We start from the raw sequence: 115,343 nt of genomic DNA, 5'->3' as shown, positions 1-115,343 counted from the left end.
CAATTATTTGGAATACATATAAAGGATGGATTCAATCGCATAGAGATTTACCATTGTTAGTAAACCAATGGGCGAATGTTGTAAGATGGGAAATGCGTACGCGTTTGTTTTTACGTACTGCAGAGTTTTTATGGCAAGAAGGTCATACTGCACATGCGACAAAAGCAGAAGCAATAGCTGAAGCTAAACAGATGCAAGAAGTATATGCAACTTTTGCTGAAGAGTTTATGGCAATGCCTGTTGTTAAAGGAGCTAAAAGTGAAAGTGAACGTTTTGCTGGAGCAGATGATACTTTAACTATTGAAGCTTTGATGCAAGATGGAAAAGCATTACAAGCAGGAACTTCACACTTCTTAGGGCAGAATTTTGCAAAAGCTTTTGATGTAAAATATACTTCTAAAGAAGGAAAGCAGGAGTATGTATGGGCAACTTCTTGGGGAGTATCAACACGTTTAATAGGAGGGTTGATAATGACACACTCTGATGATGCTGGTTTAGTATTGCCTCCAAAATTGGCGCCAATTCAAGTTGTAATTGTACCTATATATAAAGGAGAAGAGCAATTAAATGCTATTTCTGAAAAAGTAGATGTAATTGTAAAAGAATTACGATCTAAAGGAATTTCTGTAAAGTTTGATGATAGAGATACTTTTAGACCAGGAGCTAAGTTTGCTGAGTATGAGTTAAAAGGTGTGCCAGTAAGAATTGCAATGGGAAAACGTGATTTGGAAAATGGTACAGTAGAAGTTGCACGTCGTGATACTTTTGAGAAGCAAACTGTATCTAGAGATGAGGTAGTAAGCATTGTGGCTAACTTGTTAGAAGAAATTCAAGAGAATTTATACAACAGAGCGTTAACTTACAGAAACGACCATATTACAGAAGTAAATTCATTTGAAGAGTTTAAAGATGTAATTGAGAACAAAGGAGGATTTGTGTCTGCGCATTGGGATGGTACAATTGAAACAGAAGATAAGATAAAAGAGCTAACAAAAGCTACAATAAGATGTATTCCTAATGATGCAAAAGAAGAGGATGGAGAATGTGTGTTAACAGGAAAACCATCAACAAAAAGAGTACTTTTTGCAAAGGCTTATTAAAAAAATAAAAAAAAACTTTGTGTAATAAAAAACAGTTTTTATATTTGCACCCGCAATCGTAAAAAAGATTGTTTTGGTCCGTTCGTCTAGGGGTTAGGACGCCAGGTTTTCATCCTGGTAACACGGGTTCGATTCCCGTACGGACTACAAGTTCTTTTTCTTTATTTTAAGAGAAAAATAAATAGAGAAAAAAATAATTTTTAATTGCAAATAACAAAAAGAATTGTATATTTGCACCCGCAATCAGAACGATTGTTTTGGTCCGTTCGTCTAGGGGTTAGGACGCCAGGTTTTCATCCTGGTAACACGGGTTCGATTCCCGTACGGACTACAAGTTTTTTATAAACAATTAACGCATTAGTACAATGGCAAATCATAAGTCAGCATTAAAGAGAATTAGAAGTAACGAAGCAAAGCGCTTAAGAAATAAATATCAGCATAAAACAACTCGTAATGCTGTAAGAAAATTAAGAGCTACAGAAGATAAGAAGGAAGCAGAAGGAATGTTTTCGACTGTTGTATCTATGTTAGATAAATTAGCAAAGAACAACATTATTCATAAGAATAAAGCAGCAAATTTAAAGTCTAAATTGGCTAAACACGTTGCAGCTTTATAAGAGTTTTAAGGTTAGTTAATAGTTAAACGCTTCGATATTTTTTATCGAAGCGTTTTTATTTTGGTTTAAAACTAAAAATACTTCGTTTAAAATTAGAGCTTATTTAATATCTCATTATTTACAGTTCTCTCTAATAAGTGTGGTTATTTTGACTTATAACTTGTAGTGTGTGTATAAGTAAGTGTTACTACAGTTGTGTTTTTTTTCAGGAAATTATAAAGTATAGTAGTTGCTTTACCAATCGTACTTTTTATGGGCATCCAAACGAATGAAAATGAATAGAAGCAAGGTGAATCCCCATAAAGAAGAACCTCCATAACTGAAAAAGGGTAGTGGTATTCCTACAGTAGGTAGTAGACCTATTACCATACCGATATTTACAATAATATGGAAAAAGAAAATAGAAGCTACACTGTAGCCATATATTCTTGCAAATTTATTGGTTTGTGTTTCTGATAAGTAAATAATTCTATAGAGTAAGAACATAAATAAAATTATAACAAGGGAACTACCTAAAAAACCCCATTCTTCACCAACAGTACTATATATATAATCTGTGTGTTGCTCAGGAACAAAGTTACCTTGCGTTCTGTCTCCTTGTAAAAAACCTTTTCCAGAAAAACCACCAGAACTAATTGTTTTTTCAGATTGATAAGAATTGTAGCCAATACCTTTGTTATCTTGTATCTTTCCTAATAAAATATCAAACCTGTCTTTTTGATGTTGACCTAATATGTTATTATAGGTGTAGCTAATTCCTAAAATAAAGAAAATAGAAAAAAGATAAGAGCCAATTATTTTTATAACGTTAAAGCGGAAAAATCGCTTGTCTCTGTAGATGCCATAAAAAACAACGAGTGTTATTATAAGTAAACATGAAATAAGAACCCATTTTGCTCCAAAATAAACAGTTAATAAGAATAGAATGATAGAGATTGTTCCAAATAATATATATGCTAGGGTAAGACCTTCTCTGTTTAAAACAAAAAAGAAAGCAAAATATATTAGTACAGAGCCCATATCTGGCTGTAAGGCAATAAAAAATGCAGGCAAAAAGATGACTATAAAAGCTTTTGCTTGATTTTTTATTAGTTTAAGGTTGTACTGCCGGTCGCTCATTAATTTTGCTAATGCCAAAGCAGTGAAAGCTTTCGCAAATTCAGAAGGTTGTAGCCCTATTCCACCAAAGTTATACCAAGATGTAGCTCCATTAATTTTTTTACCAAATACAAGTACTCCAGCTAATAAAACCAGAGAGAAAATGTACATAACACTGGAAAATTGCTCGTAGAACTTAGAGTTAAAAAATAGGATAAAGATAATAACAGGTATACTAAGTCCTATAAAAATTAATTGCTTCCCATATTTTGTTGAGAAGTCGAAAATTTCCCTTGATTCTTCAGTAGAGGACGCAGCATATATATTAACCCATCCAAAACCAACTAATATTACGTAGAGTAAAACAAGTAGCCAATCAATTCCTGCAAAAATATTATTTCGTTCCTGTCGCAATAGTATTGCCTTTTTGAATTAATAATTGATTATCATATCTTTCTTGAAGGCTTAGGTTAATCATGCGATCTTCAAGGTATTTTCTAGAGATTGACTTATTTAAATACTTTTCAATCAATAAACTAGTAATAGGGGCAGCAATTGTAGCACCATAACCTCCGTTTTCTACAAAAATAGCTATGGCTATTTGAGGGTTATCTTTCGGAGCAAAAGCTATAAAAATAGAGTGGTCTGTTAACTGAACTTTCTTCTTATTTACTCTAATAAAGTTTTCAACGGTTCCGGTTTTTCCACAAATGTCTATTCCTTTAACTTGACTATATCTAGCTGTACCTCTGGTAAACGTTTCATACATTGCCTCAATAGCAATAGGAAAATGTTCTGGAGAAACTGTTGTATTTCTACGAGTTACATATGTAGAGTCAAGCTTGGGTTTGTCTTCAATTTTCTTAACAATATGAGGAGTGTAAAAATATCCTTTATTAGCAATTGCAGCTGTCATATTTGCCAACTGAATAGGTGTTGTCTCTACTTCACCTTGACCAATGGCGTTGGAAATAGTTGTAGTAGCTCCCCATCTAAAGTCATAACTTCTGTCGTAAAAACTTCCATTTGGAATTCTCCCTTTTTGACCAGAAGGAAGATCATAACCTAAATAATTGCCTAAACCAAAGCTTTTTGCATGTTCACTCCAAGCATCAGTTCCTATGGTTGGATTTTCGTAATTGTCTATAATTTTTCTATAAGTATTAGCGAAATATGTGTTACAAGATTTAGCAATGGCTGTTTTTAAACGAACAGGTCGTCCAACAATTCTACAGTGACACCCCATGAAAGCGTTAGGTCGTTTACCATAACGATATCCGTGTTGACAATAAAAGCCAGTATTTTCATCAATAACCCCTTCTTGTAAACCAATTAAACCAGTTAGGATTTTGAAAGGAGAACCAGGAGCATACATTGCTTGTAGACCTCTGTCAAAAGTTGGCATGTTAATACTGTCATTAAAAAGCCTTACAGAATTAGGGGAGCGTTGTCTTCCAACTAATAAGTTAGGGTCATAAGAAGGAGCGGTAATCAATGCTAATATCTCACCTGTTTGAGGCTCTATAGCAACAATTCCCCCTCTTTTCCCAGACATTAATAACTCTCCATATTGTTGTAATTCACTATCAATGGTTAATGTTAAGTCTTTACCAGGCACAGCAAGGGTATCGTATTTTCCATTTTTATAAGAGCCAGTAACCTTATTTAAGTTGTTTCTTTTGAAGTATTTTTTCCCTTTAACGCCTCTTAGTTCTCTTTCATACTGCTTTTCTACACCAAGTTTTCCTATTAATTCTCCTTGTTCGTAGTAATCACTATTCTTAGCTACATATTCATTAACCTCACTAATAAACCCTAATACATTGGCAGCCGACTTTACAGGATAATTTCTAATGATACGTTTTTGGATATAAAAACCTTTGTACTTAGATAATTTCTCTTGTAAAAAAGCATAATCCTCTTTAGCTAATTGCTTTAAAAATACAGAAGGAAGCCAACGGGCATAATTTTCTGCTTTTTTAAAACGTTTTACAAAATCTTCTTTGCCGATTTTTAAAAGAGAGCAGAATTCTAAAGTATCTAAAGGTTCTACTTCTTTTGGAATAATCATTACATCGTAGGATAATTGGTTTGCAACCAATAATTTTCCATTACGGTCATATATATAACCACGCTCTGGATAATCGTACTCAATCTTTATTGTAGCACTATGCTTTAGGCTCTGTTCGCCACCATTTATTACTTGTAACTGAAATAATCGAGAGATATAAACAATTCCAATAAGAGTAATTAAAAATATAAGTAAGAAACTTCGTTTCATGCTAGCTTTTTCCTAAATATAAAACTTCCTAAAAAATACAACAGTAACGTAAAAACACTAGAAAATAGTGTGTTGACAAGTACATTTGATATGTTATAAAAACTAAAGTTAGTTAAACTAAATAAAATGAAGTGATGAGTTAATGTTAAAATAGCTGTATAATTAAATACTTTGTCAAAAGACTCATGTCTTAGGTTAAAAAGTAGATAATCTGATGATGTTTTTTTGAAAACAGCTTTAAAAACAAATAAACGTATATAGGCCATAAACACAGTTGAAAAAGCATGAATTCCACCAGAGTTAGAAAAAGCATCTACGCATAAACCTAAAAGAAAAGCAACTAATAAAAGAGAAAACCTGTTTTCTTTAATAGGGAACAAGAAAATAAAAACGATATAAATGTAGGGGTTTACATAACCTAAAAATAAAATATTATTCAGAACCAAGACTTGTAGTAACAAGAGGAAAACGAATAAAAATATTAAGTATACTGTTTTATTCATTATTATTTTCTACAGTTTTTATTTCTTCTTTATTTAGGTTGGTTATTATATAAACATGACCTAAGTTAGACATATCGTTAAAGAGTTTAATGTTTATACTATTAACCGCAGATAATTCTTCAGGTACTTCTAAGACTGTTCCAATAGGTATTCCGTTTGGAAAAATAGTAGACCTTCCTCCAGTGACTACAGTATCACCTTTTTTAAAAGCTGCTTGACGTGGAATGTCGGTTAGTTGTACAATATTATAGTCCTTACCGTCCCAGGTTAACGTACCGTAGTGGTTGTTATTTTTAAATTTAGCGTTGATATTGCTTTTTGAATTTAAAATAGATTGTACTCTTGCGTATTTATTTGATGCATTATCAGTAATACCAATAATACCTTTACTGTTAATTACTCCCATTTCTTTAGAAACATTATAACTTTTACCTCTGTTGATTGTTAAAAAGTTATCAGTTTTATGAAAAGAGTTTTTAATTATTCTTCCAGAAATATAATTAAAATTTTGACTGAGTTGTGTAGTGTCTTTTATTTGATTCGCAGAAATACTATCAAGATAAGTAGTAATTTTCTCCAGTTTATTTTTTAAGGCTAAGTTTTCTTCAATAAGTATAGAGTTTCTTTCTTTTAAGACAAGATACTCTGAAATATTTGATGATTTTTGATATAGTCCTCCTGTAATAAAATTGGTAGAACTAATAAATTTGCTTTTATGAAAAGAATGGTTGTTAATGATTAATGCAACAGCTATAACTTCTAAGAATAGAAAAAATAAGAAATACTTATACTTCTGTAAGAAATAAATAAGCTGTTGCATAAATAATCATTCAAATTTATTTGATTAATACAGTTTTGTATTTTTCTAAATTTTTAAGTGCAATACCTGTTCCACGAACTACAGCACGTAACGGATCTTCAGCAACGTATACTGGCAAATCTGTTTTTCTAGATAAACGCTTATCTAAGCCTCTTAGCATAGAACCACCACCAGCTAAATAAATACCTGTGTTGTATATGTCAGCAGCTAATTCAGGAGGTGTCTTTGATAGCGTCTCCATTACTGCATCTTCAATACGTAAAATTGATTTATCTAATGCTTTCGCAATTTCACGATAAGAAACCTGTATTTGCTTAGGTTTTCCACTTAATAAATCACGCCCTTGAACCATCATGTCTTCAGGAGGTGTGTCTAAATCTTCAGTAGCAGAACCTATTTGTAACTTTATCTTTTCAGCAGTAGTTTCTCCAACATATAAATTGTGTTGAGTACGCATGTAATACATAATGTCACTGGTAAATAAATCTCCAGCAACTTTAACGGATTGATCACAAACAATACCAGCTAATGCTATAACAGCAATTTCAGTTGTACCACCACCTATGTCAATAATCATATTTCCTTTAGGCTCCATAATGTCAACACCTACACCAATAGCAGCAGCCATTGGTTCATAAATCAAATAGATTTCTTTAGCGTTCATATGACGACCTGAATCTATAACTGCTCGTTTTTCAACTTCAGTAATCCCTGAAGGAATACAAATTACCATACGTAATGATGGTGGAAATAATCTTTTCTTTATGGCAGGAATTTGTTTTACAAATTCCTTTATCATTTCTTCTGAAGCTTGAAAGTCAGCAATTACACCGTCTTTTAAAGGACGTATGGTTTTGATATTTTCATGGGTTTTTCCTTGCATCCTACTAGCTTCATGACCTGTAGCAATAATTTTACCAGTAAGCCTATTTCTAGCAACAATAGAGGGGTTGTCAATAACTACCTTGCCATTGTGGATTATAAGTGTATTTGCAGTACCTAAATCTACTGCAATATCTTCTGTCATGAAATCGAAAAAACCCATAAAGATTTCGTTATTTATATTTAATTTTAATGTATTCTCACAAATCTAATAAAAATCTGTGGGTATTTTACATTCAGTATAATTAATGTTTAAAATGTCTAGTTCCTGTAAAAACCATAGCTATATTATTATCGTTACAATAATCAATGCTTAATTGGTCTTTAATAGATCCACCTGGTTGAATTACACTTTTTATACCTGCTTTATCTGCTATTTCTACACAGTCAGGAAAAGGGAAAAAAGCATCACTAGCCATAACAGCTCCATTTAAGTCAAAGTTAAAACTGTTAGCCTTTTCAATAGCTTGTCTTAAAGCATCAACTCTACTTGTTTGGCCTGTTCCCCCTGCCAATAATTGTTTGTCTTTTACTAAAATAATAGTGTTAGACTTAGTGTTTTTACACAACTTAGATGCAAATAACAAGTCCTCTAACTCACTTTCTGAAGGTTTATTGTTAGTAGGGTATGATAAATCATCTAATTTGTCTGTAATATAATCTTTATCTTGAACTAATACTCCGTTTAAGGCTGTTCTTACTGTTTGTTTAGGTAATTCAACTTCTTTTTGAATTAAAATTACTCTATTCTTTTTGCCTTTTAAAATTTCTAAGGCATCTGCATCATAAGCAGGAGCAATAACCACTTCGCAGAATAATTTATGAATTTCTTCAGCAGTAGCTTTATCAATTTTTGTGTTAGAAATTAAAATACCACCAAAAGCAGAAACAGGGTCACCAGCTAATGCATCAACATAAGCTTGATGAATAGTTTTTCTTTGAGCAAAACCACACGCATTATTGTGTTTTAAAATCGCAAATGTTGGGTCTTCACCTTTAAATTCTTCTATTAAATTAACAGCAGCATCAACATCTAATAAGTTGTTGTAACTTAATTCTTTTCCATGTAGTTTATCAAACATAGCATCTAAATCGCCAAAGAAAAAACCTTTTTGATGAGGGTTTTCTCCATAACGTAATACTTTAGATGTAGTTTCACTGGCTTTATATACAACTTCATCTTCATTGAAATAATTGAAAATTGCAGTGTCATAATGTGAAGAGATGTTAAAAGCTTTAGCAGCAAACTTTTTTCTATCGTTCAACGAAGTTTCTCCGTTATTTTCTGAGATAATAGTTAAGAAGTCTTCGTATTGTTCCATAGAAGAAACAATAACAGTGTCTTTAAAGTTTTTAGCAGCTGCACGAATTAACGAAATTCCACCGATATCAATTTTTTCAATAATGTCTTGCTCTGAAGCTCCAGAAGCAACAGTTTTTTCAAAAGGATATAAATCTACAATTACTAAATCTAATTGAGGAATATTGTATTCTTGCATTTCAGCAACATCACCTTCATGATCTTGTCTGTTTAAAATCCCTCCAAAAACTTTAGGGTGTAAAGTTTTTACTCTTCCTCCTAAAATAGAAGGGTACGAAGTAACATCTTCTACTGGCACTACATCAATACCTAAGTCTTTAATAAATTTCTCAGTGCCTCCTGTAGAGTAAATAGTAACACCTAGTTCGTTAAGTTTTTTAACAATAGGCTCTAATCCGTCTTTATGAAAAACGGAAATTAATGCTGATTTAATAGTTTTTGTATTGTTCATTATTGTTGTGTTGTTAAACTTGCAAAGCTAGTAAAACAGTAGGCGTTACACAATAATTTTTTAAGTTTTTAAGATTGAAAACACCACCAAAAATAAAATAATTTTGGTGGTGTTTTTCAACAACAAAATTTTAAAAGAAAAATTACTCTGCAGTTTCTAAAAAATTACGAAACCAGATTGTGAATTTTTCTACTAAAGATTGTTGAGATTTTGAACGAGCATTAGCACTGCCTAATGCTGCATAAGAAGGATGTTCTCTACTGCTCATATTTAAGGGGATTAATGGGGTTGTTAAAAAATCAGATCAAATAAAACAAAAAAAAACTTAATAATCAAGCGATTATGTGAAAATTATATAAAATTAGCTACTTTTTTACATATATACTCCAATAAAACCTCGTCATTTTCGGTAAATGGGTTAACTGTATGAGAATCAATGTCGATTTGTCCTATATTTTCACCATCGACAAAAATAGGAATTACAATCTCAGATTTTACCTTCCATCCGCAAGATATATAATTGTCTTGTTCGCTAACATCTTGAACTACAAAATTTTCATTACTAACAGCAACTTGACCACAAATACCTTTTCCGAAAGGGATAATTGTGTGATCTGTAGGTTCTCCGTTAAACTGTGCTAATTTTAATTCTTTTTTATCTCCATTTTTAAAGTAAAATCCAACCCAGTCATAATAAGAGATTTCTGAAGCTAAATAATCGCAGATTTGTTGTAGTTTTTCTTCTGTTGAAGTTTTATTGCTAACTATTGTGTCTATATTGCTTTTAAGTTCTTGTAAATTCATAAAAGTATTTTTTATCTTATTCGTAAAGAGTGTTTAAAGCTTACAAAAATAGTTGTATGTATTGTGATAAAAAACTGAATTTAAATTTTTATAGTTTAAAAAGGAGTGTTTTAAGAGTTTTTTATGAAAAGAGGGGTGCAATATCAAAAGGAATGAGTTTGGAGTTGTACAGTTGTTAAAGTATTCTTTAACGAAAAAAAGCAAAAGTTTTAAACTTTTGCTTTTTCTGTTCTTTTCTATAAAAGGAAAAGAGTGTATTTTAAAGTTGGATTACTGTTGAACGTATTCACTGTGCCATACAGCATCTTCAGGCCCATCTCCTTTGTGTCCGTCTAATTGAATAACGAAACTTTTAGCTGGGAAATAAGGAGTGATATGAATGTCTAATAAAACACGGTCTTTTTGGTTTTGATCTTGTTCTATTTTTATAACCTTAAAGCGTTCGATTAATTTAGTAGGTCCTTGGATATCATCTAAAAACTTAACTATTTGACGACGTAAATCAGCTTCAGTTCTTGAACTCCAATTTTCAAATGCACGTCTGTTTAAGAAATCAAATAATACTTTTGTTATGTGATCAAATACTCTTACAACAGAATAGGTTTGAAGTCCTAAATTGTCTCCGTTAAATAAAGTTTTAGCTGAGAAAGCCATTACTTTACTATATTCGTTTACCATAGGAACTAATCCCATTTTTTCAATTTCTGAAATCTCACTTTTCTTAAGATCGAATCTTACACTTTCTACTTCGTTAATACCACCAAACTTTTTACCTGCTACTACTTGCGACATTAAAGTGTGGTATATTTTACCAGCTAAAGCAGAAGATGGTGGAACGTATAAGTTGTCTTCTTCACCAACAGAGTCTTCTTTTTTTCTTCCTAAAAGCCAGTTACAAGTCATTAAAGTGTTTGACTTATGAACTTCTCCTCCTGAATGATTCGCGTTAGAGAACATGTCAATAATGTCATCTGGAGTTTCTAAGTCTTGGAAATCGGTTAATAAAACAGCTTTATTTTCGTATGCTATTTTAGACCACTTGTCTAATACTACGTTAGAACCAAGATGCCCAGGTACTACCAGGATAGAATAATTGTCTTTTAAATCTAATCTATCAAAGTTTTGTTTAAGCTCATTTGATACATAATCTATAAAAAGAGGGTTTTCTAAATCTTTTAATTGACTTAAATCAGCATTTAAGATCGTAATATTTTTAACCTTATCTTTCTCTGTGTTTTTGTAGAATAATGCTACAGATCTATAAGAGGTTTCTAATTCCTTAGTTTTTTCTAAGGTTTTCTTTAAGTTGTAGTTTAAAACTCCTTCGATGCTAGTAGCTTTTTCCTTTGCAGAATCACACATCGATTCGATGTTTTCGCTACTTTTTAGAATTTCTAACCAAACAGAAAGTCTGTTTTTTAAGTTTTTTCTTTCTCCTTTCCATTGCTCGTCGTTTAAAAATAGACTTTTTCTAGCTTTTCTTTTTGGGTTTAAGTTTGAGTATCCATCAACAATATTCTCAATAAAAGAGAATCCTCCATATTCTTTAATACCGTCAATAGCGTTAGCTACTTCTTGACTAGGGGACTGTTGTTTTACTTCTTCCGACTGTTGCGTTTTTACTTTTGTAGACATAGCTAATTATGTTTTTTGTTTTTATTGTTCAGCTTGATCGATTTCTTTAATAGATTCTTCTAAAATCTTAATAAATGTATCTTTAGTTTCGGGGTTGCTTAGAGCTTTCATTAGTGCTCTGTTAGAAGATAATTGTCTTGAAATTCTTAAGTACTGATCTTTTTCTATATCAAGTTTATTTAGAAAAGAGCTATTAGCCTTAATGTTCTCAACATTAAAATCACTTAAATTATTGAAATTTAAAGATTCTTTAACGTCAGCGCCATTTTCATCAGTGTGTTCAAGTTTTACAGAAGGTGAAAACTTTTCAAAAACAGCTTCGATAGTGTCTAAACCATAAGTAGCTTCGGGGGTTGCTGGAGCTTCGTCGGTAAGTTTTTGGATTAATAGGGTTTTGTTGGAAGAAATGTTTGCGATTGATTCATTAGCATCAACTTTAACTTCATTACCTCCAATTCCGTAATTGTACATTGCCATAATAATTTTTTTTATTCTGCTACGAATCTATTAAATATTTGATAAAAAAAATTATTTTTACAAAAAAAAATTAAGGAAAAATGAATTATTTGAAGATCCCCCTAGACTTTTCCAGTATAACAAAAAGAAATAAAGAGAATAATAGATTGGGGTGTACACTTGAAGAATCAATAGCCCAGCACCTCATGATAATTGCTACTTCAAAACAGGGCGAAGTTTTTGGAAGACCCAATTATGGTTCCGATATTTGGGACTTAGAGTTTAATCAGTTGGTTAAAATCAATAAATGGGAAGAAAAAGTTAAAGATTCTTTATATTACGCCTTTATTGAATATGAACCTAGGCTTAAGGATGTTAGAGTAAGTGTAAGATTATCTGAAATAGATGATGATGCTGAGACTACTGATGTTCATGTAAGAAGAAAAGCAGAAATAAAAGTTTTTGGGACAATTATTGAAACCGAAGCTCCATTTAATTTCGCTACACTTTTTTACATCAGCCCTTTATCTCAATAAAAGAAAAAAAACGCAATGAGAGACGAATACTTTATGAAAATTAAAAATCGAATGCTTTTGCGTTCGATGGAATTATGGGGAATTAAAGACAAAAGAAGTGTCGACCCTATTTTAGATTTATTACTACATACTTTTGCTTATGAAATATCAAAATTACATCAACAAGTAGATGTTTCAGACAAAGAATTACTGGATAGATTGTCTAGAATATTAGTAAGTAACAAGTGGTCTTTACCGTCACCTTCACATGCTTTGCTAAAAGCACAACCAGAAGATGATACTACACAACTTTATGTTTCAGATCATTTTTATTGCTCAAAAAGAAGATTTGGAGAAGAAAAATTAGATGTTTTCTTTACGCCTATTATCGCAAAACAACTTATAAATGCCTCTGTTAAATATTTGGGGTATGATGATAAATTGCAAATAAGTGAAAATCAATTTGGAAATATAGAAGATGCTCTTTATTTATCTCAAGAGAATAAAATTAAAGATTATGAGCTTTGGTTTGGAGTGGATATTTCAAGTGAATTGTTAGAGGAAACAAGCAATTTATCTCTCTGTTTTATTTTAAAAGATAGTTCACTCTTACCTTTTTTAAAAACAATGAAGGTTTATGATGTGGATGGTAATGAAATGTTTCTAGATAAGGAAGAGTTAATAAACAAGAATAGTGAAGTTCATTATTTTGATGATGTTGTTTCGTTTTATGAAGATTGTTTTTATACGTTAAGTTTAAATGAATCTTGTAAGGCAAAAAGAACAATTACAGAGTTGTTTGGTGAACAGGATGATTTTTTCGTTGAACCAGAAGATTTAAATGAGAAGTTGTTGTGGTTTAAAGTAAAGCTTCCAGAGGTTTTTTCTAAAGATAAACTGCAAGGAATAGATGTAAGTTTAAACACTTTTCCAGTAGTTAATAGAAAACTTGAGTATAAACAACATAATTTTAGAAAAAATGGTAGAATTTTATCTGTGCTTAGTGAAGGTGTAGACTATTTTTTAAATATTGAAAGTTTAAATGATGATAAAGGAAATAGTTATGCAAATGTTATAGGAAACTCTACAGAAAGTCTTGAAGGTGGTTACTCGTTATATTTTGGAGATATAGGAAGGTTTGATACTAGAAGTGCTAAAATGATGTTGAGTAAAACCTCACAAACAGTAAGAGAAGAAGGAAGTGCTTTTTCTTCAATAGGTTATGATATTATACAAGCTTACTTAGATGACTTGCATGAAAAACTAGATGAAATTGATAAGAAAATTCATTTAGAATTTGGAGAGGTTAATGCAACTAATGATAAAACTTTTTTATTGACTTATCCGCATAAAGAAGCTTTTAATTACGAGTTTCAATATTGGCTAACAAATGCTAGTCAGGCTAATGGAATTAACACAAGTTACACTTTTAATCAATATAGAACAGGTAAGTTTATCGATAGTAAGATAAAGTTAAAGACTGATACAATTGGAGGTTATATTAGAAAGGAAGAACACGACAAAATAAACGGTTTACGCTATGGATTGCTTACAAGAGAAAGAATTGTAACAAGAGAAGATGTAAAAAGCTTTGTTAATAGTAAAATAGGGCGTTTTGTTGAAGGAATTTCGATAAAAGATGGTGTAGCAATTTCAAAAGAAAAGAAAAAAGGTTTGATAAGAACCACTGATATACATATTAAAACAAAAAAAGAGTTAATCTCTACAGAAAAACAAACCCTTTTCAGTTATTATCTTGAGAAGGAACTGGAAAAGAGATCTATATCAAATATAACTTATAAAGTATTTTTTATTTAAAAATGATAGAAAAAGATTACAGTTCAAGTGCTTTATCAAGCATAAAAAGAGCTAAAAGTATTGCTTACAGAGAAAATCAAAGTACCTATGGCGTTAGCCATTTAATAACATCATTAATTAATGAGCCTACTGGTTTAGAGGAGATTATTGATGGCATGGGTAAAGATGCCAGCTACGTCCTTGAATGGTTTGAGGTAATGAAAGAAATGTATAAGTCGAGTCCTCTACAAGCTTCAAGTGATGTAAATCCAGATAACGAAGTCGCTAAAGTTTTTGAAGAGTCTGAGCGTTCAAAAATAAAATTAGGAACAGAAAATATTGATGCGTTATGCATTTTTACAGCAGTAGTGAGAGAAGGTGTTGTATATTCTGGCCAACAAATAGAAACTTTAGGAATAACCGAGCAAGATATTTTAAAACACTACAATGCAAATACTCCTACTTTTTTAGAGTCAAATGCAAAAGAAAATATTTCGGCAATAAGTTCATATATTGAAGATCTTCAAACACAAGAGGTAATTCAAAAGGGAAACTTAATCTTAGGTAGAGAGAAAGAAGTACGATTAATTTTAGAAAATTTTGAAAGGTCAGAAAGTAAAGGTGTTATCCTAGTTGGAGATTCTGGTATAGGGAAAACAGCAACGGTAAATTACTTTGTAAGAGAGTTGAGTAATAGTACAGATGAGTATTTAAAAAGTCATTTGGTATTTAAACTTAATGTTCCAAAACTATTAGCAGGAGCAAGTTCTGAAAATGATGTAAACAAGAAAATTTCAGAATTATTTGAGAAGTTAGAGTCTATTGATGCTCCTTCCATATTAGTGGTGGATGACCTCCATGTGTTGCTAGAAAACTCTTCAGGAAAAACCAATGCCATTGTAAATATTTTAAATGCTCAATTAAGTGAAGGACGAATTAATATGATTTTTACTATTAATTCAGATTCATACAGAAAAAACCTTGAAAGACACCCTATAGATGGTAAATTAGAAATATTGAAGTTAGAGGAATTGGGGGCTTTAGAGATGTTAAAATGTTTACATAGACACAAAAAAAGGCTAGAACTACATTTTGATATTAAAATTTCAGATAGAGCAATTGAGGAATCTATACATCTTTCAAAAAGGTATTTTAAAGAAAAAAAATTACCCTATGGAGCAATAGATTTAATAGATAAAACTGTAGCAGCTGTAAAGATGAGTAATGCTACGGTATTAGGAGAAGTTAGAAAAATAGAAAAAGAATTTAATGAAGTTAAGGATTCAGAAAAGTTTGATTTTTCTGATTTACAATTAATCTATAATACTATTTATAGAAAAGTTAGTGTTATTCAAACTTCAAAAGTAACCAAGTCATTTAATTTAGTATCTGATAATCCAGATTTACAGGAAGAAATATCTAAGGTTGATGAATTCTTATCTATGCTAAAAGAGCTAGCTAAGATATCTATAGATGTTGTAAGTGAGATAGATATAGAAGCTGTTGTGTCAGAAATAACAGGTATTCCTTTAGGTAAAATTCAGACAGAAGAAAAAGAACGTCTTCTCAATATAGATAAAAGATTAAAAGAGCGAGTTAAAGGTCAGTCGAATGCTATTCAAACATTATCAGATGCTATTATAGAATCGAGAAGTGGTCTTAGTAACCCTAAACAACCAATTGGTTCTTTCTTCTTTTTAGGTCCTACAGGAACAGGGAAAACTGAATTAACTAAATCATTAGCTGAGTTGTTATTTGACGATGAAACGGCGATGATTCGTTTTGATATGTCTGAATTTAAAGAGGAACATTCTGCAGCATTGCTTTATGGAGCACCTCCAGGTTATGTTGGGTATGAAGAAGGAGGGATGTTGGTAACTAAAATAAGGCAGCGTCCATATTCAGTAGTTTTATTTGATGAAATTGAAAAAGCTCACAGTTCTGTATATGATGTTTTTCTTCAATTAATGGATGAAGGTGTGATTCATGATAAACTAGGTAGGGAAGGAGACTTCTCTAACGCTATTGTCATTTTTACATCTAACATTGGTAGCCAATGGATTGCTGAACAAATAACAGAAGGAAAAATTCCAACGTCAAATGAGTTAATAGAAGTAATGGCACAACACTTCAGACCTGAGTTTTTAGGAAGGTTAACAGAGGTAGTACCTTTTGCGCCAATTAATCAAAAGGTAGCACAAGATATTTTAGTGATACACTTTAATAAACTTAGAAAGCAGTTAGAGCAACAAAAACAAATAGTATTAGATATTTCTGATGAAGCTCTAGAATTTTTATCAAAAAAAGGTTTTTCTCAAAAGTATGGGGCTAGACCTATTGCTGGAGTTGTAAGAACATATGTGAAAAAGGTAATATCTAAAATGATAGTTTCTGAACAAGTCAATAAAGGAGATCATGTATTATTAGATTATAAAAACAATAATCTTGTATGGGAGCTAGTGTAAAAGAAAATGATGTTGTAGTTGACGATCTTGTTCGTAATATGGCATCTAACTTTATTGGAGAAGTTTTTGTTGAAGAGCTAGAGTTCTTATTGGATAAAGATGTGTCTGAGACGCTAATCGTAAAAAATCACGGTATGAATAGTAGAGCTCAGTCTAAAGATGTTTTATCTGTCGATTCAAACTTTATAGCTAAAGATGCTGGCTTTGAAGAAAATTTAGTTGTTAACTTAAGTAGAAATAGTATATACCATCAATTACCAGAAATTTTGTTCTATCCTCTCTCTTTAGGGGTTAATTCTGATAACAAAAGAGAGGTGGTTGATACGATTCGTAGGAATAGAGAAAAAGAAAAAGGAGATATTAACTTTTTTACTCTTTTTGATACTGAAATTTTTAAAGAAAGAGTTAGAATTAATAATAGGAGCTTGAATTTTTTCTCAGATAAAAAATCAAAACAAAACCTATTAAATATTTTTAAGCAAATTATAGGTTCTGATTTGCAAGTTTCTGATCAATCTTTGTATAAACTATTCCTTAATTTATGTAAGTCGGAGTTTTTTAAAGAGAACTTAGTAGAGTTAGAAAAATTAATACAAATAGTTTTAGGCTTAAAAGTAAAACTAAGCTATGTGCCTTGCGTTATTAATGAATCTCCTTTTTTAAGTTTAGGAAATGCCATTTTAGGAGTTGATTTAGGTTTAAGTGGAAAGCTTTACAGTGAGATAGATGATGTAAAGGTAGTAGTAGTGTTAGAAAAAGAAGTCGAAAACTTTAAGGTTTTAGAAAAAAGTATTTTGCAAATAAAAGAAGTATTGAGCTTCTTCTTAATTTCCTCAAGAAAAATTCATATCACTTATCAAACGAATTCTGATCAATCTTTTGTTTTGGCAGAAAGATTTTTAGGGTATGACTCATATTTAATTAAATAAGAAAAGAAAAAGTTATGAACATAATAATAGTATATTTTTTAAAATTTCTTTTAGCACCTCTAATAGCCATTATATCTTTAATGGTGTTAAATAATATAGTAAAAGCTAAAAAATCTTTCAATATAAAAAAGGCAATTGTTTTAGTTTTATTACTAACCCTTATTTTAATAGCACCTGTTTTTATTAGTTTGTTAAAGTATGAGTTTGTATGGGTGGGATTAATACTTACGGTTTTATGTTACCTTTTTATAGGTGTGTTTTTTATGCTCTTTCAAAACACGAAGTTTTATAAATCTATAGGCTTAGATAATAAATTCCATACACTATTTTTTGCTTTTATAGTAATGGTTCTATCTGCATGGTTGTATTATCTAATCTTTGAAAAAATAAGTACCCTCCCTTATGCACTTTGGGCTATGTTGTCAATAATTTGGTTTGTACTACCATTATTATACTCAATGTCCTTAGGTTACTTTTTAAATATATCAAAACCGTTTTATAAAGCTTGGAATGTTTCAGATAATGGAGCTACTGATATGTATTGGGATAATGTAGATGTTTTTAAACTAATACAAGTCACAGTTAAGATTAAAAGAAACCCAGAAGATAAAAACTATAGCTCTTTTTCAGTAAAGTTACCTATGGAGGTGTCTGTAGGTATGTGGTTTAACCGTTTTATTGAAGACCAGAATTTTAGGTTTCCTGATAGAATGATTGATACTTATTTAGACGGAGAACCAATTGGCTGGATATTTTATACCAATAAGTGGTTTAACTTCCCTTTGTTTACAAAAGTTTTAGATGCTGAAAAAGATGGGAAATTTAATAGAATTAGAAATAAACAAACTATATACATAAGAAGAACTGCATTAAATACTATTGATGATGAATAAGAAAAATAATAAAATGAATTATTTACCTATAAACTGGACTGACGGAGTAAAAATATCTGCGGAACATTTTTTTAAAAATTATAATAATACAATTGAAACTATAAAGGATTATAATTCGGTTTCTCTTAAAAATTATGAGTATGGTTTAATAGAAGGTGGAGCTGGTTTTGAAAACTTACAATTAGATGTTTTAAGTGACGGGGATAATTCTTTAGTAATAAAACTTAAATCATGTAATGCGATTACAGAAAAAGGATATAGAATTATGTATCATTATGATTTATATGGAGCGAATTCACCTTCTGTAACATTAAAAACGTCTGATTTTGACAAGACAGAAAGTGAAGAGTTTTATATAATGCTGTCTTTGTCTCCTTTTGAATATTTGCCAGTGGGTGTTCCTGACCCTGAAGTTATACCACTACACCATCCAAATGTTTTACCAAAATTAGAATTACATACACTTCCTGTTTCAAAAATTAATACAAGCTTTTTAAAGGAGCACTTTTTAGTTATAGGAAAAGTTTTGTGGACTAACGGGTTGTTTTCAATTGACGAAGGATATGTGCCTCCAGTAGTTAATTTATCTTCAAATGAAAGATTAGAAGGTTTTAGTAAAGGTTTACTACAGGTTCTTATTAAATCTAAAAATTATTCGATTAAAATATTTAAAAAGAATAATGGACAAAAGAGCAGTAACAAATTAGTGGCTAATACTTTTTCAATCTGTGCAAAACTACAAGAGTATTATAGTGATAACATCTTTAACCTAGAAAATATTTCGGTTAGTAGATCTCCTATGTATTTAGTAGATAGGCTAGTTGTATTAGCAAACAAACTTTCTATTTGTCTAAGTATAATGGATGACAAAGAAAAAGAACAACTATTACAATATTACTATCAATGGACAGATATTAAACCTTCAGATTTTCTAGATGCTATAGTAGATGCTGTAAATGTTAAGTATAATCATATAGAAATTGCAGAAACCTTTGATGTGTTAAATAGGTTTGTGGCTATGTTAGAGCGTGTGTTTAAAAAGATGAGTGAACTAGAGTATATAGGACAAAGAAAAGATAATATTGTAATTAACGAAGAGTCAGGTTCACAGTTCAATAGAAATAGAGGTAATAATAGCACTTGGAGTATAATTGATTAACACTAATTTCTTATGAAGGCTTTAAATCACAAAGAAAGAAAAAAACAAATTCTTAAATTTTTTGCGTCATTTTCTTTAACAGCAATAGTTGTATTTTTCTGTTTATATGTCACTTTAATTATTGCAGAAAAAGGAGTTGTTTTAATTGAAAGTAAACAATCTCACTATAATGAAGTTTTTAAAAAGCAAGCAATGTTAAATTTTAAAATGGAAGAACTTTTTAAAAATTTATACAGCTTAAAAAATAAACGAAGAAATATAGGAGAGTATAGGCAAATGCAAAAGATTATTACCAATACTAGGGTTGAGATAAGACAAAGTATTGATAGTACAAAAAAAGAAAATAACTACTATAAAATTTACGGTGAGTTTTTATCGGAAATAAGAAATATACAGTCTCTTCTTGAAAGTTACAATAAAGAAGTTAGTACAAGAGAAGCTAATAAAGAACAATTAGAAAAATGCAGGGAAAAGTATAAGGATTTAAATAAAGATTTAAACAAAGATTAAGCTATGGATAAACACGAAGTTTTTTGGGAAAAAATAAGATTCTCTCTTCTATTTATAATAATTTCTACAGTGGTGTTTATAATACTAACTAAATTTATTTTTAAAGTACCTGTAGTAGAGAGTAAAGAGTTACTGAATAGTATTGATGCTTCAGAAGAAATTTTTGATGTTCAAGAAGACTACACAAAAAGAATAAAGAAAACACATAAAAAAATTCAAGAAATACCTTTTGATGTTATTCAAATTCAGGTGTTAGATGAATTAGATAAAGAAATCCAACTGTACAAAAAAATCTATAGAGATAACGATATGAATAACCGATATATTTTTGGAGTTCAATCATCAAAAACGCTTAAAATGTTTTTCGATTTGAGTGAAGAATACAATGCTTTAAAAAGAAATAATAAAGTTTTGAAAGAGAATTTAGAAGAATGTAAAGCTAACATTTAAATATAAGAGTATGTCTAATAAATTTAAATTGTCGGCTTTAATTTTTATAGCGCTATTAGTACTTATACTAGCAATATTTGCACCTTATAAATCAAGACTTAGTAACTTAGATTTTTATGTGTCTGAGTCTAATAGTAATTATCAATTTGAAGTTGGAGAAAAATTGTTTTTCCTTCTAAACGATACCAGTTTAGTTGAGGGAAGAAAAGTAGTATGGCACATGGGGAATGGAGATTCTATCATGAAACGAGGTAATATTGACTATAAATATCGTAAGGAAGGAAAATATCTTGTGTCAATCAAAATAAATGATAAGTTCACAGTATCAAAACAAATAGGAGTAGTTTCCTTGCCGAAATTGTCGCCAAGAGATTCTTTGGTAACCTTACATGGTGTAGATGAGGGTTATGTAGGTGAAGAATTAGTGTTTTTTACCGAAGGAAAAGGAATAAATACTTGGTATTGGGAGTTTGGAGAAACAGGAACAGTTGATGCTTATGAAGAACAAGTTATCTATAGGTACAGCAAACCAGGAGATTACAGGGTAAAGCTTCAAACAAACACATTAAAATATCCCATATATCATAATATAAGAATCTTACCACGATTTGAAAAAGTTGAAGAATTAGAAAAAGTAGATTCTTTAGGGGTTGTTCAAAATGACATTAGAAAAAGACTTCAGGCAATAGCAGATAGTAAGGTTACAGATCGAGGAACCTTTTATAAGAACTTAAATTATATAAAGAATAACTACACATGTAATCAAGCTGAAGACATACTTGTAATTGTTAATGGAGGAAGGTATAATGACTTTTTTAGTTACTGTCAAGGTTTACACTACTTAGAAAATAAGAAAAGAAGTAAAATAATAATTAATAAAGTTGAAATAGATACAATTAAATGTTTCAAAAGATTAAATGTAACACAAAGTTTACTAAGATAATAATGCAAAAAAAAATAACACTTTTTATTTTTTTTCTGTCACTATATTCCTTTCCTATAATATCACAAACTATAGGGAAATATGAAAAAGTAAAAGAAGTAAAAGAAAATAGATTTAACTATCTTAAAAAAGTAAAAACAAAGCACGATGCCTCGTTAAAAATGGTTTTTTCAGATAGAGAAAACAATTCTTTTTATAAAGGACCATACATTCAAGAAAAATTTAAGAAAAAAGGGTTGTTAACTCCTTTATATGTAATTGATGAAAAAGAGAATTCGTATGAAGTAGTAATAGCCAACCCAGATCAAATAGGGAAACCCAAAGGATTATTTTCTATGTTTTATGGAGATAAGTTTAACTTTAAAGATACTGAACAGGTAGAATATTTAGGCTGGATACCTGTAAATAATGTTATAGAGTACAATCACTCTTTTATAGAAACTTGTAACAATAAGCCAATAAAATATAAAGTAGGTACAGATAAAACGTTAAGACTTTTTGATTTAAAACCATATATGGAGGTAGATTCTGTAAATGTATTTAAAGATCCCTTTTTTAGAACAAAGTCTAATAAGAAGTTAGTATCTAATCAAATAGTATATCCTTATAAATATGATGAAAAAGGAAAAGCAGTATTTATTTCAGATAAACCTATTTTAAAAGACTCTACTTCTCAAACAGTAGGCTGGATACCATCAAACTTAATTACTCGTATAGGACAAAATCAAGTATACGTTGTAAAAAATACTGATAGTTTATTAGCAGTCAGTAATAAAGATACAATTCAACTTACGGGTGAAGATGTGCTGTCAAAATACTTGTATACTGGGTATAAAAATTTGAAAATAGATGTTACTAAAGATCTAATAGCCCCAGTACATGTTTGGAATCATGATAAAAATAAACTTATCAATGTAAAAGGAAACAGTTTCTACACAAAAGAAATAAAGTTTATGAAAGAGGAATCTAAAGTCGTAAACTTCCACTTTATTTCTAAAAACGAAGAAAGCGAGCACCTAAAAAAAATACTGAATTCTCTACAAAGTTTATACATAACCCTATTTCAAGAGCCTACCGAAACTAAATACAGTTTTTCAGCAATATTAGTGGACAAAAAAGGAACAGCGATATTAGAAAAAACAAGTTCCTTTTCAGAATGGATTAGTTTTGTTGAGTCTTTTATAGAAAGTAATCAAAATAATTTAGCTGTAGAATACACAGAAAAAACAATGTCTATTCCCAAGGCAGTTGATTATGCAATAGATAATTTTTCAGGCGAAAAAAAGCGTTTTGAAAACAACTTCTTTATCATAGCTTCAAGTAAAGAGAGTACAAATGATATTAAAAGGCAAAAAGATACTTTTTTTGAAAGAATAGCTAAAAAATCACCTAAAATTATTTTTGCTCAATTAGACAATAACAAAAGTGTAAGATCTCAAAATTACATATTAGGAAGTAAAGAGTTTTTGTATAAAACAGGGAAGTTTTATAATGAATTTATCAAGAATTTTATTGTAGATAATGAAATTATAGTAGAAAACAATATACTTAAAAAAGTACCAGCAGACGAAGATAACATCTATGTGTATGATGCACCAGATAATAGTTTGTTTAATGGAGGAGTTGTTTTTCCAAGAATAGAAAGTTCTTTAACTCCTTTGTCTTTAGAGAAAACAATAGATACTGTTTTAAAAAGATCTGTTTTAACCAATGATAAACTTATATCCTCGTTAAATTACTTCAACAAAAAATTAGGAGTTTTAAGAAGTGAACCAAGTGCTACGATAAAAACAAGATATAAAGAGTTAAACACGGATAGTTTACGACTCTTCCAATTAAGTAGAAATAACTTACACGAAGTATTGTACCAAAAAGTATCATTACTTAACGATAGTATTATTAAAAAAGGATATGTTTTTGACAAGGATGAAATCATAGAATTGATAGAAAATTATCGTAGTACATTTCCTCAAATGGCAAAACCAATTACGAGAAAAAAACGAAGAGTAATAAAACGTCTTTACCAAAAGCAAATAAAGATATTAAACAAAGCAGCGTATAGATATGTTTTAAGTAGAAAAGCAACAATTGCTGACTTGTTTTACTTTAAATCAGGAATACCTCTAAATCATGAAGGGTATTACTGTTTACGAATACATAAACTACCAAGAAAAAGAGTAGAAAAAAACGGTTTTGAAAAATTTTATTTTCAACAGTATGAAAAAATAGATAAATTAGAGGAATTATTTTTAAAAAATAAGTTGCAAAAAGTAGAAGAAGGTTATAAGAGTGAAGTGTACTTTATACCTTTAGAACTATTGCCCTAGTTAATAGTTAGGAAGAACCCCGAAAATTGCCTAAAAATGAATGTTAAAGCAAAGCTATTTGTATGTGGAGAAGAACGAGAACTTTTCAATACAAATTTAAATTACGATCGACTTATTGATTGGAACGGAAAACCTACCTCTGCCTTAATGGGAGGAACCATCTCGGTTACATTTGAATCACAAATGTATGACGATAGTTTTTTAGAATGGATTATTGCCGACAGAACCGAAAACAAAAAAGTATCATATCCCTTCAACTTATATCAGTTAAGAGAAGGGAAAGTTGTTTTTTATCAAGATGATTTTGACGGATTAGAAATCTTTGAATACAGTTTTAAAGATGCCACTCTAATAAATTATCACGAAAAATTTTGCAACCAATTAGGTATGCAGGTTACTTTAACCATATCACCTGCTATGCAAGACTACCGATTTTTTAACAACTCTAGTTGGAGTAAAAAAACTACCACACGTTATATAAAACACTGGCAAGAAAGTTTTATACCAATAAAAGAAGCTGCACCATACAAAGCTAAAGAAGATACAACACCACGCTTTACTTGTTATTATACCGACCTTCAAGGTAATAAACAGGCAGAACCACATACAGGAGAAGAAGTGTACTTAGTATTGAAAACAGAAAATGCTATAGGACAAACAATAGATATCGATTTGAGTAACCATACCAAAGATTTTATATATAACAATAAGGTTATAGAGAACGATATTATAAAAGATTTTAAGGTAACTAGTAGTGAGCACAAACTTAAATTACAAGTTGTAGCACAACAACCAGAACCTATAAATATTGAATAAAAATAGCTAAGAAAATGATTATCAAACCTAGTAATACATTAAAAATAAGACATCATAAAGTTTTAGATGCTTATTTTGCTGAGAGAATAGATACTCCTCAATATAAAAAGAGTGATAAAAAAGAACCTGTTAAGTATAAAATAGTTTCAGGAGATACATTAAGTAAAATAGCAAAAAAACACAATACTACAGTAGCAAAAATAAAAGCAGATAATGGCTTAACCAGCGATACCATTTATGTAGGGAAAACTCTAAACATTGGTTCACAACCTAAAAAAGAAAAAATAGGAGATAAAGTGACTTTTAAGAGTTTAAAGTCAGCAAATTTAGGAGATGAAGTTTATGTGGTTGTAAAAACATTGAACTTAGCAAATAAAAAAGTTTGGTTGAATGTAAGACAAGGAAAAGAAGAAAAAACAGAGCTTCACTTTAAGAAAAGTGGACTAATATTGCAACATAGTAAAGGAGAAAATACAAGGGCTGAAGCAGTTGTAGGAGCATATGCAAAAAATGATAAAATAACCAACAAAATTGACTTTAAAGATTGGGCAATTTTTAAAATTACGTTAGGAGGTAAAGATACCAAAAGAGAAATAGAAGAGTTGGATAAGCTTAAGGGTAAAAAGGCTTTTATGTACTTACTTGTGGATGCTCATAGTCCTAACAATTTAAAAGTAGTATACAATGGTAAAAACCCAGATAAAGAAGGAGATCCAGACAAGCGAAATACACCTAACTATTGGTTAGATATGGATGGTAAGTGGTTTGAATTGGAGAATAAACCTTGCTTTTGTAATAGAAGTCTTACAATAGAGGAAGTTAAAAAATTAGTTAATAAGGATAAGCTTTTTTATCATAAAGATTGCCCCATACCTAAAGATAAAAGAACATATGAAGAGTTCACAAAACAGTTAAATGCTACTTTTAAAAAATATAAAATTAGTACATGTCTACAAAAGGCGCACTTTATAGCACAAACAGAAGCAGAGTCAGATCATTATAAAACAACAATAGAATATGCTGACGGATGGGATTATGACCATACAACTTACGAAACCAATTATAAAAACTATAAATTATACCTTAAGGATAAGGTGAAAAATAAGAAGTATAATACTTCAGAAAATAAAAAAGGATATAGAAAATATAAAACGCGAATTAGTAATGGGCATAATGTGAAGGGCTATGGTCCAAAATATAAAGGAAAAGGATTAATCCAATTAACATGGAAAAAAACATATGAGAAATACTTTAAATATTTAGGAAAACCTGAATTAATAAGTACACCAGAAAAAGTTGCAGAAGATCTGTTTTACACTTTTGACTCCGCAGGGTGGTATTGGAATAATGGTTCTGCTTGGGGTGATATGAATACCAAAGCTGATAAAGATGATTTAATAGCTGTATCAATTGGAATTAATGGAGGTTTAAATGGTTTTAGTCATAGGAAGAAGAATCTCAAAAGAATTATTAAAGAGATGGAAATAAAGGAAGAATGTGTGTCCTTAAATGATAAGACGATTGGTGTATATAAATATGAAACAAGTTCAATTAAGAATTCTAAATATGGAAAGAGAAAAACAATTAAAGAAGCCATACAGAAATTTGATGATTAAGTTTTTAATTATCACTTTATTTTTTATTTCCTGTAAAAAAGGGAATAAAACGGATGTTGTTAACTACTCTTTAGATAAAAATGAAGAGGTAATAAAAAGAAAATCAGTAAAAAAACAGAAGCATGAGTTTCAGCAGGAATATGATATAGTTGAATTAGGATATTTCGATAATGACAATGTTAAGGATACTATAAAGTGTTTTTATAAAAATGATGTGAAAACTGGAGAACCATTATGTGACTGTAAAGTAATTTTAAAAAGTGAAATAAAAGAAATTAGTATCCCGATGTTTTCGGGTTCCATGCAAATTAACAATTTTGAGAAAGGACAGGTTGAAACCTATGAAGTTAATAGAAACGGTGATTACGAAGAAACAATATCGTATCAGTTTAATGATAAATTCGGTGATTGGTTTATAAAATCAATAACGATTACTGAAAATGGAGAGGAGACAACTAGCAAACCAAAAGAAATTTGGAATATTAGTAGAACAGTAAAGAAATAATTTTTCCTCTATAGGAATGATTATAATAGATAGGCTTATGAAAATTGGTAAATTAGGAATAAAATAACTACGGGATGAGTAGTAACAAAATAATAATATCACTTATCCTAGTTGTTTTTTTTATTTGTTGCAAATCAGGTAATAAGAAGCAGGAGGAGAATGTTAAAGATAGCTCAGGTAATATAATTGATTTAAAAGAAGTGTCAGGTGTAAATTATCATTATAACATCTTATATATAAAGAATGACTTATATGAATATCAAGATACTATTTTAAAAACACCCATAGATGAAGTTAACTTTCATCATTTTGAAATTTTAAGAGAGGATAATTTTAATACATTATTTTATGAGTATTCTAGTGTCAGACCAATGTTCTACAAAACAATTTATTTTAATAAAAATAATACTAAAATAGACTCTTTGAAAAAAGGAAGTTTTAATATAGAAACATCTGATTTTAATTCTACTTCTCTTAAAATTGATAAATCTATTTGTGAGGGTAAAATAGAAGAATTGAACTTTGAAAACTAATTTGCTCCTTTCTATATTCAATACTTTATACATGTAGGGCCAAATGCAGAAGTTTATAACAACTAGAGAGCTAGGTTTTTAATGCTATTTTACAACTAAAAAAATATAAAATTTAATATGAGATATACTATAGTAATAATAATTCTATTTCTTTTTTTTAGTTGTAAAACAGCAATAAAAGGGGATAAAGATATTATAGTACAAGAAAAGGAAAAGATACAATCAGTAAATGTTGAGGAAGATAATCCTAAAAGTAATACAGAAAAAGACACTTTAACAAAAGTAGAAAGCCAAAAAATACTAGAGTTTGATGTTAAAGAGGTCATGGAAGAAGATATGATAGGACTATCTTTTAATGAAGAAGAGAAAGAGGTGTTGAAAAGATATACGTATGATGTTTCTGGAGCATGTTATTCATGTGATATAGCTAATGTTACATTTAATCATAAGAAAGTAATCTTAACTAATGTTTGTGAAGATTCGGAGAAAAGAGTTTTTAAGATAGAGAGTATAGTGAAAAAAGAAAAAACCTATGAAATACTCTTTATTCAAGAAAACCAAAAAGTAAAATTATTTATAGCTAAAGTAGAAGAAGTCCCGATTTATAGTGTTCAGTTAGATGCAAGTTTCCAAGAAATAGATAACTTTCAAATCAATAAATTTTATATGATTAAAAGGGATTTAAAAAAGTTAGAGACTCATGATTGTGGGGAGTTTGAAGGGTAAGTAGAAAAATTATTGTTTCATATAAAAAAAGTGATAAAAAAGAACCAGTTAAGTATAAAATAGTTTCAGGAGATACATTAAGTAAAATAGCAAAAAAACACAATACTACAGTAGCAAAAATAAAAGCAGATAATGGCTTAACCAGCGATACCATTTATGTAGGGGAAACTTTAAACATTGGCTCACAACCTAAAAAAGAAAAAATAGGAGATAAAGTGATTTTTAAGAGTTTAAAGTCAGTAAATTTAGGAGATGAAGTTTATGTGGTTGTAAAAAAATTAAACTTAGCAAATAAAAAAGTTTGGTTGAATGTAAAACAAGGAAAAGAAGAAAAAACAGAGCTTCACTTTAAGAAAAGTGGACTAATGTTACAACATAGCAAAGGAGAAAACACAAGGGCTGAAGCAGTCGTAGGAGCTTATGCAAAAGATGATAAAATAACCAATAAAACTGACTTTAAAGATTGGGTAATTTTTAAAATTACATTAGGAGGTAAAGATACCAAAAGAGAAATAGAAGAGTTGGATAAGCTTAAGGGTAAAAAGGCATTTATGTACTTACTTGTGGATGCTCACAGTCCTAATAATTTAAAAGTAGTATACAACGGTAAAAATCCAGATAAAGAAGGAGATCCAGACAAACGAAATACGCCTAACTATTGGCTAGATATGGATGATAAGTGGTTTGAGTTGAAAAAGGGATGTGGTATAGAAATAACTTCAGAAATTTTAAAACAAATCTTCCCAAAATCTAAATCAACAAGAAGGAAAGAAGTTGCGGATGCCATAAATAAATATAAATGTGAGTTTGAAATTAATAGTTTAGATAGAATGGCTCATTTTTTAGGACAAATAGGGACAGAAACAAGTCAATTGAATGCACTTAAAGAAAGCTATAATTATTCAGCAAAAAATATCTATAACACCTTTTTAAGAAAAGTTCTTGTAAAACACCCTACTAGTTCAAAAAAATACACATTCAAGTATCATGATTTGATAGAAGGGTACAATGCTACTTTAACATGTGAATATTCAAATCCTAAGACTTCATCTGAAAAGAATTATGGACATAAACGAGATGTTGAAGATCCAATTGAAGTAACTAAAAAAAATGGTAAAGCTTCTTGGAGTTATGATGAATTTAATGAGCTATACAGTATCAAAGATGAATACATTAAAGATAAAAAACTTTTTGATTATGTCTACGGTTGTAGAATGGGAAATGGTAAAAGGTCAACAGAAGACGGGTCTGATTACTTTGGTGTTGGTTTTATACATTTAACAGGTAAAAATAAATATAAAGCATTGCATGATAAATGGAATGAGTTGTACCCTAATGATAAAAAGGATTTTATGGGGGATGATATTAGTTTATTGAAGACTGATGTGGATGTGGCTATGAAGGCATCGATGATTATTTGGACTCATGTTCAAGTAGGTACTAATAATGAGGCGGATAAAGGAAATAATAAAGCAGCTATTATAGCGGTAACAAAGGATGTAAATGGAGGTACCAATGGATTAAATCATAGAGAGAAATTTACAAAAAAAGCTTACGAAATTTTAAAAAAAGAAAATGAGAAATAAAATATTTACTCTAATTCTATTAGTTTTTATAGTTAGTTGCAAAAAACAGGAAAAAAAATCAATAGAAAAAAAAGATGAAATAATTACCGAGAATTATGACGTGTCTACTACAGAAGATACGCTTAATGAATATGACTTAGATCAACTTCAAGGTATATGGAAAAGTTTTTCTTACTATTTAGAGCATGAACAAGATGATAAAGATGAGCATAAAAATGAGTATTATAAAGTAGTTTCAAAGTCTAAGTGTATAGATATTATTCTAAGAGAGCATGAAATGGATAGTATATTGTATAAGACCTACGAACTAGGTTTTATAGATAATAAAAATCAATATAAGAAAGGAATGGAAAAGCCTCCTTTGAAAACTAAAGGGAGTTTTTTAGTTAGAAACTTAAAAGGTGTATTTCAAAAAGGGGAGGGAACTCAAAAGTTTATTGAAGAATTTGAAGTGAGTCAAAATATACAAAGGAATTACGATACATATGAACTTTTAGACGATGGTTTTAATTACAAAAACTTTGGAGTTGTAGAAAAAGTTCAGTTTAAAAAAGTATTAGCACTTCCAGTAGAGGTTTACAAGGAATTGAAAGGGATTTCTGCAATAGAGGTGGAAGCTTTTAACATTGCAGAGCTTTCTTCAATGGTGGTTGTAAATGTTCCAAAGAGTTATTTTTATGAAGACGAAAATTTAGAAGTGAAAAAAAGAGCTTTTTTGATTCAAAATGATAAGGCATACTTAGAAGAAATTAATGATAACTCTGTAAAAGTGTATTATGATGGGGCAAAAATCACCTCTGGATATTTAAAAAAATCTGAGGTAACAATACTGCAAGATTAGTTTTTGCTAAGGAGAACAATTGTAATTAGTAACAAAACCTTAACCTCTTTAATTCTATATATAATTAGTAATTACTGTCAGTCAATATAAAAAACTTACTACTTTTGTGAAGCTGCTAAAAAAAGATAAACCTTATATTTTGAAGAAGAAAAAGGCTCCTATAAAATTATAGTATGGTAGCTACCAATTTATATAATACAATTCTTTCTTCTTACAACCTATAAACATCTTAATAGCAGTTTTTCAATTAAATTTATATATATGATTTTTAAACTGATATTTAGAAAAAAATTAAAAGAGTTAAAAAAGAGAGAACAAGGAATAGAGTTAGAAAGAAACCGTTTAAAAAAAGTTAAGTATTTATTAGATGAACGAGTAGGTGAAGGAGCAAAATGTGTAATAGAAACAACTAATAAAGGAGTAGCTGTGTTAGTAGCAATAAACTCTAAAGAAAATGAAATAGAAGTTTTTGATATTGATACTATGAACACACCTACAGTTAAAGAATCCGGATTATGGGTAAAGATGTGGGATAAAATTAGAAGTAAAGAGGTTTTTTTGCAAGATAGAAATGGAAAAGAAAAAGGACTTGAAGAAGTTGCAATGATGCATTTATTTAACCTTGTTGATGAAGCCACAAAAGAAAAAGTTAGTTGGAAAGTAAAAGACATTAAAGATTATAATGATAAAGATGAGCTTATTACTTTGTATGAAAATATGGGGTTTAAAATAAAACACTTTTCAAAAGCCCAGTAATTTTAAATAACGTGAAGTCAACTTAATCAGTACTAGTCTTTATTTAGCTAAGATTGTTAAGTTTTTTAGGAAAATAACTTTAAAAAAGTAACAATTTTTTCACATTAAAATTAGGATGTGAGAAAACTATAATTTACCTTTACACCACATAAGGCAATATTTGTTATCTTCTTTCTTCTTATAGAATGGCGCCAAAAAATAAAAAAAGAGAAGGTTTTATATTGTTTAAAGCTTTCTCTTTTTTTATGGAGAAAGCTCTAAAAAGTATTTTAATTATTTAACCCAAAAAAAGAAACTATGGGATCATTTAGAGCAAGTTTCGAATTCGCAGGAAAAGAATTCGACGTATTAGAAGCTGAGTACAGCTTAAACAGAAACACAGACACAAAAGGTAAACCATCTTCAAGTGTAAACGGAGGAAGAGTTACTTTAACTATCGAATCTACATCAGATACCTCTGTTATTGAAGCAATGGTAAATAGCCAATTTAAGTCTGTTGATGGAAAAATTGTTTTCAAGAAAACAGATGAAGATTCAAAAATGAAAGAAGTGGAATTCAAAAATGCTTACATCGTTTACTTCAAAGAAGATTTAGATGTAAACAACGAAATTCCAATGAAATTAACAGTTACTTTCTCTGCTGAAGAATTACTTATAGGTAATGCTAACTTAGATAACCGTTGGCCAGTAGCTTAATGAGAAGGACTAAATAACTTTTAGTTTTATATAATTTATTACTAAAGACCTTCTCTCTTTTTTAAGAAAGAAGGTCTTTTCTGTTTTTTTAAAAAAAAGTGCTGATAACTATATATGTAGCTATCACTAAGAGAAAAAAAATTACAATGCATAAGATAAAAGAAGAAGCATTAGATAAGCAAATTACCATTGATGGTAACTTTGTAAAGAGCTATAAAACAATTACAATTAACCAATTTTTATATAAGCATCATACTTTTGAAGTTGTAGTAGATATAGAAACTGTAGAAGAAGCAGGAAGCTATACATTAGATAAATCAAAAGAATGGTTAGGTAAACAGCTTACCACGAACGTTTCAGGTAAAGCATTTATAGGTGTTGTGTTAGATGTATCAATGCGTCATAACGAAATAGGATTACATGGCGAATTAATACTTAAAGGATTGTCTCAAACTGTCTTGTTAGAAAATGGAAAACAGCAAAAATCTTGGTTAGAAAAAGACTTAGGAAGTATTGTTTCAGAAACCCTAGATGCTACTGCTATTAAAAGTAAGATTAGTCCAGCTTATACTACAATAATCCCTTATCAATGTCAATATGCAGAGAGCGATTATAAATACCTTCAACGGTTAGCATATCAATATAATGAATGGTTTTACTTTGACGGAGTAGACGTTATTTTTGGAAAGCCTGAATCTGAAGGTCAAAAACCAATAGAGCTAGAATACAGTAAAGATTTAAAAGAACTACAAATAAAAACCAAAACGTATAATCCTACTTTAGCGACTTATAGTTACGACTCGTTAAATGATCAGTTTTTTGAAGGAGATTTAAAAGCAAATAATGAAGGATTAAACGATTTAGCCAATACAGCACTAAAAGCATCAGAGCAAGTTTATAAAGAAGTGAAAGACTTTGGAGTAAGTGATGTGTTTTTACAAGATAAATCATCATTAGATGAGTACTTACAAAAGCGTTTACAAGGGTTAAGTGCAGGAGGTAATATACTTAAGGCAAGTGGAGGAAGAAAAGGACTTTGCTTAGGGACTATAATAAAAGTTAGTGCAGCAAAGTATGACGAAGGAAAGTATACTGTAAAACAGTATGGAGAATATATTATAACTCAAATAAGTCATTTTGCTGACGTAGGAGGAGCATATCATAATACCTTTGAAGCTATCCCTGCAAATACAAAAAGTTTACCATTAAACGAAAACATAGCACCAGCAGTAGCTAATAATCAAATAGCGACGGTAGTAAGTAATAAAGACCCAGAAAGTAAAGGACGTGTACAAGTTCAATTTTACTGGCAAGAAGCTATTGGAGCAAAAACAGATTTTATTCGTGTAATGACTCCAGATGCAGGAAGCAGTGAACTTACTAAAACCAATAGAGGCTTTGTGTTTATTCCAGAAGTAGGAGATCAAGTAATGGTAGGGTTTGAACATAACGACCCTAATCGTCCCTTTGTAATGGGAAGCATGTTTACAGGTAAAAATGGAGCAGGAGGAGGTGAAAACAACGTTGTAAAAAGTATTGTCACTCGTGGCGGTCACATCATAGAGTTAAATGATACAGTGGGAAAAGAGAGTATTACGATTACCGATAAGAACAGTAACATAATACAATTAAACACTCACGAAAGTTCCATAGTTATTTCCGCAAATGAAAACATGACTTTTATGTCTAAAAATTTAGACATTGTGGTAAGAGAAAATTTAAATATTACCACAGGTAAAGACAAAAGAGAAAATATTTCAGGAAATTATAAGCTTAAAGCTACCAATATAATTCAAATAGCAGATGAAGAAATAAAGAATGAAGCAGAGCAAATAATACAAGAAGCAGGAAAAGAAATAGACCTTTTAGCTAGTGGCAATATAAATAAGCAAGCAGAGCAAAAAATTAATAATAGTAGCGGAAAACAAAGTAACCTTTTTTAAACATGGAAAAGAAAAATACTATTATAAAAATAGCCAAAGGGAAAATTATACTTTCTACTAAAAATGATATTTCTATAAAGGCTAAAAACATAAACAGTTTATCTAAAACCTTAGTAAATGAAACAGGGAAAGAAGGTATTGTTTTTAAATAGCAAAGTATGAGTTTTGGTGTGTACGACCATGTAAATCATGGTGTTAAGAATAGTTATGGTGTTAGCTGTACTTTTTTAAAAGAACAAATTACTACCAATTATATATTTGATATTGCTTATCAAGCTTATAATCAAAAAGATTACATAGTTCATATTAACAGAAAGCAGTTTTTTGTCAATAGTAAAGAGCCAAAAGAAATATTAGATGTTTTAGCATTACGTTGTGCAACACTTATGTATCCATTACAATTACATATTTCTAAATTTGGCTTCAACTATAAGCTTTTTAATTTTAAAGAAATACAAGAGCGTTTTAACAAGCAACTACCAAATATTCAAAGAGAATTTACTGGTGAAGTAACGGATGCTTATTTTGCTGAAATTAAAAAATCGGTAAGTAACGAAAGTATATTTATACAGCGTTTAAAAAGTGACTTTTTATATGCACTATTTTTCTATGGCTTACCAGTAGCATATCAACATAAACCAATACAAGATAACTATCAAGTAAACATACCTATACACCCATATCAACCCGAAAACTTTTTTGTGGGAGAGCAAACGTTTAAAAAAGTAGAAAATATACACGATGTAACTTTTAAAGGCTCAGATGAAAAAGGCAATACCTTGTTGTTACATCATTTAGTAGAAAAACAAACTCTTATACCTTTGCGTATAGAAATGTTTTACAACAAAGAGTTAGATAGTGAAATAAATTGTAGCATAGTTCAGCTTAAAGAGCGAAAAGAAAATATAAGCTTTAACTATAAAAATGGTAAAGCTATAGAAGGAAAACAAAAGAAACAGAAAAAAGAAAATTGGTTTAGCAGCCTATTTAAAATTTAAAAAAAAATTATTATGAGTGATGTAGCAGTAATTTGCAATGGTGCTATGTGTAAATGTGCACATGGTTTTACACCCGACACCTTTGCAGTAGTAAGTACGCATAAACATTATATAAACGAGTCTAGTGGTTCTCAAAAAATGGTAGGTTCTACTATGGATATAGGGCAACCCTTTGAAGCAAAAACTTTTGGACAGTGTAAACTACAACCCTCTGGAAGTAGTTACTTACCTTGTATGCCAAGCATAATACAATGGCAAGACTTTTATGAAAAGGTAACTTTAAGTAACCAAGGAAAAATATTAACAGAAAAAAGTAAAGCTATTTGTGCTATTGCAGGCGCACCATGTGTAGAATTTACTTTTCACGGACAAGTAGGTGCACCAACAGAAAGTCAAGCCGCACAGACAAATACAGCAGTACATAGTCAAATGAACCCACTTGCAAATCCAAAGCAAGCGATAGAAGACACTGATGATACTGATTTATTAGAAATTAAATAACCTGTATTATGGCAAAAAAAATAATTGTTGTAGACGAACAAGATAAAAATCTTGTTACCGAAAGAATATACAGAAAATTAAAAGTTTTTGAAATACCTCTTAATAAAGGGATAAGTTTTCATTTAAAAGTTTTAAAAGCTAAAAATGTAAAAGAAACAAAAGAAAATGTATACTGGATTGCACAATCACACGACAGGTTTAAAACTAGAAAATTTAACTATTTTAAAGGTGTTTCTAAAGACCAAAAAGAATTACATGTACTATTAAATGAGTTAAATAAAGGAACCAAATATGAAAAAAGATATATCCTAAACAAAGATGGAAATGAAGTTTTAAATCCAAATTTCCATGTTTATACTCCAAAAGACACAGGTTTTGTAAAAAGTGCATATGTGGCTACAAATCCATACAAAAGTCATACTGAAAAAAGAGAAGGAGTCTTTTTGGGTAATTTAAAGTATATTCAAAAAACATTAGGTAAAGGTATTTGGTTAGAAGGTATTAATTATACGCCCGAATTTAAAGAACAAGGAGCCTTTATTTTAGCGGTAGATAAACCACAGGTACTTTCACTTTTGGTAGAAAGAAGAACATTGCCAGAAAAAGTAGTTCGTAGCAACCCTGTTAAAAAGGACAATTGTGACTCGGTTGAACAAGAGCTACTATATGGAGATGTCTTAGACATACACATGCATTTACACAATGTTTTAAGTGAAGATTACAAACTAACCAAAGAGGTGTTTTATAAAGGAGAGTCTATGACAAAAGGGTATAGTACTTTAATAGATATAAATATACCCAAAGATGAGCACAACCCTTCTTTAGATTATAATGTTTCAATTTTAGATGAGCATGTAGTTAATTTAAGTTGGGCAGGTAAAACCAATCATAAAGAAGCAAAAGATTCTGAAGACTCTTTACAAGAGTACACAATGGTGTTTATTTTTACACCAGTATCTAAACATGCTATAACCAATAATTACCCAACGATAAAACGCGAGGTAACCCTTACGGTAAATTACAAAAGCGATTTTAGTGCAACAGTAAATGAAAAAGACTATGTAACCAACCCTAATATTGTAAAAGTATGGCAACCGCCATTAATAACACAGTTATATGAGCAAGAATGTAATTATACAGAACTTACCGTTTCCTGTGATGGTTTTGAACCAAAAACATTTTTAAAAGAATCAGAAGATGGGGCGCTATTAACAGATGATAGAGGAACAACCCCAATTTACAGTCTAGTATTAGGTAATAAAAACAATATAAGAGAAGTTACCATACAAACAGATGCAAATGTAGCCAATTGCCCAGAAATAAATGAAGAAGATAAACATGCCGAAAATGTATTTAATTTAAAAGAAATACAAGAATATACCTTTGCAGATGATGATGGTATATGGAATGCCCTAACCGATATAAAATCGTTACCAAGAGTACAACCCTACCATAAAACCATAGAAAAAACAGACCAAACACTAAAATTTAAAGCAGCATACCCCTACGACGCTTCTAGTGAAAGTAAATTCTTATGGAGATACCTTTTCATGCACATGATTCAATATACAAACCCAGCTGAGTTTTATATAAGTGTAAATAGTTGTAGGTATAAACGTACCATTTGGTTTAACGTACACCCAGATGTAATATGGGCAGAACACTTAGCTTTAGATGTAGAAAAAAAAGATATTTTATATCACGATAACATTGAGCTTCCATTAGTAAAAGGAGACGCCACCTATATATCTGTTTTAGCAAGTGCTTTGGAAAAAACACTTAACTTTATAAAACCTCTTTTTGACGTATTATCTATAAATAACAACTCAAAAACAGCCATAACAGAGCTAGAAAAAGTTCTACGTGATTTTATAAAAGAGAGTAAAACAGATATGTACCTTGGTTTTCATGCAAGATACGATATACCCGACGGAGAAAACCAAGTAGGGTCACTCATTAATTATGCCGAAATACAACCCTACAAAGCCCACTTACACTTTCAAATAATTAATGTAGTACTACTTACTTTGGCAGTAGATGTATTAATGATATACCTAACAAGAGGAAAGCTTGCACCTGGGTTACAACAATTAAAAAAAGCACAAAAAGTAGCTAAGAGAATTGACAAAGGAAAAGACAAAGTAAATAAGTTTTTAGATAAATACAACCTTACTTTAACAACCCCTAAAATAACCATGAACGCTGCCTTAAGAAAAGAAATGCAACCAAAAGGAGCGTATGCAACTATTTTTGATTTAACCTTTAAAGCCGACCCTCTGTTAGCTTTAAATACTGAATACAAAATAGATTCCGATTCTTTAAAAGGCCCTTTAAAAGAGTTTGTAAAAAGCATGGAAGAAAAAACCAATGGAAAGTTTGAATTAATAGCCAAAGCAGAAGGTAGGATAGTTTCTGATATAAATATAAGCTACAACACTCATACAAATAAGCTTACTTTAAACAAAAATGCCATTAAGCAAGAAAACGAATACAATAAAGTATTACGCAAAGGTGACATAATTAAAACTGACGGAAGATTAAGACTTAAGATATATGCTAGAGGCAATGCTAATTACCGCAAAAAATTTGAAGAAACTTGGTTTTTTAAGTCTGTTGAAGTAGAGGTTGATTTAAAGGGAGAATTAAAAGTTGATAGTAGTATTGGTATTATACAAAAAATAGGCTATACCAAAGGAAGAGGTCCCTATATAGAAAAAGTACTGTATTTTGGTGGATTACAAGGAACGTATATGCAAAGTCTTGAAGTAAAGTTAGGTCGTGAAAAAGGATTTGATTCTAATGAAGGTGACCAACCAGTGCCTTTTACCTTATTGGGTCCTTCAAACGCTTCTTTAGGTAAAGACTATATTTTTGAACTTTTTGAATCAAAAAAACAATTTGAATATGAAAACAAATAAAACCACTCACTTAATTACAGCATTGTTAGCAGTTATAATTACTGCTTGTGCACAAACCAACACAACAAAAGAAAAAAAACAAGTAACAGAAATGAGACCGATAGACAAACTATATAGTAACATACAGCCTTTACAACACAAAAGCATGCCTCAATATTTTATAGAAGCAGACCAAATAGGTTGTTTTTATGAGTTGTATGTAAATGGAAGAATGGTGTTTAATCTTTTTGAACAAGTTGGTTTAATGGGGCATACTACCTGTATTAACGATGCTATTTTAAAAAGTGGAGAGCAAGAAGTTACCGTAAAGCTATATCCTTTAGGACAAACCGAAGTAGAAAGGTTTGATACTTTTACTAAAAATGCAAAGATAAAAATTGAAGTAACTAAATGGGATAAAGCGTTGGAGGATAAACCGAATAGTAAAGAATACGAAAATTACGATGATCATGTAGCTACTTTTAATATCCCTAATACAGAAGGTAAAAATAATAGCATTCGTATAAAAGGGTTACCTTATTATGAGCATACCTTTACGTTTTATGCAGAAGTTTCTTATGAAGTAACAGGCTGGAGCGAATCGCAAGATTTAACTAAAATGGATCAAAAACAATTAAAAAACGAAGTAGTAGCTTTTCACAACAACCTATCAGATGTTATTTATAACCAAGACGAAGCTAAATGGGTAGAATTGGTTAAAAACAGAGAATTAGAGTTTTTAAAATCTGAAGCGTATAATGATGTTAATGAAAAAAGTATTAAAGATAGGAGAAGGAAGTTTAAACAAGTTTTTGACTCTAGCTTTAAAAGAAAAGTTCCTTTAGATAAGTATGAAATGATTTTTGGAGGGAATGGTAGAATAGTAGCTTTAAAAAGTTTAATAGATAAAGGTTATGGAGCATTTTCTCATGGGTATGAAAAAACTTATAATGATGGACGTAAAAGAAAGATTAGAAGTTATGAATATATCTACCTACACAAACCCAAAGGAAGTAACAAATTAGAAATTATAAGGTAATGCAAAAAACATTTTTATATAGTGTTTATTTGTTTTGTATGTTGTTGGTAATTACGGCTTGTGGGCAAACCAAACAAATGAGACCCATAGACAAACTATACAGTAACATACAACCTTTACAATACAAAAGCATGCCTCAATATTTTATAGAAGCTAACCAAAGTGGTTGTTTTTATGAGTTGTATGTAAACGGAAAATTGGTTTTTAAGCATTTTAAACAAGTAGGTTTAATGGGGCATACTACTTGCATTAACGATGCCATTTTAAAAAGTGGAGAGCAAGAAGTTACCGTAAAACTATACCCTTTAGGACAAACAGAAGTAGAAAGGTTTGACACGTTTACCAAGAATGCAAGAATAGAAGTAAAAATAGAAAAATACGATGTACAGGTAGAAGACAGCGATGAGAAAGTAGTAACATTTAAAATTCCAGAGGCAAGTACTAGAAGCAAGAATGATATTAAAATAGAAGGATTACCGTATTACGAACATACTTTTACGTTTTATGCAGAAGTTCCTTACGAAGTTACTGGCTGGAGCGAATCGCAAGATTTAACCAAAATGGATCAAAAACAATTAGAAAAAGAAGTAGTAGCTTTCTATAATGAACTTTCAAATATAATAGATCAAAGAGATGAAGATAAATGGATTAAGCTAATAAAAAATAGAGAAATAGAGTATTTTAAATCAGTAGCTTATAATAATATAAAAGCCTCTAGTATAAAAGGAAGAATAGAAGAACTAAAAGAAATTTTTGATTCTAAGTTTAAAAAGAAAGAGCCTTTAGACCCATATGAAATGATTTTTGGAGGTAATGGCAAAATAGTTAGCTTAAAGAGTACTAGGTCAAGAGGGAATTCAGCTTTTTCGTTTGGTATTGAATCAAAAGAAGATGGTGAATTCATTAAATATAGGTATTATTATTATGTCTACCTACACAAACCAAAAGGAAGTAACAAATTAGAAATTATAAGATAATGCACAAAGCGTTTTTATATAGTGTCTATTTGTTTTGTATGTTGTTGGTAATTACAACTTGTGGGCAAACAACAGAAATGAGACCCATAGACAAACTATACAGCAATATACAACCCCTACAATACAAAAGCATGAATAAATATTTTATAGAAGCTAACCAAAGTGGTTGTTTTTATGAATTGTATGTAAATGGAAGATTGGTATTTAACCTTTTTAAACAAGTTGGTTTAATGGGGAATATTACCTGTATTAACGATGCCATTTTAAAGAGTGGAAAACAAGAAGTTACCGTAAAGTTATACCCTTTAGGACAAACAAAGGTAAAAAGGTTTGATACTTTTACCAAGAATGCAAGAATAGAAGTAAAAATAGAAAAATACGATGTACAGGTAGAAGACAGCGATGAAAAAGTAGTAACATTTAAAATTCCAGAGGCAAGTACTAGAAGCAAGAATGATATTAAAATAGAAGGATTACCGTATTACGAACATACTTTTACGTTTTATGCAGAAGTTCCTTACGAAGTAACAGGTTGGAGCGAATCGCAAGATTTAACCAAAATGGATCAAAAACAATTAGAAAAAGAAATAGTAGCATTTTACAATAATCTATCAGATGTTATTTACAATCAAGACGAAGCCAAATGGGTAGACTTAGTTAAAAACAGAGAATTAGAAATTTTAACATCTGAAGCGTATAGTAATGTAAATGAACATGTTATTAAAAGTAGAGTTAAGGAGTTTAAAGAGGATTTTAATTCTAGTTTTAAAAGAAAATTTCCTTTAGATAAATATAAAATGATTTTTGGAGGAAAAGGAAGAATTGTAGCGTTAAAAAGTATTGAACATAGAGGTATGTCTGCTTTTTCCTTTGGAGTTAACAGAACTATATTTGATAAATTAAAAAAAATTAGAGCTTTTAGATACATCTACCTACACAAACCAAAAGGAAGTAACAAATTAGAAATTATAAGGTAATGAACAAAGCGTTTTTATATAGTGTTTATTTGTTTTGTATGTTGTTGGTGCTTACAGCTTGTGGTCAAAAGAAAATAGAAGAGTTTAAATCTTTAAACAGTTATACAAAATCTTTACAGCAAAAGTCAATTAATAATGTAAAAAAGACTATTGCTAAAGATACAGTTTTTATAAATGAACTAATAAATTTCAGTTCTTTAAAAATTACAGGTGGTTTTATAGGAGCAGTTAATGAACGGCAAACTGAAAAATCAGCTGAAAAATTTACATTAGAATCGGATAATGTCCAGAAAATGGATAGTAGTTTCCAAGGTTATTTTAAAGAATTGTTCTTTGAACAGAATTACATTAATAACACAGATATAGATTTTTCTGCTTATACGGGAGATCTTAAAGAAAAATATAATGAAAAAACAGTAGAATTTATAGACGATAATGTTATTATTGAAAATAAAAAATATTATTACCAAAATACTGAGAGTACTCAAAGAAATAACAAACTAATCAGAATAGATAGTGTTTTAATATTTGCTAAGATAAAATTACCAATAAAAACAGCTTCTATAAATGTATTAGAAAATGTTACAAATAAGTATAATGTACAAATTGATAAGTTAAAAGAAAATGAAGTCACATTAATTATTCCTATTGATACATACAAAGACTTTCTTGCTATACAAGCACTTAATAAGGAAGGAAAAAGAATGAATCCAATAAATAAAAGCTCTTTTCCGGAATATATAATTACTCCTTCAATAAAAAATGAGTTAAATGCTTTGGAAAATATTTGTAATGAAATTTTAAAGGAAAATAATGAAGAAAAAATTGATATCCTTATCAAAAAAATAACAGATAGACAGTTTAGAGCTGTTAAAGAAATGTATTCCTTTAAACTTCATCTAAAAGAGTTAAATAAGTTAAAAGAAAAAGAGAAGTCATTACTTATGATTTTTGACCTTATGGAAGGTTTTGAACATCTTTTTACAATTCAAAATCAATCTTACATAGTTAATTTCTCAGATAACATTAAAAATGTAGAGTTATTCTTGGCAGATGAATATAAAGAGTATATTACAGAAGAAGTCATTCATCATGAGGATGATGCATATTACAATTTTGAAAATACATATACTTTATTCGGGGTTTCTAACGATAGTATAAAAGAGATGGGAATTACAAATGAAAGAGGGGAAATTATTATTAAAGATATTGACTTAAATACTGAGCAAACTATCATACAAAGTGGGAATAAATATTTTTTAAAATTTGATAGAAATGAAGAAAATGACAGTCTTTTTTGGTTAGATATAAAGAGTAAAAAACTATTATACACGCCCGGTTTCGGAGAGTATATAGAAAGTATAAATGACATTTACGATATCTTTAAAAAAGATAGTGGTGAAGGTGTTGTAAAGAATAGGGAAATAACAATTCTACCCTTTACGTATTCCATTCATGTTTATGATACTTTTATAGCTGCTTACAATAAGAAGAGTAATTTGTTTGAGATTTATGATTTAGACTTTAAACGTTGTTTAGTGGAGTTTAATATAATGTCAGTCAGAGATTTATATAGGTATCGTTCTTTTAGGGAAGGTGAAGAAGATAAAAAAAATACTCGTTTTTATTTAGAGATAGAAACTAAAGAAGGAGGTAGAGGAGAAGTTATAATTGATGAAAAGTTAAAGATATTATCCATTAAATCTAAAAAGTAATTTTTAAAGTCAAGGAAGTAGCAAATTAGAAATTATAAGGTAATGCAAAAAACATTTTTATATAGTGTTTATTTGTTTTGTATGTTGTTGGTGCTTAGAGCTTGTGGTCAAACAAAAGAAGAACAAATGGAAGAATGTTTAAATGGACTGTATAAAAATAGTACTGTACTTAAAGAACGGGCCAACAAATGGTATGAATTTACCTTTCCAATGGTAAAATTGTATACATGCATACCAATTAAAAAACAGAAGGATTTCTCCCGCCAGATGATGAAAAAATATGATGTAATATCACTTACTTTAAAATACACATGGTTTTAAGCTGAAAGTATTGATAAGAAAGGTTGTTGGAGTTTTTTTTAAAAAAAACTTTAAGAAAGTAATGATTTTTTTTATGTAAAAGCTTGTGCATAAGAAAACTATAATATATATTTACACCACGTAAGGCAATATTTGTTATCTTCTTTCTTCTTATAGAATGGCGCCAAAAAATAAAAAAAGAGAAGGTTTTATATTGTTTAAAGCTTTCTCTTTTTTTATGGAGAAAGCTCTAAAAAGTATTTTAATTATTAACCCCAAAAAAAAGAAACTATGGGATCATTTAGAGCAAGTTTCGAATTCGCAGGAAAAGAATTCGACGTATTAGAAGCTGAGTACAGCTTAAACAGAAACACAGACACAAAAGGTAAACCATCTTCAAGTGTAAACGGAGGAAGAGTTACTTTAACTATCGAATCTACATCAGATACCTCTGTTATTGAAGCAATGATAAATAGTCAATTTAAGTCTGTTGATGGAAAAATTGTTTTCAAGAAAACAGATGAAGATTCAAAAATGAAAGAAGTGGAATTCAAAAACGCTTACATCGTTTACTTCAAAGAAGAATTAGATGTGAACAATGAAATTCCAATGAAATTAACAGTTACTTTCTCTGCTGAAGAATTACTTATAGGTAATGCTAACTTAGATAACCGTTGGCCAGTAGCTTAATGAGAAGGACTAAATAACTTTTAGTTTTATATAATTTATTACTAAAGACCTTCTCTTTTTTTTTAAGAAAGAAGGTCTTTTTTTGTTTTAAAAAGAGAATTAATAGTTATTTTATAAAAGGAAAAAAATTATTATAACAAAAGAACCCCATCCCCCATGCATAAGATAAAAGAAGAAGCATTAGATAAGCAAATTACCATTGATGGTAACTTTGTAAAGAGCTATAAAACAATTACAATTAACCAATTTTTATATAAGCACCATACTTTTGAAGTTATAGTAGATATTGAAACTGTAGAAGAAGCAGGAAGCTATACACTCGATAAATCAAAAGAGTGGTTAGGGAAACAACTTACCACCAATGTTTCTGGGAAAGCTTTTGTAGGAGTTGTGTTAGATGTATCAATGCGTCATAACGAAATAGGATTACACGGCGAATTAATACTTAAAGGATTGTCTCAAACTGTCTTGTTAGAAAATGGAAAACAGCAAAAATCTTGGTTAGAAAAAGACTTAGGAAGTATTGTTTCAGAAATCATAGGTGCTACTGCTATTAAAAATAAGGTAAGTCCAACATATACTACAGTAATTCCTTATCAATGTCAATATGCAGAGAGTGATTATAAATACCTTCAAAGATTAGCATATCAATATAATGAATGGTTTTACTTTGACGGAGTAGACGTTATTTTTGGAAAGCCTGAATCTGAAGGTCAAAAGCCAATAGAGCTAGAATACAGTAAAGATTTAAAAGAACTACAAATAAAAACCAAAACTTATAATCCTACTTTAGCGACTTATAGTTACGATTCGTTAAATGATCAGTTTTTTGAAGGTGACTTAAAAGCAAATAATGAAGGGTTAAACGATTTAGCAAACACTGCACTTAAAGCGTCAGAGCAAGTTTATAAAGAAGTAAAAGACTTTGGAGTAAGTGATGTGTTTTTACAAGATAAATCATCATTAGATGAGTACTTACAAAAGCGTTTACAAGGGTTAAGTGCAGGAGGTAATGTGCTTAAAGCAAGTGGGGTAACAAAAGGACTTTGCTTGGGGTCAATAATAAAAGTAAGCGCAGCAAAGTATGACGAAGGTGAGTATACTGTAAAACAGTATGGAGAATATATTATAACTCAAATAAGTCATTTTGCTGATGTAGGAGGAGCATATCATAATACCTTTGAAGCCATTCCAGCAAACACAAAAAGTTTACCATTAAACGAAAATATAGCGCCAGCTGTAGCTAATAATCAAGTAGCTAAGGTAGTAAGCAATAAAGACCCAGAAAGTAAAGGACGTGTACAAGTTCAATTTTACTGGCAAGAAGCTATTGGAGCAAAAACAGATTTTATTCGTGTAATGACTCCTGATGCAGGAAGCAGTGAACTTACAAAAACCAATAGAGGCTTTGTGTTTATTCCAGAAGTAGGAGACCAAGTAATGGTAGGTTTTGAGTATAACGACCCTAACCGTCCCTTTGTAATGGGAAGCATGTTTACAGGTGAAAATGGAGCAGGTGGAGATGATAAAAATGTAAGAAAGAGCATTATTACACGTGGTGGACATACGATTGAGTTAGACGATACAAAAGACAAAGAGAAAATAACTATAAAAGACAAAGACGGGAGTATTATAACTTTTGATACTAAAGAAAAGTCATTGTTTGTTCAGTCTGTTGAAACCATGGAATTTTCTGCTAAGAATGTAAAGATAATTGCAGAAGAAAATATTGAATTACAAGCAAAAGGAGAAATAAAAACAGCATCAGAAAAAGACACTTCAATTTTATCTCAAGGAGCAATTAAAGCACAGGCAGATAAAGATGCTAGTATTACAAGTAGCGCTAATGTAGCGATTAAAGCAAGTAGTAAAGCTACAGTTAAAGGGCAAAATACAACAATAGAAGGACAAGCAGCAACAGAGTTAAAAGGACAACAAACAAAAGTTCAAGGACAGATGACGACTGTACAAGGAGCTAGTGGTAAAGTTGAAATTATGTAGAATAATTATTTCTATAATAATTCAGTACGACTTTTTAAAAATCTATGAAATATATTCAAGTCTAATAGAAAGTTTTTTATCGTCTTCTAAATAAGAGGAAGTTATAAGTACTGATAAGAAAAGTAATTTTTAAAACCTGTTCTTTAAGTAATATTATTAGTGATGATAGTAGCTATGGAGTTAACTAATATTTCAAACCAAAGAAAAAGAAGCATAGGAAAAAGTTAAGTTACAGATAATACACATTAAGAAGGAAATAAAGGTTTTTAGGACTCTTCTATAGCTTTTAATAAAATTGTAAAGAGTTCATACTGAATTAGCGGAATGAACAAGTAAGAAAAAATAAATTTATAAATTTTTACAAATAAAAAAATTGAATTATGCCAGGACCAATAGCTACAGTAGGTAGTATGCATACCTGCCCAATGTGTAGTGGTAGTACGCCTCATATAGGCGGGCCTATAGTAAAAGGAGAACCAAATATTTTAATTAATAATAAACCCGCAGCTACTATGGGTAGTTTATGTACCTGTGCTGGTCCTCCAGACACTGTAGCTCAAGGTGATCCTTTCGTCTTTTTTAACGGAAAATCTGTAGCTTGTTTAGGAGATATGACAGCCCATGGTGGTGTAATTAGTTCTGGGGAAGCCAATATAATTATAAGTAATGCTACTCAGACTTCGTCAGTAACAATGGATGAGGATGAGATTCCTTTTCCAACAATTTCTATTAAAGATAGAATACTTACCACATTGACAGGTAACTCAAATAGAAAAGCTGAAAATAATCAAAATAACCTTAAGGAGAATGAAGATGAGAAAGCACAAGATATTGTGCTTACCAGTACTTTCGCAGTAACTGAGCTACAAAAAATAGCAAAGAAGGATAGCTTAATATTATTTACATACGTCATAAAACGTATATATGGTAACCATTATAAAAATGAGGCAGTAGAAAAACTGTATAATCATGCTAAAGAAAATAATGCTTTATTAAACCCTCAAATTAAAGTAGTAAAAAGTAATAGTATTAATGGTAAAGGACCTGCAGGGTATAGTAATAAAACACAAGAAATTTTAGTAACTGAAAGGTTTGTACGTAAAGCAAAAGAAGATAACGATCAAAGAGCTGAACTTATGGTAGCTCTGGTAGAAGAAGTTGGGCATCATATTCATTACTTGTTACACAATACTTATACTGTAGGAAAAGATAAAGAAAACCTACCTCCCAAGAAAGGAAGCCAAGGAGACGTAGGAGCTAAGTTTGCGGCACAAGTTATACAACTTAACTTGTTAGAAAATGAAGAGCAATATTTTGCTGATGTTGTCATTGATGGAACTAGTGAAAAATTAATATGGGAGTGGCGAGAACTACATAGTAACCTAAAGCAATATGTAAATGAAGCACGTCAAAACAGAAGTGACAATGGAGAAATAAATAATTATAAAGCAGGAAAAATAGATGTCGGTCATGGTAAGTATGGGCATCAAGATATTGAAGAAGTTGCATTAAAAAATTTAATTAAACGTATATATAAAATAACTAATGAGAAAAAATTAAACGAAATCCTTAATAAAATTTATTTAGGGAATTGGTTACGTGATTTTTCACAGTTAGTAGACCCGGGAATTATTCGTCCTTTATCTAATAGTGTAATAGAATACTCTAAAAAAGAGAAGGAAGATTTAGAGGAAGTTAAAAACATAATGAATGGAAATCCTAGTGATGATATAGTTAATGTAGAAGTGCCTTATGGTGTAGATGCTAGTTATGGAGGAGAGCTTTTTAGTCCATCCACTTGGTTTAGTTTTGAAACGAATATCATTTATCAAGAAAAAAAGGTACGCCCAATTACATGGTCTCGTGAATTAATGACTAGTGTAGTAAATATTTTAGCCGTGATGGAATTTATGAAACCAGAGAACAAGGCTGATTTAAATAAGAATAACTATGATAAACGACTGGCTGATTTTAAAAAACAATATTTAGATATTACAAAAGAAGTATTAGGTGTATATCGTCCAGACGAGCATATCGATAACCCTCTAACCATTCCTATTAATAAAAATGAGCATAACCCAAAACTAAATGCCAAAGGAGAAAAATATGGTTTTGTAGGGAAACCAACTTATATAGAATTGGCTATAGGTAAAACTTATGGTATGAAAAACTATATTCGTACTCATGCATCAGATGCTAATAGTAGTGATTTCTCAACTACACGTACCGCTTACGAATATGTTGTACAACAAATAAAAAGTGCTGAAAATAACTTAAATTTTTCTAACATAACATCTATGGTGAATTTCGGAGCTGCTTTACATGTTATAGAGGATTATTTTGCACACACAAATTATGTAGAAATTGCTGTGGCTAAAGTATATAAAAATGATCGAGTTTTTCCATGGGTAGATGTGGTACCTAATCATACTCCATATCCAGGTGCTGAAAACTTCAACTATGATACTTTTGCTAAGCTACCACCTAAAGAAGCAGAAAGATACTTGAGATTAAAGGCTACCCCATCTGTAATAGGTGTTACAAAAATGAAATATGATAAAACTGTAATTACAGAGCCTAATCAAATAGCTCGTTTTATACCAGTGGTTACTGGTACCTTTGGTGAGTTAGATATGCTAGCAAGTGTATTGCCTATTTTAGAAGAAAAATTGTTTTCTATTGAAATTACCCCTTATGAAGAGTCTAAACCTAAAGAACGAACAGTTAACGATGTGTTAATCTTGGAAATATGTAGGGATTTAGATCAAATACAAAATGCTGATGGTTCAGGGGTAAATGATGGTTCCTATGAAAAACGTTTTAATGATTTGTTAGAAATACGCGATGGTATTGTAGGGGCTAAAAATAAGTTACCTAAATTTATGCGAGAATATGCTCATGATATTATGGAACGCATAGGAGCTCTAATTAATTTTGGATTTTATAATTTATTGAAAATTTGTGGAAAACGTATTTCTGATGCGCAATTACTTATGCAAGAACAAATTACTCAAATAGCAAAAAACGGTATTGCTATAGGTACAAATCCCTCTCATACACAAATAGCAAAAGACGATCCTGATAAACCTATGCATGAGTTATCAGCGATATTGGCAGTTGAAGCAGTTAAGAAAGTAGGTGAAAAAATGCTAAAAGTATGGAAATTAAAGGCTCCAATAAATGATGTATTAAAAGAAGTTGATACTATTATGCAACACCCAGTTGTTTCAAGCTGGCAAGATAAGATAGTGTTAGAATGGGCTACAAAAAATAATGACAAAGTATGTAAGGCAAGTACACCAAGTGTAGTTATAGATAGTTTAATACACGGCATAGAGGAAATCAATGACTTTAACAAACAGCTTATTAATATGGCAGATGGTAAAATAAATGGAACAGGAAAAGGTTTTACAACTATGGATGCAATTATTTCTGAATTTGATAAAGATGGTAGTTTACGTGAGAATTTTAAAAACCTTTTACTTGATGGGCAAAAATTATTAGATCAAGCTAAAAACTTAAAAAATAATTATAACAAACAATACTATAAACCTAGTAGTTGCTAATATATATAAACGATGACCCTTTTAAATTATACATATCTTTTTTTAATTATAAATTTATCAATGCTTGGATGCCAACCAACAACAAAAAAAATGCGAATTATGAATGATACCCCTGAGTACAAAAAATTCACGATGCAAGAACATCGTTTTGAGTTAAACGGATGTAATTTAAAATACAATGGCAAACCTTTTGAACTAGGGATGTCATTACAGCAGTTTGAACAAGTTTTTGGGGAAAATTGGGTTAAAGAAAAAATAGCTTCTGAAAATAAAAGTGGGCCTTACTTTGCCTATAATAAAAAAAAGGGGATGGAAATTGTTATAGAGAAAAATAAAATTAGAGATATATATATTTACATACAGGATACTTATTTAGAATATCCAGATATAGACATGATAGGAAATGCAACTGTTATGTTGAATGGTACATTACTTAACCAAACTGATAAAATGCATGAATATATTAAACGTGCAAATACAACATTTGATGAAATAGGAATCAAAAGTAGCGGTTATACTTTCAAGTATTCATGTGATAAAGAGCTTCTTTATTTTTTAGACTCACCTGTTTCATATCATAGAAAAGGTGGAGGTCACTTATATATAAGTGGAGATTGGAAGTTAGAAGAAACTAATAAAGTAAAAAGTATTCACATTTATTGTGATGAAGAAATATAGAAAAGTTGACCATATAAGGCATTCAAATTCTCAGAGATTTGGAGACAGGACTAAGTCTTCCTTTCTATGGAAAGAAAGGATGTTAAATGAAATTGTGAGAGAATAAATAAAAAGTATTTACAATCAGAATAGCTTCACTTTTTAATTAAAAAGTGAAGCTATTTGTTTACAAAAAACTTTAAAAGAGTAAAAGCTTAAGGTTGTTGAAATACAGAGTTTTAAAATTTTGTATATTTGCAAAACATGAAGAAATTCGTTTCTAAAATAACAGCTACACTCTTAGCACTAGTTGTGTTACTATCTACATTTTCTTTTAATGTAGAAAAACACTTTTGTGGTGATTCCTTAGTGGCAATTTCTTATGTAGGTAATGTAGATAGCTGTAATGATGTAGAGAAAGACAGTTGTGAGAGTAAAACAATAGAGCCTTCATGCTGTAAAGACGATACAGAGTTTTTAAAAGGACAAACTCAAATTCAAAAATCACCTGTTGAAAAAGTAATCTTTGCTAAGATTGCCACAGCAGTTACTTCATATATTTATAACAAACAATTATTTCTAAATTTAGAAAAACAGTTTGTTCCACACAGGTTGTATATACCACCCAAACTGTTTTCTGACATACAGGTACTTCACGAAATTTTTATCATATGATTTTATAACTCTATTTACAAGTAAATAAGAATTATAAAATACAGTGTGATAGATAAAAAATGAAAAATAAATTTTTAATCAGTATATGCTTACTGGTACCATCCATGTTATTTGCTCAAGAAGTGTTAACAGGAATTATCAAAGATAAAAATAATCAAAAAAAGAATTCAGGAATTTTCGGAGCCAATGTATATTGGTTACAGACGAGTGTTGGAGCTACAACAGACCAAAAAGGAGAGTTTAAAATTCCGTATAAAAAGGAGTATAAAAAATTAATAATAAGTTTTGTTGGTTATAAGACAGATACAATAAATGTTAACAGTACAAAACCAATCAATCACTATTTAACAGAAAGTAATACGTTAAATGAGGTGGCTGTTTCAGCCCAAAAAGGCTCAACCCAACGGTCGTATTTGCAAACACAGAACTTGGTGACTATTAATAGTGATGAATTGTTAAAAGCAGCTTGCTGTAACCTATCCGAAAGCTTTGAAACTAACCCATCTATTGATGTTAATTTTTCTGATGCATTAACGGGTACAAAACAAATTCAAATGTTAGGCTTAACAAGTCCGTATTTGTTGATTACTCAAGAGAACATCCCGTCGATTAGAGGAGCAGCACAAGCATTCGGATTAACATTCACACCTGGAACTTGGGTAGAAAGTATTCAAATAACAAAAGGGGCAGGTAGTGTTGTAAATGGTTTTGAAAGCATTTCAGGCCAAATAAATACAGAGTTAGTAAAACCATCAACCAATCATAAGTTTTACCTTAATGCTTATGGAGCAGTAGGAGGTAGGTTAGAATTAAACACTCATTTTAATCAGAAAGTAAGTGAGAAATGGAAAACAGGTTTGTATGTTCATGGAAATTATAGAGGAGAAAAGTTTGATAAGAATAATGATAACTTCTTAGATAATCCATTAGCAGAACAAATTAATGTAATGAATCGTTGGCAGTATACAGATGCTGAAAAAGGCTGGGTAAGTTTTATCAACTTTAGGTATTTAGACGATTCAAAGCAAGTAGGAGAGGTCAGCTTTAACCCAGAAGTGGATAAAGGGTCTAGTACTGTTTGGGGAAGTGAAATTAAAACCAAGCGTTTTGATACATCATTAAAAATAGGGTATGTTTTTCCAGATATGCCTTTTCAAAACATGGGGTTTCAAGCAGCCTATAGTAATCATAAACAAGATTCGTATTTTGGATTGAGAGACTATAATATTCAGCATCAAAGCTTTTATAGCAACTTCATGTTTAGTTCTATTATTGGAGATACTCGTAATAAATTTAAAACAGGGGTTAGCTTTACCTATGATAAATATGATGAATTTGTTAGTGCAGGGATGAATTCAAATTTTGATAGAAAGGAAAACTCTGTAGGAACGTTTTTTGAATACGCTTATGATAATGCGGATAATTTAAGTGTAACTGCAGGGCTTCGATTAGATTACCATAACTTATTAGGAACCTTTGTAACGCCAAGGTTGCACATGCGTTATGTTCCTTGGGGAAGAGGTGTATTAAGAGCTTCTGTAGGAAGAGGAAAACGAAGTGCTAATATTTTTGCAGAGAATCAACAGCTTTTTGCTTCATCAAGAGTAATTACTATTGAAAATACAGGTGGAAATATTTATGGTTTAGACCCAGAAGTGGCTTGGAATTACGGAGTGTCTTTTTTACAAGGCTATAAGTTTTTTGGAAGAAAAGGAGATATAACATTTGATTTTTATCAAACAAACTTCTCAAATCAGGTGGTAGTCGATTGGGAAAACCCACAAGAAATTTCTTTCTATAATTTAGAAGGAAAAAGTATAGCGAATAGCTTTCAAATAGAGGTGAATCAAAACATTATTCCATACTTCAATACCCGATTTTCGTATAAGTTTTATGATGTTTCTACAGATTATAAGTCAGGAAACTTAGCAAAGGCTTTACAAGCAAAACATCGCTTTTTTGCTAATGTATCTTACGAAACTAAAACCGAAGAAAGTGATGCTAGTTGGAAGTTTGATGTAACTTATAATTGGATTGGAGAACAACGTTTACCCAATACAAATAACCAGTTACCGAGGTATTCGGATAGCTATAACTTGTTAAATACTCAAATAACAAAAGTATTTTCAAAAAAGTTTGAAGTGTATGTTGGGGCTGAAAACATTACAAATTACAAACAAAAAAATCCTATATTAGGAAGTGATAATCCATTTGGTGCAAATTTTGATACCACAATTATATATGCGCCAGTTTTTGGAAGTAACTTCTATGCAGGATTACGATTTAAAATAGATTAATAAATAAAAAATAAAGAACAGATGAAAAATATATTTTTATTGGCTGTAGTTTTACTATTAAGTACATCAGCATTTGCTCAGAAAAAAAATGCTAAAGCTTCTTTTGAAGTAGATGGCGTTTGTATGATGTGTAAACAACGTATTGAAAAAGCAGCACTAAAAACTAAAGGTGTAAAGTATGCAAAATGGGACGTTAATACACATGAATTAAGTTTAATTATTGATGAGCGTAAGACGAATACAGAAGCAGTTAAAAAAACTATTGCAGGTGTAGGTCACGATACGAAAGATTTTAAAGCACCTAAAGAAGCGTATGATAATTTACATGAATGTTGTAAATATCGTGATAAAGAAGTACAAGAAGACCATAAAAAGGTAAAGAAGTAATAAAAAAATCCCGAGTTAAACTCGGGATTTTTATTTTATAACATTTGTAATGTGTTAATTTCTTGCTGCGTTAATTCGCGCCATCTACCACGAGGTAAATTCTTTTTAGTTAAACCAGCAAAAATTACTCTGTCAAGCTTAATAACTGTGTATCCGAAATGCTCAAAAATCTTACGAACAATACGGTTTCTCCCTGAGTGAATTTCAATACCTACTTCTGTTTTGCGTTCTCCTTCTACATAAGAAACAGCGTCAATAAATACCTTTCTTCCTTCAATAATTACATCACCACGTAACTTTTCTAAATCGGCAATGCTTAATTTCTTATCTAAAGAAGCATGGTATAATTTACGAACGTTATGCTTAGGATGAGTTAATTTTTTTGCTAATTCACCGTCGTTAGTAAATAATAATAAACCAGTAGTATTTCTGTCCAACCTTCCAACAGGATAAATACGTTCTTTAGTGGCGTTTCCTACTAATTCCATCACAGTTTTACGACCGCGATCGTCTTCCATGGTAGTAATGTAGTTTTTAGGTTTGTTTAATAAAACATAACGCTTCTGCTCCATAGAAATTAAAGTTCCATCAAAACGAACTTCATCAGTTGGTTGAACTTTATAACCCATTTCTGTAACTAATTTTCCGTTAACAGAAACACTTCCATGCTCAATATAAGTATCAGCTTCTCTGCGAGAACAAATACCAGAATTAGAGATGAATTTGTTCAAGCGAATTCCTGTATTCTCAGTTTTTTTCTGAGCAGGTTTGTTGCTTTTTGGTTTTCTGAAATCTTTTTTAAATTGATTTTTTCCTTGAGGATTGCTGTTACGCCCAGCTTGTCGTCCTCTCGACGAGTTTTTTGAATTCATAATTAAATTTTAAAAGTTTGCAAATTTACGGCAATTATTTGGTTTTTAATCTAAAACCTCTACTACTTTATCTACAATTAAAGATTTATCAATAAACAATAAGCTAAAGACACCTATTAATAATAAAATCTTTAAGATGTTGTGAGCCAAACGGTATTGATTGTTTTTTGTCGATTTCCAAGTGTAAAAACCAACAAAAATTAAGGTAATAGCCGCTAAATAAAAATAGTACTTCATGTACTCAATAGCGGGATAGTTAAATAATACTCCAATGGGTACTAAGGTTAACACCATTAATAAAACAATTAACTTCTTTGTGTTATGCTCTCCGTATTTTACAGGAAAAGTATTGTAATTATTAGCAATAGCTCCTTTAATATTTTCTAAATCTTTCATGAGTTCACGAATCATGATAACTAAAAAAAGAAAGATTGCGTGTATAAAAATTACCTTTGAAAAGTTTTTATAGTGTACGAATATTACAAAAAAGGGTAGTATGGTTAATACAGTAGCCGTTATTAATCCTATTAATGGATGTTTTTTTAATTTATGAGAGTAGAACCAAATACCAAAAATATACACAGAGAAAAACAATGCTGCTCGCCATGAAACTAACCATCCAAAGAAAAAACCAATAAAGTTTAGCGTAAAATATAAACTTAGTTTTGTTTCCTGTTTTACGTAAGAGTCTAACCCTGTTTTTATAGGTCTGTTAATAATATCAGCCTTTTTATCGTAAAAATTATTGATGATGTAACCAGATGCAACAACACAAACAGTAGCAATAACTAAATAGAGTAAATGCCAATCAAAAACTACAGGTTTAACTGATTTTGTATCAGAGAAAATAAAAATAGCAGCCAAATATTGGGCTGCTATTAGTACTAAAATGTTGTAACCTCTTATGACAGATAAAAGGCTAAATATTTTTAAGAAAAATGTATTGTTTTTAAATGTACTCATAGTAGCATTTTAAAAGCGATACACTAGTTCTAATTTATAATCTTTTAAACTGTTTTTTGCTTTTTCATAATCTTCAGTAAACCCTAAGATGTAACCTCCACCACCAGAACCACAAAGCTTTAAATAGTAATCGTTGGTTTGTATACCTTTTTCCCATACTTTATGAAAAGCAGTAGGAATCATTGGTTTAAAGTTAGCTAAAACTACTTTTGATAATTTCTTCACATTACCAAACAACGATTTAACGTTTCCTTGTAAAAAGTCTTCAATACACGCATCTGTATGTGTTGCAAACTCTTCACTAATCATTTTTCTGAAACCTTCGTTCTTCATCTTATTCATAAAGATGTTAACCATAGGCTCAGTTTCACCAATTTGTTCAGAATCTAATAAGAAAACAGCACCTTTTCCTTCTTTTTGAGAAGGGATTCCAGCTGGTTCAATATGTTCTTTTGAATTGATTAATATAGGTAAACTTAAATACGAGTTTAAAGGATCTAACCCAGAACTTTTTCCGTGGAAAAAAGACTCCATCAAAGAAAAAATTTGTTTCAAAGTTAAAAGCTTATCTCTTGTTAAGTTTTCTAAAATTGTAATTTTATTATTAGCGTATTTGTCGTAGATAGAAGCTACTAAAGCACCTGAGCTTCCTACTCCATACCCTTGAGGTATTGAAGAGTCGAAATACATTCCGCTATCAACATCGGTTTTTAAAGAATCTAAATCGAAAGAAACAATATCAGAGTTTAAGTTAGCTAAATATGTATAAAAATTAGCTAAGCTTTGATTTGATTTTTCAGCTTCTCCAGTTAAGTTTTTTGCAGATTTTAACGCTCCTTTATAAGAACTAAAAGGTATTGCTAATCCTTTGGAATCTTTAATGATTCCATATTCTCCGAAGAGTAATATTTTTGCGTAAAATAAGGGTCCTTTCATAGGTGTTTTAATTACAATGCAAACATACGGGTAAAACTACTAGTTTACAAACTAGTACACGTTTTTGTAAAAAGTTTTCCAAACACCAACTTTTTCGTTGTCTCGATATTTACCTTTTGTTTCTATTTTACCATTCTTATAAAAAGTTTTCCATATACCTTCTCTTTCACCTTCTTCATACTTTCCTTCTTCTTTCAACTCACCAGATTCATAATATACTTTTCTGATTCCGTGAAGTTTTCCACTTTTGTAGTTAGCTCTATGAAAAGGTTTTCCATTTTCATGATAATATAGTACTAAACCGTCAAAGACTTCCTCGTTAGGAATGTTTACTGTACTAAAACCTTCCATTTGAATTTGTCCGTTTTTGTAGTAGTCTACAATCCAAAAACCGTTATTCATTCTTTTAGGAGCAGGTCTATAAAACACATGCTCTTCTTTTGTTGTTTCGTGCCAATTTTTATCGAACCAAATAGTGTCTTGTGCAGTAACAGAATTGGTTATAAAACCAATAAAAAGGGCAATTATTAATGTTGAAGTTCTCATAATAGTTGGGAATTTAGGTTAAAATAGGTCTCGCGCCAAAACCCACACTATCACAAATATAATGATTTTTTTGGCAGTATGCAGCCAAAATATCCTTAATAAATACTTCAATTTCAGACTTTTCTGAATGAGGGTATAATACGTGTACATTTGCACCAGCATCTAATGTAAAACAAACATTACTATCGTTTTCTTGTCTGTATTCCCATATTTTATTAATGATTTCTAAAGTGTTAGGTTTCATTAAAATAAAATACGGATTACTAGTTAACATCATGGCATGTAATGTTAAAGCTTCACTTTCAACAAGGTTAACAAAAGCCTTGATGTCTCCATTTTGAAGAATCTTTGAAAGTTTTTCCAAGTTTTGATTAGCTTGTGTAAAACGATTTTCTGCATACGGATGATCGTGCATTAAATTATGTCCAACTGTACTTGAAACTTGTTTTTCTCCTTTGTCAACTAATAAAATAGCATCTTGATAATCTTCAAAAATAGGATGAACTGTATAAGGAAATTTTATACCAAATAAATCTGAACTTCCCACAATATTAGGGTGGTTTCCCCAAACTACTAATGGACCTTCTATACTTCTACTAGCGCTCCCTGATCCTAAACGAGCTAAAAAGGAAGCTTTTTTGTTAATATACTCCTCAGTTAAATTCGGGTTTAACTCTTTTTCTAAATTCATTAAACACATGGCAATAGCACTCATTCCGCTTGCAGAAGAAGCAATACCACTACTATGTGGAAAAGAGTTTTCAGAAGAAATAACCATCTTATACTCTAAAATATACGTACAGTATTTTTGAATTCTTTCAAAGAACTTGGCTATTTTAGGTTTAAAATCATCTTTCTTTTTTCCTTCAAAAAACAACTCAAATTCTGCTTGATTTTTTGGGAGTGTCTTTGTAAACTCAATTTTTGTAGTTGTGTGACAATTGTTTAATGTAAAGCTTATTGAGGCATTTTTAGGAATTTGAGGTTCGCTTTTTCCCCAGTATTTTACCAAAGCAATATTACTAGGTGTTTGCCATGTAACAGTTAAGTTATCTACTTTTTTATCTTGAGAAAGAAATAAGAAATCTGATGTATTCAACGTGTAAAAATTTTGCTGTAAAGATAGAATTTCGCTTACACTTGTGCTAATTTTTGTAAGACGCTTTCTTTGTAGCTCCTACTTATTGATACCGCTTTTTTAGCAATCTCAATATATTCGTTAGTATATGAGGAAATTTTAGATATTGAAACAATATAAGAACGATGAACTCTTATAAAGCAATCACTTGGTAATGTGGTTTGAAAGTTACTAATAGTTTCCCTAGTTATTACAGTGTCGTTATTGGTGAAAACTTTAACATAGTCACCTAAACTTTCAATGTATAAAATATCTTTAAAGTTAATCTTAACCATTTTTCTATCGGCTCTTACAAACATAAAATCCTTCTTGTTATCATTTTCTATAGAAATTTTCATGTTGTTATTAGTAACCTTTTGAATTGCTTGTAAAAATCGATCAAAACTAATAGGTTTTAATAAGTAGTCTATTACACTTAGATTAAAACCATCAACTGCATAATCTCTATAAGCAGTAGTAAAAATTATTTGTGATTTGTTATTGATAATTTTAGCTAAACTTAATCCAGTAATTTCAGGCATATTAATATCTAGAAAAAATAAATCGATATTTTCTGTTTGTGCAACTTGTAGTGCTTCCATAGCATTTTTACAACTAGAAATTAATTCTAGGTTAGGGGTTTTATCTATGAATGATTCAAGAATTTCCCTTGCTATAGGTTCGTCGTCAACAATTACACAGGTTATTTTATTAGCCATTTGTTAAAGGGATTTTTAAATCTACAATAAATTGGTTTTCTTCTAATGCTAAATGAAGTTTAAACTGATTGCTGTAAAGCATTTTTAATCTTTTTTGAATGTTTTCTAGTCCAATTCCATTTTTATCTGTTTTGTTTTTTTGGGAAGTGTTTTTAATACGGAAAAACAAGGAATCTTTAGTTGTTTTTAAGTTGATGTTAACACTTAATAGACCGTCAATCTGAACACCATGTTTAAAAGCATTTTCAATAAAAGGTAATAGTAGCATGGGAGATACTTGGGTGGTTTCGTTATATAAATTCTTAGAGAATTCAACTTGTAAACTCTCTTGAAAGCGCACTTTTTCTAAAGAAATATAATCGTCAATATGTTGTATTTCATTTTTTAAAAGAACAGAAGGTTTGTCTACTTGGTATAAAATATAGTCTAACAAATTAGAGAGCTTTAAAATCATATCAGGAGCTTCTTCTGATTTTTTTAAAGTAAATCCGTATAAGGTGTTTAAGGTGTTAAATAAAAAATGTGGATGAATCTGCATTTTTAAAAATTTCAGCTCTTGTTCTTTTAGCTGTAGTTGGGTCTGCAGGAATTTGTTTTTTAAGTTTTCGTTTTTTATGCTAGATAGATAATTGTAAATAATTAAACCTAAAGAGGTTGCTATAATAACAATAAAGTACACACCAATTATGACTAATGGTAAAGATTTAGTTAAGGTCTTTGTGTTGGTTCCTTCTAAAAAAGAGGAAAATACCAAACCAAAGAAAATAGAGAGTAAAATAGCTGTAAATGATATAATGAAGGTGTAGCAGCTATATAAAATAAAAAGAAAATACTTTTTCTTAAGTAGGTATTTTGGAATTAAATATAAAATAATGAAATAACTTAAGCATATGGTTACAGGCATTAAGTATGCTGAAAAAGTGTTTACATAAGCGGTGTTAGAGCTTCCATAGCCTAAGAAGTAGGTATAAAAGAAATAAACACCTACCCAAAATATAATATTGAATAAGAAGAATATAAAGCGTTTAACTATTGATGTAAATCTTTTCATTAAGTTGCAATATCTTATTTTTTGAATAAAGAGATAGGTTTTTGCGGTAAAATCCCTGAAATTGTAGACGAACAACTGTTTTCTGTTATTTGGTTGAAAAGGGAATTTAATATGTAGTTAGAGGAACAGAAAAGAGGTACTGTCGATATTACAAAACTCAAATGAATTATAAACATAGGTTTGTGCTGTAAATAACTTTAAAAATTAAAATTATGAAATTCTTATTCTCAAACCTTTTAAATGAAGGCGGATCAATGTTTATGTATCCAATACTGTTAATGCTATTAATTTGTATAGCATTGATATTAAAACTATTCTTAAAGGAAGATAGTAATGGTAAAACAATTAACTTACTGAAGCATATAAGTTTATTTGCTTTAGTTTATGGGTTTTTAGGGTTGTTTTTTGGGTTAATTGGTGCGTTTGATAATATCAGTTCAATGCAAGGAGATATAGCAACTCCTGTTTTAGCAGCAGGTTTAAAAATAGGTTTGTTAGCCCCGTCTTTTGGAATGTTAGTTTTTTTAATCGCTAGATTAGGTATAATTGGGTTAACTCTCAAGAAAAAAGAAGCTTAAAATAATCAAATAACTTATTAAATAAAAAAATGAAGAAACAACTAATTGTTTTTATAGGATTGGTATGCTCTATTATTACCTATGGACAACAAGTAAATTTAGATCAACTTTTACATTCTTTTGAAGCAGAGCATAAGGCAATGGGTACGGTTTCTGTTTTTAAAAACGGAGCCGAGGTATATAATAAGTCATTTGGTAAAGCAAACTTAGCTTTAAATAAAATAGCTAATGAAAATACTATATATAGAATAGGGTCTATATCAAAAGTTTTTACAGCTAGTATAGTGCTAAAACTTATTGAAGAAAAGAAGTTGCAATTAAGTACACAGTTAAGTACATATTTTTCAGAAATTCCTAATTCAAACAAGATAACGATAAAACATTTGTTAAGCCATCAAAGTGGACTATTTAACATTACCGATGAAGAAGGCTTTGATACTTGGATTCGTAAACCAAGAAATAGAAAAGAGATGATAGGTAAAATTGTAAAAGGAGGATTGGTATTTGAAGTAGGAACAAAAACAGCGTATTCAAATTCTAATTTTATACTACTGTCTTATATTGTAGAGGATATAGAAAAGAAACTATTTGCAACAGTATTGAAAGAAAGGATTTTTGAGCCTCTTAATCTAAAAAGAACCTCTTTTGGTGCCGAATTGAACCCGAATAAAAACGAAGCTTTTTCTTATTATTCAAATAAAAATGTTTGGACTCCAATTTATCAGGAGACAAACTTAAAGTCAACTATGGGAGCTGGAGGGATAGCTTCTACCGCTCAAGAAGTAAATGAATTCTTTAATGCTTTGTTTACGGGGCAAATTATTTCAAATGAGATGATAAAAAAAATGACAACACCAGAGAATGAATGGGGATTAGGGATATCTGTAGTAAACTTTCAAGATATGATTATTTACGGACATGATGGGGGAATTGATGGGTTCCAATCTTTAGCACTGTATCTGCCTGCGCAAAAAATATCAATAGCTTTTACATTCAATGCAACTAATGTACCTACAACCCCAACAGCTATTCAAATATTACAAACCTATCTTTCATCAGAAGCAAAGAAATAATGACTATGAAAAAAGTGTAATATATTTTATAATGTTTCCATATAACTTGTTTGGTCAACAAGAAAACAAAGGCGATGCCTTTAGGAAGAAGAATATTTAAAAAGAAAAATTAATTATACTTGGAATGTAGAACAAAAGTAAAACAGTCAATCTAGCTATAAAATACCCGTTTCTATTTCAGAAATGGGTATTTTTGTTTTATGAGAAAAATTAAACTGATTTGGGATTTTAAAGGTCCAGATGGTCTTGAAACCGCAAAGCATCATTGTATCCATTTAAAAGAATTTGCTCAGATAGATAGTTTGCCATATCATGAAGTAAATTTTGTATCTTTAAACGAAATGCACACAATTGCTTTTATTGTGGTTGATGAGGAATACATGAAAACCTTTAGAGATGCATTAAAACCTCATAGAGGAGAATTAGCATAATATAACACAAAAAAAATAGATCTATGTTTTTAATTAATGCCTTAGCAAAACCTAAAAAATCTTCTGAACATTACGATGAAGTTATCGGAGCTTACGTAAGCTTATATATCGATTATAAAGATATTGAAGGAGCTATGCGATTAGCAAAATTTTACATCAAAAATGAAGATTGGAAGGTAGTAGAAATAGAAGACGAATATTTTACGTTAGATTCAATTGATGATGTAGAAGATGATGAGCAAAAAGAATTGTATGAAGAAGCTGTAGAGTATGGGTACTCTATCATTTTTAACTGCTACGAAGAAGAAGGAGAAGACGAAGACTAAAAAAAGTAAAGTCATTTCGAACGAAGAAAGAACTCTTAAAACTTTGTTCGAAATGATTTTTTATTCAGCAATTGCATTAGCACAAATAAAACCACCTGTCCAAGCATTTTGAAAATTGAAACCACCAGTAACGGCGTCAATATTTAATACTTCACCTACAAAGAATAAGTTTTGATGTTTTTTACTTTCAAAACGTTTAAAGTTGATTTCCTTTAAATCCACACCACCAGCAGTAACAAACTCCTCTTTAAAAGTAGTGCGTCCATTAGCATTAAATAACCCTTTGGTAAGTTCGTTAGCTAAGTTTTGAAGCTGTTTATTACTTATATCAGCCCAATTTAGATTGTTTTTTATTTCTGAAGCTGTAACCAATCGTTCCCACAATCGGCGTGGAATATCACTAAAAGGTGATTTTAAAATTATCTGTTTTTTAGCCTGTGATTTCTTTAATCCTTGTAACTCTTCGAGAACAGAATTCGTATCTCGTCCTAACCAATTTACCAGTACGTTGTATTGATAATTTTTGTCAGCTAAAATACGAGCACCAAAAGCGGATAATTTTAATATAGCAGGCCCACTTAAACCCCAGTGGGTAATTAATAAAGGACCAGAGTTTTCCAAATTAGTTCCAACAAGTGTAACTTCTGCATTTGGAACTGATATTCCCCCTAAATCAACAATTCGTTTGTCTTTTATGTTGAAAGTAAATAAAGAAGGAACAGGTTCAATAATCGTATGGTCTAGCGTTTTACATAAATCCCAAACTTTTTTACTGCTTCCTGCAGCAACAACCACAAAATCAGCTTCAAAATCTTGGTTTTTTGTGTTGATAATCCATTTCTCATTTTGTTGATAAATAGAATTCACACCATGGTTTTTTAACACTGTAATTCCGAGGTTATCAACAGCGTTTTGAAAACAATCTATAATTGCTTGTGATGTATTCGCTTCAGGAAATACTCGATTATCTGCTTCAATTTTTAAAGGAACTCCACGATTTTCAAACCATTCAAAAGTATCACCAGTCATAAATTTATGAAATGGGCCAAGTAGTTCTTTTTCACCCCTTGGGTAGAATTTTGTTAGTTCTTTGGGTTCAAAACAAGCATGAGTAACATTACAGCGACCTCCACCAGAAATCTTCACCTTTTGTAAAACCTCTTTTCCTTTTTCGAGAATGGTAATGTCTAATTCAGGATTGAGTTCTTTTGCATTTATTGCAGTAAAATAACCTGCTGCTCCACCACCTATAATAACTACTTTTTTCATTATAAAATCATTTCTTTATACGAAAGAACAGTTTCGAATCCTTTTTGTTTAAAGTAACTTATTGTGTCTTCGTTTCCAGTAACTAAAACAAAATCACCACCCCAAGCTCCTAAACTTTTTACTTCACCAAAATAATCAGAAAACAATCTCTCTTTTACAGTGATTTGCTTTGTAATAGAACTAATGATTCTCTCGTGTTCAATGATAATTTTATCTAAGTCTTTGGAAGTTTTAGCTTTTAAAAACTCTTGAGTTAAGTTGTCAATTTCAGGAATTAATGTTTTAGCTTCTACTCTATGTTTTTTATAATGAGCAATTCCTTCTCTACTATTTTGTTTTTGATTCAAATGAATAAAAAACAATTCTTCAGAAAAACTTGGTTTAAAATTAACTTCTTCAACAAGAGGCTGTTTTTCTTTTAGTTTATATAGAATTGGTGTATTGTGTTTTGCACAAGCAATATCGTAACCACTACCAGAAAAAGCATTCCAAAGTAAGGTAAACGGATTCACATTTGCCCAAGTAGCAATATTGTTAATTAAGGTTGATGAACTTCCCAATCCCCAGTTTTGTGGAAAAGTTAAGTTGGTTTTTACAATAAAACCGTGCTCAGTATTTAAAAATTCTTGATTTAAATGTTTTGCTTCTTGTAAAATATCTCGTAAAGTCTCGGCAATAAACTCAGCACTTCCTTCTTTGTCTGAATTAAACGTTGCTGAAGTTAATCTTAGTTTTGGTAAATCAAAAGAAGCCTCGAACCAACATTCTCCTGTATGGGTGAAACTTCCCCAGATAAGTTGAGGTTCCTTGATGGGGTCAACAATTAAATCTTGCCCAAACTTAGTAGGAACTGCTAATGAGGTCGCACCATCTAGAACAACATACTCGCCGGTGAGTAATAATTTTCCGTTAGAGTAGCTTCGACTACGCTCAGCTACCCATTGGTTTGTATCTTCTTTCATATTTAAACTAAACCTCTTCTTTTTTGAATTCTATAATGACTTTCGTTTTGACATTCGGAAAGTTTAGGTAGTATTTCATAATTGTTATCGATTAAAGCTATCTTTTTAGCTCTAGACCAACCTTGAATTTGTTTTTCTCTATAAAAAGCTTGATGTATTTGTTGGAATTCTTCAACATAAACTAAGCTGATAGGTAATCTTTTTTGAGTGTGGCGAGCACCTTCACCATTTTGGTGTTCGCTAAGTCTTTTTTCTAGATTAATAGTACTACCGGTATAGAAACTTCCGTCTGAGCATTCTAGTATGTAAACAAAACCTTTAGGCATTTAATAATTTTGATGTTAACTGGTGACTGAGCGTAGTCGAAGTCACAATCCAAATTGTTTAAAGTGGTGTGTAAAATGTTTTACTTGGAATTTTTTCCAGTATTCATAATCTAGCTCACCAAAAAATGGGTGTACTACCTTTCTGTTTGGATTTTCATTAAAAACAGTTTCAAAATATTGTACTTGTTCGATTAAATCATCGATAGCTTCTTCCATAGAGTTAAACTTTAATGGAGTAGGGTCTTCCGATAAAAATGGAGCTTTAAACCCGATTTGTAATTCACTGTCTGAATTTAAAAACGGTTTTCTTCTAGCTGATTTCTCATCAGAAACATAAATATCAACATTCCAGTTTCCATTAGCTATTTGAGTTACTGCACTTATGTGCTCCACCATTTGCTGTCCATTCATTTTTCCAAATAAAGGTTTTGCATCAGTTTTTAAATTAGCAAGTGTACTACGTACTTCTTCCTCATTTAAAAAATCTACCCATTGTACTTTGGGTTTACGTAACTCGTTTAATTTTTCTACTACAGCACTATGTGAGGCAGTTCTGTCATCAAAATAAGCTACCACAGCTTCCTTTTCCTCATTGGTAGCTTTGTGCTGATTTAAGATATTCATCAAGTGCATTTTCATATGTCCATGTTGAATTCCTTTGGTTGTTAAGGCACGTAAAGCAGCAAAATTTTGAGCTAAACCAGCAGCAGCAATAATTTGCATTAAGGTGCGTGCACTTGGTTTTTGCATCATGTCTAACGATAATTTAGCCATCGGGTGTAAAGCAGTTAAACCACCAACAGTTCCCAGTGCTAAAGGGATTTCAATCCAAAACCTAAAAATACCGTCTTTTACTTCACAGTGTGTTAGGCTTTTATATTGCCCATCTTTTGAAGCGTATGCATGTGCTCCAGCTTCAATTGCTCTAAAGTCATTACCAGTAGCAAGTACAACGGCATCAATTCCATTCATAATTCCTTTATTATGAGTAACTGCACGGTAAGGTTCTATTTCAGCTATTTTAACAGCTTGTTCAAATTTTTGAGCAAACTTCTCAGGGTTCTTTCCACCTAACTCTTCTACTTTACAGCTCACTTCAGCTCTAACTAAACATTCAGGAACATAGTTAGAAAGAATACTCATTACAATTTCAATATCATCCTTTCTAAAAGCCTTTGCAATAGCTTCTAAGCAAGAGTTAATGAAGTTAGCCCCCATACTATCTTTTGTTTCAAACGTAACATGTAATTGATAGTAGTTTGCAAGCTTATCAGTTTTATCAACTAATTGAATATCTAAAATTCCGCCACCGCGCTTTTCCATGTTCTTAGTTATGGGTGCCGTGGCTGCATATAATTCAGTTTTTTGTCGGTTAAAATAGTTTTCTAACTCATTTTTATCACCAGCATACATAAAATGTACTTGGCCAATTTTGTTGGTAGAAATTACTTCAGTTTTAAATCCACCACGAGTACTCCAAAACTTTGCAACTAACGAAGCAGCAGCGACTACAGAGCTTTCTTCAACTACCATTGGTATTACATAACTACGCCCATTAATAATAAAATTAGGAGCAATACCGTAAGGCATATAAAAGTTAGAAATGGTATTTTCAATAAAATCATCATGCAATTGTTGTAGCTTATCATCTACATTCCAATATTGCGTAATAGTTTGTATAATTTCTGGTTGATTATTAAAGTAAGTTTTTGCCAACCAGTCTATTTTTTCTTCTTTGGTAAGTTTAGAAAAACCAGAGATCGTTTTAGACATTCTCAATTCATTTTTGATGGTTCAAAGATACGTGAATCCTGTTAAAATGGTTATGTTATTTGGTTTTTATGATTTTTTTGAGGGGATTTTTGGCTATTTTTCCGTAAACTTGGCAAACTTTTTAGATAAACAACAACTTAAGATGAAGAAAATATTATTATTGTTTATAGGAATATCTTCGCTAGTACAAGCTCAAAAAAAAGATATTTCTTTAGAGGATATATGGAAAAAAGGCACGTTTAGAGCCGATTATATGAACTCTTTAAACTCTATGAATGGAGATTTTTATTCGCTATTGAATTATGAAAATGGAAGTTCTACTGTAGATAAGTACAGTTATGAAACATTAGAAAAAGTTGCAACGATAGTTGATAGTAAAGATTTAGCTGGATTAAAATATTTTCAATCATATAGTTTTAATAATGATGAAACTAAATTAATTTTAGGAACAAACTTCAAACAAATTTTCCGTCACTCATATTTAGGTACATTTTATGTGTATGATATTGCTAAAAAATCGTTAGACTTAATTGGTACAGATATTCAAGAACCAACTTTTTCTCCTGATAGTAAAAAAATAGCATACGCTAAAGACAACAATTTATTTATTAAAGATTATTCAGATGCCAATGTGGTAATTCAAATTACCAATAGTGGTAAAAAGAATGAAATCATTAACGGTATTACTGATTGGGTTTATGAAGAAGAATTTGGTTTCGTAAAAGCATTTGAATGGAGTAAAGACAGTAAAAACTTAGCATATTTACGTTTTGATGAAAGTAAAGTTAAAACTTTTTCAATGGACGTATATGGAAAAGAAAAATACCCAACACAGCATGTGTTCAAATATCCAAAGGCTGGTGAAGAGAATGCAAAAGTAGCATTACGTATATTTTCATTAGAAACGAACAAAACTGCAGAAATTAGAGTTGGAGATTATGAATACATTCCAAGAATTAATTGGACAAATAATCCAAATATTTTAGCAGTTAGAACATTGAACCGTCATCAAAATGATTTAAAAATGTATTTTGTTGATGCAACTACTTTTAATAGTTCTATCGTTTTAAACGAAACAGATAAAGCATATGTAGATATTACTGATGATTTAACTTTCTTGGATGATAATAGTTTTATTTGGACAAGTGAAAAAGATGGGTACAACCATATTTATCACTATGATAAGGACGGTAAGTTATTGAATCAGGTAACTAATGGAAACTGGGAAGTTACTTCTTACTACGGATACAATGCTGACAAGAAAACTATTTACTATCAATCGGTAGAAAATGGATCTATTAACAGAGGAGTATACAGTATTTCTTTAGATGGAAATAATAAAAAATTATTAAGTAATGCTTCAGGAACAAACAATGCTTCTTTTAGTAAAAATATGCATTACTTTATTAATACTTTTTCAGATGTTAATACACCTCCTGTGTATACGCTAAGAAACGATGAAGGGAAGGTATTAAAAACTATAAAAGATAACGCAGCTTTAAAAGAAACTATTGCAGGATATAATTTAAGTAAAAAAGAGTTTTCTACAATTAATGTTAACGGAAACGACTTAAATATGTACACTATCAAACCTGCAAACTTTGATGCAAATAAAAAGTATCCAGTTTTAATGTATCAATATTCAGGACCAGGTTCTCAAAATGTAAAAAACAGTTGGAATAGTTCTAATGATTATTGGCACCAAATGTTAGCACAAAATGGTTATATAGTTGTTTGTGTTGATGGTAGAGGAACTGGTTTTAAAGGTCGTGATTTTAAGAAAGTTACTTACATGAATTTGGTGAAGTATGAAACTGAAGATCAAATTTCTGTAGCTAAAGAGTTAGCAAAATTACCATATGTTGATGCGAATAGGATAGGTATTTGGGGATGGTCTTTTGGAGGTCATATGAGTACTAACTGTTTATTAAAAGGAAATGATGTGTTTGCTGCTGCAATTGCAGTTGCACCAGTTACTACATGGCGTTTTTATGACTCTATTTATACAGAACGTTATATGCGTACTCCAGAGGAAAACCCAGCAGGATATGATGACAATTCACCTTTAAATTATCCAGAATTATTAAAAGGAAAGTATTTATTAATTCACGGTACAGGAGATGATAATGTGCATGTTCAAAATGCTTACAGAATGGCTGAAGCTTTAATTCAGGCTAATAAGCAATTTGAATGGGGTATGTACCCAGATAAGAATCATGGTATTTATGGAGGGAACACTCGTTTACACTTGTATACCAAAATGACTAACTTTATTAAAAATAACCTATAAAATTCGACAACTATGAGTACACTTAAACAAACAAATCAAAATGAGTTTTTGGGGCATCCCAAGGGCCTTTATGTTTTATTTTTCGTAGAAATGTGGGAGCGTTTTTCATACTATGGTATGAGAGCTATTCTAACACTTTTTTTGGCAGCACCTGTTCTTTTAGGTAATCCACAATCAGGTTATGGTTGGTCTAACGCAGAAACGCTATCATTTTACGGAACATATACAATGTTTGTTTATTTAATGTCTATTCCTGGAGGTTGGATTGCAGATAAATTTATTGGTCAGAAAAAAGCCGTTATGCTTGGCGGAGTATTACTTTGTCTAGGGCACGGTATTTTGGCAATTGATGCTCAGTGGGCGTTTTTTACAGGGTTAATATTAATTGTTATTGGTGTAGGTTTTTTAAAACCAAATATATCAACAATGGTTGGAGGACTTTATAAAAAAGGAGATGACAGAAGAGATAAAGGATTTTATATTTTTTATATAGGGATTAATCTAGGAGCTTTTTTAGGAGCTTTAATTGTAGGAGCTGTGGCAGCTAAATGGGGATGGCATTATGGTTTTGGATTAGCAGGTATAGGAATGGCTTTAGGGCAAGTAGTATACATGTTTGGTCTAAAATACTTAGAAGGAGTAGGTGACTTTTTAGGAAAACAAGATTCTCCAGATAAAGATTTAATGAAGAAACCTCTTACTGCAGTAGAGAAAGATAGAATGTTAGTTATGTTTTTATCTTTCTTAATTATCATTGTTTTCTGGGGAGCGTTTGAGCAAGCTGGAGGTTTAATGAGTTTATATACAGAACAGAAAACAGATAGAGCACTTTCTTTTTCATTACCACTTATAGGAAATGAAGTTCCTGCAGCTGTTTTTCAATCAATAAATGCATTTTTCATCATTACACTAGGAACTTTAGTGGCTAACTTCTGGTACAAGTGGGGGAAAAAAGGTAAAGAATCATCTTCTTTATTTAAAATGGCTATAGGAGTTATTATTATGGCTTTTGGTTTTTTCTTTATGAGTAAAGCTAGTATGGAAGTTGTTATGGATGGAGATGAAATAGTAGAAAAGTCAGCAATGATATGGTTAGTTTTAGCATATTTATTCCATACAGTTGGAGAGTTATGTGCTTCACCAGTAGCATTATCATTTATTACTAAATTGGCACCAGTTAAATATGCTTCATTTATGATGGGAGCCTATTTTGCAGCAACAGGTTTAGGAAATAAAGTAGCTGGTTTTGTAGGTGAACTTTCAGAAGGAGCAGGAGAATTCCAAGTGTTTACTGGGATTGCTATTTTTTGTACAGTTTTTGGATTGTTAATCTTAGCTATTTTAAAACCTTTGAAGAGATTAACACATGGAGCAGAAGAACTAAATGGAACTTCACATGAAGAAGCTGAAGGATTCGAATTAGCAGACAATAACTAAAAAAATAAAGCCTTGGTAGTATGTATTTACTATCAAGGCTTCTTCTATTATAAACTATATATTAAAAAGAATGAGTACAGACATCGAAAATTTATTTAAAGACAAAGTTTTAGGGCATCCAGCAGGTTTGTTCGTTTTGTTTTTTACAGAAATGTGGGAACGTTTTTCTTACTATGGAATGCGTGCTATTTTAGTTATCTTTTTAACAGGAGCTATAACAGGAAACAACCCTGGATGGGGGTGGAGTACATCAGCAGCATTATCACTTTTAGGAACATATGCACTATTTGTTTATCTAACACCTCTTTTAGGAGGTTGGTTAGCTGATAATAAAATTGGTTATCGAATGGCGGTAGTTATTGGTGCATTGCTAATGACATTAGGGCATGCAGCAATGGCTGTTGAAACACCTACTTTTCTATATATAGGAATTGCTTTATTAATTGTAGGAAATGGTTTCTTTAAACCTAATATGACTTCGATTATCTCAAAAATGTATGCAGGTAAAGATGATAAGAAAGATGGTGCTTACAACATTTTTTATATGGGAGTCAACGCTGGAGCTTTTATTGGAATAATGCTTTGTGGCTGGGTTGGAGAAAAAATAGGATGGTCATGGGGATTCGGTTTAGCAGGGATCTTTATGTTATTAGGTATGTTACAGTTTTATTTTGCGCAACCTCTTTTTGGAAGTTTAGGAGACAAGCCTGCAAAGAAAGATGTGAAAAATACTGAGGAAGTGGTTGATGTTGATGCTGAAAAAAGAAACCCTTTTTCAATGGTAGACTATGCTTTAATAGCAGTTTTTACCGTATCAGCATTAATATTCATTTTTAATGACCCTTTAAGTAAAATAGGAAACATACAAACGTTGAACTTTACGGTTGCAGGTATGAGTGATTCTTTGTTTTTTGCACTATTGGCTGCAATTAGTTTCATCGTATTGTTAATTGTTAGAATTCCTAGGTATACAAGAATAGAAAGAGATAGAATGATTGCGTTTTCTATTTTTTCTCTATTTACCATATTTTTCTGGGCTGCATTTGAACAAGCGGCTGGATCGCTTCCAATTTATACCAGAGACTTTACGAATAGAATTTTAGAAGGTACTGCAGGAACAGTATTTAAAGTAGTTGACTTATTAGTAACAGTAGTGCCATTAGGTATAATTACTTACGTATTAATTAGTTTGTTTAGAAAAACATTTAGCAAAATAGGATTAGCAAATATTATATTAGGAACAAGTTTCTTGATTGTTTGGGCTATTGTTTTATATAAGCTTTATGTAGAGTTTAATGACCCAAATACAGAAGTTCCAGTAACTTGGTTCGCTATATTAAATTCATTATTCATTATTATTTTTGCCCCATTATTCACAAAGTGGTGGGATAGTAGATATAACCCTCCAGCATCTGTAAAATATTTCTTAGGATTAGCATTGTTAGCTTTAGGTTTTGGTTTTCTTGCATTCGGAGCAAGAAATGTAGCTGCAGGAGCAGAAGGAGCAAGTTTAAGTATGGTTTGGCTAGTTTTAGCATATTTATTCCACACGTTAGGTGAGCTATGTTTATCTCCAATGGGATTATCATACTTAAGTAAGTTAATTCCAACTCGTATGATTGCGTTTATGTTTGGAGTTTATTATTTAGCTATTGCAATAGGTAACAAGCTAGCACATTATGTAGGAGGAGACATTGAAAAAATCACGCAAGAGTATAGTTTATCAGGTTTCTTCTTGATATTTACGATTATACCTTTTGCATTAGGTATTGTTTCGTTGTTACTACATCCATTACTAAAAAAATTAATGCATGGAGTTAAATAACTCTAAATAAACGTTAAAACAATCTTTTACAACCTGTCAATTTTATAAGTTGGCAGGTTTTTTTGTAAATTTGGAACACTTATTGAGACTTAAGGAGTATGAAAAAAATAATATTAGTAGCAGTTTTAACCTTTATTTCATTAGGGGTCAAGGCACAAGATAAAGTAAATTGGTTAAGCTTTGAACAAGCGATGGAAATGAGTGAGAAAGAACCAAAACCAATCTTAGTAGATATTTATACTGATTGGTGTGGTTGGTGTAAAAAAATGGATAAAACGACTTATAAAAACAAGGTAATTATTGAGTATATCAATACACATTATTATCCAGTAAAGTTAAATGGAGAAACAAAAGACGATATTACGTTTCAAGGAAAAACGTTTAAGTACCAAGCTCAAGGAAGAAGAGGGTATCATCAATTGGCAGCTGCTATAATGAAAGGACAGTTAAGTTATCCTTCAACAGCTTTTTTTAATACGGAAAGACAGTTGTTACAAAATGTCCCTGGTTACTTAGAAGAAAAAAGGTTTGAAAAAATACTAGCATATTTTAACAAGGATAATTACAAGAATACACCATGGAAAGAGTTTGAAAAAAACTTTAAAAGCGCGATGTAAAATCTATTCTTTAAAAATATAAGCACCATTTTGGCCAGTATACCAAAATGGTGTTTTTTGTTTATAACAAGTTTCTCTCCATCTAGTAATATATGATTTATAATTACTACCATCAGCAATAATTTGTTGAGGTTTTAAGGTAGTAATAAGTCTATCTAAATTAATTTTAGGGCTGTCTTTCAGAATAACTATTGGGTTTTTAGGTTCTTTTATTTGATAAACACTTAGACTATCTACAGTCAAAATATGTTTGTTCATATAGGAGGTTATATTTAAAATTGAATCAGTATTTTTAGAATAAACCTCTTCATTAACTCTATAAGATTGTAGTAGCTTTTGATGACGAAGAACAGAATCATTCAAAGAGCTAAAAATGTTTATTTCGTTACCATTTCTTTTTCCTATAATAGAATGTCTACTTTTATGAAATACAATAAATTCACTTTTTCTGTTAATTTGAAACTTTTCATAAAAATAAATTCCCTGAAGTAGGAGAGTAGAAGCCAAAAGTAAAAATACACGTTTATAAGTTTTTTGAATCCAAGCCAGATACAAGAAAATAATAAAAACATACCAAGCTAGCATTGCTTCAAAAGACATTGAGAGTTCTTTCAATAAAAAACCTTCTTGGTGAGAAATCCAATTAACAAAATAATTCATTATTGAGATTATAAATCCGTAACCATCAGCCATAAATTGAGGTAGTATGCTCAGTGTAGCTAATAAAATAATTACAATTCCGAAGAGTAAAATTACGCCTAAAAAAGGAATGATGATTAAGTTAGATAAAATAAATAAGCCTGGAAATTGATGAAAATAATATAAACTTATTGGTAAAATTCCTGCTTGTGCTGCAATTGAAACGGTAAATAAATTCCAGCCTTTATTTAGTAACAAAAACTTAGGTTTCCATAGATTGTAGAGTACTGGTTGTACCCAAACAATACCAAAAACGGCTAAATAGCTTAATTGAAATCCAACATCGAATAACAACATTGGTTTAATTAAGAGTAAGAAGAACATCGAACTGACTAATGAATATTCAATAATCTTTTTCCGTTTGAATGATTGTCCAATAGCAACGAAAGTAAACATCGTTACTGCACGAACTACTGAGGCTGATAAACCAGCTATAAAGGCAAAACACCATAAGAGTAATACAATACAGATGGTTTTTACGAGTATTCCGTTAGGAAGCTTTTCTATGGGTTTAAGTAAATAGGAAAAAAGTAGTAGTAAAATACCAATATGTAGCCCAGAAATGGCAAGAATATGAATAGCACCAGCATTTGAATAGCTTTCTAATAACTCTTTTGATATTTCTTGACGCTGACCAAGTAATAATGCATTTATTACGGCGAACTCATCATTGGTAAAATGATATTTTTTTAAAGAGGTTTGTACGCTTTCTCGAATATTAGCCGATAAAGTGATTAAAGAAAAACTAGCATTGTTAAGTTGTTTAAACTCATGTTTGCTTAAAAACACTTGATGATAAATATACTGTTTGGCTAAATATTGCTTGTAGTCAAATTGATACGGATTTAAAGGAGGAATTAATTCTTTAAAAGGAGTTTTAATAAAAACACGATTACCTACCTTTAATATAGGTGATAAACTGTCCTTTTGAATGTTCAGAAGAATATATCCACTGGTTTTGGTAGAATCAACCTGAGAGACTTTAGCTACATATTTTGTATAATAATTCCCGGGTTTTAATACTTTTTGTACATCAAGTATATAAGTAGAATTCTTAGTTAATTGATGTTCATAATAATTCGCGTAATTTCTCGGATTGTGAATATACGCAGTACTAATTCCGATAAAAACAAAGAACAGCAGTGTAGTTATACTAAATGCTTTTCGCATTTCAGTTCTTTTTAAGAAATAAAGAATGATTAAAAACCCTATTAAAGAATAAGCCAAGTATGTAAAATTATATTGCCAAATTTGTGTATAAAATTGGAATGTTATGCCAATAACAAGGCACACTAAAAAGTGAAAAGGAGGGTATTCTAACAGTTTTTTCATAGCCTTTTAAAGTTATGAAAAAATTGCGAATATGAAAAGTTTAGTTATTTTGGATAGTTAAATCCGTCGTAATTACTGTTATAAAATGTTAACCATATTTTATAGTTGTAAGTATTATAAGCAGGTAGTGCATGATTTAGGTTATTGTAGTTGACGTTATTGAAGATATGAGTTCAATTTGATAACTCATATCCTTTAGTAGCTAAGTTATTTAAAATAGCATAAAAACCAAACAAAAAAGCAACCTCAAATGAGATTGCTTTTTTATTTTATATAGTTTTTTGAAATGCGTTATACGATTTCTACAAACAAACCTTCCTCTGTTTTTTCAACTTTAGCAAGACTGTTTTTGGTTAATCCTTTAATAGTTTTGTCCCACTTTTTATTAGACAAACCACTTTGAGTTTTTAACTCATTTAAACCTATTTTTTCAGCTTTTTCTAATAAAGCTAATACAGCTTTTTCATCGTCGTTTAGTTCAACTGTAGGAGCTTTCTTTTCAGGTTTCATCTGTGGAAAGAATAATACTTCTTGAATTGATGGATTGTTCGTTAAATACATAATTAAACGATCCATTCCAATTCCTAATCCAGAAGTAGGAGGCATACCATATTCTAACGCACGTAAGAAATCTTGATCGATAAACTCTCCTGCTTCATCATCACCACGAGCAGCTAACTTTAACTGAGCTTCAAAACGCTCACGTTGGTCGATTGGGTCGTTTAACTCAGAATATGCATTGGCAATTTCTTTACCACATACCATTAACTCAAAACGTTCAGTTAATTCAGGATTATCACGGTGCTCTTTACATAAAGGAGACATTTCTTTTGGATAATCAGTAATGAATGTTGGTTGAATGTAGTTTCCTTCACATTTCTCACCAAAAATCTCATCGATTAACTTTCCTTTACCCATTGTTTCATCTACTTCAATTCCCATGTCTTGGGCAGCTTTACGGATTTCATCTTCCGATTTTCCGTTGATGTCAAAACCAGTAAAGTGTTTGATAGAATCTGCCATAGTAACACGTGCATATGGAGCTTTAAAGTCAACTTTATGCTCTCCAAAAGTAGCTTCAGTAGTTCCGTTTACAGCTAAAGCACAGTGCTCTAATAATTTTTCAGTGAATTCCATCATCCAGTTGTAGTCTTTGTAAGCTACATAAATTTCCATTGCGGTAAATTCTGGATTATGTGTTCTGTCCATTCCCTCGTTACGGAAGTTTTTAGAAAACTCATATACACCATCAAAACCACCAACAATCAAACGCTTTAAGTATAATTCATTAGCTATACGCATGTATAATGGAATATCTAACGCATTATGGTGTGTAATAAATGGTCTTGCTGCTGCACCACCTGGAATTGGTTGTAAAATAGGTGTCTCAACTTCAAAATATCCCGCATCGTTAAAAAACTGACGCATGGCGTTGAATAACTTAGTACGTTTTACAAACACGTCCTTTACTTGCGGATTTACTACTAAATCAGCATAACGCTGACGGTAACGCATTTCAGGATCAGTAAAACCATCAAATGTGTTTCCTTCCGAATCTACTTTAGGTAGTGGTAATGGTTTTAAAGATTTACTTAATAATTTAAAATCTTTTACCATTACTGTGATTTCTCCAACTTGAGTTTTAAATAACTCACCTTCAATACCTACAAAATCACCAATATCTAATAATTTTTTGTATACTTCATTGTACAAAGCTTTGTCTTCACCTGTACAAATTTCATCTCTGTTAAAGTATACTTGAATACGTCCTTCACTATCTTGCAATTCAGCAAAAGAAGCTTTTCCTTGAATACGACGAGACATTAATCTACCAGCAATAACTACCTTCTTACCTTCCTTAAACTCCTGTTTAATCTGTTTGGAATTCGTATCTAATGGAAATAAATCTGCTGGATATGGATTGATACCCAATTCACGTAATTTTGATAGTTTTTCTCTACGTACAACTTCTTGTTCTGATAATTGCATTGACTTAATTTTTAAGTAATTTTTGTTTAAAGGTGCAAAGATACAATCTATTACAAAATTAGACAACGGTAGTATCATATAGATTTTATAAAAAAAGTAATTTTTATTTGTAGGTTTTAAAAAAGGATGTATATTTGCAGGCTGTCTAATTTTAAAAGGACAGCATTTAGTTGTGTTGTTAGATACTTTAAATAGTATCATGGTTTTGTTAACCAATGGAAAGCTTCCCTTAGATGGGTTGCTTTTTTTTTGCTTTTTATTTACGTTTATTATGAAGCTATTTCCCGCTTTCCGCACTCGCTCTCTACGAGGAGCTCAAACAAATGCTTCAATCGGGGCTAAATAATTAATCGTCATTTCGACCGAAGAGAGAAATCTTAGAGTTATTAGTTAGAATTAAAATGTAAAAGAAACTTTTCCTAAAAAAAAGCGGCTTTATACTCCCAGAACTTAACAAAAAACAGTACTAAGAATACCATAGATATTGAAAATTTAATTGTAGCAGAAGCTAAAAAGCCTAAGAATGCACCAAATGATGCCTTGATAGCTCTGTTGGTATCTTTACTATCATAAATTAACTCACCAACCAAAGCACCTACGAAAGCGCCAATTAAAATTCCGAAAGGAATAGGAGAGAGTAATCCAATAATTAAACCTATAGTGGTACCGTATACTCCATATTTCGTACCTCCAAATCGTTTAGTTCCCATTGCAGGGATAAAGTAATCAAGAAAAAATATAATGACAGCAATAGCTAAAGTGATTCCTAAAAATGTCCAATTTTGAGGAACTGCTTTTGTTAAGTGTAACAATAACAAACCTACCCAGCTAGTAATAGGGCCAGGTAATACTGGTAAAAATGAGCCAATAATTCCTAAACAAGCAAATACAAAACCGAGTATAACTAAAAATATATCCATTAACTTTTTTATAGATAAGACGAAGATATTAAAGCTTTGTTACATATTTATTAACTAAAAAATTAGTTTAAACTAATTTTTTAGTTATATTTGTTTCAGAACATTTCATAAAAATATATAATGAGTAAACAATTAACGAAGGCAGAAGAGCAGATAATGCAGGTGTTATGGAGGTTAAATAAAGCATCAGTAAAAGAAGTAATAACAGAATTACCTGAACCCAAACCAGCATATAATACAGTTTCAACTATTATAAGAATTTTGGAGACGAAAGAGTTTGTAGGGCATGAGCCAAAGGGTAGAGGTTATGTGTATTATCCGTTAGTAGAAAAGTCAGAGTATAGTAATGAGAGTTTACACAAGTTAATGAATGGTTATTTTGGAGGCTCATTTAAAAGTATGGTGTCATTTTTTATGAAAGAAAATAAAATGGATATCCAAGAATTAGAAAGTATTTTAAAAGAGGTGAATAAAAATAAGAAGTCATGATAAACTACATTATTCAAGTTATATTATTCCAAGTACTTTTTGTAGCGGTGTATGATTTCTTTTTAAGTAAAGAAACATTTTTTACAAAAAATAGGTGGTATTTGCTAAGTACAGCATTACTTTCTTTTATGTTGCCTTTATTTAAAATTTCGACAGTTCAAAAAGCTGTTCCTCAAGAATATTACACTTTATTACCAGAAGTAGTGTTATCACCTCAAAAAGTGATCGAAAAAGCTGCTTGGTATCAATCCTTCAATTATTTAGATGTACTATTTTGGATTGGATGTTTATTGTTTTTTATAGTGTTTTTAGTAAAATTAGAACGTATTATTCGATTAGTTTTACAATATGGCGTTGCTAGAAAAGAAACTTATAAGTTGGTTTTATTGCCAAAAGAAACTAAGGCGTTTTCATTCTTCAATTATATTTTTTTAGGAAACGAAATTCCTTCTCCGAAAAGAGAAAAAATTATTCAGCACGAATTGGTACATAGTGAACAGAAACACACATTAGACCTGTTGTTTTTTGAGTTTTTGAAAATAGTTATGTGGTTTAATCCGATGGTATATGTGTATCAAAACCGCATTTCTCTGGTTCATGAATATATTTCAGATGCTGTAGCCAGTAAATCAGATAAAAAAGAAAATTATATAAACCATTTACTCGCTGATATTTTTCAGGTCGAGCATATTTCATTCATTAATCAATTTTACAAACATACATTAATCAAAAAACGAATTATTATGATTACGAAAACACAATCAAAAAAAGTTAAACAATTAAAGTATTTATTACTAATACCTCTCTTAGGGAGTATGATTTTGTATACAGCTTGCTCAAGTGAAACAAGTAATGTTGAGCAGCAAAAAGAAAATTCAGTTATGTATTTGGATGAGTCAGGAATTAATAAGCGAATCTTTGACTCAAAGCAGTCTTATATGGATGTGTATATGGGGGTTGAAGAACCTAAAACAAAAGAAGTGCAGTTAAAAGATCTAACGAGTTTAGAGTTGTCTGAATACAATGAAGTTGTAAATAAGTTTAAAGAAAAGGGACAAGATATTAACTTGAAAGTTTATGAAGGATTTGAGAATAAAGCTCGTAAAGTTTTATTTATGGATATGAGTGTTTCACTTAAAAAAAATAAATCTAACAAAGGAAAGACAATAGAGGGAGATAATGTTCCTTTTGCTACGTTAGATAAAGCACCAACTTTTCCAGGGTGTGCTGAAGGAGATAAAGCTTGCTTCACTAGAAGTTTACAACAATTTGTAGCAGATAATTTTGATGCTTCTTTATCAAAAATGTTAGAATTATCTGCTGGAAAAAAACGAATTTATGTTCAGTTTAGAGTAGATAAGAATGGTAAAGTAACTGATGTAAATGCAAGAGCACCGCACCCTACATTAAAACAGCATGCAGAAGAATTGGTACAAAAATTGCCACAAATGCAACCAGGTGAACATAATGGCAAAAAAGTAAGAGTAGGCTATACTTTACCTATCACATTTAACGTAGAATAAATTAATTATATTGGTCACAAATAACCAATGAACAACACCAAAAATAGAAACGTGAGAGATAAAATTTTACTTATTGTTTTTATAATAGCATTTTTAAAAGTCGAGGCACAAGTTTCGACTTTTAAAACTATTGATAGTTTAGTAAATATAGGACGTTACCAAACAGCATTAACAAAGTTACATGAGTTAGATACTACTTTTCAATCAACTTCAAAAGTAGCATCTATTTACGCTTCAATCGATAATTATAAAAAAGCCTCTTTATACTATGAAAAGGCTTTGAAGCTAAAAGATGATTATTCAGTAAAAGTAAGGTTGGCAAAAGCATATAAAAAAGAACAAAAACTACAAAAAGCTATTGATGTTTACGAAGGTATTATAAGTCAAGATGCTGAAAATTTACTTATAAAGTATCAGTTAGGAAAATTGTATGTACAAACGAAACAACCAGCAAAGGCGATTGATACTTTTAAAAATATTATTAAGCAAGATAGCACGAATGCAAATTATCATTACCGATTGGGAATTGCTTATGGAATGTTGAAAAAGCGAAATCTAAAAATAAACAGTTTTTTAGAGGCGTATAAAAATGATACAACCCACATTAAATCTATTCACCACTTAGCATTAGCTTACACTTTATTACATGATAAAGATTCAGCAAACATATTTATAAATAGGGGCTTGGTAGTAAACCCTAATCATATTAATTTAAATAAGTTAAAAATTAATAACTTATATAGAGAAGAAAAGTTTACTGAGGCTATTCAATTTTTAAAAAGAATAGATACTATAGATCCCAGCGAACATTACACGCAAAAAATGCTAGGGCGTAGTTATTTTAATCTAAAGAAATACGAAGAGGCAAAAAAGTATTTTAATAAGGCTATAAGAATAGATAAATCAGATTTTAAAGCCTATACCTATTTAGGTGATATTAATTTTGAAAAGAAAAAATTTTACAAAGCTCAGTTAGATTATATGGTGGCAACTTTTGCTGGTAAAGAGCCTAGAGATGTTGAATATTATCAATTAGCAAGAGTTTATAAAGAATTAGGTAACCCTAAAGAAGAACTTAAATCATATAAAAAATCTTTTGAAGAGAATAGGAAAAATTATAAAGCATTGTACCAACTAGCAAAAACTAGTGAAGACTATTACAAGGATAAACGAATAGCTTACAAACATTATAAAAATTATGTAAACCGTTTTGAAAGAAAAGATTCTGTATTAACTAAGCACGCTAAAGAAAGGTTAAAAGAAATTAAAAAGTACTATTTCTTACAAGGAGAGATTTTACAATAGTATTTAATTTTGTATATTCATCTTAAAATCAATAAGATGAGTTTTCGCTATGTGGCTTTTTTAATTTGTGCTTTGCTATGTTTTTCTTGCGACTTCTTTTCATACCCAAAAAAGAATAGTGCGCAAGCTATAGATACGATTGTAGATTTTACAAAAGTAGATGTATATCCCTCTTTTAATAGGTGTAAAGATTTACTTGATGAAGCCAAAGCGAATTGTTTTAGAAAAGAAATTCATAAAAGAATAACAACGAATTTAAAACAATATAATTTTGTTACTAAAAATAGCTTAGATGAAGAAGTTTTAATTGATATTCTGATTAATAAGGAAGGGGAGTTTGTTTTAGTTGAACTAACTACATCTGATAGTGTTACCAATCAATTACCAGAATTAGATAGTATTGTAAAGTTAGCAATAGAAAAACTCCCAAGAATAAGTCCTGCTATCAAAAGAGGGATTCCAGTAGTAACAAAATATCAATTGCCTATTAAAATTAAAACAGAGTAAGTAGTACGTTTATAATTTCAAAAGTTCCTCAACAAAATCACGACTATTTGATAAACGAGGAATTTTATGTTGTCCACCTAATTTTCCTTTTTCCTTCATCCAATCGTAAAACAAACCTTTACGAGCTAAATGTATTTTAGGCATTGCTAAAGTCATATTATTATAGCGTTTAGCCTCATAGTCAGAATTACAGTTTTTTAAAGCTTTATCTAACTCTTCAGTAAAAAAGGTAAGGTTTTCAGGAGCCTTTTTAAACTCAATAATCCACTCATGTGCACCATTCTCTTTACCATTCATAAAAATAGGACCAACGGTATACTCTTTAATTTCACAGTTAGTTTTATCACTCGCTACTTTTAAAGCATCTTCGGCATTTTCAATAATTAACTCTTCGCCAAAAACATTAATATGATGCTTAGTACGTCCAGTAATTTTTATGCGATAGGGATCAGTTGAGGTAAACTTAACAGTATCTCCTATCAGATAACGCCATAAACCACCATTTGTGGTAATAATAATGGCGTAATTAACATCTTTTTTTACCTCAGAAAGAGGAATAGCTTTAGAGTTTTCTCCATTGTATTCACTCATTGGAATAAACTCATAAAAAATTCCGTAGTCTAGCATTAATAGCATTTCATCAGAATCATTTCGGTCTTGAATAGCAAAAAAACCTTCCGATGCATTATAGGTTTCATAATATTTAAAATCGTCTCTTGGAATGAGTTTCTTATACTGTTCTCTGTATGGATTGAAGTTTATTCCTCCGTGAAAATAAACCTCTAGGTTAGGCCAGACCTCTAAAATATTATCCTTTCCTGTTTTTTCAAGTACTCTATTTAATAAAACTAACATCCAAGAAGGAACACCAACTAAGCTTGTAATATTTTCATGAATAGTTTCATTAATAATAGCTTCCATTTTTGTTTCCCACTCACTCATTAAAGCAGTTTCTTGCCTTGGAGCTGAGCTAAAGTCTGCCCAAAAAGGCATATTTTCAATAATGATTGCAGATAAATCACCAAAATAAGTGTTGTTGTCTTCATATACAGCAGAACTTCCACCTAAACGTAGTCCCTTACCAGTAAAAAGTTTTGCGTTTTCGTTATTGTTTATATATAAACATAACATGTCTTTTCCTGCTTTAAAATGACAATATTCAATAGCTTCATCACTTACAGGAATAAATTTGCTCTTTGCATTAGTAGTACCACTTGATTTTGCAAACCAACGTATAGGCGTAGGCCAAAATAAATTTTGTTCTCCTTTTCTACAACGCTCAATAAGTGGTTCAATACTTTCATAACGTTGAATGGGAACACTGTTAGCGAAGTCAGCATAACTTTTAATTGAAGAGAAATCTTGTTGTTTTCCAAATTCTGTATTCTTAGCAGCACTTACAAGCTTTAGTAATAGCTCATTCTGAACATCAATAGGATATTTTAAAAACAATTCTACTTGATGTTTACGCTTTTTTAAGAACCAAGAAATGATGGAATTTATAAATGGAAACGTCATAGATTAACTCTTAATTCAATTTTTTTACTGTAATTTTGTGAAGCTAAATGTAACAAAATTTAAGACATGCAATACCAAGGAGTTTTAAAAAAAATGCCTACTGAAAATTTAAGTACAGTTCAATACTATTTAGATATGAGAGGTGATTTTTTGAATATTAATCAGTTATTGAATAAGGAGCTAACCTTAAGTTTTGTTACTTACGAGTGTTTAAACTGCCATTTAGAAAAAAAAATCTACCGTCAAGGTTTTTGTAAAAAATGCTTTTTTGAAACTCCAACAGCTGGTGATTGGATAATGCGTCCTGAATTAAGTAAAGCGCATTTAGGAGAAGAGGATAGAGATTTGGAGTACGAAAAAAAGGTACAATTGCAACCACATATAGTGTATTTAGCAAACTCAAGTAACGTAAAGGTGGGAGTAACCAGAAAACAACAAGTACCAACTCGTTGGATAGATCAAGGGGCACATGAAGCCATTGAAATTGTTGAGGTACCGAATCGTTATTTAGCAGGAATTACCGAAGTCGCCTTAAAAGAGCATGTTGCTGATAAGACAAATTGGAGAACCATGCTAAAGAATGATATTAAGGATGAAAACTTAGTAGAATGGAGAGAAAAGTTACAAGAGTTTATACCTGATGAAGCTAAAGAATACTACATAGCTAATAATACTGAAACGAATATTCAGTTTCCAGTTGAAAAGTTTCCTAAAAAACCTAAAAGCTTAAATTTAGAAAAGGAAGAAACATACACAGGTAAATTGGTAGGTATTAAAGGACAATACTTAATATTTGAGGATGAAACAGTGTTTAATGTTCGTTCTAATGAAGGGTTAGTAGTTAAAATTGAGCTTTTATAACAGCTCAATTTCTCTTTGAATATTTATACGAGCAGTTTCTTCAAACTTTAGATAAAAATATTCTGTTTTAAATATATTTTTCATCGTTAAAAAATGCTGTAATGCTTTTTTTCTCCCTGAGTTATAAATCACACTAGGATAAATGGCATATTCTTTTCGTACATTTTTATAATACTGAGTATATACTTCCCAATCTTGTCCTAAGATAGATAAATCAGCATCAGTAAAATAGTTAGTATCTGAATCTTCAGAGGTTTTATGAGATTTAGTAGCTAATATTTGAGAATAACAATTTTCTATAATTTCGTTTGGTACTGAAAGTTGTTTCATTCTTTTAATAGCTAATTCAGCGCTTTTTTCTTCATTATTACTTTTTAAAGAGTTGTAGATAATATCATGATAAAACAACGTGAATAAAATTGTGTTCCAATGGTTTACTTCAGTTTTTATTGGAGTAAGTTGAAAAAGTAAACTCTCAAGATGTTCCAATGTATGATAGTATCTCTTTTTATCAGAATAACTCTCAACAACTTCTTGCCATAACAGGATGTTAAGGTTGTTATCGTTTGAGTAAGTAGCTAACAAGTTTAAAAAAGTATTTTTTAGCATAAAATGAGTAAAAAAGAAAAAGGGTTCATTTGAACCCTTTTTTTAATGTTTTACAGCAACATGGTTGTTGTTCATTTTTAATTCGCTTAGTACGTTTAGCGCTTCATTTATGTAAATATCTTTCTGAAGATTTTTATGCCATGCAATACGTTTTTCTTCTAAAACAGTATCCTTTTTAAATAGGTTTAACTCGTACTTAGGAGAAACAAATGTTAAGTGTGAATCAAATTTAAAAATATCTTTAAATTGTTCTCCTTCTTTAGTTTTAGCTTCACTTTCCTTTTTAAAGGCGTCATAGTTTAAAGAATAGACTCTTTCGTCTTGGTTTTTCTTTAACCACTTAGCATAGTCATTTATTTTATTAAATTTTTCGTTGTTCATTACACGTTGCTTACTATTGTAAACAACATCTGCAAAATTACTATATGAGTTTGTAGTGGTATATTTAGCTTGTTGTACCTTATCCCAAGGTAAAGCACCATCTAAATCACGTTCTCCAAAATCCATATAACTATATCTGGTAGGTAAAGAAATATCAGAATAAACTCCTTCAATTTGAGTAGAACCACCATTGATTCTATAGAATTTTTGAATGGTCATTTTTAAAGCTCCTAAATCATTAGGATATTGCTCATAAAAACGGTTTATAGGTAACACATTTTGTACAGTTCCTTTACCGTAAGTTTGCTTACCACCAATAATAACACCACGTTTATAATCTTGCATTGCTGCAGCAAAAATTTCAGAAGCAGAAGCAGAAAATTCATTTACCATCACTACTAATGGCCCTTCCCATTGAATTTTAGGATCAGTGTCAACCTTTACTAAAGGATCCTCACCACGATATTTAACTTGAACAATTGGCCCTTTATTGATAAACAAACCACCAATTTCAATAGCTGTTTTTAAAGAACCACCTCCGTTATCACGTAAATCAACAATTAAACCTTGAACATCTTCTTCTTTCAAACGCTCAATTTCTTTTTCCATGTCTTTTGCTGCATCTCTACGGCTTAAGTCGTTGAAATCTATATAAAATCTAGGAAGGTTAATGACTCCATATTTTTTACCATTTTTTTCAACTATACTTGACTTTACAAAAGTTTCTTCAAGTTCAACTACATCTCTAATAATTGGAATAACTTTAATAGAACCATCAATCTTTTTCTTTACGGTTAAACGAACTTCTGTTCCTTTTTTTCCTTTGATGAATTTAATAGCATCATCCAAACGCATTCCAACAATATCCAAAGGTTCCTCATCTCCTTGAGCAACTTTTAAAATAATATCGTCAGCCTCTAACTCACCTTGTTTCCATGCAGGTCCTCCAGAAATTAATTCAACAATGTGAGTGTAAATACCTTTTTTCTGTAAACGAGCTCCAATACCTTCTAATTTACCAGACATCTCTTGGTCGAAACGTGTTTTAATTCGAGGAGACATATAAGTTGTATGCGGATCAAAACCGCTTACTACGCTATTTAAAAACGTAGAATACCAGTCAGAGTTTTCAAGTTCACCTATACGCATGTACAAGTCGTCCATGTTTTTTAAGACTTTTTTTCGTGCTTCAGCCTCTAAAACTTTAAAACTTTTCTTTTTAAAGCTCTTATCTTTTTTAGCCTTCTCGTTTTGTTGATTTTCAGCGTCTTCAATATTGCTTAAAATCGATAATTTTAATTGCTTCCTCCAATAATCAATTAACTCGGTTTCGTTTTTAGCATACGGAACTTTGTCGTAATCAATATCAATAACTTCCTTTTTCTTATAGTTAAAAGGTTGCTTTAATAAAGAACGATAGGTCTTTTTACCTGACTCCATCTTTTCTAAAAAACGTTTATATACTAATTTGTAAAAATCAATATTCGATTCTCTTAGTTGATTATCTATTTGATACTTGTATTGAGAAAACTCTTTTAAATCTTCTTGAGTAAAATAACGCTTACTAGGATCTAAACCATCAATAAATGTAGTATATACATGTTCAGAAAAATCGTCGTTTAACTTTTTTTGAACGTAATGGTACCTACTTAAAATATTTTTTAAAACATAAACAATAACACGGTCTTTTTCAGGATCGTTATTTGGAAGCGTATTCGAACTAACAGAGTTAGAAAATAAAAGGGTGATTGCTAAAAATGGTATAATAAACTTCGTCTTCATAAAACCTTCTGTCTTTTTAATTTGTGTTGAGTCGTTGTGTTGCTAAGCTACTAAAATAATGCCAATTTTTTAGTTTTATTGCTTTTTATAAATGCCTCTAAAAACTTCTTTAGTCTTTTTAAGGTCTTCATTAAGAAAATTCCAAACTTGAGTTACAGAACCATCTTTGTTCTTTGTCCAAGTAATCTGATTGTAATAATTGCCTTTTTCATTTTTTACAAGATCACTTTTTAAAGTCATAGAATTATCTTTAAAACTAGTGAAAAACCAGTGTTATCAATCCAAACTTGGTTCCAAGTATTATCTGTTTTGTTATAATAGTTGTAACTGGTTCCTTGACTTTTTGATGTTTTAGAACTCCAATTTTCTTGAATAGCACAAGCATTAGGCGTTTTTATAACGTTGTTATGACCAATTAATTTTCCTTGTGTATTATAAACATTCCAATTTCCAATCCAAAAATCAAACTGGGTATAGTTTAATTCACTACAAGGTTTTGTAGGGGGATTTTGAGCAGAAATAATTGAAAAAAAAGAAGAAATAACAAAAACTGTAACATAAACAATAATCCGTACCATAACGTTTGAGTTTGATTACCACAATTTTACACATAAAATGAACCAATCTGTCTTTACAAAATGTTAAAAATAGAATCCTTTTTTTATGTTACATTTGTTGTAAAACTTACTTACTATGCAAGATAGACCTTTGATTTTAGTTACGAATGATGATGGAATTACTGCTCCTGGTATTCGTATGTTAATTGAAATTATGAATAAAATTGGAGATGTAGTTGTAGTTGCACCTGATAGTCCGCAAAGTGGAATGGGGCATGCTATTACTGTGAATAACGTGTTACACTGTAACCCAATTACTATTGATGAAGGTCCACAAATAGAGTACAGTTGTTCGGGTACTCCTGCTGATTGCGTTAAAATGGCAAAAAATGAAATTTTAAATCGTACACCAGATTTATGTGTTTCAGGAATTAATCATGGAGCAAACTCATCAATTAATGTAATTTATTCAGGAACTATGAGCGCTGCTGTTGAGGCTGGTATTGAAGGGATTCCTGCAATAGGTTTTTCTTTATTAGATTTCGATTGGCATGCCGATTTTAGAGCAGCACGTAAGTTTATCGAAAAAATAGCGTTAAATGTTTTGTTAAATGGATTACCAGATGGTGTAATTTTAAACGTAAACATTCCTAAGTTAAAAGAAGACGAAATAAAAGGAGTTCGTATATGTAGACAGGCGAATGGATATTGGAAAGAAACGTTTGATAAACGTAAAAGTCCTTTTGGGAAAGAGTATTATTGGCTCTCTGGAGAGTTTATTAATAGAGATAAAGGACAAGATACTGATATTTGGGCGTTAGAAAATGGTTTTATATCTGTAGTACCTGTTCAATTTGATATGACAGCACATCACGCAATTCAAAAACTACACACATGGGACATATAAAAAAAGAGATATTGATAGGAATTATAGTCTCATTGTTGGCAACAACTTGTGGGTTTTTTATTTATTTAGAGTATATCTCAGAACTTAGTATTTCTGAAACTATTACTACAATAAAAGAAGGAGGAGTATTGGGGTCTGTAATAGCTTTAGCAGCGATACCTAATTTATTTGTTTTTTGGGTATTTTTAAAGAAGAAACAAGATTATAGAGCAAGAGGAGTATTAATAACTACAATTGCTGTAGCTTTATTAACAGCATTTTTAAAGTTTTTCTAATTTTAATACATGAAATATTACATTCTTGTAGGTGAAGCTTCGGGTGATTTACACGGAGCCAATTTAATGAAGGCCTTGTTCAAGGAAGACCCAAAAGCTGATATTCGTTTTTGGGGAGGAGACCTAATGCAAGAAGTTGGAGGTACACTTGTTAAGCATTATAAAGAGCGTGCTTTTATGGGGTTTGTTGAGGTGTTGATGAACTTACGTAAGATTTTAGGAATGATTTCTTTTTGTAAAAAAGACATTGCTCAATTCAATCCTGATGTAATTATTTTCATTGATAACTCAGGTTTTAATCTTCGTATTGCTAAATGGGCAAAAAAGCAAGGTTTTAGAACCAACTATTATATTTCACCTCAAGTTTGGGCAAGTAGAGCTGGTAGAGTTAAAGATATTAAGCGAGATATCGACCAAATGTTTGTAATTCTTCCGTTTGAAAAAGAGTTTTATAATAAGCATGGTTATAATGTTAATTTTGTAGGACATCCTTTAATTGATGGAATTGCTGGAAGAGAACAAGTTTCTATCGAAAAGTTTAGGAAAGAACATAACTTGGGACATAAAGAGGTTATAGCATTGTTACCAGGAAGTAGAAAGCAAGAAATAACAAAAATGTTATCAGTAATGCTTTCGTTGGTAAAGAATTTTCCACAATATCAGTTTGTAGTGGCTGGAGCACCAAGTCAATCTTACGAGTTTTATCAAGAAATAATTGGAGATTCAAATGTGAAATTCATTAATAATAAAACGTATGATTTATTAAGTATTTCACATGCTGCTTTGGTAGCGTCAGGAACAGCAACTTTAGAAACAGCTTTGTTTAAAGTGCCTCAAGTAGTGTGCTATAAAGGAAGCAACATTTCATATCAAATAGCCAAACGAATAATAACATTAAAATACATATCGTTAGTTAATTTAATAATGGATAGAGAAGTGGTAAAAGAATTGATACAAAATGATTTTACCAAAGAAAATTTGCAATACGAATTAACACGTATTTTAGAACCAGAGCATCGTCAGCAATTGTTTTTGTCATACTTTGATTTGGAACAAAAATTAGGAGGAAAAGGAGCCTCTGCAAAAACAGCAAAGTTGATTGTTGCTGGATTAAAAAAGTAAAAATAGCATGATAAAAAAAGTCTTCTTTATATGTATGGTATCATTTTTAATGATTTCTTGTGGATCATCAAAAAATGTTAGCACGACTTATCAAAAAAGAGCTTCAATAGTTAACCCTAAAAAAGTAGAAGTTACAGATACTAAAACCAGTGAAACATTAACAAAAAAAGAGGATGTAACCGTTGCAGATAAAATTGTATGGACCGCAGTAACTTATAAAGGAGTGCCATATCGTTTTGGAGGAATGACTAAAAGAGGAATGGATTGTTCTGGATTAATTTTCACATCGTTTAAACAACGAAATGTATCCATAGCAAGAACATCGCACCAAATGTACGTACAAGGAGAAAACATTTCATTACGAGAGGTTCAAAGAGGAGATTTACTATTTTTTAAAACTTCAAGAAAAAGGGGGAGAGTAAATCATGTTGGGTTAGTAACTTCTGTTGATAATGGAGATATCCGTTTTATTCACTCAACCACTTCACGAGGTGTGATTGTAACCTCGCTTCATGAAAATTATTGGAAACGCGCTTTTATTAAAGCGAAGAGGGTGCTGTAATAATCGTTAAGCCAAGTTTTAACTTCCATAATTAACACTAAAGTGGATTTCTTTATTGTGTGTTGTTTGTCTTTCAGCTAAAAAGTAACTGTTTATAAGTTAGCATAAATATAACTTTTAATTAAAGATGAAAATAATTTAATACTTTTGAGCATACCTCTTAAAACTTAATTTAGAAATGAAGACATTGGATGTAGTTATTATAGAAGATGAAGATTTAGCGGCATCTTCTCTAGAGAATTTATTACTTAAAAGTCCATATCCAATTTCTGTAAAAAGGCGGTTGGAAAGTGTTGAAGATTCAATTCTTTGGCTTCAAAAAAACACTTGTGACTTAATTTTAAGTGACATTCACCTTGGCGATGGTTATAGTTTCGAAATTTTTGAGAGTTTGAAAACTTCAATTCCTATTATTTTTACAACAGCTTTTGATGAGTATGCAATTAAGTCTTTTCAATTTTTTGCAATAGATTATTTATTAAAGCCCTATAGTGAAGAGTTACTTAATAAAGCTATAGAAAAATACATAAACCTTCATGAAAATAAAGGATATACCAATAAGCTAGAACAATTACTATTACAAATGAATAGTAGAATACAGCATCAAAAAGAAAAAGAACGTTTTTTAGTGTCAAAAGGAAGTTTATCAATTTCTATACAAAGAGAAGATGTAGCTTATTTTATGGCGCAAGGAAAATACTTATTCTTGTTTACCTTTGATAGTGAAAGTTACCTTTATGACGGAACAATTTCTAGTTTAGAAGAAGAGTTATCAGAAAAATATTTTTTCAAGATTAATAGGAAATACATTATTCAGCATTCTGCAATTAAAAACATTTCTAAATATAGTAATAATCGTATAAAAATAGACTTACAACCTAGTTTGCAAGTGGAGGAAATGTTATTGGTGAGCGCGCAAAGAATAAAAGACTTTAAAAACTGGTTAGATAATTAGTTTTATGAAGTTCTTGTTAAAAAAAAGAAAGCATCAATATTACCTTTTAGTAGGTGTATTGTTAATGGTGTTATTTTTTATTGGATATAGATTAATAACTAATAAGATAACTTCAGAAGCAGAAGGCTTGATAGAGGTTGTTATAAAGCAGTATGCAAAGGAAAAGGAAAGTATTTTGCAATTTGACTTTAACGACTTTAATAAGTTTATTGTAGATACTCAGAAAATTATTGAAAGTAGTGCTGATTCAGATAGAAGTGAGCTTAAAAATAGATTGCTTTTTAATAGTGAGTTAGCTTTTTCTGAAGAAAACATAGATGTAAGCTTTGTTTATTTTTTGGAGGATAAAGAGGTTTTAGATTCTTACTTTTTTGGTAGCATCAATGTTAGTAAAAATGTATTAGAAAAAATAAAATCTCTTGAAGATAAAAATCAAGTTTTTGATACAGTTTTAAATTTAGGAGGTAAAACATATTACCGAAAGATTATTAAATATCAATTGCAAGATGGCGCTTTTGTTGTTTTTGGTTATGATATTAACTTGTTAAAATACTGGAATTATTTTTCACAAAAATATAGTGGAAAAGGAGGGTATGTTACTTTAACGAATAATGAAGGTGTTTGTATGCTACATCCTGAAATAGGGTATATAGGAAAGCGTGAGACTTCTTTTTTTGATAAAGTCTCGTTGAATAAGGTTATGAAAAACTTTGAACGGGAAGATTACAAAAAGAAAAAACAAGTTAAAGTAGCTGCAATTTCTGAATATTTGAAATTGGAGGTGATGCGCTATTATGATGTTATACAGGTGGGTAATTCTGAATTAATTTTAATAACAAGCTTTCCTTTAAATATTTTTATTAAAGAGTCAGTAAATAATATAAAGCAGTATTTACTTTGGATGAGTTTATTGGCATTATTAACCTTTATGTTAATATTGACTTTTTCCCGAAGTCAATTAAGAAGTCAGCACTTAAAAACACTTCAGTATGAGCAAGAAAGAAAACGATTAGCTATAAGTAATGAACAATATCAACAAAAAAACGCACGATTACAGTTAAGTCAGTTACGAAAAAAGTTAAACCCTCATTTTTTATTCAACACATTAAATTCTTTACATGTTTTAATAGGATTAGATAAAACAATGTCTCAACAGTTTGTTCTAAAGCTTTCTGAAGTTTATAGATACTTATTAAAAGACAGAGAAGCTAATTTTGCTACTGTTAAAGAAGAATTATACTTTTTAGAACAATATTTCTTTTTGCAAAAAATCAGATTTAATAATAGTATAAACTTAAGTATTATAGATAATAGTAAAGATAAAGCACTGTTGAAGAAGATTCCTTTTTTAGCATTAGAAACATTATTGGAAAATGCTATTAAGCATAATGAAATAACAAAAAAGACCCCCCTTTTCGTTAAAATTTTAATTGAAAAGGATGTAATTGTAGTTAGTAACAATTATAATCCAAGAAAAGGTGAAAAAGAAGCAAGCTATAGTGTGGGTTTGAATTATTTGAATAATTTTTATGCATTTTATAGTGTAAATTCATTTAAGACAGGAATAATTGAAGGTGAATTTAAATGTTATCTTCCTTTATTATCAAAATAATAAAATTCACTCCTTAAAAAAACTACTTCACTCTTATTTAATTTTTAAAACGCATCTTCAGTTCTACATTTGGTTTCTTGTTAATCAAAATAATTTAAGAAGGGTTATTCTCAAATGAAGTATGTTAATTTAAAAACGCTTAGTTTACTTTTTGTAATTTTTACGACTTCTGTTTTTGCACAAAAAAAAGAAGAAAAGAAAGATTCTATAAAAGATAGTGGTAGTGTATCTTATTCCAAATTAAAAAAAGAAGGAAGTAAAAAAGAGGGATTGTTTAATGTTTATAGATTAAAAGAAGATATCTATTTTGAAATACCAGATTCATTATTCTCAAAAGACTTTTTAATTGTCAATAAAGTTTCTCAAGTTCCTTATGCACTAAACGGACACGGACTAAATAAAGGGATGGCTTATGAAACTAAATTAATTAGATTTTATAAAGATACAGTATTAAATAAGGTTTGGGTAAAAACAATTAACCCAAGAGTAACTTCGCCAAAAAATAATGCAATTACACTTTCGGTACATGATAATTTTGGGGAATCTATTATAGAGGAGTTTAAAATCGAGTCTGAAAACAAAAAGAAAACAACAGCATTAATCAAAGTAAACAGGGTTTTTAACGGAAAAGATAAAAGTTTTAATGATTTATTGTCAAATATTGGTTTGGGAGGTAGTATTAAAACAAAATTATCTAAGGTTGAGAAAGTAAAAACTTTCTCTAAAAACATAGTAGTAAAATCTCTTTTAACAACTTCTGTGTCTGAAGGGAAAAGTGCAGCACTACCTTTATCTATTGGAGTTACGACGAATATAGTTTTGTTGCCAACCAATATAATGAAGCCTCGTTTTGGAGATAAAAGAATAGGGTACTTTAGTAAGTCAATGGATTATTATTCTGATAGTCAGCATGAAGTAGAACATCGAGAATTAATTACACGTTGGAGGCTTGAACCCAAAAAAGAAGATATCGAAAGATATAAAAAAGGTGAATTAGTAATTCCCAAAAAACAAATAGTGTATTATATAGATCCTGCAACACCAAAAAGATGGATACCATATATTGAAAATGGAGTTTATGATTGGAATAAAGCTTTTGAACAGGCAGGGTTTAAAAACGCAGTAGTTGTAAAACAAGTTACCAAAGAAGATGAAAATTTTGATATTGATGATGTTCGTTATTCGGTAATTACCTACGTAGCTTCAGAAAGACAAAACGCTATGGGGCCATCAATAGTAGATCCTAGAAGTGGAGAAATTTTAGAGTCAGATATCATTTGGTGGCATAATTTAATGAAAGGGCTACACCAATGGATTCGTGTACAAACAGGACCTATAAACCCAGAAGCAAGAGCTAATGTTTTTTCAGATGAAATAATGGGAGAGTCTATAAGGTTTGTATCCTCTCATGAAGTAGGTCATACCTTTGGATTAAAGCATAATATGGGAGCATCATTTAGTTATCCGGTAGATTCGTTGAGATCAGCCAGTTTTACTAAAAAAATGGGAGGAACGGCGCCATCTATAATGGATTATGCACGATACAATTACGTTGCACAACCTGGAGATAAAGTAACAGAAGTTAGCCCGAAAATAGGAGTTTACGATAAGTATGCTATTAACTGGGGGTACCGTTGGTTAGATGGGAAAACACCTCATGAAGAGTTGCCAATTTTAAACCAGTGGATAAGAAAACATGAAAATGATCCATTATATTTTTATGGTCCACAGCAAAGAAAAGTTATAGACCCAAGGTCTCAAAGTGAAGATTTAGGTAATGATGCTGTAAAAGCAAGTGAGTACGGGCTGAAAAATTTACAAAGAATTGTACCAAACATTTTAAGATGGACAAAAGAGGAAGGGAAAGATTATTATAGAGCGTCTAAGTTATATAAAGCAGTTATAGATCAATGGGTGCTATACAATAATCATGTTATGGCAAATATAGGAGGGATTTATATTAACAATACTATTTACGGTGATAATAAAAATACCTTTGTACCAGTCCCTGTAGAAGTTCAAAAAAAATCATTAGAGTATATAATAAGTAAAGCAATTTTACCACAAAAATGGCTGTTTACTCCTGATTTAATTCATAAAGTATATCCTGTAAGAGATGCACCAGATGGAGAACGGTTTTACTCTCCAGTCTCTATGCATCGAGCCTATCAGACAAACATGATTTTCCGTCTTGTTGAGACAGATAGATTAATGCGAATTACAGAAAACAAAGTGTTAATGTCTGATGATAAAAAAGCTTTTACAGAAGAGTACTTATTCGATGAACTTTTTAAAGCAGTTTTTAAGAAAACAATTAATAATAAAGTTTTAGACATGTTTGATCGTATGACTCAAAAAAACTATGTAGACGTATTAACTGTAGATAGAAACATATTATTAAAGAAAACAAAACAAACAACATTAACAAGCGAACAGAAGGGTTTTAAAAATGTACACTTTACTTACATACCTAGAGTATCAGATGCTGGTTCAAATAAAAGAGCAGAATTAGAAAGAATCTTAAAATTATTGAAAAAGAAAAGAAAGAAAGGAGATAAGGCTACTCAAAATCACTACAATGATTTAATAGCTAGAATAGAGTATAATTTGAATAATTAAGATGATGAATAAAAAAATAATTTACCTACTGCTTCTTATACCATTTTCAGTTTTTGCGCAGAATACAAAGGCAATAAGTGGAACAGTTATCGATGAAGCCAGAAACGAAACCTTGCCAGGAGTTAGTATTTATGCCTCAACTAAAGTGATTGGGAATAAAACCAATATAGATGGTATCATTCAAGCTTCTATGATTGGTACAACTACCGATTTTGACGGAAATTTTTCATTCAAAGCACCTAAGGAGACAAAGTATATCATAATTTCATACATAGGTTTTGAAACTGAAAAAATTAATATAGAAAATAGAAGTACCAACATGATAATAACACTAAAAGAAAAAGAAGAGCTTTTAGGAGAGGTTATTGTTATGGGATATCAAAAAATAGAGAAAAGAAAAATCACTTCGTCATTTGCTAAAATTAAAACAGACGATGTTAAGCGTGCTGGTACAGCTAATATAGACCAGATGCTTTCTGGGGAAATATCAGGAGTACTTGTTCAACCAACTAGTGGAGCACCAGGAGCACCGGCAAAAATTCAAATTAGAGGTACTTCAACTTTAAACGGCTCTTCTGACCCTTTGTGGATTTTAGATGGAATTCCTTTACAAGGAAATGATATTCCAAAAGATTTTAGAGATAAAGATAATATTGATAATTTAAAGTCTTTTCCAATTGCAGGAATCAACCCTGAGGATATTGAAGAAATAACAGTTTTAAAAGACGCCTCTGCAACCTCTATTTATGGAGCAAGAGCTGCAAACGGAGTAATTGTAATTACGACCAAAAAAGGTAAAGAAGGAGCGATGAGAATTAACTTTAATGCAAGTACTTTTTTAACCTTACGACCAGATTTTGATAAGTTAAACTTAATGAATGCTAGTGAGAAAGTAGATTTTGAGTTAGGTTTAGCGAGCAGACCAGATTTAACTTACCAAAGTAACAGAGGAGAAGTAGCTCGTATTTTAGATGCTTATGGAGAATACAATAATTTTCAAAACAATGGATTTTCTAGTATAAATCCATTAGCTCAAAACGCAATTAAAAACTTAAGAAATCAAGATGTTAACTGGGGTAATAAGCTGTACCAAGCTGCTATTAACCAACAATACGGCTTAACTCTTTCAGGAGGTAGTGAAAAATCAAGATATTACTTCTCTTTAGGATATTTTGATGAAGAAGGAACAACAAAAGGTACTGGTTTAAATAGGTACAACCTTACGTTTAAAAACGATTATGATGTAAATGATAAGTTAAATGTAGGAGTATCGGTTTTTGCGAGTAGAAATAAAAATACATCTTATATTACTGGAGCAGACGCTTACACAAACCCAGCTTATTATTCAAGAAGAGTAAATCCTTACTTTACACCATATAATGGAGATGGAAGCTACAATTATGATCCTGATTTAATTGAAAGGTACGATTTAAGTGTAAGTTTTAAGTATAATCCTTTAGAAGAAAGACAAAATACAAATCAAGAGCTAACATCGTATTCTATAAAACCTATCATAGATCTTACATATAAGTTTAACAGTAACTTAAAACTATACACGCAGTTTGGGATGCAGTTCGATTTTGATAAAACAGAGAAATTTTCAGACAAAGAAAGTTATTATACAAGAAAATACAGGTTTAGATCTAGATATCAAGATGATAATGGACAAAATGCTTTTTTCTTACCAGAAGGAGGCATAATTCAAAACTGGAATAGTGATGCTTTTCAATACAACTGGAAGAGTACGTTAAATTACAACACATCAATTAATAATATTCATGAGATTGATGTAATGTTAGGAACTGAATTTAGAGAAGATAAGCGTACAGAGATTCATACAAAAGGATTTGGTTTTAATCCTAATACATTAACTACTGTACAAATAACTGATGAAAGAGCACTGAAGAATAAATTGTTTGAACCGTATAGGAAAACAGTTAACGAAAATGCATACGCATCTTTCTTCGGAACAGCTTCGTACACTTATGATAGAAAGTACACAATCTTTGGAAGTTTACGATATGACGGTTCTAATTTATTTGGTGTAAATCCAAAATTTAGATACTTACCATTATGGTCTGTAGCAGGGGCTTGGAATGTAGCAAAAGAAGACTTTTTTGATGTAGACGCTATTAATGAACTTAAAATAAGAGGTTCGTACGGTGTACAAGGAAATATAGATAAATCTACTTCTCCTTACGTTGTAGGTCTTTATGATGAGGTAACTATTTTACCAGGAACAACTGAAGAAGGTATTAACGTTATTTCTGCTCCAAACAAAGATTTACGTTGGGAAAAAACAGTTTCATCAAATGTTGGATTCGATTTAGGGATGTTTAATAATAGAGTATATGTGTCGGCAGATTACTACTATCGTAAAAGTACCGATATAATAGGTTTACAGTCTATACCGTTAGAGTCAGGGTTCAACTTTATCAATACAAACTGGGCAACGTTAAGTAATAAAGGAGTTGAATTAGCAATTAATACGAGAAACATTGTAAAAGATGATTTTACATGGACAACTAGCTTTAATATTTCTCATAATAAAAATACTGTAGAAAGAATTCAAATAAAAGATAACGATTTTAAACCTTCTTTATTAGGGTATGGAGTTAACGCAGTTTTTGCTATAAAAACAGCAGGTTTAGATAGTAATGGATTACCATTATTTTGGAAAGATGGTAAGAAAGTAACAGCGGTAGATTTTTATAACTTATCAGAAGGAGTTGATGGAAATCAGTTAACAAGAGAAGAGCATAGAAGTTTATATACCTATGTAGGTAATGGAGATCCTGAGTTTAGTGGAGGTTTTATTAATAAATTTCAGTATAAAGATTTCAGTTTAAGTATAGCTACAAACTTTAATTTAAATCAAACGGTTAGAAGAACACCTTCGTATCATCCAACGCAAGTAAGTCCGAACTACAACTTTAACAAAGAAGTGTTAAAAGCAGGTACAGGAAGTTATCCAGCGTTGATAGGAATTGCAACATTAGGTTTTGAAACAGATTTAGTTTACAGTTGGTATAATACTTATGATTCAGGTAATACGTTTAGAGATTTAGATATTTGGGTAGATAAAATTTCATACATAAGAGTTAATAGCATAAAGTTTGGATACAATGTGCCAAATAAGTACATAGAAAGTATGAATGTTTCAAGATTAAGCTTTAACCTAGAAGGAAGAAATCTATTTGTTTTCGGAACAAATTACGATGGATATTTCGATCCTGAAACTTTTGGTAGCCCATACTCACAACCAATACCAAAAATTATTTCTTTCGGATTCAACCTTTCTTTTTAAAAAATATAGAAATGAGAAAACACATATATATATTATTCATAGCAGTAGCAAGCATGGTTTCGTGTGATGACTACTTAGATGTAGAGCCAGTAGGGCAAATAATTCCTAAATCGGTTGAAGATTACCGAAGCTTTTTAACAACAGCTTACGGTACAAAAAAAAACAACCATATATTAACAACATATAGAAGTGATGAGCTTCAATTAACCAAAGAATCTTTTGCATCTGAACTGTATGAAGATCTTTTTATATGGAATGACGAAAGTGCGTCGCCATTAACAACAGCTTTTTCGTATGCTAGTTTTTACAAAATAATCTTTCATGCAAATCACGTTATAGAAAATCAAGCTGAAATAACTGGAGACGCCACTCAAATTAGTCAGTTGGTAGGTGAAGCTTATGCTTTAAGAGCCTTACAATATTTTCAGTTGGTTAATTTATATAGTAAAGCTTATAATGTTACAACTGCTAATAGCGATGGAGGAGTGCCTGTAGTAACTGAGTATAATTTAGATCAGAAATATGATATTCAGTCAGTTGAAGAGGTTTATGAGCAAATCTTACAAGATATTACAAATGCTGAAACACGTTTAAATGTTGCGCAACAAGAAACAGGATTAAATTATAGATTCTCAACAATAGCTTTAAAAAGCTTAAAAGCCAAGGTGTTTTTATCTAAAAATGAATGGCAACAAGCTATTGATGCAGCTAAAGAAGCATTGGCTATAAAAAATACTGTTCAAGATTTAAACTTAGATAGTTCTATGATGCCTTCAGAATTTAATTCAGTAGAATCTATTTTGGCGTTAGACGTGATATCTTCTGATAATATCACTACCGATGCTTCTATGTCTGATACTTTTTTAAGTAAATACGATAGAACAAATGATTTAAGATTCAATATGTATTTTAGGAAAGACGGAATGGTTTATAGAGCCAATAAAACAGCTGATATTAAGTACAAATCCACCTTCAGGGTAGCAGAACTGTATTTGATTTTAGCAGAAGCGTATGCGAAACAAAACGAATTAAGTTTAGCAAAAACAGAATTGTTAGCGTTTGCAAAAAACAGATATACTCCGTCTAAAATGACAATTCATATTACATATATCAATTCTTTAAGCAAACAAGAGTTGTATGAAGAAATATTAGATGAGCGTGCACGTGAATTTGCTATTGAAGGTCAACGTTGGAATGATTTAAAGAGAACCACACAACCACAAATTGTAAAGTGGTACGAAGGAAAAAATTACACATTACAACAAAATGATAGTAGATACATAGTTCAGTTTCCTAACGATGCTAAAATAAATAACCCAAACTTTTAAAGTATAATCCGTGATTATCGAACGGAATAAAAGAAGTCGATAATAAATTAATAACATTTAAATTTTTACATTATGAAAAAAGTATTCCCTTTTTTGTCTTTAATTATAGCGCTTGTAGTAGTAGGCTGCTCTAGTGATGATAACGATAAAGTAGTACAATCATCATTAAACAGTATTACGAGTTTTAACATAGACTTTGAAGGATTAAGTGAAGATGATGTTGTTTACGACTTAGGAAACAATATTACAATCAGTGTTCCTTTTAAAACTAATCTTACAGGTTTAATACCTAATATCACTATTTCAGATAAAGCTACAATTTATCCAGCACCAGGAGAAGAGGTAAACTTTGTAGATGGTGAAGCTATGCCTTTTACTGTTACTGCTGAAAACGGTGATGAAAAAGTATACAATGTTACTATTAATATTCGTGGTGAAGTTGGTAGTGGTTCACAACTAAAATCTTATGGAGAAGCATCTGTATTAGGTGATCTTTTAATAGAGTATTCTTATGATGAAGCTTCAAACTTTGTTAAATCATATGATTATACTGAAGCTGGTAATAAAACTACTTATACATTAGTTTACAATGATAAAAATCAAGTTATCGAAAAGAAATCTGATACAGAAAGTATTATTTACACATATAATAACGAAGGTTTAATTATAAGCGCTATTAAGAAAGAAGAAGGAATAGAAACGCATACATACACGTATACTTATAATGTTAACAATCATTTAGAAAAAACTGTTAGAGAAACAAAAAAAGATGATACAACAACCAATACAAGCTATACCTATGATGTAAAAGGAAATGTTGCTAGTTTAACTATTGGAAACGAAAAGTATGAAAATACATACGATGAGAAGAATAATCCTTTTAAAGGAATCTATCCAGAAGCGTACGCTAAAATTAACGTAGGAGCAAGGTTAGACGGAGTTAACGTAAACAACCCTGTTAATGGTACTTTTTCTTATGGTACAGATGTAGTATTCGAATATAATACTGATGATTACCCAATATCAGCTTCTTATATGATATTTGGTGAATACACATTCAATATTACATACACATATTATTAATTAATGTTTATTCCCCTGTAAAGCACTCTTAGAATTTATTTCTGAGGGTGTTTTTTATTCTAAAATTTATGAAAAAAATAATAATACTTATCACAGCTTTTTTAGTAGTAAGCTGTAATACAAGTGAAACTAAAAGTGAAGAAGTAGTAGAAAACTTAACAAAAGAAGAAAAATTAAAGGAACTATATTTAAAAACAGTAAAACCGTTGTTTAAAGAGTTTGCTGATGTTGATATTCCAGATGAGTTTAGAATAGATAAACACGATACTTCTGTGAATGCAGGAGCAGCAATGAGCTATATTGAAGTAAGCCAAGGATTAGTAGATTATGATAAAGATTATATAAAAGTTTTTGTATTGGCACATGAGTTAGGACATATTGTAACGCTAAAACAAGCAGAGCAATTTAATTTGGGAACAGAAATACCTAACGGAACCAAAACAAACGCGTATAAAAAAGCAGAATATCTTGCCGATATTATAGCGGTTCATTTAATTACTACACAAGAGGTGGAGTTAGGAAACGATTTAAAAACAAACTTTGAGGTTTTACAAAACTTGTTAGGTCCAGAAATTTTCACACATCCAGGGGCAGTTGATAGAGTAGCATTAATGAAAGAGTATGTAGAGAAAAGTACTAAAGAGAATGCAAAAACTGCCTTTCAAGAAATGTTTATAAGGATTTGGAAGATGGAGTAGAAGAACAAAAAAACACCTCTGTGAGGTGTTTTTTTATAGTGTTATTTTAAACGAAAACTAATTCAACATTTGCCACAATTTATCTTTTAGCTCCATTAAGTCCTGTTGAGCTATAGAAGAAATAAATAAGGTTTCAATACCTTCTGGTAAATCTTGTTTGATTTCTTCTTTAAGTTCATCGTCTAACATATCCGATTTTGAGATAGCTAACAAACGATCTTTATCTAATAATTCAGGATTGTGTTTACGAAGTTCATTTAACAAGATTTCATATTCCTTTTTTATATCCTCGCTATCTGCAGGAATTAAAAAGAGTAGGGTAGAGTTACGTTCTATATGACGTAAAAAGTGGTGCCCCAAGCCTTTTCCTTCAGCAGCTCCCTCAATAATTCCTGGAATATCAGCCATTACAAAACTTTGATGATTACGATACTCTACAATACCTAAGTTAGGTTTTAGGGTTGTAAAAGCATAATCAGCAATTTTAGGTTTAGCGGCTGTAATTACTGATAATAAAGTAGATTTACCAGCATTTGGGAAACCAACTAAACCAACATCGGCTAAAATTTTTAACTCAATACGATACCAACCTTCTTGTCCGTCAATACCAGGTTGAGCATAACGAGGGGTTTGATTGGTAGGAGATTTAAAATGCCAGTTACCACGACCACCTTTACCACCTTCTAGAAGGATGATTTCTTGTTCGTCTTCAATAACTTCATATAAAATTTCGTCAGTATCGGCATCACGGATAATCGTTCCTAATGGAACAGGAATTATAACATCAGCACCATCATGTCCAGTACTTCTACTGCTACTTCCATCACCACCGTGTTCAGCTCTAAAATGACGTTTAAATTTTAAATGGAAAAGTGTCCACATATTTTTATCGCCACGTAATATTATGTGACCACCTCGACCACCGTCACCACCATCAGGTCCACCTTTCGCAATATATTTTTCGCGATGTAAGTGTGCAGATCCACGACCACCTTTACCAGATGATGCGTAGATTTTAATATAGTCGACAAAATTTCCTTCAGTCATTGTTTGTTGTTTATTTGTAGAATCGTTAAAAAATGATAATTGTTATTGTTTTAACGATTAAACAAGCGTTTGTTATAGTGTATCAAATACGTCTGATAAACGTTGTGTAATTTCTTCAATAGAACCAACTCCGTTTACTCCGTAATAGTTGTTTTGCGATTGGTAATAGTCTTTTAAAACAGCAGTTTTAGTGTTGTATTCATTAAAACGATTACGGATTTTACTTTCATCCATATCGTCAGAACGACCACTGGTTTTTCCTCTTTCTAAGATACGTTCAACTAGTAAGTCTTCAGGAACTTCTAAAGCAACCATACCGTTAATACGTTCACCTTTTTCAGCTAAAAAAGCATCTAAAGCTTCTGCTTGCGATTCTGTACGAGGAAAACCATCAAAAATGAATCCTGCTGAATCAGCATTTTTGTTAACCTCTTCTTTTAACATATTAATGGTAACTTCATCAGGAACTAAATCACCAGCATCAATATATTTTTTTGCTAATACACCTAATTCAGTTTCATTTTTAATATTAAATCGAAATACATCTCCTGTTGAAATGTGTATTAAATTGTATTTTTCTTTTAAAACTTGTGCTTGAGTACCTTTTCCTGCTCCAGGAGGGCCGAATAATACGACGTTTTTCATTTTGGGTTGTGTTGTTAATTGATAAATAGCAGGCAAGTTTCTACCATACCCTTTGTAATCTAATCCGTAGCCTACAATAAACTTATCTTCAATACCTTTTCCGATATAATCTATATGTAGTTCTTTACGGTAAACATCAGGTTTGTAAAAAAGCGTTACTATTTTTAGTTCTTTTAAATTTTTTGTTTTAAAGATTTCATAAATCTCTTGAAGTGTTGTACCTGTATCAATAATATCTTCTAAAATAATAACGGTACGACCAGTTAAATCTTCATTAAGACCAATTAAATTCTTTACATCTTCTGTTGAGGAAGTGCCTTGGTAGGAAGACAATTTAACAAAACTAATTTCACAGTTTCCTTTATATTCACGTAAAAAATCGGCAGTAAAAACAAAGCACCCGTTTAAAATCCCTATAAAAATAGGAACTTCATCAGAAGGTAAATCTTTTCTTACTTGCTCAGCTAATGAGTTAACAATTTTAGAAATTTCATCAGCTGAAATAAATTCTTTAAAGTATAAATCGTGGAGTTTTGTAATTTTCATCAGACTGCAAAGATAGTTGCTTGATATTAAATGAAAAAACCGTTTTGAATAAACTTCAAAACGGTTTTATGTATGTTTTTATATGAGTTACTTGTTTTCTTCTTTTTTAGAAACGTCAAACATAATTGGCGTTGCAACAAATAAAGAAGAGTAAGTACCTACTACCACACCTACGATTAATGCAAACATAAATCCTTTAATACTGTCTCCTCCAAAGAAGAAGATAGCTAACATTACTAATAATGTAGTTAAAGATGTGTTGATAGTTCTTCCTAATGTACTGTTTAATGCTTTGTTTACTAAGCTAGCAGTAACTGAGTTTTTACCTTCTGTAAACTCTCTAATTCTATCAAAAATTACCACGGTATCGTTCAATGAATATCCTACTACTGTTAATATTGCAGCGATAAATGATTGACCAATTTCCATATCAAATGGCATGAACTTGTATAGTAAAGAGAATACACCTAATACAACTAATACATCATGGAAAACAGCTACTACCGCACCGATAGAATATGCCATTTTTCTAAAACGTAATAAGATGTATAAGAAAACTACAATTAATGAACCTAAAACTGCCCATAAAGCTGATTGCTTAATATCATCTGCAATAGTTGGTTCTACTTTCATATAGCTCATAATTCCATTTCCTGCTTTTTCAAAACCAGGTTTAAAGTTATCATATGAAGTATCACCTAAATATGGTTTTAAACCATTGTATAGCGCATTTTGTACAGTTTCATCAACATCAGTACCCTCTTCATCAATTTTGAAGGCAGTAGTAATTTTTAATTGGTGATCAGAACCATAAGTTTTTACTTCTGGAGCTGTACCAAATACATCTTTTAATTGTTCAGCTACTTCGTTTCCTTTCATAGCTTCATCAAAACGTACTACATAAGAACGACCTCCTTTAAAATCTACTCCCTGTTTTAAACCTACAGTAAAAATAGAAACTAAACCAACTGCGATAAAGAATCCTGAAATGATATAAGCAATCTTACGTTTTTGTAAGAATTCAACACTAATATTTCTAAACCAGTTTTTAGAGAAACCTGTATTGAAAGGTAATTTAGTTCCTCTTTCAACAGCACCATCAATAAATAAACGAGTAATAAATACTGCTGTAAATAAAGAAGTAGCAATACCAATCATTAAAGTTAAAGCAAAACCTTTGATTGGTCCTGTACCGAAAGTGTATAAAATAATACCAGTTAATAAAGTAGTAATGTTGGCATCAATAATTGCAGATAATGCTCCTTTAATACTAAATCCTTCATCTACTGATTCACCTAAGTTTTTCCCTCCATATAATGCTTCTTTGATTCTTTCGAAAATAATCACGTTTGCATCAACCGACATACCTATAGTTAAAATAATACCAGCAATACCAGGTAAGGTTAATACTGAATTGAATGAAGCTAAAATTCCAAAAATGAATAAGATGTTAACAACTAAAGCAATGTTGGCATAAATACCTGCTCTACCGTAGTATAAGAACATCCAAACTAATACTAAGATAATAGCTAATCCGAATGACCACATACTAGCATCAATAGATTCTTTACCTAAAGATGGACCAACAACCTGTGCTTGGATAATACGAGCAGGAGCAGGTAGTTTACCAGCTTTTAAAATTGTTGCAATATCTTGTGCTTCGTTAACTGTCATAGAACCTCCAGAAATAGAAGAGCTACTACCTAATTGTTGATTAATAACTGGTGCAGTATAAACATAGTCATCTAACACAATGGCAACAAATTTACCAATGTTTTCTCCTGTTAGCTTAGACCATTTCTTGGTTCCTACTGCGTTCATCATCATAGAAACTATTGGCTTACTAACTTGGTCGTATTCTTGTTTTGCATCAGCAATCACATCTCCTTCAATAGGAGCTTGATCTTTTCTGTTAGATTTTATAGCATATAAACCAATAAGCTTAGTTCCATCAGCACCAGCTTGAGACTTATAGTCCCATAAAAACTTAGTGTACTTTAAATTGTTAGGTAACAAAGCTCTTACCTCCTTGTTGTGTAAGAAGCTATTTACTTTCGCAGTATCCTGAACTCTAGCTTGGGCAACTAAAGAACTTATTTGTTGTTGGCTTTGAGCTACATTAGGGTATAAATAAGAAAATAAATTCTTTTGAGTTTCAACTTTTGTTGAATCAGCTGATTCACCTAATAAATCATCAATATTATTGTCTGCCTTAGCAGTATCTTTCACTTGCTCAGTAGCTGAATCATCTTTTAACATTTCAGCAACCTTTGCATTTGCAGCAAAGAAAAAGTTTTGGACATCTGCATTCGTGTGAACTTCCCAGAACTGTAATTCAGCAGTACTCTGTAATAATTTCTCAACACGATCAATGTCTTTAGCCCCTGGTAATTCTACTTGAATTCTACCAGAGTTTCCAATACGTTGAATGTTTGGTTGTACAACACCAAACTTATCAATACGGCTACGTAATACTTCAAAAGCAGTGTTGATAGAAGTGTTGATTTCTTCTTGTAAAGTCGATTTAACCTGCTCATTTGTTTTGTTGAAGTCTATTTTATCACGTAAAGCTTTAGTTCCAAAAATACTTGGGTCGCTTAATTTAACACTACCGTTGCTTAATTTTTCGAACTCGCTGTAGAATAAATCTAAGTAGTTCTCTTGACTATTCTTTTGAGCTTCATCAGCGTTTGCTAAAGCTTGCTTAAAAGTTGTGTTTTGAGAATCGTTAGATAATCCGGTCAAGATATCTTTTACTGATACCTGTAAAATTGCATTGATACCCCCTTTTAAATCAAGACCAAGGTTCATTTCCTTGTTCTTAATATCGTTGTAAGAGTACTTTGCAAATCCTAAGTTTACTACCTCTTTGTTAGCTACGCTATCTAAGTATTTTCTTTCATATCTAGCTAAAGCTCTACCATTGTTGTCACTAACATTAGCCTTAGCATACTGTTTCGCACTATCCTCTACCTTATTGGCAAAGAATGTAAACGATAATTGATAAATACTTACTAAACCAAAAAGTATAGCAAATAATTTAATTAATCCTTTGTTTTGCATTGTAAATAATTTAAATCGACTTTATTTTAAAAACGTGCAAATATAGCGTTTCATTAAAAGAAAAGCCAATTCTTTTACCATATTTATGTCTTTAGATAATAATTAAGGAATATTTGCTAACAAATGTCAGTTTTCATAGGGATTATATTACGTATATTTACCTGCTTTTTTAGTACAACAAATAACTTAAAATTTTAAACAATTTGCCATGGCGCATTTAACCGATATCGAGATTGCTCAAGCAAAAGAATTACAACATATTAAACATATAGCTAGTAAGTTACAAGTAAAAGAAGATGATTTAGAAATGTATGGAAAATATAAAGCTAAATTACCTTTAAACTTAATAGATGAAAAAAAAATAAAGCAAAATAACTTAGTGTTGGTAACAGCATTAACTCCAACACCTGCAGGAGAGGGGAAAACCACTGTTTCTATAGGGTTAACTGAAGGGTTAAATAAGGTAGGGAAGCAGGCTACAGTAGTGTTGAGAGAACCATCATTAGGGCCTGTTTTTGGAATTAAAGGAGGAGCTGCTGGTGGTGGATACTCGCAAGTTGTTCCTATGGAAGATATTAATCTACATTTCACAGGAGACTTTAATGCAATTGAGAAAGCGAACAATTTATTATCAGCATTAATAGATAACAACTTACAAAGCAGGACTAATAATTTAAATATCGATCCGCGTACCATTTTATGGAAACGTGTAATTGATATGAACGATCGTTCGTTACGTCAAATCACAATTGGTTTAGGAGGAACAGCAAACGGAATACCACGTGAAGATGGATTCAATATTACACCAGCATCAGAAGTAATGGCTATTCTTTGTATGGCAACTTCTTTTGATGATTTAAAAGAGCGTTTAGGTAATATTTTTATAGGATTTACTTTTGATAAAAAGCCAGTTTTTGCTCGTGATTTAAAAGCACAAGATGCTATGGCTATTTTATTAAAAGATGCTGTCAAACCAAACTTGGTACAAACATTAGAGGAAAATCCAGCGATTATTCATGGTGGACCTTTTGCAAATATTGCGCAAGGTACCAATACAATTATTGCAACTAAAATGGGATTATCGTTATCAAATTACGTAGTAACAGAAGCTGGTTTTGGTGCTGATTTAGGAGCTGAGAAATTCTTAAATATCAAATCACAATATGCAGGGTTAAATCCTAAATGCGTGGTGTTAGTAGCAACAATCCGAGCATTACGTCACCATGGAGGGGCTCCAAAAGAAGAATACAATACACCAAGTTTAGAGCGTGTACAAAACGGATTTAAAAACTTAGAAAAGCATATAGAAAATATTAGAAAGTTTAATATTGAACCTGTAGTGGCTATCAATTCTTTTATTTCTGATACAGAAGAAGAAGTGCAGTTTGTAATTGACGCTTGTGCTAAATTAGGTGTACAAGCTGTCGTTTCAGAAGGATGGGCTAAAGGAGGAGAAGGAACTAAAAGTTTAGCCGAAGCTGTGGTTGATGTAGTTGAAAATAAAGCTACACAATACAAGCCTTTGTATGATTGGAAAAGTCCTGTAAAAGAGAAAATAGAAAAAATTGCTAAAGAAATTTACGGAGCTGATGCTGTAACCTATGATAAAAAAGCCGAGTTAAACTTGCGAAGAATTGATCGTTTAGGTTTTAATGATTTTGCTGTATGCATGGCAAAAACTCAAAAATCATTTTCAGATAATGATAAGTTAATAGGAAGACCAGAAGGGTTTACAGTAAATGTTAGAGAAATAGAAATAGCAGCAGGAGCACAATTTATAATTCCAATTTTAGGAAAAATGATGCGTATGCCTGGGTTACCAGGAACACCTGCATCTGAAAATATGACAATTGATAATAACGGAGTAATTTCAGGATTGTCCTAAGTAATAGGATGCTAGTAACTCTTATGAGGAAATAAAACCTGTTTAAAAAATAAAGAATTATACTGATGGATTACAGCAGTTTTAATAAAAAAATCCCGAGCTTATCACTCGGGATTTTTTGTTAAAACTATTAGAAGCTAAAATTTATTTGCTGATAAGATTGTTTAGTTTTAAGTCTTTTAGAATTTCTAAGTTTCCTTCTATAGAGTTTAAGATTCCTTTTAAATCGTAATTTCTGCCATTTATCGTAACAAGTATACCAATTGTACTAACTTTACTTTCTTTGCTAGTTTGATAGATTTGATATGTAGCATTTTTGTTTTTAAAGGTTAGTGTATTTTTTGTTTTATTGAGCTTGAAATTAGAATCTACTCCCGTCATTTCAACAGGGAATGAAAACTCTACAGTGCCATTAGGTTTAATTAAAGCATAATTAAGTGCTAGATCATTCATGCTAAATAGAACTACTTGTTTTTGGTTTTTAATAAGATTAAATGATAGTATTTTAGAAAGCCCATCATATTCTAGATCCAGTGTTTTAGTAGTTTTTTTACTCTTTTTGTTTCTGTCCCATTCTGTTGTAGTAGTTGAATAAAAAGGAGCATTTCCAGCACTTTCTTCTATAATTAGAGTAGGGGGTGGTATATTGTTAACTATTTTAAAAGTTGAATATTGATGCCAACAACAACCACTTTTTGTGATTGTATGAATGGTTTTTGTTTTGTTATTCGTTTGAAACATACCACAATATTCTTGAGCTAATCGGGTAAATTCAGGGCTAAATGTTAGTTTGTTGTTAATTTCAAGATATATTCTAAAAGAAGGTCCATGATAACAGCTGAATTGACCATCCATAATGGCTAAATCTTTAATACCATCAAAATTAAAATCTTTATAAATTAAAATACTTTGTTCTCCGTAAGGAAGCTCTAAAGTATTAGTTTTAACAACTCCGATTGCATTTAGTTCAAAAGTTAGTTCGTCGGAATGGATTTCTATAATTTTTGTATTTGTTTTAGATTCAAAAATAGCAATACTCCCTTTTTTAAAAATTTCATTTTCATAACCTTTTTAAATATTCAACAGGCCTTTGTACCTGTCTGAAAAACCTTTAATCTCATATTTGGATTGGGCAAATGCGTGTAGAAAAGTAAAAATTAATAATAGTGTTATATTCTTTTTCATTAATTAATTTGTTAGGTGTAATAATTTTAAATAGCTTTTTATAATGGTAAACTAACACCCAAAAATAACAGGAGTAAATACAAAAAGCAACCCTTTGGTTACTAAAGTAGCCAGATGAGGGTTGCTTTTTATGTAAAACTAGGAGGTGTGTTAATTTACACCACGTTGTTTATTAATTTCGTCTTGTAACTGTCTACGAAGTTTTTGCTCTTTTTCAATAGATTTTCTTTTGTATTGCTCAAATTCCTCTTCAGTATCAGTTAGCAAACTTTTTGTTTCTTTTGTAACCACATTACTGTTTTTAAACCTGTAGATGAAGAAAGCTAATCCAGCAAGTAAAACAAAAATAATTCCCCAGACTATGGAGTTATAGGTAGATTTGTTTAAAGGAATACCAATAAAGGCAATAGCATCCTCTTTATCAATAGAAGTAGTTAAATCTTTATTCAATGTATCTATTTTAGTTTGTAACTCAGTAATGTTTTTTTGCTGCTCATCTATTTTTACCTGTTTTGCAGCAGCATCTGTTTTAATAACTTTTATGCTATCTAAAATACTATTCTGTAGTCTTAAATATTCATTCTTTTTTACAACCTTGTAAATTTGATAGTTGTTTGATTTTTTATAAAGCTCTTTAAATTGATTTTCAACTGTATTAGGTTGATTAGGAGTGCTATCTTGAGCAATAATACTTTGAGTAAAGATAAAGATGAATACTATTTTAAAAAATTTCATAGGATTGATATTTTAGTTCAATTGATGAATGTGGATGGTTTAAAAAAACCCAAACGTTAAGGTTTGGGTTTTTAGTATAAGCAAGGTTATGAAACTTATTTTACTTTTTCTACAATGGCCTTAAAAGCTTCTGGGTTGTTCATAGCTAAATCAGCTAAAACCTTACGGTTTAACTCAATATTATTAGCTTTTACTTTACCCATAAACTGTGAGTAAGACATTCCGAACTGACGAGCTCCAGCGTTAATACGTTGAATCCATAATGAACGGAAGTTTCTCTTATTGTTTTTACGGTCACGGTATGCATATAACATTCCTTTTTCAACCGCATTCTTTGCTACTGTGTAAACGTTTTTACGACGTCCAAAGTAACCTTTTGCTTGCTTCAAGATTTTTTTTCTTCTATTTCTTGAAGCTACTGAATTTACTGATCTTGGCATAATTCAAATGTGTTTTTGTAGTAGGCGACTTATTTAAAAGTTCTTAAACGAGCCCAACTCCATGGTTAATAATTAAATTCCCTGTGCTAACAATTATTTTAAAACTAATTGTTGCTTAATACTTGCTTCATCAGATTTATGTACTAATGTAGCGTGAGTTAATGCAAGCTTACGTTTTTTAGACTTCTTTGTTAAAATGTGGCTTTTAAACGCGTGCTTTCTTTTGATTTTTCCAGTACCAGTTAACTTGAAACGTTTCTTAGCACTAGATTTTGTTTTAATTTTAGGCATCTTTGTTCTTTAGTTTTATCTTGCTTATATTATTGTTATATGTATTATTTACTCTTTTTGGGAGCAATAAACATAATCATACGTTTTCCTTCTAGTTTTGGCATTTGTTCTACCTTACCATATTCTTCTAATTCTTGAGCTAATTTTAATAGTAAAATTTGTCCTTGTTCTTTAAATACAATAGAACGCCCTTTGAAGAATACAAAAGCTTTTAATTTAGCCCCATCTTGTAAGAACTTAATTGCATGCTTCTTTTTGAATTCGTAATCATGTTCGTCAGTTTGAGGTCCAAAACGAATTTCCTTAACGGTAACTTTAGTAGCTTTAGCTTTTAAAGCCTTTTCACGTTTCTTTTGCTCATATAAGAACTTTTTGTAATCAATAACTTTACAAACAGGAGGAACAGCTTTAGGTGAAATTTCAACTAAATCTAATTCTAACTCTCGTGCAATCTCTTTAGCTTTAGCTAATGGATATACACCAACTTCCACGTTATCGCCTACAAGACGAACTTCATCAACATGTCTAATTTTTTCATTAATTCTATGTTGATCTTCTTTAATTACTCTCGCGGGTCTTCTACCGCCTTTTCTTCTAATTGCTATGACTTATAAATTTTAAATTACTATCTTATTTTTAACTTCCAAAAGGAACTAATGTTTTACTAACTTCTTTCTGTATTAGAGAAATGAACTCTTCTATAGTAAATGTTCCTAAATCACCTTCACCATGTTTTCTTACAGATACTGTGCCATCTTTTTCTTCCTGTTCACCAACAATAACCATAAAAGGTATTTTGCTAACTTCGGCATCACGTATCTTTCTTCCTGTCTTCTCGTTACGGTTATCAACGAGGGCGCGAATTTCGGAATTTTCTAACAAAGTTAAAACTTTTTCGGTATATTTTTGATATTTCTCGCTGATTGGCAGTACAATAACTTGCTCAGGAGTTAACCAAAGAGGAAAATTACCACCAGTATGCTCCAGTAGAACAGCTATGAAACGCTCCATAGAACCAAACGGTGCACGGTGAATCATTACCGGGCGATGTAGTTGGTTGTCTGCACCTTTATAGTGTAAATCAAAACGCTCTGGTAAGTTATAATCTACTTGAATAGTTCCTAATTGCCAGCTTCTACCTAAAGCATCTTTTACCATAAAGTCTAACTTAGGTCCATAAAAAGCTGCTTCACCTTCTTCAACTACATAATCTAAACCTTTATCTTTAGCTGCATTGATAATCGCTTGTTCTGCTTTTTCCCAATTTTCAACCGAACCTATATATTTATCAAGATTCTCCATATCTCTAATAGATACCTGAGCAGTAAAATCTTCAAAACCTAAAGATCCAAATACGTATAGTACTAAATCAATTACATTTTTAAACTCTTCATCTAATTGTTCTGGAGTACAGAAAATGTGTGCGTCATCCTGAGTAAAACCACGAACACGAGTTAAACCATGTAATTCACCACTTTGTTCATATCTATATACGGTACCAAATTCAGCAAAACGCTTAGGTAAATCTTTATATGAATAAGGTTTATGATTGTATACCTCACAGTGATGTGGACAATTCATAGGTTTTAATAAAAACTCTTCGTCAGCTTTCGGAGTAGTAATCGGCTGAAAACTATCTTCACCATACTTCGCATAGTGACCAGAAGTAACATATAATTCTTTCTGACCAATATGAGGAGTCATTACCATTTCATAACCAGCTTTCTTTTGAGCAGCTTTTAAGAAGTCTTCTAAACGACCACGCAAAGCAGCACCTTTAGGTAACCATAAAGGTAAACCTTGACCTACTTTTTGAGAAAAAGTAAAAAGCTCTAATTCTTTACCAAGTTTTCTATGGTCACGCTTTTTAGCTTCTTCAAGTAGTTCTAAATATTGCTTTAATTCTTTTTGTTTAGGAAAAGAGATTCCATACACACGAGTAAGCTGATTATTCTTTTCATCACCACGCCAATAAGCACCAGCAACATTCATAATCTTTACAGCTTTGATTATCCCAGTATTTGGAATATGTCCACCACGACATAAATCAGTAAAGTCACTATGATCACAAAAAGTAATATCACCATCCTCTAAGCCTTCAATAAGTTCTACCTTATATTGATTGTCTTGAGCTTTATAATAAGCTAATGCATCAGCTTTAGAAATAGAGCGCATCTTAAATTCAGCTTTTTCACGAGCACGTTCCAAAAACTTCTTCTCTATTTTGTCAAAATCTTTCTCAGAAATAGTGTCCTCACCAAAATCAACATCATAATAAAATCCATTTTCAATAGCAGGACCTATAGTTAATTTAGCGTTAGGATAAAAATCTTGAATAGCTTGTGCTAATACGTGAGCAGAAGAATGCCAAAAAGCTTTTTTACCCGCAGTATCATTAAATGTATATAAAACCAACGAGCCATCTGTGGTTAAAGGAGTAGAGGTTTCAACAGTAGTTCCATTAAAACTTGCAGAAATAACATTTCTAGCTAAACCTTCACTAATACTTTTAGCAACATCCATTGGAGTGCTGTTCATTTCAAAATCTTTGACGCTCCCGTCGGGTAGTGTAATCTTAATCATTATATATATTATGTTTTGTATAATTTCCTTACAAGTGGAAATTTTGAAATGCAAAGATATTGTAAAAGCATTTTTCATACAATATATAAGTAAATGTATTTCAAAAGAGAGTTTAATTTTTAGGGCGTTCCACTTTATTGTTTGTTTCCGCTGGGCTATAACATAACAAAGTGTTGGGCTTTCCGCTATATCTTTTGCTTAGTCTGCTAAGGGCAGCCTAAGTAAAAGGATGCCGCTTCAATCCCTAACGCGAACAATTGCATTATATAGTGGTATAAAAAAGGGAAGCTTCTCCATATTATAAGCATCCAAATAGATATAAAAGGAGTAAACAAATGTAGGATAGGGTTGTGTTGTAAAAAACTTTTGTATGTAACTAATTAGATTTTAAAGTATTAAAAAATAGTTTCAAAAAAAGGTAAAAAAGATGCTTGTTGAATGGAAAAAGGTATCTATATTTGCACCCGCAAACGGAAAAGCGGTAAGCTAAGAAGTTAGCGAGAGTTCATTAAAATAGGGTTTAAGATATTTAAAGAAAAGGTTAAAAAATAGTTTAAATTTTTCTTGTTTAATAAGAAATAAAGTGAGTATCTTTGCAGTCCGATTTTTAAGGAAAACAGTTCATTAAAATAGTGTAGCAAACAAACGAAAAAAAAACTTCAAAAAAAGTTTTGTCAGATTAAAAAGAGTTTGTAGTTTTGCATCCGCTTTCACAAAGCGACACGATCACAGAAATTTTGGAAGACAGTAAGTCACTAGTTCGAGTCTAGTATTTCTACAAAAGGTTGAATTAAAGAGATGAGTTAACGCTTATTATTGGAGGTTCACCAAGTTCATTGAAAATATTGAAATTGACAGCGTAAAACAAAGAGTAGAATAACCATAACTTTACGAAGTTAGAAATTCTTTTGGAACTTAACATTTATAATATTAAAGATTATACAATGAAGAGTTTGATCCTGGCTCAGGATGAACGCTAGCGGCAGGCTTAACACATGCAAGTCGAGGGGTAACAGGGAAAAGCTTGCTTTTTTGCTGACGACCGGCGAACGGGTGCGTAACGCGTATAGAATCTGCCTTGTACAGGAGGATAGCCTTTAGAAATGAAGATTAATACTCCATAATGTTGAGAAATGGCATCATTTTTTAATTAAAGATTTATCGGTACAAGATGACTATGCGTCCTATTAGCTAGATGGTAAGGTAACGGCTTACCATGGC

General features: G+C 30.8%; 101 protein-coding genes, 2 tRNA genes and 1 rRNA gene (2 of these 104 running past the window's edge). 66 read left to right on the top strand and 38 right to left on the bottom strand.

The features are described from left to right. From proS to rpsT, 4 genes are all read left to right on the top strand, one after another. Positions 1 to 1,100: the 3' portion of a proline--tRNA ligase gene (gene proS / locus ACTPNM_RS15155; RefSeq protein ID WP_440122622.1), read on the top strand. 379 nt of this gene lie to the left of the window's left edge; only the last 1,100 of its 1,479 coding nucleotides appear in the window; its start codon lies off the left edge, out of view; the stop codon is at positions 1,098 to 1,100. Between the two features lie 75 nt (positions 1,101 to 1,175). Continuing rightward, positions 1,176 to 1,247: transfer RNA gene (locus ACTPNM_RS15150), tRNA-Glu, on the top strand. Between the two features lie 112 nt (positions 1,248 to 1,359). Then, positions 1,360 to 1,431 (top strand) — tRNA-Glu (locus ACTPNM_RS15145). Positions 1,432 to 1,465: 34 nt separating this feature from the next. Continuing rightward, positions 1,466 to 1,717, top strand: coding sequence for a 30S ribosomal protein S20 (rpsT, locus tag ACTPNM_RS15140; protein WP_028891217.1), 252 nt, complete (start codon positions 1,466 to 1,468; stop codon positions 1,715 to 1,717). Positions 1,718 to 1,951: 234 nt separating this feature from the next. Here rpsT and rodA read toward each other — a convergent pair whose 3' ends face one another. The 10 genes from rodA to ACTPNM_RS15090 form a co-directional block, all read right to left on the bottom strand. Continuing rightward, positions 1,952 to 3,229 carry a rod shape-determining protein RodA gene (rodA, locus tag ACTPNM_RS15135; protein WP_274639642.1) on the bottom strand — a complete coding sequence of 426 codons (1,278 nt, stop codon included), beginning with the start codon at positions 3,227 to 3,229 and terminating at the stop codon, positions 1,952 to 1,954. Next, positions 3,210 to 5,096 carry a penicillin-binding protein 2 gene (gene mrdA, locus ACTPNM_RS15130; RefSeq protein ID WP_440122621.1) on the bottom strand — a complete coding sequence of 629 codons (1,887 nt, stop codon included), beginning with the start codon at positions 5,094 to 5,096 and terminating at the stop codon, positions 3,210 to 3,212. The genes rodA and mrdA overlap by 20 nt, the downstream gene beginning before the upstream one ends. Further along, positions 5,093 to 5,599 carry a rod shape-determining protein MreD gene (mreD, locus tag ACTPNM_RS15125; RefSeq protein WP_274639644.1) on the bottom strand — a complete coding sequence of 169 codons (507 nt, stop codon included), beginning with the start codon at positions 5,597 to 5,599 and terminating at the stop codon, positions 5,093 to 5,095. The genes mrdA and mreD overlap by 4 nt, the downstream gene beginning before the upstream one ends. After that, positions 5,592 to 6,419 carry a rod shape-determining protein MreC gene (gene mreC, locus ACTPNM_RS15120; protein WP_440122620.1) on the bottom strand — a complete coding sequence of 276 codons (828 nt, stop codon included), beginning with the start codon at positions 6,417 to 6,419 and terminating at the stop codon, positions 5,592 to 5,594. The genes mreD and mreC overlap by 8 nt, the downstream gene beginning before the upstream one ends. Before the next feature lie 16 nt (positions 6,420 to 6,435). Beyond that, on the bottom strand, positions 6,436 to 7,464 hold the full coding sequence (locus ACTPNM_RS15115) for a rod shape-determining protein (RefSeq protein WP_047790403.1): 1,029 nt from the start codon (positions 7,462 to 7,464) through the stop codon (positions 6,436 to 6,438). An 82-nt stretch (positions 7,465 to 7,546) separates the two neighbouring features. Next, a complete protein-coding gene (gene purH / locus ACTPNM_RS15110; RefSeq protein ID WP_440122619.1) occupies positions 7,547 to 9,073 on the bottom strand; it encodes a bifunctional phosphoribosylaminoimidazolecarboxamide formyltransferase/IMP cyclohydrolase in 1,527 nt (508 codons plus the stop codon). A gap of 142 nt (positions 9,074 to 9,215) precedes the next feature. Next, positions 9,216 to 9,341, bottom strand: coding sequence for a hypothetical protein (locus ACTPNM_RS15105; RefSeq protein WP_274639647.1), 126 nt, complete (start codon positions 9,339 to 9,341; stop codon positions 9,216 to 9,218). Between the two features lie 83 nt (positions 9,342 to 9,424). Further along, positions 9,425 to 9,877: a GAF domain-containing protein gene (locus ACTPNM_RS15100; RefSeq protein ID WP_440122618.1), complete on the bottom strand. Its 453-nt coding sequence runs from the start codon at positions 9,875 to 9,877 to the stop codon at positions 9,425 to 9,427. Positions 9,878 to 10,147: 270 nt separating this feature from the next. Beyond that, the gene (locus ACTPNM_RS15095) at positions 10,148 to 11,512 is read right to left on the bottom strand and encodes a DUF5458 family protein (RefSeq protein ID WP_440122616.1); all 1,365 of its coding nucleotides are present in this window, start codon (positions 11,510 to 11,512) and stop codon (positions 10,148 to 10,150) included. A 21-nt stretch (positions 11,513 to 11,533) separates the two neighbouring features. After that, complete coding sequence (locus tag ACTPNM_RS15090; protein WP_099215504.1) at positions 11,534 to 11,989, bottom strand: hypothetical protein; 456 nt, start codon at positions 11,987 to 11,989, stop codon at positions 11,534 to 11,536. Positions 11,990 to 12,069: 80 nt separating this feature from the next. On the opposite strand from ACTPNM_RS15090, the gene ACTPNM_RS15085 reads away from it, so the two are divergent. From ACTPNM_RS15085 to ACTPNM_RS14910, 36 genes are all read left to right on the top strand, one after another. After that, positions 12,070 to 12,504, top strand: coding sequence for a GPW/gp25 family protein (locus tag ACTPNM_RS15085; protein ID WP_440122615.1), 435 nt, complete (start codon positions 12,070 to 12,072; stop codon positions 12,502 to 12,504). A 15-nt stretch (positions 12,505 to 12,519) separates the two neighbouring features. Then, entirely contained in the window at positions 12,520 to 14,301 is a 1,782-nt protein-coding gene (locus ACTPNM_RS15080) for a hypothetical protein (protein WP_440122614.1), read from the top strand. A 2-nt stretch (positions 14,302 to 14,303) separates the two neighbouring features. Further along, positions 14,304 to 16,745 carry an AAA family ATPase gene (locus ACTPNM_RS15075; protein ID WP_440122613.1) on the top strand — a complete coding sequence of 814 codons (2,442 nt, stop codon included), beginning with the start codon at positions 14,304 to 14,306 and terminating at the stop codon, positions 16,743 to 16,745. Continuing rightward, positions 16,730 to 17,674 (top strand): hypothetical protein, encoded by a 945-nt coding sequence (locus tag ACTPNM_RS15070; protein WP_274639653.1) that lies wholly within the window; start codon positions 16,730 to 16,732, stop codon positions 17,672 to 17,674. The genes ACTPNM_RS15075 and ACTPNM_RS15070 overlap by 16 nt, the downstream gene beginning before the upstream one ends. 14 nt (positions 17,675 to 17,688) lie before the next feature. Then, positions 17,689 to 18,567, top strand: a complete 879-nt coding sequence (locus ACTPNM_RS15065) for a TssN family type VI secretion system protein (RefSeq protein ID WP_440122612.1) — start codon at positions 17,689 to 17,691, stop codon at positions 18,565 to 18,567. Continuing rightward, entirely contained in the window at positions 18,557 to 19,726 is a 1,170-nt protein-coding gene (locus ACTPNM_RS15060) for a hypothetical protein (protein WP_274639655.1), read from the top strand. The genes ACTPNM_RS15065 and ACTPNM_RS15060 overlap by 11 nt, the downstream gene beginning before the upstream one ends. Positions 19,727 to 19,738: 12 nt before the next feature. Then, a complete protein-coding gene (tssO, locus tag ACTPNM_RS15055; protein WP_274639656.1) occupies positions 19,739 to 20,236 on the top strand; it encodes a type VI secretion system TssO in 498 nt (165 codons plus the stop codon). A gap of 3 nt (positions 20,237 to 20,239) precedes the next feature. Further along, the gene (gene tssO / locus ACTPNM_RS15050) at positions 20,240 to 20,686 is read left to right on the top strand and encodes a type VI secretion system TssO (RefSeq protein ID WP_274639657.1); all 447 of its coding nucleotides are present in this window, start codon (positions 20,240 to 20,242) and stop codon (positions 20,684 to 20,686) included. Positions 20,687 to 20,696: 10 nt separating this feature from the next. Beyond that, positions 20,697 to 21,629 (top strand): PKD domain-containing protein, encoded by a 933-nt coding sequence (locus ACTPNM_RS15045; protein ID WP_099215495.1) that lies wholly within the window; start codon positions 20,697 to 20,699, stop codon positions 21,627 to 21,629. Positions 21,630 to 21,631: 2 nt separating this feature from the next. Next, positions 21,632 to 23,956, top strand: a complete 2,325-nt coding sequence (tssR, locus tag ACTPNM_RS15040) for a type VI secretion system protein TssR domain-containing protein (RefSeq protein ID WP_440122610.1) — start codon at positions 21,632 to 21,634, stop codon at positions 23,954 to 23,956. 36 nt (positions 23,957 to 23,992) lie between these two features. After that, the gene (tssD, locus tag ACTPNM_RS15035; RefSeq protein WP_440122609.1) at positions 23,993 to 24,772 is read left to right on the top strand and encodes a type VI secretion system tube protein TssD; all 780 of its coding nucleotides are present in this window, start codon (positions 23,993 to 23,995) and stop codon (positions 24,770 to 24,772) included. A 14-nt stretch (positions 24,773 to 24,786) separates the two neighbouring features. Continuing rightward, a complete protein-coding gene (locus ACTPNM_RS15030) occupies positions 24,787 to 26,388 on the top strand; it encodes a LysM peptidoglycan-binding domain-containing protein (RefSeq protein WP_440122608.1) in 1,602 nt (533 codons plus the stop codon). Beyond that, the gene (locus tag ACTPNM_RS15025; RefSeq protein ID WP_440122607.1) at positions 26,339 to 26,893 is read left to right on the top strand and encodes a hypothetical protein; all 555 of its coding nucleotides are present in this window, start codon (positions 26,339 to 26,341) and stop codon (positions 26,891 to 26,893) included. The genes ACTPNM_RS15030 and ACTPNM_RS15025 overlap by 50 nt, the downstream gene beginning before the upstream one ends. A 74-nt stretch (positions 26,894 to 26,967) precedes the next feature. Next, the gene (locus ACTPNM_RS15020) at positions 26,968 to 27,426 is read left to right on the top strand and encodes a hypothetical protein (RefSeq protein ID WP_440122606.1); all 459 of its coding nucleotides are present in this window, start codon (positions 26,968 to 26,970) and stop codon (positions 27,424 to 27,426) included. 117 nt (positions 27,427 to 27,543) lie between these two features. Beyond that, a complete protein-coding gene (locus ACTPNM_RS15015; protein ID WP_440122605.1) occupies positions 27,544 to 28,152 on the top strand; it encodes a hypothetical protein in 609 nt (202 codons plus the stop codon). A 215-nt stretch (positions 28,153 to 28,367) separates the two neighbouring features. After that, entirely contained in the window at positions 28,368 to 29,738 is a 1,371-nt protein-coding gene (locus ACTPNM_RS15010) for a hypothetical protein (RefSeq protein ID WP_440122604.1), read from the top strand. Beyond that, a complete protein-coding gene (locus tag ACTPNM_RS15005; protein WP_440122603.1) occupies positions 29,728 to 30,579 on the top strand; it encodes a hypothetical protein in 852 nt (283 codons plus the stop codon). Before ACTPNM_RS15010 ends, ACTPNM_RS15005 begins: the two co-directional genes overlap by 11 nt. 261 nt (positions 30,580 to 30,840) lie before the next feature. Next, positions 30,841 to 31,335 carry a hypothetical protein gene (locus ACTPNM_RS15000; RefSeq protein WP_440122602.1) on the top strand — a complete coding sequence of 165 codons (495 nt, stop codon included), beginning with the start codon at positions 30,841 to 30,843 and terminating at the stop codon, positions 31,333 to 31,335. 297 nt (positions 31,336 to 31,632) lie between these two features. Next, positions 31,633 to 32,031 carry a type VI secretion system tube protein TssD gene (tssD, locus tag ACTPNM_RS14995; protein WP_415270266.1) on the top strand — a complete coding sequence of 133 codons (399 nt, stop codon included), beginning with the start codon at positions 31,633 to 31,635 and terminating at the stop codon, positions 32,029 to 32,031. A gap of 146 nt (positions 32,032 to 32,177) precedes the next feature. Continuing rightward, a complete protein-coding gene (locus ACTPNM_RS14990; RefSeq protein WP_440122601.1) occupies positions 32,178 to 33,974 on the top strand; it encodes a type VI secretion system Vgr family protein in 1,797 nt (598 codons plus the stop codon). Between the two features lie 2 nt (positions 33,975 to 33,976). Further along, positions 33,977 to 34,126: a hypothetical protein gene (locus tag ACTPNM_RS14985; protein WP_417786331.1), complete on the top strand. Its 150-nt coding sequence runs from the start codon at positions 33,977 to 33,979 to the stop codon at positions 34,124 to 34,126. Between the two features lie 6 nt (positions 34,127 to 34,132). Beyond that, positions 34,133 to 34,972 (top strand): hypothetical protein, encoded by an 840-nt coding sequence (locus ACTPNM_RS14980; protein ID WP_440122600.1) that lies wholly within the window; start codon positions 34,133 to 34,135, stop codon positions 34,970 to 34,972. A 12-nt stretch (positions 34,973 to 34,984) separates the two neighbouring features. Further along, complete coding sequence (locus ACTPNM_RS14975) at positions 34,985 to 35,473, top strand: DUF4280 domain-containing protein (protein ID WP_440122598.1); 489 nt, start codon at positions 34,985 to 34,987, stop codon at positions 35,471 to 35,473. A gap of 8 nt (positions 35,474 to 35,481) precedes the next feature. Next, positions 35,482 to 38,391, top strand: coding sequence for a hypothetical protein (locus tag ACTPNM_RS14970; RefSeq protein WP_440122597.1), 2,910 nt, complete (start codon positions 35,482 to 35,484; stop codon positions 38,389 to 38,391). Then, a complete protein-coding gene (locus tag ACTPNM_RS14965; protein ID WP_440122596.1) occupies positions 38,378 to 39,409 on the top strand; it encodes a hypothetical protein in 1,032 nt (343 codons plus the stop codon). The genes ACTPNM_RS14970 and ACTPNM_RS14965 overlap by 14 nt, the downstream gene beginning before the upstream one ends. After that, positions 39,409 to 40,386: a hypothetical protein gene (locus tag ACTPNM_RS14960; protein ID WP_440122595.1), complete on the top strand. Its 978-nt coding sequence runs from the start codon at positions 39,409 to 39,411 to the stop codon at positions 40,384 to 40,386. The genes ACTPNM_RS14965 and ACTPNM_RS14960 overlap by 1 nt, the downstream gene beginning before the upstream one ends. 131 nt (positions 40,387 to 40,517) lie before the next feature. Further along, positions 40,518 to 41,363 carry a hypothetical protein gene (locus ACTPNM_RS14955; protein WP_440122594.1) on the top strand — a complete coding sequence of 282 codons (846 nt, stop codon included), beginning with the start codon at positions 40,518 to 40,520 and terminating at the stop codon, positions 41,361 to 41,363. Then, a complete protein-coding gene (locus ACTPNM_RS14950; RefSeq protein WP_440122593.1) occupies positions 41,363 to 43,078 on the top strand; it encodes a hypothetical protein in 1,716 nt (571 codons plus the stop codon). The genes ACTPNM_RS14955 and ACTPNM_RS14950 overlap by 1 nt, the downstream gene beginning before the upstream one ends. Before the next feature lie 42 nt (positions 43,079 to 43,120). After that, positions 43,121 to 43,399 carry a hypothetical protein gene (locus ACTPNM_RS14945; protein WP_440122591.1) on the top strand — a complete coding sequence of 93 codons (279 nt, stop codon included), beginning with the start codon at positions 43,121 to 43,123 and terminating at the stop codon, positions 43,397 to 43,399. 270 nt (positions 43,400 to 43,669) lie between these two features. Continuing rightward, a complete protein-coding gene (tssD, locus tag ACTPNM_RS14940) occupies positions 43,670 to 44,068 on the top strand; it encodes a type VI secretion system tube protein TssD (RefSeq protein ID WP_440122590.1) in 399 nt (132 codons plus the stop codon). Between the two features lie 156 nt (positions 44,069 to 44,224). Next, a complete protein-coding gene (locus ACTPNM_RS14935; RefSeq protein WP_440122589.1) occupies positions 44,225 to 46,069 on the top strand; it encodes a type VI secretion system Vgr family protein in 1,845 nt (614 codons plus the stop codon). A gap of 380 nt (positions 46,070 to 46,449) precedes the next feature. Continuing rightward, entirely contained in the window at positions 46,450 to 49,635 is a 3,186-nt protein-coding gene (locus ACTPNM_RS14930) for an HET-C-related protein (protein WP_440122588.1), read from the top strand. A gap of 99 nt (positions 49,636 to 49,734) precedes the next feature. Next, a complete protein-coding gene (locus tag ACTPNM_RS14925) occupies positions 49,735 to 50,313 on the top strand; it encodes a DUF7738 domain-containing protein (RefSeq protein WP_440122587.1) in 579 nt (192 codons plus the stop codon). Positions 50,314 to 50,556: 243 nt separating this feature from the next. Next, complete coding sequence (locus ACTPNM_RS14920) at positions 50,557 to 50,967, top strand: HYC_CC_PP family protein (RefSeq protein ID WP_440122585.1); 411 nt, start codon at positions 50,557 to 50,559, stop codon at positions 50,965 to 50,967. Between the two features lie 59 nt (positions 50,968 to 51,026). Further along, positions 51,027 to 53,264 carry a TonB-dependent receptor gene (locus tag ACTPNM_RS14915; protein ID WP_440122584.1) on the top strand — a complete coding sequence of 746 codons (2,238 nt, stop codon included), beginning with the start codon at positions 51,027 to 51,029 and terminating at the stop codon, positions 53,262 to 53,264. A 21-nt stretch (positions 53,265 to 53,285) separates the two neighbouring features. Continuing rightward, on the top strand, positions 53,286 to 53,651 hold the full coding sequence (locus tag ACTPNM_RS14910) for a heavy-metal-associated domain-containing protein (RefSeq protein ID WP_440122582.1): 366 nt from the start codon (positions 53,286 to 53,288) through the stop codon (positions 53,649 to 53,651). 35 nt (positions 53,652 to 53,686) lie between these two features. On the opposite strand, the gene ACTPNM_RS14905 is transcribed toward ACTPNM_RS14910, so the two are convergent. The 7 genes from ACTPNM_RS14905 to ACTPNM_RS14875 are packed head-to-tail and all read right to left on the bottom strand — an operon-like array spanning position 53,687 to position 59,855. Then, positions 53,687 to 54,523, bottom strand: a complete 837-nt coding sequence (locus tag ACTPNM_RS14905; RefSeq protein WP_273693936.1) for a pseudouridine synthase — start codon at positions 54,521 to 54,523, stop codon at positions 53,687 to 53,689. Positions 54,524 to 54,568: 45 nt separating this feature from the next. Continuing rightward, the gene (locus ACTPNM_RS14900) at positions 54,569 to 55,486 is read right to left on the bottom strand and encodes a geranylgeranylglycerol-phosphate geranylgeranyltransferase (protein WP_440122581.1); all 918 of its coding nucleotides are present in this window, start codon (positions 55,484 to 55,486) and stop codon (positions 54,569 to 54,571) included. 9 nt (positions 55,487 to 55,495) lie between these two features. Beyond that, positions 55,496 to 56,422 (bottom strand): mevalonate kinase family protein, encoded by a 927-nt coding sequence (locus ACTPNM_RS14895; protein ID WP_440122580.1) that lies wholly within the window; start codon positions 56,420 to 56,422, stop codon positions 55,496 to 55,498. A gap of 51 nt (positions 56,423 to 56,473) precedes the next feature. Then, positions 56,474 to 56,968: a toxin-antitoxin system YwqK family antitoxin gene (locus ACTPNM_RS14890; protein WP_440122578.1), complete on the bottom strand. Its 495-nt coding sequence runs from the start codon at positions 56,966 to 56,968 to the stop codon at positions 56,474 to 56,476. Between the two features lie 13 nt (positions 56,969 to 56,981). Next, a complete protein-coding gene (locus ACTPNM_RS14885; protein ID WP_440122577.1) occupies positions 56,982 to 58,067 on the bottom strand; it encodes a diphosphomevalonate/mevalonate 3,5-bisphosphate decarboxylase family protein in 1,086 nt (361 codons plus the stop codon). A gap of 35 nt (positions 58,068 to 58,102) precedes the next feature. After that, the gene (locus tag ACTPNM_RS14880) at positions 58,103 to 58,804 is read right to left on the bottom strand and encodes a LytR/AlgR family response regulator transcription factor (protein WP_440122576.1); all 702 of its coding nucleotides are present in this window, start codon (positions 58,802 to 58,804) and stop codon (positions 58,103 to 58,105) included. Beyond that, positions 58,797 to 59,855: a sensor histidine kinase gene (locus ACTPNM_RS14875; RefSeq protein WP_440122575.1), complete on the bottom strand. Its 1,059-nt coding sequence runs from the start codon at positions 59,853 to 59,855 to the stop codon at positions 58,797 to 58,799. The genes ACTPNM_RS14880 and ACTPNM_RS14875 overlap by 8 nt, the downstream gene beginning before the upstream one ends. A 212-nt stretch (positions 59,856 to 60,067) precedes the next feature. Between ACTPNM_RS14875 and ACTPNM_RS14870 the strand changes: the two genes are divergently transcribed. The 4 genes from ACTPNM_RS14870 (at position 60,068) to ACTPNM_RS14855 (ending at position 62,263) form a co-directional block, all read left to right on the top strand. Further along, positions 60,068 to 60,433: a hypothetical protein gene (locus ACTPNM_RS14870; RefSeq protein WP_274639680.1), complete on the top strand. Its 366-nt coding sequence runs from the start codon at positions 60,068 to 60,070 to the stop codon at positions 60,431 to 60,433. Positions 60,434 to 60,462: 29 nt separating this feature from the next. Beyond that, positions 60,463 to 61,506, top strand: coding sequence for a serine hydrolase domain-containing protein (locus ACTPNM_RS14865; protein ID WP_440122573.1), 1,044 nt, complete (start codon positions 60,463 to 60,465; stop codon positions 61,504 to 61,506). A gap of 200 nt (positions 61,507 to 61,706) precedes the next feature. Beyond that, positions 61,707 to 61,937, top strand: a complete 231-nt coding sequence (locus ACTPNM_RS14860) for a hypothetical protein (RefSeq protein WP_274639682.1) — start codon at positions 61,707 to 61,709, stop codon at positions 61,935 to 61,937. Between the two features lie 23 nt (positions 61,938 to 61,960). After that, positions 61,961 to 62,263, top strand: a complete 303-nt coding sequence (locus tag ACTPNM_RS14855; protein ID WP_274639683.1) for a hypothetical protein — start codon at positions 61,961 to 61,963, stop codon at positions 62,261 to 62,263. A 60-nt stretch (positions 62,264 to 62,323) separates the two neighbouring features. Here ACTPNM_RS14855 and ACTPNM_RS14850 read toward each other — a convergent pair whose 3' ends face one another. Genes ACTPNM_RS14850 through ACTPNM_RS14835 form a run of 4 tightly spaced genes read right to left on the bottom strand, consistent with a single transcriptional unit; the run spans position 62,324 to position 66,593 of the window. Then, positions 62,324 to 63,532 (bottom strand): NAD(P)/FAD-dependent oxidoreductase, encoded by a 1,209-nt coding sequence (locus tag ACTPNM_RS14850; RefSeq protein ID WP_440122572.1) that lies wholly within the window; start codon positions 63,530 to 63,532, stop codon positions 62,324 to 62,326. Next, entirely contained in the window at positions 63,532 to 64,494 is a 963-nt protein-coding gene (locus ACTPNM_RS14845; RefSeq protein ID WP_440122571.1) for a GYDIA family GHMP kinase, read from the bottom strand. The genes ACTPNM_RS14850 and ACTPNM_RS14845 overlap by 1 nt, the downstream gene beginning before the upstream one ends. 2 nt (positions 64,495 to 64,496) lie before the next feature. Beyond that, positions 64,497 to 64,820 (bottom strand): GIY-YIG nuclease family protein, encoded by a 324-nt coding sequence (locus ACTPNM_RS14840; RefSeq protein WP_330488361.1) that lies wholly within the window; start codon positions 64,818 to 64,820, stop codon positions 64,497 to 64,499. A gap of 42 nt (positions 64,821 to 64,862) precedes the next feature. Beyond that, a complete protein-coding gene (locus ACTPNM_RS14835) occupies positions 64,863 to 66,593 on the bottom strand; it encodes a hydroxymethylglutaryl-CoA reductase, degradative (RefSeq protein WP_440122570.1) in 1,731 nt (576 codons plus the stop codon). A 142-nt stretch (positions 66,594 to 66,735) separates the two neighbouring features. On the opposite strand from ACTPNM_RS14835, the gene ACTPNM_RS14830 reads away from it, so the two are divergent. From ACTPNM_RS14830 to ACTPNM_RS14815, 4 genes are all read left to right on the top strand, one after another. After that, on the top strand, positions 66,736 to 68,883 hold the full coding sequence (locus tag ACTPNM_RS14830) for a S9 family peptidase (RefSeq protein ID WP_440122567.1): 2,148 nt from the start codon (positions 66,736 to 66,738) through the stop codon (positions 68,881 to 68,883). 12 nt (positions 68,884 to 68,895) lie between these two features. After that, complete coding sequence (locus tag ACTPNM_RS14825; RefSeq protein WP_440122566.1) at positions 68,896 to 70,320, top strand: peptide MFS transporter; 1,425 nt, start codon at positions 68,896 to 68,898, stop codon at positions 70,318 to 70,320. A gap of 70 nt (positions 70,321 to 70,390) precedes the next feature. Further along, entirely contained in the window at positions 70,391 to 72,145 is a 1,755-nt protein-coding gene (locus ACTPNM_RS14820) for a peptide MFS transporter (protein WP_440122565.1), read from the top strand. Positions 72,146 to 72,243: 98 nt separating this feature from the next. Then, the gene (locus tag ACTPNM_RS14815; RefSeq protein ID WP_099215458.1) at positions 72,244 to 72,762 is read left to right on the top strand and encodes a thioredoxin family protein; all 519 of its coding nucleotides are present in this window, start codon (positions 72,244 to 72,246) and stop codon (positions 72,760 to 72,762) included. A gap of 3 nt (positions 72,763 to 72,765) precedes the next feature. On the opposite strand, the gene ACTPNM_RS14810 is transcribed toward ACTPNM_RS14815, so the two are convergent. The 3 genes from ACTPNM_RS14810 to ACTPNM_RS14800 all read right to left on the bottom strand — a co-directional run bounded on the left by ACTPNM_RS14810 (position 72,766) and on the right by ACTPNM_RS14800 (position 77,702). Beyond that, entirely contained in the window at positions 72,766 to 74,793 is a 2,028-nt protein-coding gene (locus ACTPNM_RS14810; RefSeq protein WP_440122563.1) for a ComEC/Rec2 family competence protein, read from the bottom strand. Between the two features lie 291 nt (positions 74,794 to 75,084). After that, positions 75,085 to 76,782 (bottom strand): lysine--tRNA ligase, encoded by a 1,698-nt coding sequence (gene lysS / locus ACTPNM_RS14805; protein WP_440122562.1) that lies wholly within the window; start codon positions 76,780 to 76,782, stop codon positions 75,085 to 75,087. Between the two features lie 419 nt (positions 76,783 to 77,201). Further along, positions 77,202 to 77,702: a DUF456 domain-containing protein gene (locus tag ACTPNM_RS14800; RefSeq protein ID WP_099215456.1), complete on the bottom strand. Its 501-nt coding sequence runs from the start codon at positions 77,700 to 77,702 to the stop codon at positions 77,202 to 77,204. Positions 77,703 to 77,822: 120 nt separating this feature from the next. Here ACTPNM_RS14800 and ACTPNM_RS14795 point away from each other — a divergent pair, with 120 nt between their 5' ends. Genes ACTPNM_RS14795 through ACTPNM_RS14780 form a run of 4 tightly spaced genes read left to right on the top strand, consistent with a single transcriptional unit; the run spans position 77,823 to position 81,526 of the window. Next, positions 77,823 to 78,191, top strand: coding sequence for a BlaI/MecI/CopY family transcriptional regulator (locus ACTPNM_RS14795; RefSeq protein WP_430730706.1), 369 nt, complete (start codon positions 77,823 to 77,825; stop codon positions 78,189 to 78,191). Further along, entirely contained in the window at positions 78,188 to 79,714 is a 1,527-nt protein-coding gene (locus ACTPNM_RS14790; RefSeq protein WP_440122560.1) for an energy transducer TonB, read from the top strand. The genes ACTPNM_RS14795 and ACTPNM_RS14790 overlap by 4 nt, the downstream gene beginning before the upstream one ends. Positions 79,715 to 79,741: 27 nt before the next feature. After that, a complete protein-coding gene (locus ACTPNM_RS14785) occupies positions 79,742 to 81,019 on the top strand; it encodes a tetratricopeptide repeat protein (RefSeq protein WP_440122559.1) in 1,278 nt (425 codons plus the stop codon). A gap of 36 nt (positions 81,020 to 81,055) precedes the next feature. After that, positions 81,056 to 81,526: a hypothetical protein gene (locus tag ACTPNM_RS14780; protein WP_440122558.1), complete on the top strand. Its 471-nt coding sequence runs from the start codon at positions 81,056 to 81,058 to the stop codon at positions 81,524 to 81,526. 9 nt (positions 81,527 to 81,535) lie between these two features. On the opposite strand, the gene ACTPNM_RS14775 is transcribed toward ACTPNM_RS14780, so the two are convergent. Further along, complete coding sequence (locus tag ACTPNM_RS14775) at positions 81,536 to 83,044, bottom strand: GH3 auxin-responsive promoter family protein (protein WP_440122556.1); 1,509 nt, start codon at positions 83,042 to 83,044, stop codon at positions 81,536 to 81,538. 66 nt (positions 83,045 to 83,110) lie between these two features. On the opposite strand from ACTPNM_RS14775, the gene ACTPNM_RS14770 reads away from it, so the two are divergent. Next, positions 83,111 to 83,905 carry a DUF2797 domain-containing protein gene (locus ACTPNM_RS14770; RefSeq protein WP_440122554.1) on the top strand — a complete coding sequence of 265 codons (795 nt, stop codon included), beginning with the start codon at positions 83,111 to 83,113 and terminating at the stop codon, positions 83,903 to 83,905. Here ACTPNM_RS14770 and ACTPNM_RS14765 read toward each other — a convergent pair. The 4 genes from ACTPNM_RS14765 to ACTPNM_RS14750 all read right to left on the bottom strand — a co-directional run bounded on the left by ACTPNM_RS14765 (position 83,900) and on the right by ACTPNM_RS14750 (position 87,255). After that, a complete protein-coding gene (locus ACTPNM_RS14765; protein ID WP_440122553.1) occupies positions 83,900 to 84,514 on the bottom strand; it encodes an HD domain-containing protein in 615 nt (204 codons plus the stop codon). The genes ACTPNM_RS14770 and ACTPNM_RS14765 overlap by 6 nt on opposite strands. Before the next feature lie 42 nt (positions 84,515 to 84,556). Continuing rightward, entirely contained in the window at positions 84,557 to 86,677 is a 2,121-nt protein-coding gene (locus tag ACTPNM_RS14760) for a carboxy terminal-processing peptidase (RefSeq protein ID WP_440122552.1), read from the bottom strand. Positions 86,678 to 86,752: 75 nt separating this feature from the next. After that, on the bottom strand, positions 86,753 to 86,917 hold the full coding sequence (locus ACTPNM_RS14755) for a hypothetical protein (protein ID WP_440122551.1): 165 nt from the start codon (positions 86,915 to 86,917) through the stop codon (positions 86,753 to 86,755). Beyond that, positions 86,914 to 87,255 carry a hypothetical protein gene (locus ACTPNM_RS14750; protein ID WP_440122549.1) on the bottom strand — a complete coding sequence of 114 codons (342 nt, stop codon included), beginning with the start codon at positions 87,253 to 87,255 and terminating at the stop codon, positions 86,914 to 86,916. Before ACTPNM_RS14750 ends, ACTPNM_RS14755 begins: the two co-directional genes overlap by 4 nt. A gap of 115 nt (positions 87,256 to 87,370) precedes the next feature. Between ACTPNM_RS14750 and surE the strand changes: the two genes are divergently transcribed. The 11 genes from surE (at position 87,371) to ACTPNM_RS14695 (ending at position 101,702) form a co-directional block, all read left to right on the top strand. Then, on the top strand, positions 87,371 to 88,141 hold the full coding sequence (gene surE, locus ACTPNM_RS14745; RefSeq protein ID WP_115901697.1) for a 5'/3'-nucleotidase SurE: 771 nt from the start codon (positions 87,371 to 87,373) through the stop codon (positions 88,139 to 88,141). After that, complete coding sequence (locus tag ACTPNM_RS14740) at positions 88,129 to 88,416, top strand: hypothetical protein (protein WP_274639703.1); 288 nt, start codon at positions 88,129 to 88,131, stop codon at positions 88,414 to 88,416. The genes surE and ACTPNM_RS14740 overlap by 13 nt, the downstream gene beginning before the upstream one ends. Positions 88,417 to 88,425: 9 nt before the next feature. Further along, positions 88,426 to 89,538: a lipid-A-disaccharide synthase gene (gene lpxB / locus ACTPNM_RS14735; protein WP_440122548.1), complete on the top strand. Its 1,113-nt coding sequence runs from the start codon at positions 88,426 to 88,428 to the stop codon at positions 89,536 to 89,538. Positions 89,539 to 89,545: 7 nt separating this feature from the next. Beyond that, the gene (locus ACTPNM_RS14730; protein ID WP_440122547.1) at positions 89,546 to 90,100 is read left to right on the top strand and encodes a C40 family peptidase; all 555 of its coding nucleotides are present in this window, start codon (positions 89,546 to 89,548) and stop codon (positions 90,098 to 90,100) included. 178 nt (positions 90,101 to 90,278) lie between these two features. Next, positions 90,279 to 91,055 carry a LytR/AlgR family response regulator transcription factor gene (locus ACTPNM_RS14725; protein WP_440122546.1) on the top strand — a complete coding sequence of 259 codons (777 nt, stop codon included), beginning with the start codon at positions 90,279 to 90,281 and terminating at the stop codon, positions 91,053 to 91,055. Between the two features lie 4 nt (positions 91,056 to 91,059). Further along, entirely contained in the window at positions 91,060 to 92,667 is a 1,608-nt protein-coding gene (locus tag ACTPNM_RS14720) for a sensor histidine kinase (RefSeq protein ID WP_440122544.1), read from the top strand. 114 nt (positions 92,668 to 92,781) lie between these two features. After that, complete coding sequence (locus ACTPNM_RS14715; RefSeq protein WP_440122543.1) at positions 92,782 to 95,286, top strand: zinc-dependent metalloprotease; 2,505 nt, start codon at positions 92,782 to 92,784, stop codon at positions 95,284 to 95,286. A gap of 1 nt (position 95,287) precedes the next feature. Further along, positions 95,288 to 98,593, top strand: a complete 3,306-nt coding sequence (locus tag ACTPNM_RS14710) for a SusC/RagA family TonB-linked outer membrane protein (RefSeq protein ID WP_440122542.1) — start codon at positions 95,288 to 95,290, stop codon at positions 98,591 to 98,593. Positions 98,594 to 98,604: 11 nt separating this feature from the next. Further along, positions 98,605 to 99,921, top strand: coding sequence for a RagB/SusD family nutrient uptake outer membrane protein (locus ACTPNM_RS14705; protein ID WP_440122541.1), 1,317 nt, complete (start codon positions 98,605 to 98,607; stop codon positions 99,919 to 99,921). Between the two features lie 72 nt (positions 99,922 to 99,993). Beyond that, positions 99,994 to 101,004: a hypothetical protein gene (locus ACTPNM_RS14700; protein WP_440122540.1), complete on the top strand. Its 1,011-nt coding sequence runs from the start codon at positions 99,994 to 99,996 to the stop codon at positions 101,002 to 101,004. Positions 101,005 to 101,072: 68 nt separating this feature from the next. Next, on the top strand, positions 101,073 to 101,702 hold the full coding sequence (locus ACTPNM_RS14695) for a hypothetical protein (protein ID WP_440122538.1): 630 nt from the start codon (positions 101,073 to 101,075) through the stop codon (positions 101,700 to 101,702). Positions 101,703 to 101,759: 57 nt separating this feature from the next. On the opposite strand, the gene obgE is transcribed toward ACTPNM_RS14695, so the two are convergent. The 3 genes from obgE to secDF all read right to left on the bottom strand — a co-directional run bounded on the left by obgE (position 101,760) and on the right by secDF (position 107,003). Further along, on the bottom strand, positions 101,760 to 102,749 hold the full coding sequence (gene obgE, locus ACTPNM_RS14690) for a GTPase ObgE (RefSeq protein WP_440122537.1): 990 nt from the start codon (positions 102,747 to 102,749) through the stop codon (positions 101,760 to 101,762). A gap of 72 nt (positions 102,750 to 102,821) precedes the next feature. Then, complete coding sequence (locus ACTPNM_RS14685; protein ID WP_440122536.1) at positions 102,822 to 103,940, bottom strand: adenylate kinase; 1,119 nt, start codon at positions 103,938 to 103,940, stop codon at positions 102,822 to 102,824. Positions 103,941 to 104,027: 87 nt separating this feature from the next. Next, entirely contained in the window at positions 104,028 to 107,003 is a 2,976-nt protein-coding gene (gene secDF / locus ACTPNM_RS14680; protein ID WP_440122534.1) for a protein translocase subunit SecDF, read from the bottom strand. 208 nt (positions 107,004 to 107,211) lie between these two features. Between secDF and ACTPNM_RS14675 the strand changes: the two genes are divergently transcribed. Then, positions 107,212 to 108,888: a formate--tetrahydrofolate ligase gene (locus ACTPNM_RS14675; RefSeq protein WP_440122533.1), complete on the top strand. Its 1,677-nt coding sequence runs from the start codon at positions 107,212 to 107,214 to the stop codon at positions 108,886 to 108,888. 144 nt (positions 108,889 to 109,032) lie between these two features. Here ACTPNM_RS14675 and ACTPNM_RS14670 read toward each other — a convergent pair whose 3' ends face one another. The 6 genes from ACTPNM_RS14670 to thrS form a co-directional block, all read right to left on the bottom strand. Next, a complete protein-coding gene (locus tag ACTPNM_RS14670) occupies positions 109,033 to 109,788 on the bottom strand; it encodes an XAC2610-related protein (protein ID WP_440122841.1) in 756 nt (251 codons plus the stop codon). A gap of 435 nt (positions 109,789 to 110,223) precedes the next feature. After that, positions 110,224 to 110,808: a tRNA (guanine-N1)-methyltransferase gene (locus ACTPNM_RS14665; protein WP_440122532.1), complete on the bottom strand. Its 585-nt coding sequence runs from the start codon at positions 110,806 to 110,808 to the stop codon at positions 110,224 to 110,226. A 95-nt stretch (positions 110,809 to 110,903) separates the two neighbouring features. Then, positions 110,904 to 111,248: a 50S ribosomal protein L20 gene (rplT, locus tag ACTPNM_RS14660; RefSeq protein ID WP_028891166.1), complete on the bottom strand. Its 345-nt coding sequence runs from the start codon at positions 111,246 to 111,248 to the stop codon at positions 110,904 to 110,906. Positions 111,249 to 111,341: 93 nt separating this feature from the next. Then, positions 111,342 to 111,539: a 50S ribosomal protein L35 gene (gene rpmI / locus ACTPNM_RS14655; RefSeq protein ID WP_274639713.1), complete on the bottom strand. Its 198-nt coding sequence runs from the start codon at positions 111,537 to 111,539 to the stop codon at positions 111,342 to 111,344. Between the two features lie 44 nt (positions 111,540 to 111,583). Then, complete coding sequence (gene infC / locus ACTPNM_RS14650) at positions 111,584 to 112,102, bottom strand: translation initiation factor IF-3 (RefSeq protein WP_262706669.1); 519 nt, start codon at positions 112,100 to 112,102, stop codon at positions 111,584 to 111,586. A 73-nt stretch (positions 112,103 to 112,175) separates the two neighbouring features. Beyond that, positions 112,176 to 114,122 carry a threonine--tRNA ligase gene (gene thrS, locus ACTPNM_RS14645; RefSeq protein WP_440122531.1) on the bottom strand — a complete coding sequence of 649 codons (1,947 nt, stop codon included), beginning with the start codon at positions 114,120 to 114,122 and terminating at the stop codon, positions 112,176 to 112,178. Between the two features lie 941 nt (positions 114,123 to 115,063). On the opposite strand from thrS, the gene ACTPNM_RS14640 reads away from it, so the two are divergent. Next, positions 115,064 to 115,343, top strand: a 16S ribosomal RNA gene (locus ACTPNM_RS14640) (it continues 1,244 nt past the right edge of the window).

This window comes from Tenacibaculum sp. Ill (assembly GCF_051938915.1).
GTDB lineage: Bacteria > Bacteroidota > Bacteroidia > Flavobacteriales > Flavobacteriaceae > Polaribacter > Polaribacter larymnensis.
Note: the sequence above shows the minus strand (reverse complement) of the source record. Positions and strands in the feature narration are given on the sequence as shown.

Bases quoted from the DNA above. Each gene is read 5' to 3' on its own strand.
- rpsT (WP_028891217.1), top strand. From the start codon at position 1,466: ATGGCAAATCATAAGTCAGCATTAAAGAGAATTAGAAGTAACGAAGCA.
- mrdA (WP_440122621.1), bottom strand. From the start codon at position 5,096: ATGAAACGAAGTTTCTTACTTATATTTTTAATTACTCTTATTGGAATT.
- mreD (WP_274639644.1), bottom strand. From the start codon at position 5,599: ATGAATAAAACAGTATACTTAATATTTTTATTCGTTTTCCTCTTGTTA.
- mreC (WP_440122620.1), bottom strand. From the start codon at position 6,419: ATGCAACAGCTTATTTATTTCTTACAGAAGTATAAGTATTTCTTATTT.
- ACTPNM_RS15115 (WP_047790403.1), bottom strand. From the start codon at position 7,464: ATGGGTTTTTTCGATTTCATGACAGAAGATATTGCAGTAGATTTAGGT.
- purH (WP_440122619.1), bottom strand. From the start codon at position 9,073: ATGAACAATACAAAAACTATTAAATCAGCATTAATTTCCGTTTTTCAT.
- ACTPNM_RS15105 (WP_274639647.1), bottom strand. From the start codon at position 9,341: ATGAGCAGTAGAGAACATCCTTCTTATGCAGCATTAGGCAGTGCTAAT.
- ACTPNM_RS15100 (WP_440122618.1), bottom strand. From the start codon at position 9,877: ATGAATTTACAAGAACTTAAAAGCAATATAGACACAATAGTTAGCAAT.
- ACTPNM_RS15095 (WP_440122616.1), bottom strand. From the start codon at position 11,512: ATGTCTACAAAAGTAAAAACGCAACAGTCGGAAGAAGTAAAACAACAG.
- ACTPNM_RS15090 (WP_099215504.1), bottom strand. From the start codon at position 11,989: ATGGCAATGTACAATTACGGAATTGGAGGTAATGAAGTTAAAGTTGAT.
- ACTPNM_RS15085 (WP_440122615.1), top strand. From the start codon at position 12,070: ATGAATTATTTGAAGATCCCCCTAGACTTTTCCAGTATAACAAAAAGA.
- ACTPNM_RS15080 (WP_440122614.1), top strand. From the start codon at position 12,520: ATGAGAGACGAATACTTTATGAAAATTAAAAATCGAATGCTTTTGCGT.
- ACTPNM_RS15075 (WP_440122613.1), top strand. From the start codon at position 14,304: ATGATAGAAAAAGATTACAGTTCAAGTGCTTTATCAAGCATAAAAAGA.
- ACTPNM_RS15070 (WP_274639653.1), top strand. From the start codon at position 16,730: ATGGGAGCTAGTGTAAAAGAAAATGATGTTGTAGTTGACGATCTTGTT.
- ACTPNM_RS15065 (WP_440122612.1), top strand. From the start codon at position 17,689: ATGAACATAATAATAGTATATTTTTTAAAATTTCTTTTAGCACCTCTA.
- ACTPNM_RS15060 (WP_274639655.1), top strand. From the start codon at position 18,557: ATGATGAATAAGAAAAATAATAAAATGAATTATTTACCTATAAACTGG.
- tssO (WP_274639656.1), top strand. From the start codon at position 19,739: ATGAAGGCTTTAAATCACAAAGAAAGAAAAAAACAAATTCTTAAATTT.
- tssO (WP_274639657.1), top strand. From the start codon at position 20,240: ATGGATAAACACGAAGTTTTTTGGGAAAAAATAAGATTCTCTCTTCTA.
- ACTPNM_RS15045 (WP_099215495.1), top strand. From the start codon at position 20,697: ATGTCTAATAAATTTAAATTGTCGGCTTTAATTTTTATAGCGCTATTA.
- tssR (WP_440122610.1), top strand. From the start codon at position 21,632: ATGCAAAAAAAAATAACACTTTTTATTTTTTTTCTGTCACTATATTCC.
- tssD (WP_440122609.1), top strand. From the start codon at position 23,993: ATGAATGTTAAAGCAAAGCTATTTGTATGTGGAGAAGAACGAGAACTT.
- ACTPNM_RS15030 (WP_440122608.1), top strand. From the start codon at position 24,787: ATGATTATCAAACCTAGTAATACATTAAAAATAAGACATCATAAAGTT.
- ACTPNM_RS15025 (WP_440122607.1), top strand. From the start codon at position 26,339: ATGGAAAGAGAAAAACAATTAAAGAAGCCATACAGAAATTTGATGATT.
- ACTPNM_RS15020 (WP_440122606.1), top strand. From the start codon at position 26,968: ATGAGTAGTAACAAAATAATAATATCACTTATCCTAGTTGTTTTTTTT.
- ACTPNM_RS15015 (WP_440122605.1), top strand. From the start codon at position 27,544: ATGAGATATACTATAGTAATAATAATTCTATTTCTTTTTTTTAGTTGT.
- ACTPNM_RS15005 (WP_440122603.1), top strand. From the start codon at position 29,728: ATGAGAAATAAAATATTTACTCTAATTCTATTAGTTTTTATAGTTAGT.
- ACTPNM_RS15000 (WP_440122602.1), top strand. From the start codon at position 30,841: ATGATTTTTAAACTGATATTTAGAAAAAAATTAAAAGAGTTAAAAAAG.
- tssD (WP_415270266.1), top strand. From the start codon at position 31,633: ATGGGATCATTTAGAGCAAGTTTCGAATTCGCAGGAAAAGAATTCGAC.
- ACTPNM_RS14990 (WP_440122601.1), top strand. From the start codon at position 32,178: ATGCATAAGATAAAAGAAGAAGCATTAGATAAGCAAATTACCATTGAT.
- ACTPNM_RS14985 (WP_417786331.1), top strand. From the start codon at position 33,977: ATGGAAAAGAAAAATACTATTATAAAAATAGCCAAAGGGAAAATTATA.
- ACTPNM_RS14980 (WP_440122600.1), top strand. From the start codon at position 34,133: ATGAGTTTTGGTGTGTACGACCATGTAAATCATGGTGTTAAGAATAGT.
- ACTPNM_RS14975 (WP_440122598.1), top strand. From the start codon at position 34,985: ATGAGTGATGTAGCAGTAATTTGCAATGGTGCTATGTGTAAATGTGCA.
- ACTPNM_RS14970 (WP_440122597.1), top strand. From the start codon at position 35,482: ATGGCAAAAAAAATAATTGTTGTAGACGAACAAGATAAAAATCTTGTT.
- ACTPNM_RS14965 (WP_440122596.1), top strand. From the start codon at position 38,378: ATGAAAACAAATAAAACCACTCACTTAATTACAGCATTGTTAGCAGTT.
- ACTPNM_RS14960 (WP_440122595.1), top strand. From the start codon at position 39,409: ATGCAAAAAACATTTTTATATAGTGTTTATTTGTTTTGTATGTTGTTG.
- ACTPNM_RS14955 (WP_440122594.1), top strand. From the start codon at position 40,518: ATGAATAAATATTTTATAGAAGCTAACCAAAGTGGTTGTTTTTATGAA.
- ACTPNM_RS14950 (WP_440122593.1), top strand. From the start codon at position 41,363: ATGAACAAAGCGTTTTTATATAGTGTTTATTTGTTTTGTATGTTGTTG.
- ACTPNM_RS14945 (WP_440122591.1), top strand. From the start codon at position 43,121: ATGCAAAAAACATTTTTATATAGTGTTTATTTGTTTTGTATGTTGTTG.
- tssD (WP_440122590.1), top strand. From the start codon at position 43,670: ATGGGATCATTTAGAGCAAGTTTCGAATTCGCAGGAAAAGAATTCGAC.
- ACTPNM_RS14935 (WP_440122589.1), top strand. From the start codon at position 44,225: ATGCATAAGATAAAAGAAGAAGCATTAGATAAGCAAATTACCATTGAT.
- ACTPNM_RS14930 (WP_440122588.1), top strand. From the start codon at position 46,450: ATGCCAGGACCAATAGCTACAGTAGGTAGTATGCATACCTGCCCAATG.
- ACTPNM_RS14925 (WP_440122587.1), top strand. From the start codon at position 49,735: ATGAATGATACCCCTGAGTACAAAAAATTCACGATGCAAGAACATCGT.
- ACTPNM_RS14920 (WP_440122585.1), top strand. From the start codon at position 50,557: ATGAAGAAATTCGTTTCTAAAATAACAGCTACACTCTTAGCACTAGTT.
- ACTPNM_RS14915 (WP_440122584.1), top strand. From the start codon at position 51,027: ATGAAAAATAAATTTTTAATCAGTATATGCTTACTGGTACCATCCATG.
- ACTPNM_RS14910 (WP_440122582.1), top strand. From the start codon at position 53,286: ATGAAAAATATATTTTTATTGGCTGTAGTTTTACTATTAAGTACATCA.
- ACTPNM_RS14905 (WP_273693936.1), bottom strand. From the start codon at position 54,523: ATGAATTCAAAAAACTCGTCGAGAGGACGACAAGCTGGGCGTAACAGC.
- ACTPNM_RS14900 (WP_440122581.1), bottom strand. From the start codon at position 55,486: ATGAGTACATTTAAAAACAATACATTTTTCTTAAAAATATTTAGCCTT.
- ACTPNM_RS14895 (WP_440122580.1), bottom strand. From the start codon at position 56,422: ATGAAAGGACCCTTATTTTACGCAAAAATATTACTCTTCGGAGAATAT.
- ACTPNM_RS14890 (WP_440122578.1), bottom strand. From the start codon at position 56,968: ATGAGAACTTCAACATTAATAATTGCCCTTTTTATTGGTTTTATAACC.
- ACTPNM_RS14880 (WP_440122576.1), bottom strand. From the start codon at position 58,804: ATGGCTAATAAAATAACCTGTGTAATTGTTGACGACGAACCTATAGCA.
- ACTPNM_RS14875 (WP_440122575.1), bottom strand. From the start codon at position 59,855: ATGAAAAGATTTACATCAATAGTTAAACGCTTTATATTCTTCTTATTC.
- ACTPNM_RS14870 (WP_274639680.1), top strand. From the start codon at position 60,068: ATGAAATTCTTATTCTCAAACCTTTTAAATGAAGGCGGATCAATGTTT.
- ACTPNM_RS14865 (WP_440122573.1), top strand. From the start codon at position 60,463: ATGAAGAAACAACTAATTGTTTTTATAGGATTGGTATGCTCTATTATT.
- ACTPNM_RS14860 (WP_274639682.1), top strand. From the start codon at position 61,707: ATGAGAAAAATTAAACTGATTTGGGATTTTAAAGGTCCAGATGGTCTT.
- ACTPNM_RS14855 (WP_274639683.1), top strand. From the start codon at position 61,961: ATGTTTTTAATTAATGCCTTAGCAAAACCTAAAAAATCTTCTGAACAT.
- ACTPNM_RS14850 (WP_440122572.1), bottom strand. From the start codon at position 63,532: ATGAAAAAAGTAGTTATTATAGGTGGTGGAGCAGCAGGTTATTTTACT.
- ACTPNM_RS14845 (WP_440122571.1), bottom strand. From the start codon at position 64,494: ATGAAAGAAGATACAAACCAATGGGTAGCTGAGCGTAGTCGAAGCTAC.
- ACTPNM_RS14840 (WP_330488361.1), bottom strand. From the start codon at position 64,820: ATGCCTAAAGGTTTTGTTTACATACTAGAATGCTCAGACGGAAGTTTC.
- ACTPNM_RS14835 (WP_440122570.1), bottom strand. From the start codon at position 66,593: ATGTCTAAAACGATCTCTGGTTTTTCTAAACTTACCAAAGAAGAAAAA.
- ACTPNM_RS14830 (WP_440122567.1), top strand. From the start codon at position 66,736: ATGAAGAAAATATTATTATTGTTTATAGGAATATCTTCGCTAGTACAA.
- ACTPNM_RS14825 (WP_440122566.1), top strand. From the start codon at position 68,896: ATGAGTACACTTAAACAAACAAATCAAAATGAGTTTTTGGGGCATCCC.
- ACTPNM_RS14820 (WP_440122565.1), top strand. From the start codon at position 70,391: ATGAGTACAGACATCGAAAATTTATTTAAAGACAAAGTTTTAGGGCAT.
- ACTPNM_RS14815 (WP_099215458.1), top strand. From the start codon at position 72,244: ATGAAAAAAATAATATTAGTAGCAGTTTTAACCTTTATTTCATTAGGG.
- ACTPNM_RS14810 (WP_440122563.1), bottom strand. From the start codon at position 74,793: ATGAAAAAACTGTTAGAATACCCTCCTTTTCACTTTTTAGTGTGCCTT.
- lysS (WP_440122562.1), bottom strand. From the start codon at position 76,782: ATGCAATTATCAGAACAAGAAGTTGTACGTAGAGAAAAACTATCAAAA.
- ACTPNM_RS14800 (WP_099215456.1), bottom strand. From the start codon at position 77,702: ATGGATATATTTTTAGTTATACTCGGTTTTGTATTTGCTTGTTTAGGA.
- ACTPNM_RS14795 (WP_430730706.1), top strand. From the start codon at position 77,823: ATGAGTAAACAATTAACGAAGGCAGAAGAGCAGATAATGCAGGTGTTA.
- ACTPNM_RS14790 (WP_440122560.1), top strand. From the start codon at position 78,188: ATGATAAACTACATTATTCAAGTTATATTATTCCAAGTACTTTTTGTA.
- ACTPNM_RS14785 (WP_440122559.1), top strand. From the start codon at position 79,742: ATGAACAACACCAAAAATAGAAACGTGAGAGATAAAATTTTACTTATT.
- ACTPNM_RS14780 (WP_440122558.1), top strand. From the start codon at position 81,056: ATGAGTTTTCGCTATGTGGCTTTTTTAATTTGTGCTTTGCTATGTTTT.
- ACTPNM_RS14775 (WP_440122556.1), bottom strand. From the start codon at position 83,044: ATGACGTTTCCATTTATAAATTCCATCATTTCTTGGTTCTTAAAAAAG.
- ACTPNM_RS14770 (WP_440122554.1), top strand. From the start codon at position 83,111: ATGCAATACCAAGGAGTTTTAAAAAAAATGCCTACTGAAAATTTAAGT.
- ACTPNM_RS14765 (WP_440122553.1), bottom strand. From the start codon at position 84,514: ATGCTAAAAAATACTTTTTTAAACTTGTTAGCTACTTACTCAAACGAT.
- ACTPNM_RS14760 (WP_440122552.1), bottom strand. From the start codon at position 86,677: ATGAAGACGAAGTTTATTATACCATTTTTAGCAATCACCCTTTTATTT.
- ACTPNM_RS14755 (WP_440122551.1), bottom strand. From the start codon at position 86,917: ATGACTTTAAAAAGTGATCTTGTAAAAAATGAAAAAGGCAATTATTAC.
- ACTPNM_RS14750 (WP_440122549.1), bottom strand. From the start codon at position 87,255: ATGGTACGGATTATTGTTTATGTTACAGTTTTTGTTATTTCTTCTTTT.
- surE (WP_115901697.1), top strand. From the start codon at position 87,371: ATGCAAGATAGACCTTTGATTTTAGTTACGAATGATGATGGAATTACT.
- ACTPNM_RS14740 (WP_274639703.1), top strand. From the start codon at position 88,129: ATGGGACATATAAAAAAAGAGATATTGATAGGAATTATAGTCTCATTG.
- lpxB (WP_440122548.1), top strand. From the start codon at position 88,426: ATGAAATATTACATTCTTGTAGGTGAAGCTTCGGGTGATTTACACGGA.
- ACTPNM_RS14730 (WP_440122547.1), top strand. From the start codon at position 89,546: ATGATAAAAAAAGTCTTCTTTATATGTATGGTATCATTTTTAATGATT.
- ACTPNM_RS14725 (WP_440122546.1), top strand. From the start codon at position 90,279: ATGAAGACATTGGATGTAGTTATTATAGAAGATGAAGATTTAGCGGCA.
- ACTPNM_RS14720 (WP_440122544.1), top strand. From the start codon at position 91,060: ATGAAGTTCTTGTTAAAAAAAAGAAAGCATCAATATTACCTTTTAGTA.
- ACTPNM_RS14715 (WP_440122543.1), top strand. From the start codon at position 92,782: ATGAAGTATGTTAATTTAAAAACGCTTAGTTTACTTTTTGTAATTTTT.
- ACTPNM_RS14710 (WP_440122542.1), top strand. From the start codon at position 95,288: ATGATGAATAAAAAAATAATTTACCTACTGCTTCTTATACCATTTTCA.
- ACTPNM_RS14705 (WP_440122541.1), top strand. From the start codon at position 98,605: ATGAGAAAACACATATATATATTATTCATAGCAGTAGCAAGCATGGTT.
- ACTPNM_RS14700 (WP_440122540.1), top strand. From the start codon at position 99,994: ATGAAAAAAGTATTCCCTTTTTTGTCTTTAATTATAGCGCTTGTAGTA.
- ACTPNM_RS14695 (WP_440122538.1), top strand. From the start codon at position 101,073: ATGAAAAAAATAATAATACTTATCACAGCTTTTTTAGTAGTAAGCTGT.
- obgE (WP_440122537.1), bottom strand. From the start codon at position 102,749: ATGACTGAAGGAAATTTTGTCGACTATATTAAAATCTACGCATCATCT.
- ACTPNM_RS14685 (WP_440122536.1), bottom strand. From the start codon at position 103,940: ATGAAAATTACAAAACTCCACGATTTATACTTTAAAGAATTTATTTCA.
- secDF (WP_440122534.1), bottom strand. From the start codon at position 107,003: ATGCAAAACAAAGGATTAATTAAATTATTTGCTATACTTTTTGGTTTA.
- ACTPNM_RS14675 (WP_440122533.1), top strand. From the start codon at position 107,212: ATGGCGCATTTAACCGATATCGAGATTGCTCAAGCAAAAGAATTACAA.
- ACTPNM_RS14665 (WP_440122532.1), bottom strand. From the start codon at position 110,808: ATGAAATTTTTTAAAATAGTATTCATCTTTATCTTTACTCAAAGTATT.
- rplT (WP_028891166.1), bottom strand. From the start codon at position 111,248: ATGCCAAGATCAGTAAATTCAGTAGCTTCAAGAAATAGAAGAAAAAAA.
- rpmI (WP_274639713.1), bottom strand. From the start codon at position 111,539: ATGCCTAAAATTAAAACAAAATCTAGTGCTAAGAAACGTTTCAAGTTA.
- thrS (WP_440122531.1), bottom strand. From the start codon at position 114,122: ATGATTAAGATTACACTACCCGACGGGAGCGTCAAAGATTTTGAAATG.